This is a genomic window from Amphritea opalescens (genome assembly GCF_003957515.1).
Lineage (GTDB): Bacteria > Pseudomonadota > Gammaproteobacteria > Pseudomonadales > Balneatricaceae > Amphritea > Amphritea opalescens.
Genome location: NZ_RQXW01000012.1, coordinates 1 through 112,934 on the forward strand (window position 1 = coordinate 1; position 112,934 = coordinate 112,934).

Annotated in this window: 97 protein-coding genes, 1 rRNA gene and 1 other RNA gene; 36 read left to right on the top strand and 63 right to left on the bottom strand. The window is 47.7% G+C overall.

Annotated features, from left to right (window positions below):
- Positions 1-148 precede the first annotated feature (148 nt).
- Positions 149-1,135 (top strand): IS110 family RNA-guided transposase, encoded by a 987-nt coding sequence (locus EH243_RS13040; RefSeq protein WP_126159117.1) that lies wholly within the window; start codon positions 149-151, stop codon positions 1,133-1,135.
- 34 nt (positions 1,136-1,169) lie between these two features.
- Here the strand turns inward: EH243_RS13040 and EH243_RS13045 are convergent, their stop codons facing one another.
- The 3 genes from EH243_RS13045 to ampD form a co-directional block, all read right to left on the bottom strand.
- On the bottom strand, positions 1,170-2,216 hold the full coding sequence (locus EH243_RS13045) for an ABC transporter ATP-binding protein (RefSeq protein WP_126159118.1): 1,047 nt from the start codon (positions 2,214-2,216) through the stop codon (positions 1,170-1,172).
- A 145-nt stretch (positions 2,217-2,361) separates the two neighbouring features.
- Complete coding sequence (locus EH243_RS13050) at positions 2,362-3,204, bottom strand: hypothetical protein (RefSeq protein ID WP_126159119.1); 843 nt, start codon at positions 3,202-3,204, stop codon at positions 2,362-2,364.
- Entirely contained in the window at positions 3,201-3,779 is a 579-nt protein-coding gene (gene ampD, locus EH243_RS13055) for a 1,6-anhydro-N-acetylmuramyl-L-alanine amidase AmpD (protein ID WP_206441622.1), read from the bottom strand. Before ampD ends, EH243_RS13050 begins: the two co-directional genes overlap by 4 nt.
- 168 nt (positions 3,780-3,947) lie before the next feature.
- Here ampD and nadC point away from each other — a divergent pair, with 168 nt between their 5' ends.
- Positions 3,948-4,793 (top strand): carboxylating nicotinate-nucleotide diphosphorylase, encoded by an 846-nt coding sequence (gene nadC / locus EH243_RS13060; RefSeq protein WP_126159120.1) that lies wholly within the window; start codon positions 3,948-3,950, stop codon positions 4,791-4,793.
- 311 nt (positions 4,794-5,104) lie between these two features.
- Here the strand turns inward: nadC and EH243_RS13065 are convergent, their stop codons facing one another.
- Positions 5,105-5,464 carry a hypothetical protein gene (locus EH243_RS13065; RefSeq protein WP_126159121.1) on the bottom strand — a complete coding sequence of 120 codons (360 nt, stop codon included), beginning with the start codon at positions 5,462-5,464 and terminating at the stop codon, positions 5,105-5,107.
- Between the two features lie 137 nt (positions 5,465-5,601).
- Positions 5,602-6,045 carry a pilin gene (locus EH243_RS18790; RefSeq protein ID WP_126159122.1) on the bottom strand — a complete coding sequence of 148 codons (444 nt, stop codon included), beginning with the start codon at positions 6,043-6,045 and terminating at the stop codon, positions 5,602-5,604.
- Positions 6,046-6,457: 412 nt separating this feature from the next.
- Between EH243_RS18790 and pilB the strand changes: the two genes are divergently transcribed.
- The 6 genes from pilB to EH243_RS13100 all read left to right on the top strand — a co-directional run bounded on the left by pilB (position 6,458) and on the right by EH243_RS13100 (position 12,494).
- On the top strand, positions 6,458-8,176 hold the full coding sequence (gene pilB, locus EH243_RS13075; protein WP_126159123.1) for a type IV-A pilus assembly ATPase PilB: 1,719 nt from the start codon (positions 6,458-6,460) through the stop codon (positions 8,174-8,176).
- Positions 8,177-8,224: 48 nt separating this feature from the next.
- Complete coding sequence (locus EH243_RS13080; protein WP_126159124.1) at positions 8,225-9,451, top strand: type II secretion system F family protein; 1,227 nt, start codon at positions 8,225-8,227, stop codon at positions 9,449-9,451.
- A 66-nt stretch (positions 9,452-9,517) separates the two neighbouring features.
- Positions 9,518-10,477, top strand: coding sequence for a prepilin peptidase (locus tag EH243_RS13085; RefSeq protein WP_241235079.1), 960 nt, complete (start codon positions 9,518-9,520; stop codon positions 10,475-10,477).
- 236 nt (positions 10,478-10,713) lie between these two features.
- The gene (gene coaE / locus EH243_RS13090) at positions 10,714-11,334 is read left to right on the top strand and encodes a dephospho-CoA kinase (RefSeq protein WP_126159125.1); all 621 of its coding nucleotides are present in this window, start codon (positions 10,714-10,716) and stop codon (positions 11,332-11,334) included.
- On the top strand, positions 11,324-11,575 hold the full coding sequence (locus tag EH243_RS13095) for a DNA gyrase inhibitor YacG (protein ID WP_126159126.1): 252 nt from the start codon (positions 11,324-11,326) through the stop codon (positions 11,573-11,575). Before coaE ends, EH243_RS13095 begins: the two co-directional genes overlap by 11 nt.
- Positions 11,576-12,044: 469 nt before the next feature.
- The gene (locus EH243_RS13100) at positions 12,045-12,494 is read left to right on the top strand and encodes an REP-associated tyrosine transposase (RefSeq protein WP_241235080.1); all 450 of its coding nucleotides are present in this window, start codon (positions 12,045-12,047) and stop codon (positions 12,492-12,494) included.
- Positions 12,495-12,903: 409 nt separating this feature from the next.
- Here the strand turns inward: EH243_RS13100 and EH243_RS13105 are convergent, their stop codons facing one another.
- The 21 genes from EH243_RS13105 to rsmI all read right to left on the bottom strand — a co-directional run bounded on the left by EH243_RS13105 (position 12,904) and on the right by rsmI (position 38,377).
- The gene (locus EH243_RS13105) at positions 12,904-13,824 is read right to left on the bottom strand and encodes a Nudix family hydrolase (protein WP_241235085.1); all 921 of its coding nucleotides are present in this window, start codon (positions 13,822-13,824) and stop codon (positions 12,904-12,906) included.
- A 50-nt stretch (positions 13,825-13,874) separates the two neighbouring features.
- Positions 13,875-15,092, bottom strand: a complete 1,218-nt coding sequence (gene argJ / locus EH243_RS13110) for a bifunctional glutamate N-acetyltransferase/amino-acid acetyltransferase ArgJ (RefSeq protein ID WP_126159128.1) — start codon at positions 15,090-15,092, stop codon at positions 13,875-13,877.
- Between the two features lie 98 nt (positions 15,093-15,190).
- Positions 15,191-17,932 carry a preprotein translocase subunit SecA gene (secA, locus tag EH243_RS13115; RefSeq protein ID WP_126159129.1) on the bottom strand — a complete coding sequence of 914 codons (2,742 nt, stop codon included), beginning with the start codon at positions 17,930-17,932 and terminating at the stop codon, positions 15,191-15,193.
- A 189-nt stretch (positions 17,933-18,121) separates the two neighbouring features.
- Positions 18,122-19,036 (bottom strand): UDP-3-O-acyl-N-acetylglucosamine deacetylase, encoded by a 915-nt coding sequence (gene lpxC / locus EH243_RS13120; RefSeq protein WP_126159130.1) that lies wholly within the window; start codon positions 19,034-19,036, stop codon positions 18,122-18,124.
- A gap of 118 nt (positions 19,037-19,154) precedes the next feature.
- On the bottom strand, positions 19,155-20,351 hold the full coding sequence (gene ftsZ, locus EH243_RS13125; RefSeq protein ID WP_126159131.1) for a cell division protein FtsZ: 1,197 nt from the start codon (positions 20,349-20,351) through the stop codon (positions 19,155-19,157).
- 172 nt (positions 20,352-20,523) lie between these two features.
- Complete coding sequence (ftsA, locus tag EH243_RS13130) at positions 20,524-21,765, bottom strand: cell division protein FtsA (RefSeq protein ID WP_126159205.1); 1,242 nt, start codon at positions 21,763-21,765, stop codon at positions 20,524-20,526.
- Positions 21,766-21,775: 10 nt separating this feature from the next.
- Positions 21,776-22,747, bottom strand: a complete 972-nt coding sequence (locus EH243_RS13135) for a cell division protein FtsQ/DivIB (RefSeq protein ID WP_126159132.1) — start codon at positions 22,745-22,747, stop codon at positions 21,776-21,778.
- Positions 22,748-22,750: 3 nt separating this feature from the next.
- Complete coding sequence (locus EH243_RS13140; RefSeq protein ID WP_126159133.1) at positions 22,751-23,695, bottom strand: D-alanine--D-alanine ligase; 945 nt, start codon at positions 23,693-23,695, stop codon at positions 22,751-22,753.
- On the bottom strand, positions 23,695-25,101 hold the full coding sequence (murC, locus tag EH243_RS13145; protein WP_241235086.1) for a UDP-N-acetylmuramate--L-alanine ligase: 1,407 nt from the start codon (positions 25,099-25,101) through the stop codon (positions 23,695-23,697). The genes EH243_RS13140 and murC overlap by 1 nt, the downstream gene beginning before the upstream one ends.
- 35 nt (positions 25,102-25,136) lie before the next feature.
- Positions 25,137-26,234 carry an undecaprenyldiphospho-muramoylpentapeptide beta-N-acetylglucosaminyltransferase gene (gene murG, locus EH243_RS13150; protein WP_126159135.1) on the bottom strand — a complete coding sequence of 366 codons (1,098 nt, stop codon included), beginning with the start codon at positions 26,232-26,234 and terminating at the stop codon, positions 25,137-25,139.
- A complete protein-coding gene (ftsW, locus tag EH243_RS13155) occupies positions 26,227-27,450 on the bottom strand; it encodes a putative lipid II flippase FtsW (protein ID WP_241235081.1) in 1,224 nt (407 codons plus the stop codon). The genes murG and ftsW overlap by 8 nt, the downstream gene beginning before the upstream one ends.
- Positions 27,447-28,799, bottom strand: a complete 1,353-nt coding sequence (gene murD / locus EH243_RS13160) for a UDP-N-acetylmuramoyl-L-alanine--D-glutamate ligase (RefSeq protein ID WP_126159136.1) — start codon at positions 28,797-28,799, stop codon at positions 27,447-27,449. Before murD ends, ftsW begins: the two co-directional genes overlap by 4 nt.
- A 10-nt stretch (positions 28,800-28,809) precedes the next feature.
- Positions 28,810-29,892, bottom strand: a complete 1,083-nt coding sequence (mraY, locus tag EH243_RS13165) for a phospho-N-acetylmuramoyl-pentapeptide-transferase (protein ID WP_126159137.1) — start codon at positions 29,890-29,892, stop codon at positions 28,810-28,812.
- Entirely contained in the window at positions 29,892-31,280 is a 1,389-nt protein-coding gene (locus tag EH243_RS13170; RefSeq protein ID WP_126159138.1) for a UDP-N-acetylmuramoyl-tripeptide--D-alanyl-D-alanine ligase, read from the bottom strand. The genes mraY and EH243_RS13170 overlap by 1 nt, the downstream gene beginning before the upstream one ends.
- The gene (locus EH243_RS13175; RefSeq protein WP_126159139.1) at positions 31,277-32,758 is read right to left on the bottom strand and encodes a UDP-N-acetylmuramoyl-L-alanyl-D-glutamate--2,6-diaminopimelate ligase; all 1,482 of its coding nucleotides are present in this window, start codon (positions 32,756-32,758) and stop codon (positions 31,277-31,279) included. The genes EH243_RS13170 and EH243_RS13175 overlap by 4 nt, the downstream gene beginning before the upstream one ends.
- The gene (locus EH243_RS13180; protein ID WP_126159140.1) at positions 32,755-34,470 is read right to left on the bottom strand and encodes a peptidoglycan D,D-transpeptidase FtsI family protein; all 1,716 of its coding nucleotides are present in this window, start codon (positions 34,468-34,470) and stop codon (positions 32,755-32,757) included. Before EH243_RS13180 ends, EH243_RS13175 begins: the two co-directional genes overlap by 4 nt.
- Positions 34,460-34,810, bottom strand: coding sequence for a cell division protein FtsL (ftsL, locus tag EH243_RS13185; RefSeq protein ID WP_126159141.1), 351 nt, complete (start codon positions 34,808-34,810; stop codon positions 34,460-34,462). Before ftsL ends, EH243_RS13180 begins: the two co-directional genes overlap by 11 nt.
- Positions 34,807-35,745 (bottom strand): 16S rRNA (cytosine(1402)-N(4))-methyltransferase RsmH, encoded by a 939-nt coding sequence (gene rsmH / locus EH243_RS13190; RefSeq protein WP_126159142.1) that lies wholly within the window; start codon positions 35,743-35,745, stop codon positions 34,807-34,809. The genes ftsL and rsmH overlap by 4 nt, the downstream gene beginning before the upstream one ends.
- 18 nt (positions 35,746-35,763) lie before the next feature.
- The gene (mraZ, locus tag EH243_RS13195) at positions 35,764-36,222 is read right to left on the bottom strand and encodes a division/cell wall cluster transcriptional repressor MraZ (RefSeq protein WP_126159143.1); all 459 of its coding nucleotides are present in this window, start codon (positions 36,220-36,222) and stop codon (positions 35,764-35,766) included.
- An 898-nt stretch (positions 36,223-37,120) separates the two neighbouring features.
- Positions 37,121-37,478: RNase P RNA component class A (gene rnpB, locus EH243_RS13200), an RNA gene on the bottom strand.
- 62 nt (positions 37,479-37,540) lie between these two features.
- Positions 37,541-38,377, bottom strand: coding sequence for a 16S rRNA (cytidine(1402)-2'-O)-methyltransferase (gene rsmI, locus EH243_RS13205; protein WP_126159144.1), 837 nt, complete (start codon positions 38,375-38,377; stop codon positions 37,541-37,543).
- A gap of 39 nt (positions 38,378-38,416) precedes the next feature.
- Here rsmI and EH243_RS13210 point away from each other — a divergent pair, with 39 nt between their 5' ends.
- From EH243_RS13210 to EH243_RS13230, 5 genes are all read left to right on the top strand, one after another.
- Positions 38,417-40,231 carry a penicillin-binding protein activator gene (locus EH243_RS13210; protein ID WP_126159145.1) on the top strand — a complete coding sequence of 605 codons (1,815 nt, stop codon included), beginning with the start codon at positions 38,417-38,419 and terminating at the stop codon, positions 40,229-40,231.
- A 9-nt stretch (positions 40,232-40,240) separates the two neighbouring features.
- Positions 40,241-40,624, top strand: a complete 384-nt coding sequence (locus EH243_RS13215; protein WP_126159146.1) for a YraN family protein — start codon at positions 40,241-40,243, stop codon at positions 40,622-40,624.
- Between the two features lie 11 nt (positions 40,625-40,635).
- Positions 40,636-41,226: an SIS domain-containing protein gene (locus EH243_RS13220; protein WP_126159147.1), complete on the top strand. Its 591-nt coding sequence runs from the start codon at positions 40,636-40,638 to the stop codon at positions 41,224-41,226.
- Between the two features lie 3 nt (positions 41,227-41,229).
- Positions 41,230-41,796, top strand: coding sequence for a BON domain-containing protein (locus EH243_RS13225; RefSeq protein ID WP_126159148.1), 567 nt, complete (start codon positions 41,230-41,232; stop codon positions 41,794-41,796).
- Between the two features lie 339 nt (positions 41,797-42,135).
- Entirely contained in the window at positions 42,136-42,438 is a 303-nt protein-coding gene (locus EH243_RS13230; RefSeq protein WP_126159149.1) for a hypothetical protein, read from the top strand.
- Between the two features lie 174 nt (positions 42,439-42,612).
- On the opposite strand, the gene EH243_RS13235 is transcribed toward EH243_RS13230, so the two are convergent.
- The 15 genes from EH243_RS13235 to moaB form a co-directional block, all read right to left on the bottom strand.
- Positions 42,613-43,026 carry a ClpXP protease specificity-enhancing factor gene (locus EH243_RS13235; protein WP_126159150.1) on the bottom strand — a complete coding sequence of 138 codons (414 nt, stop codon included), beginning with the start codon at positions 43,024-43,026 and terminating at the stop codon, positions 42,613-42,615.
- Between the two features lie 61 nt (positions 43,027-43,087).
- A complete protein-coding gene (gene sspA / locus EH243_RS13240) occupies positions 43,088-43,717 on the bottom strand; it encodes a stringent starvation protein SspA (RefSeq protein ID WP_126159207.1) in 630 nt (209 codons plus the stop codon).
- Between the two features lie 90 nt (positions 43,718-43,807).
- Positions 43,808-44,569, bottom strand: a complete 762-nt coding sequence (locus tag EH243_RS13245; RefSeq protein ID WP_126159151.1) for a cytochrome c1 — start codon at positions 44,567-44,569, stop codon at positions 43,808-43,810.
- Complete coding sequence (locus EH243_RS13250) at positions 44,569-45,816, bottom strand: cytochrome b (protein ID WP_126159152.1); 1,248 nt, start codon at positions 45,814-45,816, stop codon at positions 44,569-44,571. Before EH243_RS13250 ends, EH243_RS13245 begins: the two co-directional genes overlap by 1 nt.
- On the bottom strand, positions 45,816-46,412 hold the full coding sequence (gene petA / locus EH243_RS13255; protein WP_126159153.1) for a ubiquinol-cytochrome c reductase iron-sulfur subunit: 597 nt from the start codon (positions 46,410-46,412) through the stop codon (positions 45,816-45,818). The genes EH243_RS13250 and petA overlap by 1 nt, the downstream gene beginning before the upstream one ends.
- Positions 46,413-46,698: 286 nt before the next feature.
- Positions 46,699-47,091: a 30S ribosomal protein S9 gene (gene rpsI, locus EH243_RS13260; protein WP_126159154.1), complete on the bottom strand. Its 393-nt coding sequence runs from the start codon at positions 47,089-47,091 to the stop codon at positions 46,699-46,701.
- A gap of 13 nt (positions 47,092-47,104) precedes the next feature.
- Positions 47,105-47,533, bottom strand: coding sequence for a 50S ribosomal protein L13 (gene rplM, locus EH243_RS13265; protein ID WP_126159155.1), 429 nt, complete (start codon positions 47,531-47,533; stop codon positions 47,105-47,107).
- Between the two features lie 531 nt (positions 47,534-48,064).
- Entirely contained in the window at positions 48,065-49,174 is a 1,110-nt protein-coding gene (zapE, locus tag EH243_RS13270; RefSeq protein ID WP_126159156.1) for a cell division protein ZapE, read from the bottom strand.
- 290 nt (positions 49,175-49,464) lie between these two features.
- Positions 49,465-50,175, bottom strand: coding sequence for an LrgB family protein (locus EH243_RS13275; protein ID WP_126159157.1), 711 nt, complete (start codon positions 50,173-50,175; stop codon positions 49,465-49,467).
- A gap of 5 nt (positions 50,176-50,180) precedes the next feature.
- Positions 50,181-50,537, bottom strand: coding sequence for a CidA/LrgA family protein (locus tag EH243_RS13280; protein WP_126159158.1), 357 nt, complete (start codon positions 50,535-50,537; stop codon positions 50,181-50,183).
- A 13-nt stretch (positions 50,538-50,550) separates the two neighbouring features.
- Complete coding sequence (locus EH243_RS13285; RefSeq protein ID WP_126159159.1) at positions 50,551-51,129, bottom strand: TMEM165/GDT1 family protein; 579 nt, start codon at positions 51,127-51,129, stop codon at positions 50,551-50,553.
- Between the two features lie 72 nt (positions 51,130-51,201).
- Positions 51,202-51,798, bottom strand: a complete 597-nt coding sequence (mobA, locus tag EH243_RS13290) for a molybdenum cofactor guanylyltransferase MobA (RefSeq protein ID WP_126159160.1) — start codon at positions 51,796-51,798, stop codon at positions 51,202-51,204.
- Complete coding sequence (locus tag EH243_RS13295; RefSeq protein WP_126159161.1) at positions 51,798-52,043, bottom strand: MoaD/ThiS family protein; 246 nt, start codon at positions 52,041-52,043, stop codon at positions 51,798-51,800. The genes mobA and EH243_RS13295 overlap by 1 nt, the downstream gene beginning before the upstream one ends.
- Before the next feature lie 145 nt (positions 52,044-52,188).
- Positions 52,189-53,418: a molybdopterin molybdotransferase MoeA gene (locus EH243_RS13300; RefSeq protein WP_241235082.1), complete on the bottom strand. Its 1,230-nt coding sequence runs from the start codon at positions 53,416-53,418 to the stop codon at positions 52,189-52,191.
- On the bottom strand, positions 53,415-53,969 hold the full coding sequence (gene moaB, locus EH243_RS13305; RefSeq protein WP_126159162.1) for a molybdenum cofactor biosynthesis protein B: 555 nt from the start codon (positions 53,967-53,969) through the stop codon (positions 53,415-53,417). Before moaB ends, EH243_RS13300 begins: the two co-directional genes overlap by 4 nt.
- 313 nt (positions 53,970-54,282) lie before the next feature.
- Between moaB and EH243_RS13310 the strand changes: the two genes are divergently transcribed.
- The 10 genes from EH243_RS13310 (at position 54,283) to EH243_RS13355 (ending at position 65,347) form a co-directional block, all read left to right on the top strand.
- Positions 54,283-55,482: an outer membrane beta-barrel protein gene (locus tag EH243_RS13310; RefSeq protein WP_126159163.1), complete on the top strand. Its 1,200-nt coding sequence runs from the start codon at positions 54,283-54,285 to the stop codon at positions 55,480-55,482.
- 57 nt (positions 55,483-55,539) lie between these two features.
- Positions 55,540-56,049, top strand: coding sequence for a polysaccharide biosynthesis/export family protein (locus tag EH243_RS13315; protein ID WP_126159209.1), 510 nt, complete (start codon positions 55,540-55,542; stop codon positions 56,047-56,049).
- A gap of 82 nt (positions 56,050-56,131) precedes the next feature.
- On the top strand, positions 56,132-58,336 hold the full coding sequence (locus tag EH243_RS13320; protein ID WP_126159164.1) for a GumC family protein: 2,205 nt from the start codon (positions 56,132-56,134) through the stop codon (positions 58,334-58,336).
- Positions 58,337-58,344: 8 nt separating this feature from the next.
- Positions 58,345-59,070 carry a tyrosine-protein phosphatase gene (locus EH243_RS13325; RefSeq protein ID WP_126159165.1) on the top strand — a complete coding sequence of 242 codons (726 nt, stop codon included), beginning with the start codon at positions 58,345-58,347 and terminating at the stop codon, positions 59,068-59,070.
- On the top strand, positions 59,060-59,746 hold the full coding sequence (locus tag EH243_RS13330) for a VpsP family polysaccharide biosynthesis protein (protein WP_126159166.1): 687 nt from the start codon (positions 59,060-59,062) through the stop codon (positions 59,744-59,746). Before EH243_RS13325 ends, EH243_RS13330 begins: the two co-directional genes overlap by 11 nt.
- A 68-nt stretch (positions 59,747-59,814) precedes the next feature.
- Positions 59,815-60,699: a UTP--glucose-1-phosphate uridylyltransferase GalU gene (galU, locus tag EH243_RS13335; RefSeq protein ID WP_126159167.1), complete on the top strand. Its 885-nt coding sequence runs from the start codon at positions 59,815-59,817 to the stop codon at positions 60,697-60,699.
- 4 nt (positions 60,700-60,703) lie between these two features.
- Positions 60,704-62,341: a glucose-6-phosphate isomerase gene (gene pgi / locus EH243_RS13340; protein WP_126159168.1), complete on the top strand. Its 1,638-nt coding sequence runs from the start codon at positions 60,704-60,706 to the stop codon at positions 62,339-62,341.
- A complete protein-coding gene (locus EH243_RS13345; RefSeq protein WP_126159169.1) occupies positions 62,338-63,603 on the top strand; it encodes a nucleotide sugar dehydrogenase in 1,266 nt (421 codons plus the stop codon). The genes pgi and EH243_RS13345 overlap by 4 nt, the downstream gene beginning before the upstream one ends.
- On the top strand, positions 63,603-63,980 hold the full coding sequence (locus EH243_RS13350; protein ID WP_126159170.1) for a hypothetical protein: 378 nt from the start codon (positions 63,603-63,605) through the stop codon (positions 63,978-63,980). Before EH243_RS13345 ends, EH243_RS13350 begins: the two co-directional genes overlap by 1 nt.
- The gene (locus EH243_RS13355; RefSeq protein ID WP_126159171.1) at positions 63,977-65,347 is read left to right on the top strand and encodes a phosphohexomutase domain-containing protein; all 1,371 of its coding nucleotides are present in this window, start codon (positions 63,977-63,979) and stop codon (positions 65,345-65,347) included. The genes EH243_RS13350 and EH243_RS13355 overlap by 4 nt, the downstream gene beginning before the upstream one ends.
- A gap of 620 nt (positions 65,348-65,967) precedes the next feature.
- Here the strand turns inward: EH243_RS13355 and EH243_RS13360 are convergent.
- From EH243_RS13360 to wbaP, 14 genes are all read right to left on the bottom strand, one after another.
- Positions 65,968-66,414 carry an REP-associated tyrosine transposase gene (locus tag EH243_RS13360; RefSeq protein ID WP_126159172.1) on the bottom strand — a complete coding sequence of 149 codons (447 nt, stop codon included), beginning with the start codon at positions 66,412-66,414 and terminating at the stop codon, positions 65,968-65,970.
- 847 nt (positions 66,415-67,261) lie between these two features.
- The gene (gene galE / locus EH243_RS13365; protein WP_126159173.1) at positions 67,262-68,272 is read right to left on the bottom strand and encodes a UDP-glucose 4-epimerase GalE; all 1,011 of its coding nucleotides are present in this window, start codon (positions 68,270-68,272) and stop codon (positions 67,262-67,264) included.
- A gap of 649 nt (positions 68,273-68,921) precedes the next feature.
- Positions 68,922-69,701, bottom strand: coding sequence for a 3'(2'),5'-bisphosphate nucleotidase CysQ (gene cysQ, locus EH243_RS13370; protein ID WP_126159174.1), 780 nt, complete (start codon positions 69,699-69,701; stop codon positions 68,922-68,924).
- Between the two features lie 925 nt (positions 69,702-70,626).
- Entirely contained in the window at positions 70,627-71,517 is an 891-nt protein-coding gene (locus tag EH243_RS13375) for a glycosyltransferase (RefSeq protein ID WP_164549120.1), read from the bottom strand.
- 56 nt (positions 71,518-71,573) lie between these two features.
- Positions 71,574-72,716, bottom strand: coding sequence for a glycosyltransferase (locus tag EH243_RS13380; protein WP_126159176.1), 1,143 nt, complete (start codon positions 72,714-72,716; stop codon positions 71,574-71,576).
- A gap of 121 nt (positions 72,717-72,837) precedes the next feature.
- Complete coding sequence (locus tag EH243_RS13385) at positions 72,838-73,911, bottom strand: hypothetical protein (protein WP_126159177.1); 1,074 nt, start codon at positions 73,909-73,911, stop codon at positions 72,838-72,840.
- Positions 73,912-76,026: 2,115 nt separating this feature from the next.
- Complete coding sequence (locus tag EH243_RS13390; RefSeq protein WP_126159178.1) at positions 76,027-77,466, bottom strand: lipopolysaccharide biosynthesis protein; 1,440 nt, start codon at positions 77,464-77,466, stop codon at positions 76,027-76,029.
- Complete coding sequence (locus EH243_RS13395; RefSeq protein ID WP_126159179.1) at positions 77,463-78,653, bottom strand: TDP-N-acetylfucosamine:lipid II N-acetylfucosaminyltransferase family protein; 1,191 nt, start codon at positions 78,651-78,653, stop codon at positions 77,463-77,465. The genes EH243_RS13390 and EH243_RS13395 overlap by 4 nt, the downstream gene beginning before the upstream one ends.
- Entirely contained in the window at positions 78,650-79,213 is a 564-nt protein-coding gene (locus EH243_RS13400; RefSeq protein ID WP_126159180.1) for an acyltransferase, read from the bottom strand. The genes EH243_RS13395 and EH243_RS13400 overlap by 4 nt, the downstream gene beginning before the upstream one ends.
- Positions 79,213-80,325, bottom strand: coding sequence for a DegT/DnrJ/EryC1/StrS family aminotransferase (locus tag EH243_RS13405; protein ID WP_126159181.1), 1,113 nt, complete (start codon positions 80,323-80,325; stop codon positions 79,213-79,215). The genes EH243_RS13400 and EH243_RS13405 overlap by 1 nt, the downstream gene beginning before the upstream one ends.
- The gene (rfbA, locus tag EH243_RS13410; RefSeq protein WP_126159182.1) at positions 80,322-81,194 is read right to left on the bottom strand and encodes a glucose-1-phosphate thymidylyltransferase RfbA; all 873 of its coding nucleotides are present in this window, start codon (positions 81,192-81,194) and stop codon (positions 80,322-80,324) included. The genes EH243_RS13405 and rfbA overlap by 4 nt, the downstream gene beginning before the upstream one ends.
- 18 nt (positions 81,195-81,212) lie before the next feature.
- Positions 81,213-82,277 (bottom strand): dTDP-glucose 4,6-dehydratase, encoded by a 1,065-nt coding sequence (gene rfbB / locus EH243_RS13415; protein WP_126159183.1) that lies wholly within the window; start codon positions 82,275-82,277, stop codon positions 81,213-81,215.
- 206 nt (positions 82,278-82,483) lie between these two features.
- Positions 82,484-82,987 (bottom strand): transcription/translation regulatory transformer protein RfaH, encoded by a 504-nt coding sequence (gene rfaH / locus EH243_RS13420; RefSeq protein ID WP_277600712.1) that lies wholly within the window; start codon positions 82,985-82,987, stop codon positions 82,484-82,486.
- A 107-nt stretch (positions 82,988-83,094) separates the two neighbouring features.
- On the bottom strand, positions 83,095-84,525 hold the full coding sequence (gene wbaP / locus EH243_RS13425; RefSeq protein WP_206441624.1) for an undecaprenyl-phosphate galactose phosphotransferase WbaP: 1,431 nt from the start codon (positions 84,523-84,525) through the stop codon (positions 83,095-83,097).
- An 837-nt stretch (positions 84,526-85,362) separates the two neighbouring features.
- On the opposite strand from wbaP, the gene EH243_RS13430 reads away from it, so the two are divergent.
- On the top strand, positions 85,363-85,785 hold the full coding sequence (locus tag EH243_RS13430; protein WP_126159185.1) for a hypothetical protein: 423 nt from the start codon (positions 85,363-85,365) through the stop codon (positions 85,783-85,785).
- Positions 85,786-85,945: 160 nt separating this feature from the next.
- A complete protein-coding gene (locus tag EH243_RS13435) occupies positions 85,946-87,271 on the top strand; it encodes an O-antigen ligase family protein (RefSeq protein WP_241235083.1) in 1,326 nt (441 codons plus the stop codon).
- A gap of 491 nt (positions 87,272-87,762) precedes the next feature.
- On the opposite strand, the gene EH243_RS13440 is transcribed toward EH243_RS13435, so the two are convergent.
- Positions 87,763-89,118 carry an MBL fold metallo-hydrolase gene (locus tag EH243_RS13440; protein ID WP_206441626.1) on the bottom strand — a complete coding sequence of 452 codons (1,356 nt, stop codon included), beginning with the start codon at positions 89,116-89,118 and terminating at the stop codon, positions 87,763-87,765.
- 182 nt (positions 89,119-89,300) lie between these two features.
- Between EH243_RS13440 and EH243_RS13445 the strand changes: the two genes are divergently transcribed.
- The 3 genes from EH243_RS13445 (at position 89,301) to EH243_RS13455 (ending at position 92,424) form a co-directional block, all read left to right on the top strand.
- Positions 89,301-89,504: a hypothetical protein gene (locus tag EH243_RS13445; RefSeq protein ID WP_126159187.1), complete on the top strand. Its 204-nt coding sequence runs from the start codon at positions 89,301-89,303 to the stop codon at positions 89,502-89,504.
- 105 nt (positions 89,505-89,609) lie between these two features.
- Complete coding sequence (locus EH243_RS13450) at positions 89,610-90,947, top strand: UDP-glucose dehydrogenase family protein (RefSeq protein WP_126159188.1); 1,338 nt, start codon at positions 89,610-89,612, stop codon at positions 90,945-90,947.
- A 469-nt stretch (positions 90,948-91,416) separates the two neighbouring features.
- Positions 91,417-92,424 (top strand): NAD-dependent epimerase, encoded by a 1,008-nt coding sequence (locus EH243_RS13455; RefSeq protein WP_126159189.1) that lies wholly within the window; start codon positions 91,417-91,419, stop codon positions 92,422-92,424.
- Positions 92,425-93,122: 698 nt separating this feature from the next.
- On the opposite strand, the gene aceF is transcribed toward EH243_RS13455, so the two are convergent.
- From aceF to pdhR, 3 genes are all read right to left on the bottom strand, one after another.
- Entirely contained in the window at positions 93,123-95,075 is a 1,953-nt protein-coding gene (gene aceF, locus EH243_RS13460; RefSeq protein ID WP_126159190.1) for a pyruvate dehydrogenase complex dihydrolipoyllysine-residue acetyltransferase, read from the bottom strand.
- 33 nt (positions 95,076-95,108) lie between these two features.
- Positions 95,109-97,817 (bottom strand): pyruvate dehydrogenase (acetyl-transferring), homodimeric type, encoded by a 2,709-nt coding sequence (gene aceE, locus EH243_RS13465; protein ID WP_241235088.1) that lies wholly within the window; start codon positions 97,815-97,817, stop codon positions 95,109-95,111.
- A gap of 309 nt (positions 97,818-98,126) precedes the next feature.
- On the bottom strand, positions 98,127-98,891 hold the full coding sequence (gene pdhR, locus EH243_RS13470; protein ID WP_126159192.1) for a pyruvate dehydrogenase complex transcriptional repressor PdhR: 765 nt from the start codon (positions 98,889-98,891) through the stop codon (positions 98,127-98,129).
- 469 nt (positions 98,892-99,360) lie between these two features.
- On the opposite strand from pdhR, the gene EH243_RS18805 reads away from it, so the two are divergent.
- The 8 genes from EH243_RS18805 (at position 99,361) to mnmH (ending at position 107,882) form a co-directional block, all read left to right on the top strand.
- Positions 99,361-99,753 (top strand): hypothetical protein, encoded by a 393-nt coding sequence (locus EH243_RS18805; RefSeq protein ID WP_338142348.1) that lies wholly within the window; start codon positions 99,361-99,363, stop codon positions 99,751-99,753.
- Positions 99,754-99,762: 9 nt separating this feature from the next.
- Complete coding sequence (locus tag EH243_RS18810; protein WP_338142349.1) at positions 99,763-99,987, top strand: hypothetical protein; 225 nt, start codon at positions 99,763-99,765, stop codon at positions 99,985-99,987.
- A gap of 180 nt (positions 99,988-100,167) precedes the next feature.
- Positions 100,168-103,044, top strand: a complete 2,877-nt coding sequence (locus EH243_RS13480; protein WP_126159193.1) for an FAD-binding and (Fe-S)-binding domain-containing protein — start codon at positions 100,168-100,170, stop codon at positions 103,042-103,044.
- A gap of 18 nt (positions 103,045-103,062) precedes the next feature.
- Positions 103,063-103,551 (top strand): universal stress protein, encoded by a 489-nt coding sequence (locus tag EH243_RS13485; protein WP_126159194.1) that lies wholly within the window; start codon positions 103,063-103,065, stop codon positions 103,549-103,551.
- A 300-nt stretch (positions 103,552-103,851) separates the two neighbouring features.
- Complete coding sequence (locus EH243_RS13490) at positions 103,852-105,237, top strand: SLC5/6 family protein (protein ID WP_126159195.1); 1,386 nt, start codon at positions 103,852-103,854, stop codon at positions 105,235-105,237.
- Complete coding sequence (locus EH243_RS13495) at positions 105,234-106,076, top strand: metallophosphoesterase family protein (protein ID WP_126159196.1); 843 nt, start codon at positions 105,234-105,236, stop codon at positions 106,074-106,076. Before EH243_RS13490 ends, EH243_RS13495 begins: the two co-directional genes overlap by 4 nt.
- Positions 106,077-106,163: 87 nt before the next feature.
- Positions 106,164-106,769, top strand: a complete 606-nt coding sequence (locus tag EH243_RS13500) for a DUF2238 domain-containing protein (RefSeq protein ID WP_126159197.1) — start codon at positions 106,164-106,166, stop codon at positions 106,767-106,769.
- Between the two features lie 15 nt (positions 106,770-106,784).
- The gene (gene mnmH / locus EH243_RS13505) at positions 106,785-107,882 is read left to right on the top strand and encodes a tRNA 2-selenouridine(34) synthase MnmH (RefSeq protein WP_126159198.1); all 1,098 of its coding nucleotides are present in this window, start codon (positions 106,785-106,787) and stop codon (positions 107,880-107,882) included.
- A gap of 378 nt (positions 107,883-108,260) precedes the next feature.
- On the opposite strand, the gene EH243_RS13510 is transcribed toward mnmH, so the two are convergent.
- The 4 genes from EH243_RS13510 to rrf form a co-directional block, all read right to left on the bottom strand.
- Positions 108,261-109,208, bottom strand: coding sequence for a porin (locus EH243_RS13510; RefSeq protein WP_126159199.1), 948 nt, complete (start codon positions 109,206-109,208; stop codon positions 108,261-108,263).
- A 90-nt stretch (positions 109,209-109,298) separates the two neighbouring features.
- A complete protein-coding gene (locus EH243_RS13515; protein WP_126159200.1) occupies positions 109,299-109,961 on the bottom strand; it encodes a YccT family protein in 663 nt (220 codons plus the stop codon).
- Positions 109,962-110,174: 213 nt separating this feature from the next.
- Positions 110,175-112,346, bottom strand: coding sequence for an esterase-like activity of phytase family protein (locus EH243_RS13520; protein ID WP_126159201.1), 2,172 nt, complete (start codon positions 112,344-112,346; stop codon positions 110,175-110,177).
- A gap of 490 nt (positions 112,347-112,836) precedes the next feature.
- Positions 112,837-112,934 (bottom strand): 5S ribosomal RNA (rrf, locus tag EH243_RS13525); the annotation flags it as partial.

Below are 112,934 nucleotides of genomic sequence, written 5' to 3' on the forward strand. Positions count from 1 at the left end.
GCAAAGAAGTCAGTCAGTTTGGGAGCACCCTTAGCACTTTGATGCTGTGCCGTAGATTAAACCTGACTTCTTTTTTCTCCAAGACTGTATGGTATCCAAGCACTCTGATTGTTCAGATGATGCTGCATGTACAAGGGAAGTGGCAGAGATGCGCAAATCTATCGGAATTGATGTCAGTAAAGAAAAACTAGACCTGTGTTGGTTGAGAGATCGCCAAACACGCAAAAAGAAAAGTAAAGTATTTAAAAACCAAAGAGCCTCCTTTGCCCAGCTGGTCACATGGGTATTAAGTAATACTGGGGCAGAACCTCAGGATATTCAGATTACACTTGAGGCAACCGGTGTTTACCATGAAGCGCTGGTCTATTATCTCCATGAACAAGGCTTCACTATTTTTATGGCGAATCCTGGTAAGGCCAAGAAGTATGCTGAATCAATAGGCCTAACCCATAAAACAGATAAGTCCGATGCCGCCATGTTGTCGTACTATGGCGAGGAGCAACCTCAAGATATCAGGTTGTGGCAACCAGAAGCGCCTGAAGTGCGTGAGCTGAAGTCTTTAATGCGACGCTTAAGCGCCTTAGAAAAAGACAAGCAGCGCGAACACAACCGCCTTGAGTCTTGTGAAATCAGCGATACATCTGATCGAGTCAGGCAATCATTGCATGAAATGATCACTGCTATCGAAGTCGAGATCGACAAGCTCAAACAGAACATTGATGAGCATATTGACCGCCATCCACCGCTGAAGAAAAACCGCAAGCTACTAGAGAGCATCAAAGGTATAGGCGAAGTGATGTCTCGGGAACTGACCTATCTATTTGCTGCCAAGCGATTTAAAACGGCAAAACAGGTCGCGGCCTATATGGGGCTAATCCCGAAGATGAAGGAGTCTGGCAAGATTAAGGGCTATACCGCTTTGAGCAAAACAGGCCCAGCACATCTTAGAGCCAAGCTCTATATGGCGGCAGTAACAGCCAAGCAGCATAACCCGGATATTCGAAGACAATATGAACGTTTGCTTGCGGCGGGTAAAACGAAAATGTCCGCTTTGGGAGCGGCCATGAGAAAGCTGGTTCAGGTATGTTTTGGCGTGGTTAAGAATCAAAGTGAATTCCAGGTTCAAACGGCTTAAAAAACAGTTTGAACCCGGTGGTGAGAGATGGTATCTACCGGGCAAAAGCGATGGGGCGATGTGCGGCAACATGCAGGGATACCTGTGAACCCACCTCAAACATCAGCGGCTCAAAGATTTCAGATTCAATACGACGGCCTGACGGCAACAACAGGTGATACACCACCGAATGACCGAGAAACTCTTTCTGCTCCACCGTCGCCATGACACTACCACTATCATGACTCGGCCGAATATCCGCAGGGCGAATAAACAGAGACAGCCGCTTGCCGGATTGTGCACCGAACGGCTCGGCAAACTCGAGGGTGCCCAGCTCGGTACGCACAGAGGTTTCATTTAGGCATTCAGCATCGAATAACTCTCCCTTACCAACAAACCCAGCCACCAGCGGATTAACCGGCTGATAGTAGAGTTCACTCGGTGAGCCCCACTGCTGCAACTCACCCTGCGCCAAAATACCCAACTTATCACTGATCGCGAAAGCCTCTTCCTGATCGTGGGTCACCATAATGGACGCAATCCCCTGATCTTTCAGAATCGCTCGCACCTCTAGGGCTAGCTGTCGGCGAAGGTCGGTATCCAAATTAGAGAAAGGTTCATCCATTAACAGAAGGTTAGGCTTAGGCGCCAGCGCTCGGGCCAATGCCACCCGCTGCTGCTGCCCACCGGACAGCTCATGGGGGTAACGGGCAGAGATATCCGGCAACTCAACCAGCTTTAATAGCTCGGCCACCGCCTGTCGTTTCGCCGCGCCGCTGTGCTTCTGCAGCCCGAAAGCAATATTGTCGTAGACGCTAAGATGCGGGAAGAGTGCATAATCCTGAAAGACAACACCGATACTGCGCTGCTCAGGTGGCAGAGCAGAACCGACGGTCGAGATTGTCTGACCATTCTGCAGAATAGTGCCCGCCAATACCGGATTAAAACCCGCTATCGCCCGCAGTACCGTTGTTTTACCGCAACCGCTGGGGCCGAGTAAGCAAGCAATCTCCCCCGACTGCAATTGAAAATTCAGTCGTTCGACAATCACGGCGTTGTCATAGCCGCAGCTGAGTGAGTTGAGTTCCAGCAGAGGAGTCATACGTCGGGCGCTCTCTATCCTAAATGAAAATGATTCTCGCTTATCTCAAGCGTTTTTTCAACCGCGATTCCTGCCAGCACAATGATAAACACCCTATTGATGAGTAAGCGGTATCAAGGGCTTATCTAGGTTCATACCGTCAGGTTTAATAGAAAGGCGTATCAATGCCCATCATCGTCAACAACCCCAGCAGCACCAACCAGAAAATAGCCGCCCGCCGAATCAACTTATTAAGGTTGATAATCTCTTCAGCCGCAAGATGTCTAAACTGCTCATCACCATTCGCTACCAACGGATAATGCCTGATATTTTCTTCCCCCAAAGCCCCAAGCGCAATACGGAACAACCATTCACGATGGCCCCAGGTGTTGGCTTGGGGATGTTTCAGCTGGTTGTAGGCACTCACCCCGTTCCCCACCATAAAGAATGTAAAACCTAACAGCTTGGCTGGTATCCCAATAATCAACGTAGAAAGCCAATCTCTTCCGTTAGCCTTGCGCTGTAACGACCAACCGGCCCACAGTGCCAAAAACAACCCTGGCAATCCAAGACAGATAAACCAAAACAGCAACGCAAAAAAACCGGTCAACGATAGATACAAATATTGCTGACAGATCGCATAATGTGCCGCTTGGCTATCGGTAACCTCATCGGTTCGCTGCAGTCCTAACAACCCCGCCAGCTTTAACCATGAGGTTTGAAAATCGCCTCGACACCAATCCCGATAATACTGGCCGGTCAGATCGCTAGGCGACCAGTTTTCCACAAAGAAGTAGAGCGCCAGTAACTCGATAGCCAATATCAAGACAGCAAGCTTCCAGTTGAAAAGCTCAAGCATTAACACTTCGCCTAACACCAAAACAACCATCAATAATAGCCAAGATCGCCCATTAGATGGCAAGCTTGCCCCAGCCCTGCTCACCAAGCTTTTAGATCGCCGCTTATAACGCCCGAGCAGCATCAGCAACATCACCGCGAGAAATTTCATCCTTGCCTCTCCATTGTCAGTAGACGGTTAAAATGCTCTCGATTAAAGGCCGGGCCGGGGTCGGTTTTACGCCCGGGAGCAATATCTTCATGGCCGGTAATATGTTCTGGGGTCATCGCCGGATAATAATCGATCAGTGCCGCCGTCACCCGTGCTAACTGCTGATATTGCTGTTCGGTATAGGGGGTATGATCGGCACCCTCTAGTTCGATACCAATGGAAAAATCATTACAGTTGCCACAACCCGCATATTCCGACTGTCCCGCATGCCAGGCACGCTGATCAAAGCTAACAAACTGAACTAACTGCCCAGTACGCTCAATCAATAGATGTGCCGATACCTGCAAAGTAGCAATCGTCGCAAAGTAGGGGTCGACTGACGGATCTAGTCGATTGAGAAAAAAATCCTGAATATAGCCACCGCCAAACTTTTCCGGCGGCAGACTGATATTATGAATCACCAGCAAACGCGGCACCTGATTAGCGGGGCGCTGATTAAAATTAGGCGACGGGCAGTGCTCAGCGGCACTCAGCCACCCCTCATTTAGGTGCAATTTCTCATTAAGTTGCGTCATTTTTCCTCTGCCAATGGCTACTTTACCCGGCGGGTTTCCGTTAAAATACCGACCGATGAATGAGGCCTCTGATAGTACCATGCCGTTCACACCAGACAAGCTATCTCAATAGTGCCGCTTTATGATAGCCGACTAACCGCAACCCAATGATCAATTTACGGAGCCCCCATGGCGAACACCCAACTGCTCAGCGATATTCCTGCTACTGTGCGTACCGCGCTGACGGAAGATATCGGTGATGGCGATATCACCGCCCAGCTCATTCCCGCCGAGCAACAGGGTAAAGCCCGAGTGATCAGCCGCGAAGAGGCGGTTATCTGTGGGGTCGAATGGGTCAATGAGGTCTTTCGTCAGGTCGATGAGATAGTCAAAGTCACTTGGCTCGTCGGTGACGGTGATCGCGTGGCGGCCAACCAAACACTGTTTGAGCTGGAAGGCTCTGCCCGCTCACTACTCACCGGTGAGCGCAGCGCGTTAAACTTTCTGCAGGCCCTCTCGGGCACCGCCACCATCAGCGCACACTACGCTTCACTGGTTGAAGGCACTGGGGTAAAACTGCTCGACACCCGTAAAACCATCCCAGGACTACGTAGGGCGCAGAAGTATGCTGTCAGCTGTGGCCACTGCTATAACCACCGTATCGGCCTCTATGATGCTTTCCTAATTAAAGAGAACCATATTATGGCCTGCGGTTCGATCGCCAACGCCGTCGCTACCGCCAAACAAAACGAGCCGGATAAACCCGTCGAAGTCGAGGTGGAATCCTTTGACGAACTGCTGCAAGCCCTCGATGCCAATGCCGATATCGTCATGCTGGATAACTTTGATCACGCAGGCCTGCGTTTAGCGGTACAGAAAAACAAACAGCACCCCACACCGGCAAAACTGGAAGCCTCCGGTGGTATCGATGAAACCACCCTGCGTAGCATCGCCGAAACCGGTGTGGACTATATTTCCATAGGTCTACTGACCAAAGACTGCAAAGCGGTTGATCTGTCGATGCGGTTTGTTTAATGGCTTTTAGCTACATACTTTAAGTTAAGTGCTTTTAGCCACTCATTAACTACAATCGTAAACCTGTAGCTTAGAGTTAGAGATCAATCACTCCTTGATCACTCTAAGCAGAAAACGAAAAAGTCCGCCCCTAGAGGCGGATTTTTATTTGATTTAGGGTTAAAATAATCCATTATTCATTCCAAAATAGAAACAATATCATCTTGAAATACCATACCCATTTTGAGCATAACCTTATACAAAAATGGTTAATCTGTGATTAGAAGGGTTAAACAGAACACATCTAACGTGCCACTCAACACCTACACCGATTAAGGTGCAGGGCGATGACAATCCGCCGCGCCGATCAATTCCCACTCGTCACTTTCCTGAATCTGCAGGATATCGTACACCTCAACCACGGTTTTATTGACGTTATTGTCCCACAGAATCTGGCAGATCTCGGTGGCACTGTCATTACGTTTTTCACCGTTTTCGCGGGGCAACATCCCAATCGCTAGAATGCCGCCATCCGACCACCAAACCGGTGTCGCTGGGTACTTATCCGGCTGTGCCGCTAGATCCGCCTCGACCGCTGCGCGCTTCTCTAACGATAATGGCTCTTCATAAAGGAAATAGGTCACCGCCGCGGCGATAACGATCAGAACAATAAATATGGTTTTTTTATTCATGGAGTACCGAGTAATCGACTGATAACAAAGTCACAGTAAATCAAAATCTTAACGAATAAACCAGTCGCCATTAGGTTAATTTTAGACATAAAAAAAGCGCAAATAAATTTGCGCTTTTTTGTCCATACTAAAAAAGATTAATCACAAAGGCCTGAAGCAATACAAGAACCACCGCTTGATTTCCACTCTAATGCACCCTTGCCATCTTCATCAGAACCTACAAGAATATAATCATCATCATCATCAGTAATATCTGTAGATGTCGCTGTAATTGATACTACATCAGCAGCAACGGCAACCGATACTCCACTAACAAACTTACCTACATCAGCACCATAAATCGCTTTACTCACAGTATTGTTCGCATTGGTACAGTTATCGAGGCCACTACTTGTCTGATAGCAAACATCGACAGCAGCTTTAACACCCTGAGTTGCATTTACTACTTCAGCAAACTTCGCACGGTTGGCATAAGTCTGATATGCCGGCAACGCAATCGCAGCCAGAATACCGATGATCGCAACCACGATCATCAATTCGATTAGGGTAAAACCCTGTTGTTTTTTAATAGTGTTTTTCATTTGTTATCTCTCCAGCGAGTAAAGTATTCATCATCGTCCCTGCTCCGAACGACTTCTTTCCCTTGCCATTATGGCTCTTCATCCATGCTCCTACGAGCCTGATATGAATAGTAACCTATTTTTTATGGCAGTCCAGTGACTTAAAGCAAGTGTCTGTTGATTCTCAAACCGACCAATAGATGTTACTTTACATATGGTTAATAATACAAGACAGTTAAGCTGTTAGCGGACTATTATAAGTTACAACTAAAGTCGCATACTTAGGCCGATAGGGCAGGTTATCATTTCCACACTGCTATTAATGACATTATGAGTACTTATATGAGTGTCTATACAAGCACCTATTAATAAGCACTTATAATGAGCGCCTATCAACAAGAGCAATATAGATAAAAATGGATTCTCTGAAACGATGAGTGTACAACCCTTTCAGCCGCTCAGTGGCCTTGCCAGACGCTTGGTAAACGATGGTGTTTTTTCATCCGATGTCGCTATGGATGCGCTAAAAACCGCCCGTAAAGACAATAAGCCCTTTATTGCCCATATCATCGAAAACCGCTTAGTGAGTGCATATCGGGCTGCCGCGGCGGCGGCCGATGAGTTCGGCATGCCCCTATTTGATCTCGATGTCATCGATATTGAAGCACTGCCCCAGGGGCTCGTCGATGAAAAGCTGATCACTAAACACCATGCGTTGCCACTGATTAAGCGTGAAAATCGCCTCTATGTCGCGATATCTGACCCTACAAATATTCAGGCGCTGGATGAGTTTAAGTTTCATACCGGCACCACCACCGAAGGGGTGATTGTTGAAGAAGATAAACTCTCCCACCTGATCGACACCTTTCTCGATGAACAAAACTCCGCCCTTGATGGCTTAGATGATGCCGATCTCGATAATCTGGAGATCGACGAAGGCATACAGGAACAACAGGAAGATAACGGTGAAGAGGCGGCCAGTGAAGCGCCCATCGTGCGTTTTGTTAACAAAATATTGCTCGATGCGATCAAAAATGGCGCATCCGATATTCACTTCGAGCCCTATGAGAAGACCTATCGCATCCGCTGCCGTATCGATGGCATCCTGCAGGAGGTCGCTAGACCTCCTTCTAACCTATCCCCCCGCCTTAGTGCCCGTTTAAAAGTTATGTCCCAGATGGATATCTCTGAACGACGGATGCCACAGGATGGCCGGATCAAGATGAAGATCTCTAAAAATCGGGCGATCGATTTTCGGGTGAACACCCTGCCCACCCTTTGGGGCGAAAAAATCGTACTGCGTATTCTTGACCCCACCAGCGCGCAGATGGGTATTGAAGCCCTCGGCTATGATGAGGATCAAAAAGAGCTCTTTATGCAGACCCTGCAAAAGCCTCAGGGGATGATCCTTGTGACCGGCCCCACCGGTAGTGGTAAAACCGTTTCACTCTATACTGGCCTTAATATTCTCAACACCGTAGAGCGGAATATCTCCACCGCGGAGGATCCTGTCGAGATCAACCTTGAGGGGATCAACCAGGTACAGGTTAATACCAAGGTAGGCCTGACTTTCGCCGAAGCCCTACGCTCCTTCCTACGACAAGACCCTGACGTGGTGATGGTGGGTGAGATTCGTGACCTAGAAACCGCCGAGATCGCCATCAAAGCGGCCCAGACCGGCCATATGGTGCTTTCTACCCTGCACACCAACAGTGCCGCCGAGACCTTAACCCGTCTACGTAACATGGGAGTGCCGGCCTTCAACATCGCTACCTCGGTATCCATGATCATCGCCCAGCGACTGGGCCGACGATTATGTTCCGGCTGCAAGAAACCGGTGACCATTCCGGAAGCCGCCCTATTGGAAGAGGGCTTCACTCAAGAGCAGATTTCCGCCGGTTTAAACCTCTTTGAGCACAACCCCGAAGGTTGTAGTAAGTGCAATAAGGGCTACAAGGGCCGGGTCGGTGTCTATGAGACGATGGCCATGACGCCGGAAATCGCTCAGGTAATTATGGACAATGGTTCATCCCTCGATATTCTGGCGCAGGCAAACGCTCAAGGCTTTAGATCACTACGTAAATCAGGCCTACGCAAGGTAATCCAGGGCGTCACCAGCCTAGAAGAGATGAACCGAGTAATTAAACTCTAATATCGTTCATTTTTTAATATATTCAATCTGCAAACGGATGCGATTCAGATGGCGAAGAAAGCAACAGATAAAACCCCTCTGACTTTTAACTGGGAAGGCAAGGATAAAAGCGGCAACCTAAGTAAAGGCGCCATCAATGCCGACAATATAGCCGAAGCAAAAGCGATGTTGCGCAAGCAAGGCATTATGCCGAAAAAGGTGCGTAAGCAAACCTATAGCATGTTCAGTAGCCATAATAAGCCAGTCAAACCCCTGGATATCGCGCTGTTTACTCGGCAGACCGCCACCATGCTCAAATCGGGCGTGCCGCTACTGCAGGGCTTTGAGATCGTCGCCAACGGGGTCGAAAAAGCCCAGATGAAAAAGATAATCTACGACCTGAAATCCGATGTCAGCGGCGGCACCAGCTTTGCTAAAGCCTTAGAACGGCACCCTAAATATTTTGATGATCTCTACTGTAACCTCGTACATGCGGGCGAAAGCTCCGGTTCGTTAGAGACCATGCTCGACCGGATCGCCAGCTATAAAGAAAAAATCGAGACCCTTAAAAAGAAAATTAAGAAAGCCCTTACCTACCCCATTGCCGTTATCGTGATCGGCCTAGTCGTATCGGCCATTCTGTTGATCAAAGTAGTACCCCAGTTTGAGAGTGTCTTTTCCAGCTTCGGTGCCGACCTGCCCGCCTTTACTCAGTTCGTGGTTGGCCTATCGGTGATTGCCCAAGATTGGTGGTTTGTTGCCATTATCGTCATTGTTGTGGCCGGTTTTGCCTTCACCAAAGCCCATGAAAAATCACGGGCGTTTCGACAATGGCTCGACAGGTTTGTGCTTAAAATACCCATCATTGGTCAGATTTTACACAACTCGGCGATTGCCCGGTTTGCCAGAACCTTAGCCACCACCTTCGCAGCAGGCGTTCCCTTAGTGGATGCGCTGGAATCTGCCGCCGGCGCGACAGGCAATATCGTCTACGAGAACGCGGTCATGCAGATAAGAAGCGGGGTCTCGACAGGTCAGTCACTGCAGAACGCCGTCACCATGACCGGACTCTTCCCTGCCATGGCCACCCAGATGATCGCCATCGGTGAAGAAGCCGGTTCACTGGAGATGATGCTGGATAAAGTCGCCAGCTATTACGAAGAGGAGGTGGATAACGCCGTGGATAACCTCTCAACCCTGATCGAGCCGATGATTATGGCCATTTTGGGTATTCTTGTGGGTGGTCTGGTTATCGCCATGTATCTACCGATCTTCCAGCTCGGTAATGTTGTGTAGGTTAACTAGGCCAAAAACTAATTTCATTTCACTTATTAAGGGCTGACCTCTACAGCCCTAGGCCGGATGATACCCATGTACGAAATCATTGCCGCTACACCTTGGCTGGCGATAGCGTTAACCGCTGTTTTCTCTTTGTTGATCGGCAGCTTTCTCAATGTGGTGATTTATCGCCTACCGTTGATGATGGAGCGGGAATGGCAACAGATGGCCGAAGACGCCGCGGCCACTGAAAACCATGCTATCCTCGTGCAATCCTCCGCCACGGACCAGCCATTGTCGTCCATCGAGCCATCGGACGCATCAGAACAACCGGCAAACAACGACGCAACTGAAGCATTTAATCTTTCACAACCCGCTTCCACCTGCCCCCACTGTGGTCACCTGATTCGTTGGTATGAAAATATCCCACTCATCAGTTACTTTCTGATACTCAGGGGGCGCTGCAGCGGTTGCCAGAAACCTATCTCTCTGCGCTATCCGCTCATCGAACTGACCACCGCCACGATCTCCGCCTTTCTTGTGTATCAGTTTGGTTTTAACCCCGCCGCTTTCGCGATTGTTTTCTTTAGCTGGTGCCTGATCACGCTCACAGCGATCGATATCGATCATCAACTGCTGCCGGACAAGATCACTCTACCGCTGCTCTGGATTGGCCTCATACTCAATAGCTTCGATTATTTCACCAGCCTCCCCTCCGCCCTCTGGGGCGCTGTACTCGGTTACCTGTCACTCTGGTCCGTGTATTGGCTATTTAAGCTGATCACCGGCAAGGAGGGCATGGGCTATGGTGATTTCAAGCTACTGGCAGCCTTAGGCGCATGGGCAGGCGCCGAAATGTTACCGCTGATCATTCTAGCCTCGTCATTAATCGGCGCTATTATTGGTGGCTTGATGATCGTCATCCGTCGACAGGGCTCACAAACCCCCATGCCTTTTGGCCCTTACCTAGCGGGTGCTGGCTGGATCGCGCTGTTATGGGGCGATAACCTTACCGCTTGGTATCTGCAACTGCTAAACTTATAGAGTGTTGAGTGGAAACACTAAAGGTCAGCGCCCCAAGTACCTTATGTAAAGGTGCCTTTTTAAGAGCTTTTTTTAAGAACTTGCTTAAGAGCTTCTATTTAAGAACTTCTTATTTAAAGGCTTATTGTTTAAAGGTTACTTATTTAAGGGTTATTGCTTAAGGGCTTTCGCCAAACGACATTTAGAGCACCTCAATCAACCTAAGCTGATAAAACACTAAATTCAGAGAGACTGATATGTTTGTAGTGGGTCTTACCGGTGGCATCAGCAGTGGCAAATCCGCTGTTTCCCACCTATTTGAACAACTGGCGGTGACTGTTATTGATGCAGACATAGTCGCCCGTGAAGTGGTTGAGCCCGGCGAACCGGCATTAGACCAAATTAGCCAACGGTTTGGCGTGGAGATACAACTCCCTGATGGTCAACTGAATCGTAAATTTCTGAGAAAAATCATTTTCGAAGACCCGATGCAACGGGATTGGTTAGAGCAACTGCTACACCCGCTGATTCGGGATCGTATCTTGTTAAAGCTGGATCGATGCGCCTCTGACTATGCAATCCTCTCCTCGCCTCTGCTACTGGAAACCGACCAACATCTGTTGGTCAACCATATCCTGGTAGTCGATGTTGACGAAGCCACACAGATCAGCCGCACGATGGCACGGGATAATACCGATGCCGCACAGGTAAAAGCGATTATCGCCGCGCAGATGCCCCATGATGAGCGTGTCGCTAGAGCACACGACCTGATTGATAATAGTCGCTCAATCGATGACCTCAAACCCCAAATAGAACAGTTACATTTAAAGTTCCTCGCCCAAGCAGAGCTGGAACGGGAGTCCGACCTTGGCCAATAACCCCAACAGCCGCTCACAGGGTAAAAAACCCCTCGTCGCCTGCCCTTGTTGTAAAAAAGAGCAAGAATGGAGCAGCGAGAATCCGTTCCGGCCGTTCTGCAGCGAACGCTGCAAAATGATCGATTTAGGCGCTTGGGCAGCCGAAGAGTATCAAATCGCTGCCGAACCCAGTGTCGACGATTACAGCAGTAGCTTTGAAGATGCCGAAGGCAGCGATTATCTCGACCGGCCATTACATTAATCACAGTAAAGCTGTGATGGCGTTCATTGTGATCTAGCCTTTATTTGCCGGTAGGAGCTGCCTCTGGCTGCGATTATGTTGATCCGGCCTTATCGCCCCTAGAAGGGGCTCCTACAGGCAATAAACGCGCTGAATTTTGCTGTAGGAGCTGCCTCTGGCGGCGATGATGCTGATCCGGCCTTATCGCCCTTGGAAAGGGCTCCTACAGGCAACGGAAGTGCTGCATTTTGCTGTAGGAGCTGCCTCTGGCAGCGATGTTGTTGATCCGGCCTTATCGCTCCTAGAAGAGGCTTCTACTGGCAACGGAAGTGCTAAATTTTACTGTGGGAGCTGCCTCTGGCTGCGATTATGTTGATCCGGCCTTATCGCTCCCACAAACCCTGAGCTTTGATGTGGGAACGGCCTCTGGCGACAATCGTTTTTATCCTCTATATAAAGCTATATATCTAATATCTTTAACGAGGACGATATGATGAAAGGGAATTCATCGGCTCTGCGTAAAGGCCGCTATTCTGAACCTGGCAGAATTTATCTCATCACCTTTGTCACATCCAATCGCGAACACCTGCTGGCGAACCTATACTGCGGACGACTCGTGGCAGCCTCATTAAACTTTTCAGGAAATCCTTCAGATACCCTTGCCTACGTCGTGATGCCAGATCATATTCATTGGCTTGTGCAATTAAAAAAGGGTTCTCTGAATCATTTGGTTCGCTCAGTTAAAACCTATTCAGCGCGACAAATAAATAAACATTTATCGAGGCTGGGGCCTGTGTGGCAAAAGGGTTTTCATGATCATGCGTTGAGGCATGAAGAAGATCTGATCAATCTTGCGCGTTATATTGTTATGAACCCCGTAAGAGCGGGTTTAGTGAGAAATATCAGAGAATATGCGTTATGGGACGCTGTTTGGTTATAAAGACCACAAAATAGCCATCTATTACCTCTGACTATCATTGTTTAATCTGGTTTTATCGTTCCTGGAAGGGGCTCCTACAAGCAAGAGAAGCACTGAATTTTTCTGTGGGAGCAGCCTCTGGCTGCGATGCTGCTGATCCGGCTATATCGCCCCTAGAAGAGGCTCCTACAGGCAACAGAAGTGCTAAATTTTGTGTGGGAACTGCCTCTGGCTGCGATGTTACTGATCCATCTTTATCGCCCCTGGAAGGGGCTCCTACAGGCGAGGAAGGTGCTAAATTTTACTGTAGGAGCCGCCTCTGGCTACGATGATGCTGATCCGGCCTTATCGCCCCTAGAAGGGATTCCTACAGGCAAGGGAGGTGCTAAATTTAGTGTAGGAGTTGCCTCTGGCAGCGATTACTTGCGAATCAGCAGCGAAAACCGCTAATGGCCGCAATCCCCTGACCTCCCGCCTCGATAGTTTTTTCGAGATCATCGACAGAGACACCACCCAAGGCATACACCGGCAATCGGGTTTCACTCACCAACCGGCGAAACTCGTCCCAACCGAGTGGAGAAGCATCAGGATGACTGGCGGTCTGCTGTACCGGCGACAGTGTTATATAGTCCAGCCCTAACCGCTCCGCCTGCTTGATCTGTTCGCTTGAATGACAGGAAGCACTTAACCAGCGACCTTTAAAATCGGCCCGGTTATCGAGCTGCATCAAACGATCAGAACTCAGGTGCACCGAAGCAACCGTATTAGCCGCTTCAATTGAGGTATTCCAGATTAGCAACAAGCCTTCATAGGCCGCAGAAAGCGCGGTATAGAGCGATAACTGCTCAGCATCACTCAGATGCTTTGCACGCAGCATAACCGCGCCAGCCCCTTTTAAAAGCGCTGTATCGATAAAATCAGAGTATTCTTGCGGCGCTAACGCCGGTGTGATCGCTATCGTCGCAGGTAATAAGAGTGCATTTACAATAGGTTGGTTTGCCGCAGGAAAATGATAATCCGTCAGCTCGCTCAATTGAATCCATTTCAGCGGCTGCCCTTCTCGCCCATAAGCTTCACCGCTAAACCGGTTAACCCGATAAACATCCAGCAGCACCGATTTATCCGGATAATGATAAGGCACCTGAATCAGCGGCGTTGTCGCTAACGGGTCGATCTCAATCCCGAGCTCTTCTTGCAGCTCCCGGGCTAAGGCATCACGCACCGTTTCACCCGCTTCAACTTTGCCACCGGGAAACTCCCATAAGCCACCCTGATGTTGCTTCTGATGACGCAACGCCAGCAGTAGCTCACCGGACTCATTAAAGATCGCTGCCGCAGCCACGTGAATCACTTTAGACAAGGTTTCTTCCTATCTCACAATAGCCAAATAACCATTAGCGATTAAGACCGGTAGTCCGCATTGATGGCGACATAGTCTTTGCTTAGGTCTGTGGTCCAAACCGTTTCCTGCTGATCACCTCGATTGAGAACGATACGAATGGTAATCTCTTCTCGACTCATCACGGCCTGTCCGGCCGCTTCGGTATAACTTTCAGCACGTCCACCGTTTTCAACGATACAGGCCTCGCCCAACCAGATCTGCAACCCATCTACATCGAGGTTATCAATTCCTGCATAGCCAACAGCGCAGAGAATGCGTCCCCAGTTAGGATCACTGGCAAACAGCGCGGTTTTAACTAACGGTGAGTGGGCCACCGCATAGGCAGTTTTTAGCGCTTCTTCTGAACTCGCCGCCTGCTCAACACTAACAGTGACGAACTTGGTCGCCCCTTCACCGTCACGCACAATCGCTTGGGCTAACTCGAGTAATACCTTATTCACAGCCGCATCAAACGCTGCCAACAACTCGGTTGTTGTTTCGCTTACAGCAATACCGCTAGCACCGGTCGCAACCAACATGCAGGAATCATTCGTCGAAGTATCTCCATCGATGGTGATCCGGTTGAATGATCTGTCCGCCGCACGGCTTAGAATCTTCTGTAACAATGCCGGCTCAACCTGAGCATCGGTCGCGATATAGGCCAACATGGTCGCCATATTCGGCTTAATCATGCCCGCACCTTTGGATATACCGGTCAGGGTGATCTTCTGCCCTTGGTGCTCCAACTGCATTGAGTAAGCTTTTGGTCGGGTGTCAGTGGTCATAATGCCGCTAGCCGCTTCTAACCAACCGTCATCGGTCAAGGCATCAAAGGCTGCCGGTATCGCGTCAATAATGCGCTCTTTTGGCAATTTTTCACCGATCACGCCGGTGGAGAACGGCAAGACCTGATGCACAGCAATACCGGTGACTTCTGCAACCGCTTGGCACACATCGAGGGCGTCCTGATAACCGGTTTTGCCGGTACCCGCATTGGCATTACCCGTATTGATCACCAGATATGAGGGCATGCCTTGTTGCAGATGCTGCTGACAGATTTTCACCGGAGCGGCGCAAAACTGATTCAAAGTAAAAACACCTGCAGTACTAGCCCCTGCAGCGATTTCCATCAGCACGAGATCTTTACGGCCCGGTGTTTTCACACCAGCAGATGTAGTACCGATACGAAACCCCGCAACGGGATGCAATGTTGGAAGTGTGCCAAGACCGACTGCCATTACGACTCCTTAAACCTTCAGAAAAAAAGAAAGCAGCTTGGCTGCTTTCTATTAATTAATCAATCACGCTATCGGGGTAAGTGTTACCCCTTCAATCGTTAATTCAATTTACCGTGACACTGCTTGAACTTCTTACCGGAACCACAAGGACAGGGATCATTACGTCCTACTTTTTTACCGTCACGCACGAAGGTTTCGACGTCAGCCACCGCTTCTGGCTCTTCGGTCTCAGGCGCTTCGGCTTCCATAGCAGAGGATTCCGCATGTTGGAAATTCATCTGCTGCTGTTCGGCCTGCTCACGGCGCTGACGCTCTAACTCTTCGAGTTCTTCTGGTTGGCGTACCTGCACATGACTTAAAATCTTAATCACGTCGGTCTTAATATTTTCCAACAAGTGCTCAAACAGAATAAAGGATTCACGCTTATATTCCTGTTTCGGGTTTTTCTGTGCATAACCACGCAGATGAATACCCTGACGCAACATATCCATTGATTGCAGATGTTCTTTCCACAGGGTATCCAACACCTGCAACATCACCTGTTTTTCAAACAGACGCATGTTTTCAACACCGACAAACGCGGCTTTCGCCTGATAGTCTTCGACGATATCCCGCAGAATCCGCTCACGCAGGCTCTCTTCATGCAGGGTATCATCTTTGTCCAACCACTCCTGAATCGGCATCTCTAGGCCAAATTCAGACTCAATATGTTTCTCTAAGCCAGCAATATCCCACTGCTCTTCCAAACTCTGCGGCTTGATATACTCACTGATCGCATTATCAACCACTTCAGCCCGTACCGCTTCAATGGTCTCTGAAATATCACTGGTCGCCATCAATTCGTTACGCTGATCATAGACCGCACGACGTTGATCGTTCGCCACATCATCATATTCCAGCAGTTGCTTACGAATATCGTAGTTACGTCCTTCAACCTTACGCTGCGCTTTTTCAATCGCGTTAGAGACCATCTTATGCTCAATCGCCTCACCTTTTTCCATCCCCAGCGCTTTCATAAAGTTGCGCACACGGTCGGAGGCAAAGATGCGCATCAGATCATCTTCGAGTGACAGGAAGAAACGTGATGAACCATTGTCACCCTGACGACCGGCACGACCCCGTAGCTGATTATCGATACGACGGGATTCATGTCGTTCAGTACCAATGATATGCAAACCACCCGCTGCCAACACCGCATCATGGCGCTCTTGCCATTCGGCTTTCGCTTGAGCAATCTCTGCTTCGGTTGGGTTATCGAGGGTTTCCAGCACTGACTCAAACTTACCACCCAAGACAATATCGGTACCACGACCGGCCATGTTAGTGGCGATGGTAACTGAACCCGCCCGGCCAGCATCGGCGATAATGCCCGCTTCTTTACCATGGTTTTTCGCGTTCAAAACATTGTGGGGGAAGTTTTTCTTCTTCAAGAAGGCAGAGATCATTTCAGAAGATTCAACCGAGGCGGTACCCACCAGCACCGGCCGTTTCTGTTTGACGCACTCCTCGATCTCTTTCAAAATCGCTTCGTATTTCTCTTCGATAGTCAAAAACACGAGATCGTTATAGTCGATCCGCGCGACCGGCACGTTGGTCGGAATCACGACAACATCGAGACCGTAAATCTGATTCAATTCAAACGCTTCGGTATCGGCGGTACCGGTCATACCGGACAATTTCTCATACAGACGGAAGTAGTTCTGGAAAGTCGTTGAGGCTAACGTCTGACTTTCCTGATTAATATGCACACCCTCTTTCGCTTCAACCGCCTGATGCAAGCCTTCAGACCAGCGACGGCCAGGCATAATACGACCGGTGTGTTCATCGACGATAACCACTTCGCCGTCTTGAACGATATAATCGACATCCCGTTGAAACAGGTTATGTGCCCGCAATGCAGCCAACACATGGTGCAGCATGCCTAGATTCTGTGGTGCATACAGGCTTTCGCCTTCCGCAAGAAGCCCCTCTTTCGATAGCATCTCTTCGATGCGCTGATGACCGCGCTCGGTCAATTCAACAGAACGGTTTTTCTCATCGACGGCGAAATCACCATCAATCTCAATCTCTTCTTTAGGGTCGATCTCACCGTCAAACTTTTCTAAGACGGGAATCAGCGTATTCATTTTGCGATACATTTCAGAGCTATCTTCTGCCGCTCCGGAAATGATCAATGGCGTACGCGCCTCATCGATCAGGATGGAGTCAACCTCATCCACTACGGAGAAGAAGAAGTCACGCTGTACTTTATCTTCAACACTAAAGGCCATGTTATCGCGCAGATAATCAAAGCCAAATTCGTTGTTAGTACCGTAAGTAATATCGCAGTGATAAGCATCACGTTTGGTTTGTGGGTCTTGCCCGGACAACACCACACCCACGCTCATACCGAGAAATTCATACAGGGGACGCATCCACTCCGCATCACGGCTAGCCAGATAGTCGTTCACGGTCACAACATGAACGCCCCGGCCCGCTAGTGCATTCAGATAGACAGGCAGTGTCGCCACCAGCGTTTTACCTTCACCGGTACGCATCTCAGCGACTTTACCTTCATGCAGCGTAATACCACCGATCATCTGTACATCGAAGTGACGCATCCCCATCACCCGACGGGAAGCCTCACGTACCACCGCAAAGGCTTCCGGCAGAATATCGTCCAGACTTTCGCCCTGCGCTAAACGGGCTTTAAACTCAACCGTTTTGGCTTTCAGATCATCATCGGAAAGGGGTTCAACTTCGCTTTCATAGCTATTGATCTGCTTAACGACCTTACCCATCTGTTTGAGTACGCGATCGTTCTTACTACCAAAAACCTTCTTAAACATCGAAGTGAACATAATCTGATTATTTACCTATTAGCAGCGGCGGGCTTGGGCCGGTTAAAGTATTAAATTAACGCAACATTCTACATCTATTGGGGCATCAAATTGAATCTCAATAGGGATATTTTTTCAGTGGCTATAAATGACCGATAAAATGGTAAAAAGCCGGACTCAAGAGTCCGGCTTTTATAGAATGGCTACGATTTAGCTGACAGCAGCGGGCTGCAAGTATGAAATAGGCATTGATTCCTCACGCCCTTCAAAGGTAACAATCTCCCAGGCATCTTCTGTTTCCAGTAGTTTGCGCAATAGTAGATTGTTTAAATAGTGACCGGATTTATAACCATGGAACTCACCAATCAGGCTTTTACCTAACAGATAAAGGTCGCCGACGGCATCCAGTACCTTATGTTTTACAAACTCATCATCGTAACGCAGACCATCTTCATTCAGGATACGGTAGTCATCCACAACGATGGCATTGTCCATACTGCCGCCCAATGCCAGATTTTGAGTACGTAGGTATTCAATATCTCGCATAAAACCAAAGGTTCGCGCGCGGCTAACTTCTTTTACAAATGATGTGCTGGAGAAATCTAGACAGGCTTCCATATTACGTTCAGCGAACGCAGGATGGTCAAATTCGATCATAAAGCTAACTTTAAACCCGTTAAAAGGCTTAAAGGTGGCCGATTTATCGTCTAACTCGACATGAATCTCTTTCTTAATGCGGATAAACTGTTTCGGTGCGTTCTGTTCTTGAATGCCCGCAGACTGAATCAGGAAGACAAAGGGCGCAGCGCTGCCATCCATGATAGGCACTTCTTCAGCGCTCAGTTCAACAAATGCATTATCGATGCCCAACCCAGCAAGAGCCGACAACAGATGCTCAACAGTAGAGACCCGTACATCACCTTTCTGCAGATTAGTCGACAGAGTCGTATCGCCCACATTTTTGGCACAGGCATTAATTTCTACCACTGGCTCGAGATCAACACGACGGAAAACAATACCCGTGTCTACAGGTGCAGGTTTGAGTGTTAGATACACTTTCTGCCCGGTGTGGAGCCCCACACCAGTTGCTTTAATGCTGTTCCGTAATGTACGTTGTCCGATCATAATTCCTGCCAAGGTTATTTTGTGGCGATTAACGCACCATTTTAGCAAAATTACACCTATATCAGCAATAACTGATTAAGTGTAATACCGACAATGTCAGGCTAATGGGGCATTTCCATTAATCTGCCTGACGCCGCAAAAACGTCGGGATATCCAGATAGGTCTCTGTTTCCCCTTGTGTGCTACTGTTCGACTGCTGTGAACCAGAAAGTTCCCTTTGCGAAGGTCTGTTTTTTTCAGCACTAATATGATCGGCTTTGCGGCGATGCACTGCCGGTAACTCAAGCTGATCTAAGTCCAACTCACCATCAGGCTTACGGTTGCTACTCACTACCTTAACCGTAGTTTCCGCAGCTTCTGCTTTTTGCAATCCCGTAGCGACCACGGTGACCTTGATGTCATCTTCCATTTCAGGATCAATAACGGTACCCACCACTACGATGGCATTATCGGAGGCAAACTCATCGATCACCTGCCCCACATCACTGAACTCACCCAAGCCTAAATCAAGACCGGCAGTGATATTAACCAGAATACCCCGAGCGCCCATCAAATCGACATCTTCTAGCAATGGACTACGAACCGCCGCCTGCGCCGCTTCGATAGCGCGATTTTCACCCCGCGCGACACCAGTACCCATCATCGAGGTGCCCATTTCAGACATCACGGTGCGTACATCGGCAAAATCGACGTTCATCATCCCCGGGCGGATAATCAGGTCGGAGATCCCTTGCACGGCGCCTTTAAGCACATCATTGGCTTCATCAAAGGCTTTGATCAGAGTGCAGTTTTTACCCAACACCTTTAGCAGCTTTTCATTAGGCACGATAATCAGAGAGTCGACATGCTCAGACAGCTCTTTGATACCCTGATCGGCAATCAGCATCCGCTTTTTACCTTCGAACGGGAACGGTTTGGTCACAACCGCAACCGTCAGGATACCCAGCTCTTTCGCCACTTCAGCGACTATCGGAGCCGCCCCGGTACCGGTGCCACCACCCATACCGGCGGTGATGAACACCATATCCGCGCCACGCAGCACCTCGACGATCTGATCACGATCATCCAGCGCCGCCTGCCGACCAATATCTGGATTGGCACCAGCTCCTAACCCCTTGGTGATCTCGCCACCGAGCTGCAGGACGCTGCGCGAGCCCATATGATTCAATGCTTGCGCATCGGTATTAGCACAGATGAACTCAACCCCATCAACCTCTGATGAGACCATGTGCTGTACCGCGTTACCACCGCCGCCGCCAACGCCAATCACTTTAATAACGGCGCTCTGTGCAATGTCATTTACTAATTCAAACATATCCCTTCCCTCCAGGTTCAGTGCCCGACCCGCACCTGCTTGTGTTGCATTCTGTTTCATTGCTGACTGCCACATCCTGTGAATACTTCAATCACCCGGGGATAACACCTTGTGTATCACGCCCCGCTCTATTTATGCTTCGAATCCGTTCTGCTCTACGCTTATAACATCATCAAAAATTCCCCTGAAACCAGGTTTTCATCCGTTGCAGTACATTCGGTTGTTCACCACCATCATCAACCGGTACCGCTTCAACCTGATGTTGTACATCCTGTTTAGCGTATTGCAGCAAACCGATGCCGGTGGCGTAGATAGGGCTATTCAAAATATCCCCCATCCCGCGTACGCCTTTTGGTAAGGCTAACCGTACCGGCATATGAAAAATCTCTTCGGCTAATTCGACTGCGCCTTCCATCTTCGCTGTACCACCGGTCAGTACGATACCGGCGGCGACTAAATCTTCAAATCCGCTACGTCGCAGTTCAGACTGCACTAGGGTGAACAGCTCGTCATAACGAGGCTCAACCACTTCAGCCAACGCCTGGCGAGACAGATCCCGTGATGGACGATCGCCCACACTCGGTACCTTAATGGTGTCTTCTGCTCGCGCCAGTTGCGCTAATGCGCAGGCGTATTTAATTTTGATATCTTCCGCATGGGGCGTAGGGGTACGTAACGCCATAGCGATATCGTTCGTCACCTGATCCCCCGCTATCGGGATAACCGCTGTGTGCCGGATAGATCCACCGGTAAAGATAGCGATATCGGTAGTACCACCGCCCATATCGACCATACACACACCCAGCTCTTTCTCATCTTCGGTCAACACGGCAAAACTAGAAGCTAACTGCTCCAATACCGAGTTATCCACCGCCAAGCCGCAACGCCGCACACATTTTTCAATATTCTGGACCGCATTCACTGCGCCCGTCACTAAGTGAACCTTGGCTTCCAAACGAACACCGGACATCCCCAGCGGCTCGCGAATCCCTTCCTGATTATCGATCACATACTCCTGCGGTAATATATGCAGGATTTTCTGATCCGCCGGAATGGCCACGGCTCGGGCAGCATCGATGACCCTTTCGAGGTCATGCTCCATCACCTCACCCTCACGCACCGCAACGATACCGTGAGAATTCATACTATTAATATGACTACCGGCAATCCCCACGGTGACCGAATGAATCTTACAACCGGCCATCAACTCAGCTTCATCCACCGCCCGCTGAATCGAGTGCACGGTGGATTCAATATTTACCACCACGCCGCGCTTAAGCCCACGGGATTCATGGGAACCAATGCCAACGATATCGATCATGCCGTCCAGGCCTACTTCGCCAACGAGACACACCACTTTTGAGGTGCCGATATCCAGTGCCACGATCATATTATTTCCAGGCTTCATCGCCATATTCTCTGTATCAACCCTTCTGTTGTTCATCAGTGGCCGCCAAAGGGCGCCACTTAACGGCAATGCCGTTGTTGTAACGAATATCAATCTGTTCTATTCGGCCGGCATCCGCATCGGCCTGCAAACGCTGTTGGTAGATGGTCAAAAAACGCTCTAAGCGCGCCACGACCTGATCACGCCCTACCACCACCCGAATGCCGTTATCCAATAACAGCGTCCAAGCACCACGGGCTTCCAGCTTTAACTCCACTAACTGTAATCCGGTATTACGGAGCATCTGATTTAAGTCGTAATACTCCGACATCATCATCCCCGTATTACTCGAAGGCCCCCGCAAGCGCGGTAAGGCGTTGTATTTAGCAACATCATCGGGCCAAAAAATATCGCCCTCATGATTTAACAATCCATCTTCCCCCCAACGGGCGATGGGTACCTCTTCTGTCACCGTCAGATATAAGGATGCAGGCCAACGCCGACCGACCCCAACCTGATAGACCCAAGGATCTATCTGTATACCCGATTTAACCGCCTCAATATCCGCACTGAGTAACCCACCATTCATCAGTGCGACCGACTTAGCAGCAATCTGTTGGCGATCTAGATGCTGTGTACTGCCGGCAAATATCACCTGTTCGACCGGCTGATCCAACCAGCGATACAGGGCGCCATAAGCATTACTCATCAACACCATGAATACCGCCAGCGCGGTCAGAATCGTCGCAGGCTTAACCCACCAGTCACCATCAATACGATTCCACCAAGGCCCTTCGCTCTGTTCAACCGCAGCCTCTGTTGGGCTCTGCCGCGCGGTCTTAGTGTCAGTTCTTGTATCATTTTTAAGCGGCGGTAATTTTTTAACCTGCCTAAACCAGCTAGCGACTTTGCTTTGTGGTTGTTCTGTTTTCTTATAAACCGTCGCTGAAGCACCCCGTTTGGGCGGCTCCGGTGTGGTTTGTTCGGCAGAAAACAGTTTTTTCAGCATCGCCTACAGGCTCCCCCGCAAAATAGTCACCACCAGCTCTTCAAAACTAATCCCCGCTTCCTGCGCTGCCATCGGCACCAGACTGTGATCCGTCATACCGGGCAAGGTATTCACTTCCAGCAGCTGAAAGCCTCGCTGCTCATCTAGCATCACATCGACTCGTCCCCAACCACGGCAACCCACCATCTCAAAGGCTTGCTCAGACAATCGTTTCAGTTCGGCCTCTTGGCTGTCGGTCAACGCGTTATCAAAATGATATTGGGTATCATTGGCCTGATATTTGGCATCAAAATCGTAAAAGTCATGGGGCGTTTCTAAGCGAATAATCGGCAACGCTTGACCATTTAACACCGCAATCGTAAATTCAGGGCCACTGATCCAGCTTTCGACCAGAACCGCTCGGTCAAACTGCTGCGCGGCATTGATCGCCTCCGCCAACGCCTCGACACTGCGCACCTTACTCATTCCGATGCTTGAGCCTTCATGGGCCGGTTTAACAATCATCGGAAAACCCAACCGGTCAGCGAGTTGCTGTAGATCGGTGGTTTCATCCGGTACAACATAGGCTGGCGTTGGTAGCCCAGCCGCACTCCATATCTGTTTACACTTAACCTTATCCATCCCCAGTGCCGAAGCCATCACGCCGCTGCCGGTATAGGGTTTCGCCATGATCTCCAGTACACCCTGCATTGTGCCGTCTTCACCACCACGACCGTGCATGATCAAAAATGCCCGATCAAACTCGGCCTGTTGCAACTGTGCTAGCGGATCAGCACCATCGGCGCAGAGATCGATACCGAAGGCGTCGACATTGGCTTGCTGCAAGCCACGCAACACTTCAGCACCACTTTTGAGGGAGATGCTGCGTTCTGCCGATGAGCCACCGAACAGCACCGCCACCCGACCAAACTGTGCCCGCTCCTGTGCAGAGACTGAAAAATCGCTCATCAATCCACCTCCTTTACAACGGTTAGATCCAGCTTAGATAGCTGATGAGCCAGCGCGGTGATATTCCCCGCGCCTTGGGTCAACAACAGATCTCCCGGTTGCAGCAGATTCTTGAGCACCCCAGGCACCGCATCGACGGATTCTACAAAGATCGGATCAACACTACCGCGCTGACGAATACTGCGACACAGGCTGCGGCTATCCGCGCCAGCGATCGGCTCTTCACCCGCAGCATAAACTTCCATCAACAGCAGCACATCGGCTTCCGACAAGACCTGTACGAAATCCTCATATAGATCCCTTGTCCGGGTATAACGGTGCGGTTGATTAATCATCACTAGCCGCTTATCCGGCCAACCCTCTTTAACCGCACGGATAGTCGCCTGCACTTCACGGGGGTGATGACCATAATCGTCCACCAGCATCGCCGTACCGCCTTCGACTGGGATATCACCCAACACCTGAAAACGTCGTCCGACCCCTTCAAATTTCTGTAAAGCGTTACAGATTGAGGCATCGTCGATACCTTCATCACTGGCCACCGCAATCGTCGCCAAGGCATTCAATACATTGTGTCTACCCGGCATATTCACCGTGACCTGCAAATCTGTCCGGCCGTCGGGACGCTTCACCGTAAAGCTGGTTTGCATTCCCCGCTGAACAATATCTTCTGCCCGATAATCCGCATCATCGTTCACACCGTAAGTAACGATGGGACGCCCAACCTGTGGAATAATCTCTTGAACCACTGGGTCATCGGTACACAGCACCGCTAAACCGTAAAAAGGCAGGTTGTGCAGAAAATCAACAAAGGTCTGCTTCAATTTGCCAAAATCACCGCCATAGGTGTCCATATGATCCGCATCGATATTGGTGACAATCGCCACCATCGGTTGCAGATGCAAGAAGGACGCATCACTTTCATCGGCTTCGGCCACCAAATAACGGCTACCTCCCAACTTGGCATTGGTACCGGCACTGTTAAGACGGCCACCAATCACAAAGGTAGGATCGAGGCGAGCCTCAGCCATCACCGATGCGAGCAGACTCGTAGTCGTGGTTTTCCCGTGGGTACCAGCAACCGCGATACCATGGCGATAACGCATCAATTCGGCCAGCATCTCAGCCCGGCGCACAATAGGGATACGTCGCTCTCTCGCCGCACTCACCTCGGGATTGTCATCACCCACCGCAGTCGAAATCACCACCACATTGGCCGCCGTAATATTTTCCGCCAGATGGCCGATAAAGATCTCAGCGCCCATAGCTTGAAGACGATCGGTCGTCACTGAGGCTTTGATATCTGAACCGGTAATCTGATACCCCTGATTCAACAGAACCTCGGCGATACCACACATACCGACACCACCAATACCCACAAAGTGAATTCTGCGGATTCGGCGCATCTCAGGGACTTCATAAATTTCAGTGGTATTATCGGTCACTTGTTCATTACCTCCAGACAGATATCAGCAACGGCCTGACTCGCCTCGGGTTGCCCCAGCTGACGCGCTTTTTGCGCCATCGCTAGCAATACCTCACGGTCATTCAGCTGCTCTGTCAAAATATTTATCAGACGATCTCGATTCAGTTCATTTTGCTGAATCAGAATCGCCGCGCCAGCCTCGGCCAAATAACGAGCATTACCCGTCTGATGGTCGTCTACGGCAAATGGAAATGGCACCAGTACCGATGCCACACCAGCAATACTTAATTCACTAACAGTCAGTGCGCCGGCACGACAGAGCACAAGATCCGCCCAGCCATAGGCTTCATCCATCCGCTCAATAAAGGGCACCACCCGAATAGATTTCCGATCGGCGAAACCCGCCGCTTGATAGAGCGCTTCGGTTTCAGCTAGATTACGTTTGCCCACTTGGTGCAACACCTCAGGGATCATCCCTTCAGGCAACGCACTCAGCACCTCAGGCAGGAGTTCATTGATCGCCTTCGCGCCTAAACTGCCCCCCACCACTAACAGGCGTAATGGCCCTTCTCGACCAGCAAAGCGCTCAGTCGGTGCAGCTAGGTTCAGAATATCGCCACGCACGGGGTTACCCACGACGGTCGTCGCCACCTTACCCTTAAACGCACCACCGAAGGCTTCTAGTACCCGTCGAGCCAGCTTCGCTAAAATCTTATTGGTCATCCCCGCGCAGGCATTCTGTTCATGTACCAACACCGGCACACCGGTTAACCAAGCAGCCAGACCACCGGGACCTGAGGCAAAACCACCCATTCCCAGCACAACATCCGGTTTTACTCGGCGTAACACCCCAAACGCTTGACTCAAAGCGTGCAGCAGGCGCAAGGGTGCCAGCAGTAAGCTTAACTTCCCCTTACCACGCAGACCTTTTACATCTATACAGTGCAACTGAATATCCGCTGCGGGTACGACATCCGCTTCGATACCCGCCGCAGTACCCAACCATTCCACCGCAACACCCTGCTGTCGTAAGCAGTCCGCCGTCGCCAGTGCCGGAAAAACATGTCCTCCGGTCCCTCCAGCCATAATCAGTACTTTGCGGCCCTTATTCATCGTCACTGCCTGTTGTTGATTGTTTCTTTTTGCCAGCCTTTGGCTTACTTGCAGCCTTAACCTGTAGCCGCTTCAATTCGTAATCCACCCGCATCACAATCGCGATCATGACGCAGCTCACCACTAAACTACTGCCACCATAGCTGACCAACGGTAGCGTCAGCCCCTTAGTGGGTAATGCGCCGACATTAACTCCGATATTAATCAGCGCCTGTCCGGTCAACATAATGGCGAAGCCATAAACCATATACGCCATAAAAAATTGCTGTAACTTTTCAGCGCGACGCCCAATACGAAACATCCGTTGCGCCATCAAGCCATATAGCACCACGACCAGCAGTGCAAAGATCAATCCCATCTCCTCAGCCAGCACCGAAAAAACAAAATCGGTATGTGCCTCGGGCAGATAAAAAAGCTTTTGCACGCTATTACCTAAACCGGCACCCAACCAGTCTCCTCGGCCAAATGCGATCTGCGCCTGGGCCAACTGATAACCCGAGCCAAATGGATCGGCCCAAGGATCAAGAAAGGTCTTTAATCGCACCACCCGATAGGGCTGCCACATCGCCAACGAAGAGATAACGGCAACACAGCCACTCACAATCAACGCAAACTGGCTAAACTTCATACCCCCGAGGAAAATCATCCCCATCACGCTACCCATCAACACCACGGCAGCACCGAAATCCGGCTCAAAAATCATCAAAGAGACAAAGAAAGCCAGTGGAAACGCGGGCTTAATAACCCCCATCCAACTTCCGCGAACCTCCGTCAAACGGCGGACTAGATAGCCGGACAGATAGATCACCATGGTAAACTTGGCCACTTCCGACGCCTGAAGGTTGACAGGGCCCAGTGGAATCCAGCGAACGGAACCATTGATTTCTCGACCAACAAACAACACCAATATCAACAACACCGAACCGACCAACAGCAGCAAAGGGCCACCACGCTCCCAAAGACTGATAGGCACTCGCAAAACAATAATCGCCGCGGTTAAACCGATGACAATAAAGAGGCCATGGCGGATCATATAAAAAAACGGATTACTATTTCGTACCGCTGCAACCTCAATCGAGGCTGAACTAATCATCACAAAACCGAGCAAAATCAAACACAGCGCTGCAGCCACCAGTAACGGGTCGAATGGCAACACACGGTTGCCTATCGTTGCCGTTGTGGGCATAGATACCTTCAGTGCAGCACTCGCTGTCATAACGCCTCCACCGATTCAATAAATGCATCTCCCCGAGCAGGAAAGCCACTAAACATATCGAAACTCGCGCAGGCGGGTGACAGCAGCACGATATCACCGGGTTGCGCCAAGCTTGTCGCCAACTCAACCGCAGCTGTCATGCTTTCAGCGTAATGTCCCTCAAGGCAGCTAACGGCTTGGTCGATCAAACCACCATCTTTACCGATCAAAACCAATGCCCGAGCCGCTGCTTTCAGCGGTTTCTCAAGGTCACTAAAATCAGCCCCTTTACCGACGCCGCCAGCGATCAAGACTATTTTATGTCCTTCAGCCAATATCGCAGATAAACCATTAATCGCGGCAACCGTCGCACCGACATTAGTACCTTTACTGTCATTGAAGTACGCCACACCCTGCTTATCCGCGACCCACTGACAACGATGCTTCAGCCCTGCGAACTGCTTAAGGGTTTGCAACATAGACTCAAGTGGAATATTGACCGCTTCGCCCAGCGCCAACGCCGCTAAGGCATTAGCCAAGTTGTGTTGCCCCTGAATCTTGAGTTCATTCACGGCTAGTAGTGGGGTTAAACCCCGCGCCAAGAATGTTTGCCCATCCTTTTCAAGCAGTCCAAACTGATTCAGGTCGGGTCGACCTAAGCCAAAACTGCTAATTTTAACGCCCGTACTCACCAGCGGAGAGGTCAAGGGGTCATCACGATTAATCACGACGTTCGCCGCACCCTTAAACACCCGATGTTTCGCTTGATAGTACAGATGTAAGCTATTGCTATAACGGTCAAGATGATCAGGGCTTACATTCAGCACGGTCGCCGCCGCTGCCCGCAGATCATTCACCGTTTCCAGCTGAAAGCTCGACAGTTCCAGTACATACAACGCTTGTTCACCGTCGCTCAGCATATCCAACACGGGGGTGCCTAGATTGCCACCGATACCGGTATCAATACCCGCATCCAGTGCCATCTGACCTACCAAGGTGGTCACGGTGCTTTTGGCATTGGAACCCGTGATCGCAACAATCGGTGCGCTAACCGCCTGACAGAACAGATCGATATCACCACTGAGCTTTACCCCTGCCGCCGCGGCTGCCTGAATAGCGGGCTGATCTTTAGCAACGCCGGGGCTCAGAATAATTTCGCTGGCACGGCACAGCAGTGCTGGATTCAACTCACCGCAATGAACTTCTGTTTCAGGAAACTCTGCATGAATCAGTTCAAGGTTCGGTGGCGCATCCCGCGTATCAACGAGCATAAACGGCAACCCTTTAGCCGCCAGATAGCGCGCGCAGGAAAGCCCGGTCTGACCCAGTCCGATGATTATCCGCAGTTGATCCGTCGCTATCAGGCTCACAATATCTCCGTTAACGTATTTTCAGGGTTGCTAAGCCGACCAGCACTAGCACCACGGTAATAATCCAAAACCGCACAATAACCCGCGGTTCTGGCCAACCTTTTAACTCAAAATGATGATGCAGCGGCGCCATTCTAAAGATGCGCCGACCCGTCAACTTAAAGGAACCTACCTGCAGGATGACCGACACGGTTTCGATCACAAACACCCCGCCCATAATCATCAAGACAAACTCTTGGCGCACGATAACCGCAATCACCCCTAGTGCAGCACCCAATGCTAACGCGCCGACGTCGCCCATAAAGACCTGCGCGGGATAGGTGTTAAACCACAGAAAACCAAGGCCGGCACCCACTATCGAAGCACAAATAATCACTAACTCACCGGCACCGGCGATATAGGGAATATGCAGATAGTCAGCAAAGTTAACGTTGCCGCCCAAATAAGCAAAAAAGCCCAAAGCGCCGGCCACCAGCACGGTTGGCAAGATAGCCAAACCATCTAAACCATCGGTCAGGTTCACCGCATTTGAGGTGCCGACAATGACGAAATAGGTGAAGACGATAAAGAACAGCCCCATATCGATCGCGACATCTTTAAAGATCGGAATAATCAACTGGGTTTCAGCGGGTGCTTGAGCCGTCATATAGAGCACTATCGCCGCCCCTAAACCGCCCACCGACTGCCAAAAATACTTCCAACGGGCCGGCAAACCTCGCGTACTTTTTTCAATGACCATGCGGTAATCATCAACCCAACCTACCGCGCCGAAAATAAAGATAACCCCCAATACGATCCAGGTATAACGGTTGGTCAAGTCTGCCCACAACAAAGTACTGATCATGATGGCCAGAATAATCAGCGCGCCACCCATCGTCGGGGTACCCGCTTTACTGAAGTGAGACTCCGGACCATCACTACGCACGGTCTGGCCAATCTGTTTACTTTTCAGTTTACGAATCAGCGCAGGCCCCAACATTAAGGAGATCGACAGCGCAGTCAGCACCCCAAGAATGCCGCGTAGTGTCAGATAACTAAACACGGTGAAAAAACTGTTATATTCAGCCAGCCAGTTGGCCAAAAACAATAACATCAGTGACTACCTCCATCGGTAGAGCCGTCATTGGTCAGGCCCGTTACAATTTGATCCATTCCCGCACTGCGAGAACCTTTGATTAATAAAACACGCGGACACGCAGGCAACTGCTGCACATACGTTAGCAACGCGGTTTTATCCGAAAAATGTTCTGCATGTTGGCCACCCGCCGCCATAAAGCTTTCGTTCGCAGCACGACTCAAAACACCGCAACTCAACAATCGATCGATGCCTTTTTTGGCTGCGTATTCTCCGACCTCGCGATGTTTCTGTTCTGCATCAGCCCCCAGCTCCCCCATATCGCCTAATACCAAGACCTGATCACCCTCGAGTTCAGCTAAGGTATCCAGTGCCGCTTTCACCGCATCGGGGTTGGCGTTATAACTGTCATCAATGACTAGCGTTGTTTCATTTAGCTGAATAGGACGCATGCGCCCAGCAACGCCCTGACACAGACTTAACCCCTCTGCCGCCACGGTTGGCTGACATCCATCGGCCAAAACAGCGGCCGCCGCGGCTAGCGCATTAGCAATATTGTGTCGCCCCATCAACGCAAGACTGACGGGGTATTGAGCACCTTGATAATTCAGATCAAAGGCATAACAACCGTTTGCCTGTAAGCGAATATTCGAAGCAAACACCGACGCCTCTTCATCTGTAATCGAAAAGGTGAGTCGTGGCTGCTGCGAGAGCATACCGAGCCAGACATCCGCATGGGGATCATCCAAATTAACGATGGCGGTACCGTTAGCGGACAACCCTTCAAATATTTCTGCCTTCGCCAGCACCACGCCTCGAAGAGAACCAAACCCTTCAAGGTGAGCGCCAAAGGCGTTATTCAAAATAGCAACATCGGGTTTGGCCAAATGGGTACTGTATGCAATTTCATGTGCACCACTGGCCCCCATCTCAATCACCGCATACTGATCACCCGCCGAGAGCCGCAGCAAAGTTAGCGGCACACCGATATCGTTATTGAGATTCCCCTGAGTGGCTAAGGTTTGCCCCCGTAACCGATTAATCGATGCCAACATCTCTTTGACGGTGGTTTTACCGCTGCTACCCGTGACGGCAAACATCGAGCCACTGAAACGGGCGCGATTGAAAGCCGCTAAATTCCCTAGCGCCATCCGCGTGTTGCTGACCACCAACTGCGGTACATCAACCTCAACTTCTCGCTCCACGACAACAGCCACTGCACCATCTGCCACCGCCTGAACAACAAAATCGTGGGCATCAAAATGCTCACCGCGCAGCGCAACGAATAGATCCCCTGCCTGAATGTTGCGGGTATCCGTGCTAACGCCAAGCACGGCACAGCTGCCACCGACTAGCCGTGCAGACAAAGGCCCAGTCAGTTCGCTTAAACGAAACGGGCCGTTCATTGATGGCCCCCTTGTGATAACGCCAACGCATCACGGGCCACAGCCAAGTCATCAAATGGTCGCTTCACGCCTTGTATATCCTGATAATTCTCGTGTCCCTTTCCGGCAATCAATAAAATATCCTCAGGCTTAAGCGCAGCAACGGCTTGCTCGATCGCCAACCGGCGGTCAGGCTCGCACATCACCTCTGCGCTACCACTAAAGCCGGTCATCACCATGTCAATAATCTGTTGTGGATCTTCGGTGCGCGGGTTATCACTGGTGACCACAATCCGCTCGGCCAATTTTTCGGCTACCTGAGCCATCTGCACCCGTTTACCGTTATCTCGGTCACCACCACAACCAAACACACACCAGAGCTCACCGTCACAATAGCGACGCAACGCTTCCAGTGCTTTTTCCAAGGCATCGGGCGTGTGCGCATAATCCACCACGACTAATGGCAACGCTTTAGAAACCCGCTGCATACGCCCAGCAACGGGGCTTATCTGTTGTAATCCACGTTCAATCTCAGCCTGTGGATAACCCATTTTCTCGGTAATCGCGATGCTCAGCAGCAGGTTACTCAGGTTAAACCGGCCGATCAGACCCGTATCTAACCTGAAGGTTCCACTCGGGGAACTAATTTTTGCACGCATACCCGCCGCCGACAGTTTGACCTCCGTCGCACGTACCGCGGCACCCGCTGATTCACCAAACCCCAGTCGCTCCTGACCATCTTGAGCTAGCAGGCTGGCACCGAAAGCGTCATCGGCATTGATCACCTGATGTGCAATCGCCATATCGTTAAATAGACGCGCTTTAGCCGCCCCATAACTTTCCATATCGCCGTGATAGTCGAGATGATCACGGGAAAGGTTGGTGAAACCGGCCGCCTCAAAGTGCACACCGCTCACCCGCTGTTGATCCAGTGCGTGACTAGATACCTCCATCACCACCGCCGTCGCCCCCTGCTGACGAAAATCTGCCAACAGACGGTGTACACCAATAGCGTCGGGGGTCGTATGTGTCGCGGTACTCAATTGACCCAACAGCCCATTCCCAACGGTACCGATCAAACCACAGGTTTCGCCACAAGCCGTCAACAGCTGGGCGATATAATGGGCGCAGGAGGTTTTACCGTTGGTTCCGGTCACACCCACAACCCGCATATGAAGAGAAGGTTCGCCATAAAAACGTGAAGCGACCTCGCCAATCACAGTAGCGACATCCGCTACTCCGATCAGAGGGATCGACACATTAATAGAGCCCGCTGCAGCCAGTTCTGCGTCATCAACGATCGCAGCGACTGCCCCTTCTGCTGCAGCGGAGCAAACAAAATCAATTCCTTTATGATTAACACCATCGCGGGCAAAAAACAGATCACCCGGCTTAACATCGCGGCTATCCTGACAGATGCCACGGATAAGCAACGATGCATACTCTGTTACTGCGACCTGCGGTAACAGATCAGACAAGGCATACTCAGGGATACTCATTTCATCACCACATGAGGCTTTGCCGGCTGCCAGTTATCCGGCGCCACATTCAGCATTCGCAAGGCGCCGCCAACCACTCGAGAAAAGAGAGGTGCGGCTACTTCGCCACCGTAATACTCTTGCCCTTTCGGGTTATCCACCATCACAACAGCGACAATCGCAGGGTTATCCACCGGAGCTACGCCAGCAAAGATCGACATATATTGATCATCGGCATATCCGTTTACGCCCACTTTATGCACCGTACCGGTCTTACCCGCCACACGATAACCTTCAATCGCCGCCCGACGCCCCGTGCCGCCGGACTGAGTCACGGTTTCCATCATTCGTAAAATGGCATCAGCCACTTTTTTAGGCATTACGCGGGTACCAGACTCGGGCCGATCAAGCTTCAGCAACGAGACATGCCGCACCAGCCCACCGGTGGCAAATGGCAGATAAGATTGCGCTAACTGTAATGGCGTCACCGACAAGCCATAGCCATAAGACATCGTCGCCCGCTCAACCAAGCGATTTTCCGCAAAATAAGGTAAAACACCGGCCTGTTCACCGGGAAAGCCGGTACCTGGCACCTGGCCAAGGCCCACATTATGAAACACATTACGCACCGCATCGCCATGCAGGCTCAACGCCAGTTTCGTTGCCCCAACGTTGCTAGATTTAGTAATAATCCGCCCCAGACTCAATACCCCATAGTTGCGGTGATCACGAATCGTTTTACCCTTCACACGGATATAACCCGGCGACGTATCAACCTTGCTATCCAAGGTGTATTTACCACTCATCAGTGCCGCGGCAATCGTCAACGGCTTCATGGTAGAGCCCGGCTCAAAGGTATCGGTCACCGCGCGATTACGTAACGATTCCATCCCCTTACCCAAATTGCTTCGATCATTGGGGTTATAAGATGGCTGATTCACCATCGCCAATACTTCACCCGTGTGTACATCCAACACCACCATCGCAGCGGAATCCGCCTGATGGGCCTGCACGGCCGCTTTCAGTTCGCGATAGGCTAAGTATTGCAAACGTAGATCGATACTCAGCTGCAAGTCTTTGCCCTGCACCATCGGTTCTAGCTCGCGGATATGCTTAACCGTTCGCCCCAGCAGATCACGCATCACCAGCTTCTTGCCGGGAATCCCCTGCAACCACTCCTCAAAGGCTAATTCAATGCCTTCCTGCCCCACACCATCTAACCCGGTAAATCCTACTAGGTGGGTAGCCACCTCTGCTGCCGGATAGAAACGTTTATATTCACGATCAACATAAACGCCGGGAATATGTAACTCTTCTACCTGTTCGGCCTGCGCGGGGGTCATCTGCCGTTTGAGATAGACAAATTGCTTATCACGAAAACGCGCCACCCGCTTTAGCAGGGCATTTTTATCACTACCGATTAAACTCGCTAGCTTGGTAATAGCGCCGCTTTGCAGATCAAACTCTTTCGGGTTCATCCACACGGTTGAAACCGGTGCGCTCACCGATAGCGGCAATCCGTTGCGATCACTAATCATGCCCCGATGTGCAGGAATGATGGCGGTACGCAGCACTCGAGCATCACCCTGACGCTTTAAAAAATCCTGTTCTTGTACATTCAGCGAGAGCATTTTGCCAGCCACACCGGCGGCAATCAGACACAGCAAGGCGAACACCAGCCATAAGCGCCAGCCTCTGGCCGCACGAGCTTGTAAACCTTGCTCATCGCTCATCTCTGATCACCTCAACCTGTTCAGGAATCCGCATACCTAGACGTTTAATAGCCACAGACTCGACCCGATTATTGGCGGCCAGCGTGCCCTGTTCGAGCAACAACTGACCCCATTCAACCTGCAATTCATCCCACTGCTGTACTAATTCCTGCTGCTGATTAAATAGAACGCGGTACTGATGCGCCGACCAAATAACCAACAACGCCGACACCACCAGCCCCCCGACCAAACAAAACAGCAGCAAACCGGGTTTAATTAACTCGGCAGGCTCAATCAATCCGCTGATCGGCGGCTCTTCTTTCGCCTTAAACCAACGGGGTAGTGGCAGACTCAGCTTCATCGTACTTTTTTAGCCACCCGCATCACGGCACTGCGTGAACGAGGGTTATCAGACACCTCATCCTGTCCCGCTTTCATCGCTTTACCCACCGCCTTAAGACGGATATTCAACATATCATCGGTCACCGGAATGCCGGGCGGTAGGTGCTCATCGCCTTTGACATACTTACGGATAAAACGCTTAACGATACGATCTTCCAGCGAATGGAAACTGATCACCACCAGCTTACCGCCCGGCTTCAGCATCTCGAGCGCCTGATCAAGACAGTCTTCCAGATCCTCTAGTTCACGGTTAATAAAGATACGAATACCCTGAAATGCACGGGTAGCCGGATTTTTACCTTTCTCCCACGCAGGGTTCGCTTCAGTAATGATTTTTGCCAAGCGACCGGTTGTCACAATCGGGTCCAGCGCGCGCTCATGCACGATAGCCTTAGCCATCCGCCGTGAATGACGCTCTTCACCATAGGTATAGAGCACATCGGCAATCTCTATTTCGCCGGCCCGCGCCAACCATTCAGCGGCACTTTCACCGACATCCGGATTCATCCGCATATCCAGAGGGCCGTCGGACATAAAACTAAAACCACGATCAGGGTTATCTAACTGTGGCGAGGAAACACCCAGATCCAGCAAAACCCCATCCACCTGTCCAGCCAACTCACGTCGACGAACAAACTCTTCTAGCTGCGCGAATGAGCCTCGCTCAATACTAAAACGTGGCTCATCGCCAAACCGCTCCGCCGCGCAGATAATCGCTTCCGGATCTTTATCAATGCCCATCAGATGACCGCGCTCCGACAAACGACTTAATACCAACGCCGAATGTCCTCCGCGACCAAAGGTCCCATCGATATAAAACCCATCCGGATCATCAACCAGGGTATCCACAGCCTCGTTCAACAACACTGTGATATGTTTAAACTCTGCACTCATGTGCTAACCCCTGTCGGTTTAAAGTGATAAATTCTGTAACTCTTCTGGCAGTTCTGCACCGCCGTCTGCTTCGGCCAAATACTCTTCGCGGGTCGCCATCCAGCGCTCTTCGCTCCAAATCTCAAACTTGCCACCCTGGCCCAACAAAATAATTTTCTTACTCAAGCCCGCATATTCACGCAACGGGGCCGGTAACAGTAAACGCCCATTGCCATCCATATCGATATCGGTAGCATGGCCGATCAACAACCGCTGAATACGCCGCGCGGCTGGGTTAAAACTGGGTAATGCTTCAATCTTGGCCTGAATCTCTTCCCATTCGGCCAGTGGGTATAGCAGTAAGCAGCGCTCTTCCGTATCAATCGTCGCAACCAGGTGCCCACCGCAGTGCTCCGTGAGCGTGTCACGGTAGCGCGCCGGTATGGCCATACGACCTTTGGCATCGAGATTGATTGGATTAACCCCACGAAAAAACAAATACCTCTCCTAAAAAACCAATTTTACCCACATTTACCCACATTTTCCCACTGTGCACACTATAGGAATTAACCCCTACATTTGCAAGAAAGAAAGCGGTCGTGACGAGCTTATAAATGAATAAAGAGCACAGCTCACAAATACAATTCATCACTCAGCAATAACAACGGGAGAAAACAACCGAAAAAACAGCCAGTTAAGAAAAGTAAGTGATCACTACAGCTAAAAAGCCACTATTTCAGATGAATAAAAAGAAGGCCCTACAAAGGAAGTGGTTAACCGCCACGATTCCAGCAAAAGGCGACACAAAGCAATCGGCAAAATATCAAAACGGCGACACTCTTTTCCGGATCAAGTTAACTGATCAAAAAAGCAGCACAGCAAACGATCACTCGACGAGAGAATACTGAAGTCAGACAAGACCGACAGCCACTCGCTTTATTGAAAAAGCGGCGGATATCGAGCGAACAGCCATAGAGCTTAACTGACAACAGCAATGTTTCATTGGGAGCATCCGCGATATGAAACCGCCGACAAGCTCTGAGGCTTTATTGAGAACTGTCGTGGACATCAAAAATTTAGACGTTAAAAAAGGGACGTTGAAATTCAAAAGTGTTGATTTCACTGGCAAACCCAAGGCTTTGACAAGGAATTGTCGTGCACATCAAAAACTACGGTGTAATAAAAAAGGTATCGGAAGTGTGGAGATAAAGAGGTGTAGTGTTCGCCGATAAGCCCTAGGCTTTAACAAGGAGTTGTCGTGGCCATCCAGCACTTAGATGTAAAAAAGAAAATGAAATGTAGAGGTGTAGAGTTCGCCGATAAGCCCTAGGTTTTAACAAGGAGTTGTCGTGGACATCCAGCACTTAGATGTAAAAAAAGAAAATGAAATGTAGAGGTGTAGAGTTCGCCGATAAGCCGGGTTTTGTCGTGGACAATCATTCATCTAGGGCCTGCGTCGCCACAGGCCTCAAGCGACCTACCCGAATCCAGCATGGGCCATGCCTCATGGATTCCTATTTGGTCTTGCTCCAGGTGGGGTTTACCTTGCCGTGACATGTTACCACGCACGCGGTGCGCTCTTACCGCACCCTTTCACCCTTACCGGCTTCCTGTAAACAGGAAACGTAGGCGGTTTGCTCTCTGCTGCACTTGCCGTAGGCTTTCGCCTCCCAGGCATTACCTGGCACCCTGCCCTATGGAGCCCGGACTTTCCTCCCCTTCCTTACGGAAGCAGCGATTGTCTGGCGAACTCTACGGCGCAAAGGATACCAGCAAGCACACTATAAGCAAGCAGAACCGTGACAAGCCCGTTGAATTATTTACGGTCGAGTGCCGCTTGGTACATCACCTTCTTTTTAATCCCTGTGATTTTCGCCGCCAGCGCCGACGCCTGCTTCACCGACAACTCCTCCAGCAGAATATCCAGCACCTCACTACTGCGCGGATCAAGCAAGGTTTCATCCTGCTTGGGCGCACCTTCAACCATCAACACGAACTCACCTTTACGTTGATTAGGGTCCGCCTCAACCTGCGCTAACACGTTTTCAGCCGTCCCATTCAGAAAGGTCTCAAAGGTCTTGGTCAATTCCCGAGCCAGAGCAATCTGACGCTCAGGACCAAATGCAGCCACGATATCCTTTAAGCTATCGATAATGCGATGGGGTGATTCATAGAACATCAGGGTTCGCGTTTCGGCGGCTAACGCGGTATAAAAATTCAACCGCTGCTGGGACTTCGCTGGCGGAAAGCCTTCAAAGGCAAAACGATCGGAGGGGACACCGGCGGCACAAAGAGCAGCAACCAAAGCGCAACAACCGGGTAGCGGACTCACCTTAAAGCCTGCTGCACGTACTTCTCGCACCAACACAAAGCCAGGATCGGAAATTAACGGTGTTCCCGCATCCGAAATCAGGGCAATATCATCACCCCGCTGCAACTTTTCGATAATTTTTTGCTGCTGCTGGCGTTCATTATGGTCATGAACTGCTATCATCGGCGTTTTGATATTAAAATGTGACAGCAAACGTCCACTATGACGGGTATCTTCAGCCGCAATCAAGGCGACCGACTCCAATATACGGAGCGCACGCGGCGTCAGATCTTCTAAGTTACCTATTGGCGTTGCGACAACATATAAAACTGCTTCGGACATCAGTATTCGAGCCATTTATAATTCAGGATGTGAAAGTATATGACGTTTCCAAGCCGTCTGTCTCTGGTCCTAACCGCCAGCGTGGCACTTTTTCTTACCGGCTGTGGTTCCCAACAGGGAAATATGACCCCTCAAGCCCCTGCGGACCCTATGAAACGGGTTGCCGCACTGATTCAGCAGGCGGAAGTCGCTGCTCCGGTAAAAAGCGCCCAACTCAAAGCAGAAGCCGCCCGTCTGTTGATTTTACAAAATCGACAGAGCGAAGCCTCCCAGCTACTGGATGAGGTCGACATGCAGCGCCTCACCCCTGCGCTGCAGTTTGAAATCTCGGAATTAAAGGCCAGAACAGCCCTGCAACAACAAGACGGCCAGCGAGCGTTACGCTATCTACAGCAACTACCGCCAGAAACGACTAAAAACCTAGCGCCCGCGCAGCAGTACCAGATTGGCGAAATGCAAGCCGACGCTTACCGCTATGAACAAAATACATACAACGAACTACAGCAACTCATTCAACTGAGCAGCTATAGTCCTGCCGACAAGGCTAAAGCCCTACACAATCGCATTTGGCGCCTACTAACCCAGATGCCGGTCGACCAACTGACACAGCTTAGCCAACAAACCGATAATAACTATTATCAACAGGGCTGGTATGAACTCGGGCTTAGTGCAGGCAAGGCGCACGATCTGAGCCAGCAAAACGCACAGCTACAGGAGTGGAATGTCCTCTGGCAGTCTCACCCGGCCCAACAAACACCACCCGATGCATTACTAGCCGTGACGAGTGCTGACACCCTCAGTGCCGAAAATATCGCCCTATTCCTACCGATGAGTGGCAATCTGCAAAAACCTGCCGAAGCGATCATTACCGGCTTTATGACCGCTCACTACAATGCGGTACAGGCAGGTAAAACCACTGCCAAAGTGACGATGCTCGACTCAACCAAGATCACCACAGCAGAACAACTCTATCAACTGACTAGCGAGCGCAATATCGACCTTATTATCGGGCCGCTACAAAAGGAGATGGTTGAGAGCTTGATCAACTTCGGTCCTGCGCCAATTCCAACACTGACACTTAATACCGCTCCTGGGTTACAGCAAAGCAATATCTATCAGTTTGGCTTAGCGATCGAAGATGAAGCCGTCCAAGCAGCAGAACGCGCGTGGCAGGATAATAAGCGCCAAGTCTTGGTATACACCGCGAACACCGACTGGGGCACACGTGCGGCTAGCGCTTTCAAACAACGCTTCACAGCGCTCGGCGGTACCGTCCTCGATAGCCTTAGCTATAACGATGATATTAGTTACTCAGATCAGGTCTCCCAACTACTTGCCACCGACCAAAGCGCGATCCGCAAAACTCAGATCACCCGCATTATCGGCCAACGACCCCAGTTTGAAAATCGCCGCCGCCAAGATGTCGATGCCATCTTCCTATCGGTATTGCCACAAATGGCTCGGCAAATTAAACCGACTCTAGCGTTTCATTACGCCGGCGATGTCCCGGTTTATGCCACATCACATCTCTATACCGGCGCTAAATCAGCCATCCAAGATCAGGATCTTAACGGCATTCTCTTCGTCACTACCCCTTGGCTGAGCAGCCCACCCTCTGCCGAGCATTTACAACTGGCACAGCAACGGGACGACACCGATAGCCGTTTTGGACGACTCTATGCACTCGGCATCGATGCCTTTACCCTGTACCCCTATCTCGCCCAACTGTCAGCCTCAAGCGCAGCGAAGATAGATGGCGAAACAGGGTCACTCTCTATCAACGAACACAATCAAGTTATACGCACCCTTAACTGGACAACGTTCAAGCAGGGAATAGCTCAACCCATAGACTGAGACTGCACCATGGATAGACAGCAAATCGGCAAGGATGCCGAACAAAACGCACTACAGTATCTCAACCAACAAGGCCTCAAATTGATCGAGCGAAATTATCACTGCCGCTTTGGTGAAATAGATCTGATCATGCAAGACAGCGATCAATTAGTCTTCGTCGAGGTGCGCAGCAGGCGTCATCAACAATGGGGTGGTGCCGGTTTATCGGTTGATTTTCGTAAACAGAAGAAATTAATAAAAACAGCAAGTTACTTCCTCAGCCAGCAGAAAAGCAGTAACCTGCCTATCTGCCGGTTTGATGTGGTAGCATTTGAGGCCAATCAGGGCAACGGGAGTGGAGATTCCCGCCCCGTATGGTATAAAGACGCCTTCAGACCTGAAGCCACTTTCTGACAGGAGCACCGATGGTACTTCAAGACCGAGTTATTAACCTATTCCATAACAGCATGGAGGTTAATGCCCAAACCATCGAAGAATACACCCCGATGATCTCGCATGCCGGAGAGCTGTTACTCGGCTGCCTGATATCCGAAAACAAAATCCTTTGTTGTGGGAACGGCGGGAGTGCGGCTCTTTCACAGCACTTTAGCAGCTTGCTCATGAATCAGTTTCGCCATGAGCGTCCCGGCCTACCGGCAATATCCCTGAGCGCCGAAGGCTCTGCCCTCACCGGCATCGCCCAAGATGGCCAGTTTAACGATATCTTCTCGAAACAGATTCGCGCCCTTGGCCAGCCGGGTGATTTACTATTATTACTCTCGAGTGACGGCCGTGCTGCCAACTTAGTTCAGGCGATCCAAGCAGCCCATGACCGCGATATGCTGGTCATTGCCCTCACCGGGGGAACTAATAACGATATTCACTCTCTATTACTGCCTGATGAGGTTGAATTTTGCATACCGGCAGACGACCCCGCCCTTATTTTTGGGGCACAAACACTGATTCTGCACGCCTTGTGCGATCTGATAGATTATCAACTTTTTGGCGGAGAATAATTGATGAAACGGATAGCCATCCTAGTCATAGCAGGCCTTTTAAGCAGCGGCTGCTCAACCGTGGTCAGCAGCTTAAAAGAGGAGCCTATTAAAGAGGATCCCACCGACCGTACCACCGGCAGCTTCGTCGATGACCAACTCATCGAGATCAAAGCCAATGTGAACATCAGCAAAGGCTCTGTCGATCTCAGCAGCAGCCACGTTAATGTCACCAGCTTTAACGGTATTGTGCTACTCACCGGCCAAGTACCCAACGAAGCCAGCCGCTCAGAAGCTGAGCAGATCGTTAGCCAGGTACGCAAAATCCGTCGTATTCATAACGAACTCACCATCACCAGCCCAACCGCCTCGCTAGCACGCGCCAACGACACCTGGATTACCGCCAAGATCAAAGCCAACATGATTGGCGACAAAGGGATCGATGCGACCCAGATTAAAGTTGTGACCGAAAACGGCGTGGTATATCTCATGGGATTAGTCACCCGAGATCAGTCAGATAAAGCGATCGAGGTTGTCCGCAGCGTTAACGGCATCCAGAAAATAGTTAAGATCTTCGAATATATCGACTAGACCAACACAGAGAAACACACAAAGGTCACCGATGGTGGCCTTTTTTGATTCGATACCCACCATCCGTAGGAGCAGCCTCTGGCCGCGATGCTTTGATCGATAATACCGGTGCGGTTCGCAAGCTCACCAGCACCCTACGCGAAAATGATGGAATCGCCTCTAGAAGAGGCTCCCACATAAAGAATGTGAACCCTACCTTCCTGTGGGCGTGGCCTCTGGCCGCGATGCTTTGATCGACAATGCCGGTGCGGTTCGCAAGCTCACCAGCACCCTACGCGAAAATAATGGAATCGCCTCTAGAAGAGGCTCCCACACAGAAAATGTGAACCCTATCTTCCTGTGGGAACGGCCTCTGGCCGCGATGCTTTGATCGACAATACCGGTGCGGTTCGCAAGCTCACCAGCACCCTACGCGAAAATGATGGAATCGCCTCTAGAAGAAGCTCCCACAGAGCACCTGAACCCTATATTCCTGTGGGAGCGGCCTCTGGCCGCGATGATTTGACCGACAATACCGGTGCGGTTCGCAAGCTCACCAGCACCCTACGCGAAAATGATGAAATCGCCTCTAGAAGAGGCTCCCACCCAGAGAATGTGAACCCTATCTTCCTGTGGGAGCGGCCTCTGGCCGCGATGCTTTGATCGACAATACCGGAGCGGTTCGCAAGCTCACCAGCACCCTACGCGAAAATGATGGAATCGCCTCTAGAAGAGGCTCCCACACAGAGCACCTGAACCCCATTTTTGCGTAGGGTGCCGGTGAAGAATGAACCGCACCAATGGTGCACCAATGCTGGACGACACATCAGAGGAATACTACTTAACCACCTTCAACGAAGGGCGGCTCTTGGCTTTCGGCTTAGGCGGTTCTGGGGGCTTAGGGTCCGTTTCAGGCTCTTCTGCGAAAAGCGCCTCAACACCCGGCTCGGCACCAAAACCCATCCCTTGACCATTCTCACGGGCGTAGATCGCCATGACAGCAACAATAGGCACAAATACATTCATCGGCACACCACCGAAACGCGCATTAAAGCTCACCGCATCAATGTCGACCGATAAATTCTGCACCGCAGAAGGCGCGATATTCAAAACAATCTGACCATCACTGATAAATTGCTGCGGCACCATCACACCCTGAATTTCAGCATCAATCACCAAATGTGGCGTCCAGCCACTATCCAGAATCCACTCATTCAGCGCACGAATAAGATATCCACGACTCGATTGCATTTTTTACTCCAAAAAAAAGGATGAGTAAAAACCCATCCTTTATATATTAATGTCGACCGTATCAGTCACGCATTTCACGTTCTTCTTCAGACAAGCTGATCTGAAACGCTTCACGCTCAAACAGACGTTCCATATACTTAATAAGATCTTTGCACTGCGCTTCCGGCAACTCAACACCTAGAATCTCTAGACGCCATAGCAACGGAGCAATACAGCAGTCTACTAAGGTAAACTCTTCACTCATAAAGAAGTCTTTCTCACCAAAGATCGGTGAAACAGCCACTAAGCTATCACGCAAGGCTTTACGTGCATTGTCAGCATCATCCGCGTCTTCAGCGGTCAAAATGATATCCGCTAAAGAACACCAATCACGCTGAATACGGTACATATACAAACGACTTTCAGCACGTGCAACAGGATAGACAGGCAGTAGCGGCGGATGAGGAAAACGCTCATCCAGATACTCCATCATCACATTTGGCTCATACAACACCAGTTCCCGATCTAGCAGAGTCGGCAAGCTGTTGTATGGATTCAGTGACGCCAGATCCTCAGGCAAACTGTTTGGATCGCAATCGTTTATTTCAACTGCAACACCTTTTTCTGCCAGAACGATACGTACCCGATGGCTATAATGATCATTGCCATCGGAGTAAAAAGTCATAGAAGAACGCTTGGCCACTACACCCATTAAATCACCCCGTTTCACTTGTTCCATAAAATAAATATACGCGGACCAACAAAATTGGCCCGCGTATCGGTAATCTTGTCTAGCAGACGTTTAGTGAACGTCTCGCCAGAACTCCTTCTTCAGCGCAAACGCGAAGACAAACAAGATCGCCAAGAAGATCAGCACTTTATAACCAATTTGTTCAGATTCAAGCTTAACAGGGTTACCCATATAAGACATGAAGTTAACTAGGTCATAAACGGTCTTATCAAACTCTTCAACCGAAAGCTCGCCTTTTTCAGCAACACTCAGGCAACCACCCATTGTCAGGCCAGTCAGAGGATCAATGGTTTTCTCATGATGAGCCATCTCAGACGCTGTGCAATGGTTAACCTGAAGGCCTTGCAGTCCCTCTAACACGTTAGGCATACCAACGTCAGGGAAGACAACGTTATTCACACCCCAAGGACGTGCAGGGTCTTTGTAGAAACTGCGCAGGTAAGTATACACCCAATCTTCACCACGTAGACGTGTTTCCAACGTCAAATCAGGTGGAGGAGTACCAAACCAACCAGCTGCATCCGCCTGTGGCATAGCAATGGTCATCTGCTCACCCACTTTGGACTCGCCAAAGATCATGTGCTCTTGCACCAACTCGCTAGGCATACCCAAATCGACAGCAGCACGCTCATAACGCTGAAAGTTAGCCGAGTGGCAACCCATGCAGTAGTTAACAAAGGTTTTCATACCACGTTGCAGAGATTCTTTATTGGTATGATCCGGCCCCATGGTGTCCAAATGAACCCCGCCGGTATTCGCACTGGCGACGACAGGCACCAGCACCAACATAATTGCGATAAAAAACTTTTTCATTAGCCTGTCACCCTTTCCGGTACCGGTTTAGTGCTTTCCATTCTGGTGTAGAACGGCATCAGGAAGAAGTATGCAAAATACAGTGCAGTACAGATCTGTGCCACCAGTGTACGGCCAGGAGAAGATGCAACAACTCCTAAGTAACCCAGAATCACAAAGCTAATGGCAAAGATAACCAACCAAACTTTACTCATCCAACCTTTATAGCGCATAGATTTAACTGGGCTACGATCCAACCAAGGAAGAACAAACAGAATGGCAATCGCACCACCCATCACTACAACACCAGGGAACTGGGAAGCCGCAATAGGCGGAATCGCACGCAACATAGCGTAGAACGGTGTGAAGTACCAAACCGGCGCGATGTGCGGCGGGGTCTTCAGCGGGTTAGCCGGTTCAAAGTTTGGCTGCTCAATAAAGTAACCACCCATCTCAGGGAAGAAGAAGATGATTAGGCAGAATACGAACAGGAAGACCACTACACCAACAATATCTTTCACGGTGTAATAAGGGTGGAATGGAATACCATCGAGTGGGATACCGTTCTCGTCCTTTTTCTCTTTGATTTCGATACCGTCTGGGTTGTTAGAACCCACTTCATGCAGAGCGATGATGTGCATAACAACCAAGCCCAGCAGGACGATCGGCAGTGCAACAACGTGCAGCGAGAAGAAACGGTTAAGCGTGATACCAGAAATCAGATAATCACCACGAATCCATTCTGCTAGATCCGGACCAATCACCGGCACGGCAGAGAACAGCGATACGATTACCTGTGCACCCCAGTAAGACATCTGTCCCCATGGCAGCAAGTAACCCATAAAGGCTTCAGCCATCAGCGCCAGATAGATCGTCATACCGAAGATCCATACCAATTCACGCGGCTTACGGTAAGAACCGTACAGCAGACCACGGAACATATGCAGATAAACCACAGCAAAGAAAGCGGAAGCACCGGTGGAGTGCATATAACGCAGCAACCAGCCGTAATCCACATCACGCATGATGTATTCAACCGAAGCAAACGCGCCTTCTGCGGTTGGATTATAACTCATAGTCAACCAGATACCGGTCAACAGTTGGTTAACTAAAACCAACAGAGCGAGGGAACCAAAGAAGTACCAAAAGTTGAAGTTCTTTGGAGCGTAGTATTTTGCTAAATGATCATCCCACATCGCCGTCAGCGGGAAACGATCATCGATCCAGCCAATGATGCCTGGATTTCCTTTATTACGTGCGCCAGCCATTATGCAGTCTCCTGATCCACACCAATGATGATCACATTTTCGCTCTCATAATAATGAGGCGGAATCACCAGGTTAGTAGGTGCCGGAACACCCTTCAATACACGACCAGACAGGTCAAAACGAGAACCATGACATGGGCAGTAGAAACCACCAACCCAATCAGCACCCAAATCTTCAGGGCCAAGTTCAGGACGGTACGTCGGAGAACAACCCAAATGGGTACAAATACCCACCATCACCGCGATATCTTCACGCAGTGAACGAGCAGGTGTGCCCGGTATATACGCCGGCTGCTGTGGTACTGTCGACTTAGGATCCGCTAAACGATCAGAAATCTTTGCCAAATTGGCCAAAGCTTCCGGTCCACGGCGAACAATCCATACAGGCTTGCCGCGCCACTTCACGATCATCTGCTGACCAATTTCCAGCTTGCTGACATCAGCTTTAACCGGAGCACCAGCCGTTTTGGCCTTGGCACTCGGGTTCCATGAAGCCACGAACGGAACAGCAGCTCCTACGGCACCCACTGCCCCAACAGCAGAGGTGGCACCGATCAGGAGACGTCGCCGCCCCTTATTCACGCCGTCATTACTCATTAAGACTATCTCCCCTCACTCAACCTATAACGCCACACTATTGCAGTGCAGTCATTATTGGGTTGCTCAGTAATGAATACCGAATTAACGGATTTTTAAAATGGCACAAATAGTAATGAAATTCCCTGCTTCTTACAAGGATAAATAGGGGTAAAACCGCCTTTTTACGCCTATAGTCGAGCAAGTCTTGACCTCACCACAAAGCACCATTACAGAAACGAAAAAACGCCCGAACCATTGCTGGCACGGGCGCTTTTTGTTCGATACAAAAAAGTATCGCCGCGAATTAACGCTTAGAGAACTGTGGTTTCTTACGTGCTTTACGTAGACCAACTTTCTTACGTTCAACTTCACGCGCATCACGGGTAACAAAACCAGCAGCACGCAGTTCAGGACGTAGAGTCTCATCATATACCATCAACGCACGAGTGATACCGTGACGGATCGCACCAGCTTGACCGAAACCACCACCGCCTTTAACGGTAATGTAAACATCAAATTTATCAGTGTTACCAGTCAGATCAAGAGGCTGACGAACGATCATGCGAGCAGTTTCGCGACCGAAGTAAACATCTAGTTCACGCTGGTTAACAGTGATTTTACCTGTACCTGGACGCAAAAATACGCGTGCAGTAGAGGATTTACGACGGCCTGTGCCGTAATACTGAGTTGTAGACATATTGACCTGCCCCTTAGACGTTCAGTTCTTGTGGCTGTTGAGCCGCATGCGGATGTTCTGCACCAGCGTACACTTTCATCTTAGTGTACATAGCGCGACCCAGGGGACCTTTAGGCAACATGCCCTTAACGGCCAACTCGATGGTGCGTGTAGGATGAGTTTCAACCATCTTCTCGAAAGAAGTTTCACGCAGACCACCTGGGTAACCAGTATGGCGATAGTACATTTTGTCCTTACGCTTGTTACCGGTTACGTTAACTTTCTCAGCGTTAACAACGATGATGTAATCACCAGTATCAACATGAGGAGTGAATTCTGCTTTATGCTTGCCGCGTAGACGACGAGCAATTTCGGTAGCCAGACGACCAAGAGTTTTACCCTCTGCGTCAACAACATACCAATCGCGTTTTACCTCTGCAGGCTTAGCGCTAAATGTAGTCATGATAATTTACCTATACATCAGTCTGAACAAGGCCAATCGTGTGATTAGCAAGGTTCGACGACCTTATAATTATTGGTTGTAAACCGTGGCCTACAACGTCAAAATTCCCCGGACCAATCCGAAGGAGCGCGGATTATACTGCAACTGCAAAAATATGCCAATAAAAAGATTATTGCGACGCAATATAATCAAACCGAAGGAAACCGAGTGCTCGCAGCGATAGATATAGCGATGCTTTGGTACGCCAACACAGCCTTCGCGTAGGGTGCGGTGAGCCTCGCGAACCGCACCTTCAACGACAAACTTGGCCGACACGGTTCATTTTCACCACGCACCCGCCATTCCCATAGGGTGTGGTGAGCTTTGCGAACCGCACCTTCAACGGCAACCTTTACAGATACCGGCACCATCGGTGCGGTTCGTTCCTCACCGCACCCTACAAAAAAACCGTGGGATCTTCGCCCCTACGGAGATATCTTGGGATATTTTGGTGCGGCCCATTCCCCACCGACACCCGCATCAACCACTTCTTTAAACGCGATGCTCTCGTGCTAAATACTCTTGCGACTGCATTTCAAGCAAGCGACTCTGGGTTCGCTGAATTTCGAACTCTAATCGCCCTTCGCTATAAATTTCATGAATGGACTTTTCAGCAGTGAGGATTAACTTCACGCCACAATCATAAAACTCATCAACCAAGTTAACGAAACGACGGGCGGCATCATCATTACTGCGCCCAAGCTGAGGCACATCACTGATCAATACCGCATGGAAAATCTTACTCAGCTCGATGTAATCATTCTGACTACGTGGCCCTTCGCACAACTCAGAAAACTCAAACCAAGCCACATCTTCACAACAGCGACGCGCTTGAATATTCCGGCCATTAATCTCTAGCACGCAGTCTTCAGCCACCTCTTTAAGATCAGGCACCAAGCGTTCAAAGCTCTGGTTTAAACTCGCGTCCGCAGCCGCATCGAGTGGGAAGTGATACAACTCAGCTTGTTCAAGGGTTCGTAAGCGGTAATCAACACCGCTATCGACGTTCACCACTTCGGTAAACTTATTGAGCATATCAATCGCTGGCAAAAAGCGAGAACGCTGCAAACCATTCTCGTACAAGCCGTTAGGTACAATATTCGAGGTCGCCACCAGGGATACGCCGTTTTTAAACAACTCTTCCAGCAGCCCACCTAAAATCATGGCATCGGTGATATCGGTAACAAAAAACTCATCGAAGCAGATAATCTGGAATTCGCTGGCGTATTTCTTCCCAATCTCAACTAGCGGATTAGGGGTGCCATCTAATAGCTTTAGCTCTTGATGAACGCGCTGCATAAAACGATGAAAGTGGGTCCGCTCTTTATTCTCAAACGGCAGACTGTCATAGAAGGTATCCATCAGGTAGGTTTTACCCCGACCAACGCCACCCCAGAAATACAGCCCTTTCACCGGTTCAACGGTTTTCTTTTTCAGCTTGCCCGACAGACGGCTCATAAACCCTGAAGGCTTTGGCTCATTTTGCCGAGCAACGAGATCGTCATACAAACGCTGCAGATGCTTAACCGCCTCTTCCTGAGCCGAATCATAGGAGAAATCATCTCTTTCAAGATCTTTTTTATAACGAGCAATAGGAGTCATGCGAGAAACCGTACCATTCTAGCTAATGTCAGATATCATCAAAGGATATAAAAGAAGGTTGGGCACTTTACTCTCCAACCCCTGTTTTTGCAACGCAACAAAGGAGTAAGCCGAGCCAACCATTGAGCAAAACCATCGCTGCCAGAGGCAGCTCCTACGACATAAAAAATTAATCGCATTCTGTGGAAGCCCCTTCTAGGGGCGATAAATCTCAATTAAATCCATCGCAGCCAGAGGCAGCTCCTACCAATGTAAACACACCCTAACACCGAAGGGATTGGCTACAACCCCTAACCAATCCCCATCAAAGGAATCAACAAAGGCAACATAAAGGCTGTAAAAGCACCGGTCATCCCCATGGCTAAACCACCAAAAGCACCTGCCATCAGGCCATACTCAAAAGCATAGGCGGTACCCATACCATGAGCCGACACGCCTAAGGTAAAGCCTTTAACGGCTTCATCGGTCACATTCAAAATACGGTAAATAGGTGGCGCTAAGATGCAGCCGATCGCGCCAGTAATCAGCACTAAACCCGAAGCCAACGACGGATAGCCGCCTAGCTTTTCAGCGACGCCGATAGCTATCGCCGATGTCACCGATTTTGGCGCAATCGATAACAAGGTACCCAATGAAGCATCCAGCGCCTGCGCGACTAACACGGCGGAGGCCGCGGCCGTCACCGCTCCTGCCATGCAAGCCAGCAACAATGGTAACAGCATCTTTTTGACCCGCTCGAAATGGTCAAACAAAGGCACCGCTAAGGCCACTGTCGCAGGCCCTAAGAGGAAATGGATAAACTGCGCACCCTCAAAGTAAGTCTCATACGGGGTACCGGTTAACAATAAAAACACAATGATCAACGACAAGGAAACCAACACCGGGTGCAGTAAAGGCGTGCCTCCTAAGCGTCGATTAAACCACGATGTCGCAATAAAGGTCACAATGGTGACGACCAGCCATAGCAATGGCTTAGCGGAAAAAAACGTCCAAAATTCCATCGTGACTATTCCCGCTCCAACTGATGCAACTTTTTAGCGGAAGGATTGAGAATCAGCGCCGTCACGACAATGGTTAGACCAGTGCTGATAATTAATGCCAACAGGATCGCCAGCCAATCCGCCTTTAACAAAGAAAAATGGGTCATCAACCCAACGCCAGCAGGCACAAACAGCAACGCTAGATGCTTTAATAAGGCTTCGGAAGGAATCCGTAACGATTCAGGCACCTCCCCTTTTATAATCAGGCAAAGCAACAACAACACCATCCCAACCACAGGCCCAGGCACCGGCATCCCCAGCAGTACAACAATAAGCTCACCGACCAATTGAAACAGCAGCAGTATCAGAAAACCAACTAACATCTCACCTCCCAGATTAAATCAGTAACGACATCGCTTCACTCGCGGCATAAATGCCAAATAGCATAAATAACACACCAGATACTCGGTGCAGCCAAACCACAGAAACATAACGCATCAAGGCGCGCCCAGCCATAACACCTATGATCGACGTCGCCACCAGCGCGACTGTCGCCCCCAACCAAACAGCCACCGGCGACTCGGCACTAGCCAACCCCATCACCGCCAACTGAGTCTTATCACCCAATTCGGCAAAAAACAGCATCACTAGGGCCGATAAAAAGATACTTTTGCCCGATAACCCTAAACCACCGGCATCGTCATCCTCTTCTGTTCTGAACGATTGCAGCCCAAACCAGAGAAACAAAACCGCAACAACGATTAACACGACTGATCGAGGCAACCAGTTCGCCGCCACCGATCCCACAACGACGGCCAGCACATTTAAAACCGAAAACGCCACTACCGCCGCCAAAATTACCGGTAACGGCCGATATCGCGCAGCTAAGGTCATACACACCAGCTGACTTTTATCACCGAACTCCGCCAGAAATACCAGTAAAAAAGTCCCAATAAAACTCCCCAGTTGATCCATAAAGCCATTCCGCCCAAAAAATCCGGGGATTATACAGAATTAAGCACGGCACTGAGTCATTACACTTTAAACTTAGGCGTTATCTATTAATTTTTCGGCGACATGAAGCTCTTGCAAGGTATTCAAATTACATAATTGATCAGACATATCGACGATATCAATCAACTGTAAAGGATGAGTCCGCATCCAGCGCTGCACGGCTCGCTGACCGCCTTCTAACCACTGGGACAGATCATCCACAAGCCGCCGCGGGATGACCGCATGCAGCGGATGCAACTTATCCTTTTCGGATAAAACCGTAATAGCCTCGGGCCTTGCCTGAGCCGCCATTAACAATCGCTCAATCAGCGTCGTTTTTAGTAACGGCGTATCACAGGGCAAGACCAACACCTGCTCAGTATTGCAGACACGCAAACCACTTAAGATACCAGCCAGTGGCCCCTGAAAACCGTCCAACTCATCGACAACCACCTGATCAGCCAGTTCGCTATAGTCCGGCAGGTGTCGATTACAACTAATGATCAACCGCTGTGTGTACGGTTTGACTAGCTGCACCGCGAAACCAGCCATCGGCTGCGAACGAAAGGCAACCAAGCCTTTATCACGACCGCCCATTCGCTGCCCCTCTCCACCAGCCAAGACAATCACATCCAGCGGCTTAATAGCCATCACCCGCCGGTTACCGGTGGAAATAACGCCACTTCATCACCCGCTGAGATCTGCGTATCCAGAGGCACAATTTCTTGATTAACCGAACACAGCAGAGTGCCAGCCAACGCTCGCTGCCAAACATCGTCTCGCGATTGCAGAGCGGCAACCAAATCCGCCACAGACTCACCACAGTTCAAAGGCTGGTTCAACTGTCCCACCCCCAGCGCTTCCCGCAATGAAGCAAAAAATAACACCTTAACCATTACATCACCCTACTCAGACAGCTCACCGAGAAGCGACTTATCCACAAGCACACATCGGTTAACTACGATTAGATTAACCGCTTCTATTTATTGTTTTATGTTTGCAGATAGCAAAATGAAGCCCATCGGCACAACAAGATACCGCCTAGATACCCACTTCACTAAATGGAATAAACGGTAACCGGTCGCCTTCATTCACGACAGCCCCCGCAGGAACGACAAGATAACCCGTTGCCGTTACCGCCGAACTTAATACACCCGAACTCTGGCTATGCCCTAACACTGCACGCCCAGCAACCAATTCGACCCGCAGATACTCCTGACGACTAATCGCGCGCGTACGGCTAAAGCCCGCCTCGACGAATAACTGCTGAGGCAAAACCGACGCAACACCCATCGACTTCAGCAGGAAAGGCCGCGCCAAAATACAAAAGGTCACCAATACCGCTGAAGGATTTCCCGGCAACCCTAACAGAGGCTTACCATTAACATAACCGAATGCCATCGGCTTGCCCGGTTTAATTGCTAACTTCCAGAGCTTTAATTCACCCTGCGATTCCACCGCTGCTTTAACATGATCCTCTTCACCCACCGACACGCCGCCGCTGGTAATAATACAATCAGCCCGTTCCGACGCCTGCTGCAACGCAGCAATCGTACCTTCACGGGTATCTTCCACCATTGAAGACATAACGATCTCGCAACCCAACCCCTGCAACAAACCACGCAAGGTAAATAGGTTCGAGTTATAGATCTGACCCGGTTTTAAAGGATTACCCGGCATGACCAACTCATCCCCCGTCGCCAACACCGCCACCTTGATTGGCCGATACACCTGAACCCGCGCGATCCCAACAGAGGCAAGCACACCTAAGTGCGACGCCTGTAAGCGAGTCCCTACCGGCATCACCACCTGCCCCGCACGAACATCTTGCCCTCGACGACGGATATTATTACCTGCAACGGGCACCTCAAGGAACTCGACCCACTGCTCGCCACCTTCATCGACTGCAACGGTATTCTCTTGCATAACAACCGCATCAGCGCCGAGAGGGATTTCAGAACCGGTAAACAATCGAGCCGCCGTTTGAGGCTGCAGCATTTGAGGCGCAGTACCCGCAGGAATACGCTGTGACACTCTCAGCCGCTTAACACTCTTATCGCCAAGGGCGGCCGTATTCAGCGCATAACCATCCATTGCGCTATTATCTTGCGGCGGTACATCAACGACGGAGAGCTGATCTTCGGCTAATACCCGCCCTAGCGCATCTTCTATCGCCAACCACTCAACATCCGCGCTCGGCTTTGCGTTAGCCAACAACGCCGCTAACGCCTCCTTCACTGGCATCAATGACTGACGTGCATCACAACTCATCCGCGTGGCCCACATGCAGATTCCACCGCGCGAGAGGTCATCACCATCTCAACAAAATTACAGGGACGATGCCGTGCATCCAGTTGCTCCCGAATAATACCGTTCCAAGCCGTTTTACAGGCCCCTGTCGAGCCAGGCATACAAAAGATCAGCGTCCGATTAGCAACACCCGCAAAGGCGCGAGACTGAATCGTCGAGGTGCCGATCTCGTCATACGATAACTGCCTGAACAACTCTCCATAGCCTTCGATCGTTTTATCCAACAACGGCAGCAAGGCTTCAGGCGTGGTATCTCGCAGCGTAAAGCCTGTACCGCCCGTCACTAAAACCGCCTGAACCTTTTCATCGGCAATCCACTGGGAAACTACGGCCCGCAACTGATACACATCATCCGGACAGATCGCCCTATCCGCCAACACATGCCCCGCAGTACTCAAACCCTCTACTAATGCATCACCTGACGTATCAGTCTCTTCGGTGCGTGTATCCGACACCGTCAACACGGCCATCTGCAATGACTGAAAAGGTACTTCTTTCTTGTTATGACCCATAAAACATCTCACTAAAAAGGCTATGTCACCGGCATGCAACACATACACGGCAAACTAGACAATACATTTAACTGGACAGCACTCACGACATTAACGGAGATAAAGTTCTCGCAGCGCAACAAAAAAACCAAAATGGGGTTATTTCCTAACGCCAAGCAGTACCGCTAAAAAAAAACACATGATACTATTGCACAAAGCTACAAGGCCACTGTTCATATTATTTATGCTTAACCATTAGCATACGCGGTTGAATAATATTCAAAGACTGGACTGACATGGCATCACATAGAACATTTTATAAGGAAAGCAGCCGATGAAAAAGCGAACGTTAGTCAATTTAATAGCCCCTTCTGCATTAATCATGTCACTACCTGTTTCTGCAGCTATTGAACCTGCTGCCATTGATGCAGGTCCGATCAAAATAATCCCAATGATTAGTACTCAAGTTGGTTATGACGATAACTTTTTCAGCACATCCGGCAACGAAGAAGATGAAATAATCACTGTTCTGTCCCCCTCTGTTCAGTTAGTCGCAGAAGATGGCATGAATGCCTATCGGTTAACCTATCAACTCAGCGAAGGGATGCACCAAGACAGCACCGCTGATAATTATACTGACCACAAGCTTGCGGCAGACGCGCACTTAGAATTTAGCCAACGCAGTGTGCTAGATCTGCAAGCTGCTTATAACAAAGGACATGAAGCACGGGGTACGGGTTTAAGTGCGGCTGGCGGTATCGCTAATAGCGTTACATCACCCTTGGAATATGACACAACAACCCTTGGCTTTAGCTACATGTATGGTGCACCGAGTGCAACCGGCCGTATCGAAGTTTATGGTGACCACCTAGACCGTGAGTATCAAAACTTCCGTTCTATCACTAAGGGTCGAGATGACACCGAAGTAACCTTGGGTACAGTTTTCTATTATAAAATCATGCCAAAAACTTCATTGCTTTTTGAAGCGCGTAATAAAGATATCGACTACGATGTTGATCCAGCCAGCTCACTTGATAGTAGCACTTGGACATACCTCGTCGGTGCAACTTGGGAAGGTACGGCTAAAACAACGGGGACTATTAAGTTTGGTTTGAGTGAAAAAGATTTCGACTCTTCAAGCCGTGATGACGAAACCTATTCCAGCTGGGAAGCTTCTGTTCGCTGGGAACCTCTCACTTACTCTAAAGTTGATATCAGCACCAGCCGTAGTTCAGCCGAAAGCACCGGTACCGGCAACTTCATTGACACTCAAAACTACAATATCAACTGGAACCATGCGTGGAACAGTATTGTAAGTACTGATCTTGGCTTAGGCTTTACTAACGAAGTTTATGAAGGTTCTGCCAGTGGCCGTGAAGATGATACAACATCCTTCAGCGCCGGTATGAACTATGATATGCGCCGTTGGTTAACCTTTGGTCTGAATTACACATACAGTGATCAAGACTCTAACCTTGCTAATACTGACTATGATAAAAACCTAGTCATGCTAACTCTTAACGCATCTCTATAAACTGAAACAATTGAGTTTTCTATGATATTCAGTGCTAAATCAATCAGGGTAGCCTTTATGGCTACTCTGATTTTCTTCTGTTCAGTCGCTGCGGCTGAAACAACGACCCTCTCTGACTACCGCCTCGGCTCAGGCGATTTACTCAGCATCCAAGTATTTGGTGAAGAAGACCTGAGCATGGAGATTCGCTTAAGTGATGCCGGCACGATCGCCTATCCATTTTTAGGTGAGTTAAAAATACTCAATATGACCATCGGCAATCTCAGTGAATTGATTCAACAAGGGCTGGCGGAAGGCTACTTACACGACCCGCAAGTCAGTATTACCGTATTAGAATATCGCCAATTTTATATTAATGGCGAAGTCAAAGAACCCGGTGGCTACCCCTACCAACCAGGGCTTACATTGCAAAAAGCTGTGGCACTGGCCGGCGGTTTTACCGAACGAGCCTCAAAGAGCAAACTGTTTGTTTCACACGACGGTGAAACAAAAAATCCCAGTCTCGTTAAACTGAATACTCAGATCAGACCAGGCGATATTATTACTATTGAACAAAGTTTCTTCTAACTGGCAGTCCCTGCAACAGCCTTAGAACAAAAGAAATTCGATCAACGTTCCGCATACACACTACAGAGACCACGCAAAAAGTATGGAAACGAATAACTCTCAAGAAAACGTCTCCCGCCTGATGGGCGATGATGTAATCGACCTACGCCAATACTGGAATACGATAAACCGGCATAAGTGGGGTATATTCGGTTTTGCCATTGTGGTGACAATGCTGACAACCTTGGTCGTTTTCTCGATGAAACCGATCTATAGGGCTGAAGCGACACTGCTGATAGAATCACAAAACGCTAACGTCGTCTCGATTGAAGAAGTCTATGGCCTAGATTCCGGTAACAGTGAATACTACCTCACTCAGTTTGAGATTCTTAAATCCCGCCAGCTAGCAGAACGGGTGATCGACAAGCTCAATTTAATTGATCACCCTGAGTTCAACCAAGCACCTGGGTTTATCGCTAACACCATCGCTTCAGCTAAGGCTTTACTACCTCTGGGAGTAGTAGAGGAACCATCTGAAGAAGAGATGGCACGGATCAAGCTCCAAAATGTGACCTCTCAGTTAATTGGCAACCTAACCATTGAACCCATTCGCAAGACCCAACTCGTTAAGATTAGTTATGACTCTTACGAGCCGCTACTATCAGCTGAGATTGCCAACGCCGTTGGCGATGCCTATATAGAAAACAACTTAGAAGCCCGCTTGCAGCTAACGATGAAAGCATCCGGCTGGTTAATGGAGCGCTTGAGCGGTCTACGTGAAAAACTCAAAGTCTCTGAGCAAAACCTACAGCAATACCGAGAACAAGAACAGATTGTCGGTAGCGATGGTGGTTTTGATATTGCTAACAACGAACTCGATATGGTTGCTAGCAAACACATTGAAGCTCGTCGGGAACGTATGGCGCTCGAAAGCCTAAACCGCCAGATCAAAAAACTAGATAGGCGTAATCCTGAAAATTTTGAGCTGATCCCAGCCATTCTGCAACACCCATTAGTACAGAGCCTTAAAGGAACCGTACTGCAGGCCGAGCTTAAAAAATCAGAGCTCTCTAAACGTTATGGTGCTAAGCACCCTAAGATGAAAGCCGCTCAGTCTGAGCTAGACAATGCTCGACGCAGCTTGAATGCTCAGATTCTTTCTGTCGTCAACGGTATCGAGAACGAGTACCGCCTAGCACTTTCCGCTGAACGCTCCCTCAAAGCGGCGGTCGATCAAACAAAACGCGACCTTCAATCGATTAATCGTAAAGATTATCGTCTGAAAGAGCTTGAGAAAGAGGTGGACGCCAATCGTCAGTTATATGACACCTTCTTCACCCGTTTAAGCGAAACCAATGCGACCGGTGATCTACAATCGGCTAACGCCCGCATTTCTGATCCAGCACAGCCACCACGAGGCCCTGAAAAACCTAAGAAAGGGTTGATTATGGCACTAGCATTTGTGGTTAGTATCATGTTTGGCATCATGTTCTCCTTCTTGTTAGAAGCGCTGAACAACACCATTAAGACTGCACAAGATGTCGAAAGTAAACTTGGCGCTACCATGCTGGGCTTATTACCTAAGCTAGCGAAAAGTAAGAAAACTGATAACGTCAGCTATACCGCTTATTTGGATGAAAACCAATCAGCCTTTGCCGAGTCTGTACGCACCATCCGTACCGGTATCGTGCTTTCAGCGTTGGATAACCCACATAAGATCTTATGTGTCACCTCATCGGCGCCAGGTGAAGGTAAAACCTCACTCACACTGAGCCTTGCTTACTCCCTTGGCCAGATGGAAAAAGTCTTGTTGATTGATGCGGATATGCGTCGCCCATCCATTGCCAAGGCCTTTGGGTTATCTGGTAAATCGGCGGGCTTATCTAACTTGGTAGCCGGTACAGCAAAACTGGAAGAGACCATACATAAAGACGAAAAATCAGGTATTGATATATTGCCGTCTGGTATTATCCCGCCCAACCCATTGGAACTGCTGTCTTCTGCTCGCTTTGCCAAAGTACTTGAAGTACTGGAAACAAAATACGATCGGATTGTCATCGATACCGCGCCGACTCAGGCGGTGAGCGATGCATTAGTACTATCACATCATGTGGGCGCGATGATCTATGTCGTTAAGGCTGACGCTACCAATTATCAACTGGCTAAAAACGGTCTTAAACGCCTCAACGAGGTGAAAGCCCCCTTGATCGGCGTTGTCTTGAACCAAGTTGATATTAAAAAATCCGCTAAGTATGGGGATGATTACTACGGCTACTATGATGTTTATGGTTATACAGCTGAAAAATAGGATGCCTAATGATTGATCTGCATAGCCATTTACTACCCGGTATCGATGATGGACCATCGACCCTTGACGAATCGCTGCAACTGGCCCGCATAGCGGCCAGTGACGGCATTCGCCATATGGTTGTGACACCCCATATTCATCCGGGCCGTTATGAAAACCAGATCGCGACCATAGAGCCTGTATTGCAGCGGTTGCAAGCAGCTTTAATTGAGCACGACATCCCCCTGACGATGAGCATGGGGGCCGAGCTGCGTATCTCCGCCGAGATGATCAGCATGATTCCATCGGGAAAAATCCCCTTTCTAGGAGAGTGGGAGGGAAAGAAAGTCCTGTTGCTTGAGTTCCCTCACAATCATATCCCTCCGGGTAGCGATAAACTGATTGGTTGGCTAAAAGCGCAAAATATTATTCCGATGATCGCTCACCCTGAACGCAATAAAGAGATTATCAATAATATCGATAAGATTAACCCCTTTATCGAGCAAGGCTGCCTGCTGCAGGTGACCGCCATGTCGGTTGCTGGGCAATTTGGTGCTAAGGCATTTGAAATAGCCCAAGAACTACTCGCCAGAGATTGGGTAACCGTGCTGGCAACAGATGCACATAATGTCGCTCACCGCCCCCCGATCCTATCAGAAGGCCTAAAAGCCGCGGCTAATATCATTGGTGAAGCAGCCGCGTTGCGCTTGGTAAAAGAGACACCGGAACAGATCATCCACTCCCATGCCCCCTAGTTCTAAACAACGACTGTTAATAACTTTACCGTTAATCATCGCCCTATGCGCGGCCATTTTTTATTCCGTCAGCATTGGTTTCGCCGATCTATATGGCTACAGTCCTCGCCAACACCTTAAGCACTGGCAAAAAACAGGTCACACCCCTACGCCGGACGAATTAGAGCAAGCGTTAAGCAGTATCCATACGGCTATAAGTAAAGATCCTCGCAATGCTGAATACAGAGATATGCAGGGGCTGCTCAACTACTATCAAGCAATCAATAGTTATCAACAGGGAGATCAAGCCCTCTTTATTGAATACACTCAACAAGCACTGGCTAGTTATCAACAAGCCACACGATTACGTCCCAACTGGCCCTACAGCTGGGCAAATCTCGCGTTAATGAAAGCCATGCTACAACAGTATGATAGTGAGTATGCACAAGCATTAACCCAGGCTATGGCCTTTGGCCCTTGGGAGAATGATGTCAATATCGTTGTAGCAGAAGCCGGTATGTTAGGTTGGTTTCAGCTCAACAGTCAAATCCAAGACAGCCTGATAAAGAATATCGAACGGGGTATTAAGCGTAACGGTAAGTCTATCAAGCAAAGGCTTTCGGCGATTAACAAACTAGGTTTAGCCTGCATCTATATAGAAGAATCAAAACAACGCAAACGACTCTGCGGCTTTTAAAAGGTCAGATTAAACAGCAGATGTTCAATTAATACATACGATAACAACTCGATACCATGGAGCCACTTATGACAACCGTACGCAAAGCTGTAATTCCTGTTGCCGGCCTAGGCACCCGAGTACTTCCTGCCAGCAAAGCGATTCCTAAAGAGATGTTACCCGTTGTCGACAAACCGGTTATCCAGCATGTTGTTGAAGAAGCGGTAAAAGCCGGCATTAAAGAGATCATTCTGGTTACCCGCAGTGGCAAATCCTCGATTGAAGATCACTTCGCCTCCAATTATGAGCTAGAACACCAGCTAGAGCTCAAACACAAAACTGCGATTCTAGATTCCGTCCGTAATATCGTGCCAAAAGACGTTACTATTATCTCTGTCAGACAACCCGAGGCTAAAGGCCTTGGCCATGCGGTTTACTGCGCGGCGCAAATCGTCAATAACGAACCCTTCGTGGTTATCCTTCCTGATGTACTGGTGAATAATTATCAGCAGGAAGAGAACGACCTGCAGAAAATGGTGTCCGCATTTGAGCAACATAACGCCGCTCAGATCATGGTTGAATCCGTCCCCCAGAGCCAAGTACACCTTTACGGCATTACCGACTGCAACGGCGTTAAACCCGCGGCCGGAGAGTCTGCGCCGATCAAAGGCATGGTTGAAAAACCAAAGACAAATGAAGCCCCTTCAGATTTAGCCGTGGTTGGCCGCTATGTGCTACCCGCTCGTGTGATGGCCCTGCTGGCCAACACCAAACCGGGTGCCGGTGATGAGATTCAATTGACCGATGCGCTCGACGAGCTACTAAAAGATGAAACCGTAGAAGCCTATCGCATGACCGGCAAAACCTACGACTGCGGCAACAAACTAGGCTTTCTACAAGCCAATGTTGCTTATGGACTTCAGCACCCCGATACCGCTGAAGGTTTTAAACAGTTCCTCGCACAACAGGACTGAGACGATGACCGTTGATCAATCGCCAGCTTGGACAGCCCTCAATAAGCACGCCGAAGAGCTGGGCAATAAACATCTCAAAGATCTATTCGCCGAAGATGATCAGCGCTTTGATCGATTCAGTTTTAGTGCTGCCCACTGTCTCGCTGATTTTTCTAAACAACGCATCAGCAGCAACACACTAGAAAAACTGATCCAACTAGCAGAACAACAGCGCTTACCCGAAAAGATTGAAGCGCTGTTCACCGGTGAGCATGTCAACACATCTGAAGATCGCCCCGCGTTACACACCGCGCTGCGTCAGCCTAAAGAGATACCGCTGCGCTTAGGTGAGGCCGATATTTCGCAAGAGATTCACTCCTCCTTAGAGCGCATGGAGACCCTCGTCGAGCAGATCCATAATGGTCAATGGCGAGGCTATGATGGCAGCCCCATTACCAATGTTATCAATATCGGCGTAGGCGGCTCTGATTTAGGCCCATTGATGGCCTGCCGTGCACTGAATATGTTTACCAGCGCTGAGATCCGACATATCGAAGTACACTTCGTCTCTTCGATGGATGGTAGCCAACTGGCGCGACTATTAAATAAAATAGATCCTGCCTCTACGCTATTTATCGTGTCATCAAAATCGTTTTCAACTATCGATACCTTGGCGAACTCGAATACCGCCAGAGAGTGGCTGGTTAACGCCAGCGGCTTATCAAGCGAACTGATCAGCCAACATCATTTTATCGGTATCACCGCTAGCCCAACAAAAGCGTCTGAATGGGGCATCCCCGAAAAAAACCAACTGCATTTTTGGGATTGGACCGGTGGCCGCTATTCCATGTGGTCTGCTATTGGCATGGCGATCGCTCTGCACACTGGCAACGATAATTTCCGTAAGATGCTCGCGGGCGCCCATGAGATGGATAGCCATTTTAGACATACCCCACTGACTGAAAACCTCCCGGCCTTATTAGGCATGATCGGCATCTGGAATATAAATTTCCTCGATATTCATGCCCATGCCATATTGCCTTACGATGGCCGTTTACAACACCTGCCGGCTTATCTTGAACAGCTAGAGATGGAAAGCAACGGCAAAAGCGTCACCCTTAACGGCGATAAATTTGACTACTCAACCTGCCCGATTTTATGGGGAGAGGTCGGTCCGAATGCTCAACATGCATTCTATCAACTGCTGCATCAGGGTACTGAGTCGGTCATGTGTGATTTCATCGCACCGGCGCTGCGTTATCAGGAATATGGTGAAGAACTTCAGGCACAGCATCAGTTAACACTGGCTAACTGCCTCGCACAATCACGCTTATTAGCCTTGGGGGACAGTGTGCTTGATAATGCCGACAATGCCCCACTACATAAACGCTATCGGGGCAATCAGCCGAGCACAACGATTATTCTGGACGAACTCACGCCAGAAAGCTTTGGTGCTCTGATCGCCATGTACGAACATAAGGTCTATGTGCAATCGGTTATCTGGGAGATCAATCCATTTGACCAGTGGGGTGTCGAACTTGGTAAACAGGTCGCCACATCACTGCTAGATCAGTTTACCGACCCTGTTGCCGCTAAAACCGACAGCTCAACCGAAGGGTTGATCCGTTTTGTGCAACAACAGCGCCGAGAGGTTAAGTCATGAAAATTAAAGTCTATGGCGCCGATCTAACCGCTTGGGTGGCGGCGGCGAGCTTAGCTCGCGCTGGCAACGATGTGCGTATAGAGGGCCCTGAAGCACAGCAATCTAAACCTCTGCATGATATTTCTGCACTGCGTGATGAACCTGGCTTGCTGGATCAGATCGAATTACAAATGGTACAGGGCCGCCTACAGCGAACCCACACCGTCGACAGTGAAACCGCTATCCACTGGTTTGCTCTGGAACATAATCAATTTGAGACCGCCGAACAGATTATCCAGAGTCTCGCCACCAGCGTGCCTAAAAACCTGTTAATCATTAATCAGTGTAATTTTGGTGTAGGCGCAACAGACCAACTGCAAGCCTACTTAAACAAAAATCATAACCAAGCTGTCGTCTATATTCCAAACAGCCTTCAGGAAGGTAAAGCTTTACAGGGCTTTAGCCACCCCAAACGCATCACTATCGGTAGCGATAATGACTGGGCGATCACCATGACCCGTTCCGTCATCCGCCCCTTTCTGCAACACATAGAAAACTTGCTACTCATGAGCAGCCGCGAAGCAGAGTTTACCAAACTCGCGATTACCGGCATGCTGGCCATAAGGATTGGCTATATTAATGAACTCGCCAATCTTGCCGATCAGATGGGTGTCGATATTGACATTATTCGTGAAGGCATGGGAACAGATCCAAGGGTCGGCAGTCACTATTTGAGTCCCGGCTGCGGCTTCGGTGGTGAAAACTTCAACCAAAACATTGCCCGTTTTTCCGATATTTTCGAAAAACGAGGACAAAACTCACTGCTGAAAACCGTTATTTCAGAAAATGAGATACAGAAAGAACTGCTCTTTAAGAAACTATGGCAACACTACCACTGTGATCTTACGGGTAAAACCGTTGCCATTTGGGGGGCTTCATTCAAACCGGGAACCGCCAATATTGAGAATGCGTCCAGCTTAAAAACTATCGATGCATTGTTAGCGCAAGGCGTACAGATTAATGTCCATGATCCAGAGGCATTAGGTAATCTACAGAAACACTACCCATCAGAGCCGCTTATCCGACTCTGCCACGATGCCTATGAGGCCGTCGTTGATGCCGATGCCCTGCTGCTGATCACCGAATGGCCTGAGTACTGGTCGCCCGATTACCATAAAATACTCGAATCCATGCGTAACCCTCTTATTATCGACGGTCGCAACATCTTCGATAAGCCCGCTCTCGAGATGTATGGCTTCACTTATATAGGCGTCGGTCGCTAATGCTAAGAAAAATATTGTTCGGCCTCTGTGCTGCGGCACTGCTGTATGGGCTGTTTCGTCAAACACCGCCCCCTCAGCTATTTAATCAGTCGGATAAATTTGGCCATCTAGCCGGATTTGCGGCAATGACATTGGTTGGCCTATGGACGGTTTCCCGTCGATTTATCCCCCTGTTCATCGCTAGCCTATTGATCCTTGCTTGCAGCGCCGAATTTATTCAGCAAGCGCTGTTAGCCCATCGGCATTTTTCACTTTACGATATGTATGCCAACCTGACAGGCATTGCCATCATATTTACCCCTTGGCTTGTCTGGCGTATCAGCCGATATTTTTTTACAGATTCCTCTTATTTACAACCTTCAGAGAAACGCCAATGAGCAAACTAGCCTGTTTTAAAGCCTATGATATCCGTGGCCAGCTGGGTACTCAGCTGGATGAAGACCTAACCTACCGTATCGGCCGAGCCTATGCGGAATTCCTCAAGCCTAAAACCGTTGTTGTCGGCGGCGATATGCGCCTATCCACCGAATCACTCAAGCAGGCCCTCACCCGAGGACTACGAGATTCCGGCGTCGATGTGCTAGATATCGGCCTATGCGGAACGGAAGAGATCTACTTTGCAACCTCACACCTAAAAACCGACGGGGGCATCGTCGTCACCGCGAGCCATAACCCCGAAGATTACAACGGTATGAAGCTGGTACGTGAGGGTTCACGCCCTATCAGCGGAGACACCGGCCTCAATGATATCGAACAACTGGCACGCGAAAATAAATTCAGTGCCCCGGATATCACCAAACAAGGCAGCTACAAGCAGGTGGATACATTAGCCAACTATGTAGAACATCTGGAAGGCTACATCGATCTACAAGACCTTAAACCACTAAAACTGGTGGTGAATGCGGGTAACGGCGTTGCCGGGCATGTGATCGATGCGCTAGAAACACAGTTTAAAGCCGCCTCAGTCGCGATCGAATTTATCAAGATTCACCATCAACCCGACGGCACCTTCCCCAACGGTATCCCTAATCCGATTCTTGAAGAGAATCGTGCCGACACCATTGCCGCTGTGCTAGAACACAAAGCGGATATGGGTATTGCGTGGGATGGCGATTTTGACCGCTGCTTCCTCTTTGATGAGAATGGCCGCTTTATTGAAGGCTATTACATTGTTGGCTTACTCGCCGAAGCCTTTTTGGCCAAAAACCCGGGCGCAGCGATTATCCATGATCCTCGCTTAACCTGGAACACCCTAGACATCGTTGCCGCCGGTGGCGGTAGAGCGATTCAAAGTAAAACGGGGCATGCTTTCATAAAAGAGCGGATGCGTGAAGAAGATGCCGTCTACGGTGGCGAAATGAGCGCTCACCATTACTTCCGTGATTTCTTTTACTGCGATAGCGGCATGGTGCCTTGGTTACTCGTAGCCGAACTGCTTAGCAAAAAAGGCAAAACACTATCGCAACTTGTGGACGACCGCATCACTAAATACCCTTCCCCCGGTGAGATCAACAGTAAGCTGTACGACCCTAAAGCGGCCATTGAACGGGTTCTGGATACTTACAAAGAGAGTGCTACTGCAATCGATTACACCGATGGTATCAGCCTTGATATGGGCGAGTGGCGCTTTAACTTACGCTCATCGAATACCGAACCGGTTGTCCGCCTTAACGTTGAAACCCGAGGCGACCAAGTTCTAATGCAAGCTAAAACGGACGAATTACTCAAGCTTCTCAGAGCATAATTCAAAACAACAAATTTGTAGCGAGCGACGCCCTCGTCGCGATTAAACCATAAAAACCAACACCTTCGGCGTGAGGGCACGCCTCCTACAAACAATTCAATCTCGCAATCCAACACACTTGTAGCGAGCGACGCCCCCGTCGCGATAAAACCACAAAACCAGCACCTTCGGCGTGAGGGCACGCCTCCTACAAACAATTCAATCTCGCAATCCAACATGCTTGTAGCGAGCGACGCCCCCGTCGCGATTAACCCGCCAAACCCATCATCATCGGCGTGAGGGCACGCCTCCTACAAAACATTCAATATCGCACCACAACCGTCACGATTAACCCGCTAAACCCAACACCATCAGCGTGAGGACACGCCTCAATCTCGTAATACAACACGCTTGTAGCGAGCGACGCCCCCGTCGCGATTAACCACAAAAATCCAAACCTTCGGCGTGAGGGCACGCCTCCTACAAACACAAACCATTCAATTTCACACAATACCGTAGCGAGTGACGCCCCCGTCGCGATAAACCACAAAACCCAAACCATCGGCTCGGCGTGAAGGCACGCCTCCTACAAAACACCCAACCACCGCGATTAAATAACCACATCCAAATAATCAACCTAATTATAACCACACGGCATCCCACAAAGCGTATTCCCTAATACTTGTGACTAACCCTGCCCTAACGGGATTCATCACAATATAACGGGCAATATCCACTAAATCTTCTTCACGCCTCACCGCATGATCATGAAATCCTTTCTGCCAAATAATACCTGACACGGCCCTTAATCTTTTAATCTCTCTCGAAGACAAAGACTTAACCGTTTTAAGCGTATCGCTCAAAGATTTTGATTTAAGCTGAAGCAACCAATGCACATGATCAGGCATTACAACAAAAGCTAACGTATCGGTAAATTCGGATTCTTTACGAATAACATCAACGAGCTTACGACCTAAAATAAAATCATTGAAAATAGGTTTTCTTTGAAAGGTTACAAATGTAACCAGATATATACGACCAGGCTCTGAATAACGTCCTTTACGTAGCCCAGATGAATTCCCTTTCATCTTTTCACCTATAAAATATCTCGCCCATCGCGATTGAAACACAAAATCCAAACCATCGGAGTGAGGGCACGCATCCTACAAAACATGCAACCTCGCACCAAACCCGTAGCGAGCGACGCCTCGTCGCGATTAACCACAAAAACCAACATCATCGGCGTGAGGGCACGCCTCCTACAAATCATTCAATTTCACACAATACCGTTGCGAACGGCGCTCCCGTCGCGATTAACCCACAAAACCAAACATCATCGGCGTGGGCCACGCCTCCTACAAATCATTCAATCTCGCAACCCAACATGCTTGTAGCGAGCGACGCCCCCGTCGCGATTAAACCACAAAACCCAACATCATCGGCGTGAGGGCACGCCTCCTACAAAACATTGAATCTCGCACCACAACCGTCGCGATTAAACCATAAAAATCCAATATCATCGACGTGGGGGGCCCATCCTACAAAACATGCAATCTCGCACCAAACCCGTAGCGAGCGACGCCCTCGTCGCGATTAACCACAAAACCCAACATCATCGGCGTGAGGGCACGCCTCCTACAAAACATTGAATCTCGCACCACAACCGTCGCGATTAACCCGCAAAACCCAACATCATCGGCGTGAGGGCACGCCTCAATCTCGTAATACAACATGCTTGTAGCGAGACGCCCCCGTCGCGATTAACCACAAAAACCCAAACCTTCGGCGTGAGGGCACGCCTCCTACAAATCATTCAATCTCGCACCAAACCCGTAGCGAGCGACGCCTCGTCGCGATTAACCCGCAAAACCCAACATCATCGGCGTGAGGCACACCCCCTACAAAAACACGTAGAACATAAAAAACCATTCTGATCTATCTATAACCATCGGGGTTCTTTGATTGCCAACGCCAATGATCTGCAACCATACGTTGTAAATCATACTTAGCCTTCCACCCAAGCGCCTTCTCACTAAACTCAGGATCGGCATAACACTCGGCAATATCTCCAGATCTGCGCTCAACGATTTGATAAGGTATATCTCGCCCAGAAGCACCTGCAAATGCATTTACAACCTGCAAAACTGAATAGCCATTACCCGTGCCAAGATTATAAGCCTTACAACCGTGCTTAGGACTCAAAGCATTAAGCGCACACAAATGACCCGCCGCAAGATCTTCAACATGGATATAATCACGCACCCCTGTTCCATCAATCGTTGAATAATCTCCACCAAATATACTAAGTTTGTCGCGCTTTCCAACAGCAACTTGAGCAACAAACGGCATCAGATTATTGGGAATACCCTGCGGATCCTCACCAATCAAACCGCTCTCATGAGCACCAACAGGATTAAAGTAACGCAACAAAGAGATCTGCCACTGCGCATCAGACGTCGCCAAATCATTTAGCACCGTCTCAATCATTAACTTTGATTGGCCATAAGGATTAGTTGCTGAAGTTGGGAAATTCTCACGAATAGGGACATTGGCAGGATCGCCATATACCGTTGCAGATGAGCTAAAAACAATACGCTTACAATCATGAGAAGCCATAACATCGAACAGCGTAAGTGACCCCTCAACATTGTTCTTATAATAAAGCAGTGGTTTTTCTACCGATTCACCCACCGCCTTCAAACCTGCAAAATGAATAACCGATTCAATCGTATACTTAGAAAATAACGCATCAAGCGATGCACGGTCACGAATATCTCCCTCAACAAACGTTGGGCGTTTACCGGCTATGGTTTCAATCCGGTTAAATACCTCCGGACGGCTATTACACAGGTTGTCATAAACAACGACTTCATAACCTGCATTCAGCAACATAACCACCGCATGAGAGCCGATATAACCTGCTCCACCTGTTACCAGAATCGCCATCTCAATATCCTTTACAAATCCGCTTTAAAAAGCAAAACATCATATTCGTCATAACAAAAATCACTATAACCCAAACCATCGGCGTGAGGGCACGCCTCCTACAAAACATTGAATCTCGCACCACAACCGTCGCGATTAAATCATAAAAATCCAATATCATCGACGTGGGGGCCCCATCCTACAAAACATGCAATCTCGCACCAAACCCGTAGCGAGCGACGCCCTCGTCGCGATTAACCACAAAAACCAACACCATCGGCGTGAGGGCACGCCTCCTACAAATCATTAACACCGTAGCGAGCGACGCCCCCGTCGCGATTAACCCGCCAAACCCAACATCATCGGCGTGAGGGCACGCCTCCTACAAATCATTAACACCGTAGCGAGCGACGCCCACGTCGCGATTAACCCGCAAAACCCCACATCATCGGCGCGAGGGCACGCCTCCTACAAATCATTCAATATCGCACCAAACCGTAGCGAGCGACGCCCCCGTCGCGATTAACCCACAAAACCCAAACCATCAGCTCGGCGTGAGGGCACGCCTCCTACAAATCATTAATACCGTAGCGAGCGACGCCCTCGTCGCGATTGAACCACAAAACCCAACATTATCGGCGTGAAGTCAAGCCTCCTACACCAATTAAACCTATGTCCACTTATCAGAACGATCTGCGCATACTATAAAAAACGGGTTCAACAAAGTATCAGGACGGGTATTGTACAGCAGCGGCGTCAACTCAGGATATTGCAATACCTGACCACCCGCCGCAGTCACCACGGCATGGGCCGCAGCGGTATCCCACTCACTGGTTAACCCCAAACGAGGGTACAGGTCTGCTGCCCCTTCTGCCACCAAGCACAGCTTCAACGAACTCCCCATAGAAACCACTTCAGTTTTGGGTAAGCCTTTCACAAACGCCTTAAACTCATCACTCTGATGGGACCGACTTCCTACCACACGCCAAACGGCACCATCAGCAGGGATATCAGAGACCTGAATGGGCGAAACTTGACCATCAGTCTCTTTAAAGGCTCCGCCGGCATCGCCCCAATAAGTTACCCCAAGCGCTGGCGCATACACCACACCAAACACAGCCTTGCCATCCTCAATCAACGCAATATTGACGGTAAACTCACCATTTTTCTTAATAAACTCTTTAGTGCCATCCAATGGGTCAATCAGCCAATACGTCTGCCATGCCATCCGCCCCTGATGCTCATCAGCTCCCGACTCTTCAGATAAAACAGGAATCTCCGGAGTCAGTACCTTTAACCCATCAACAATACAGTGATGGGACGCTAAATCAGCCTCCGTTAACGGGCTAGCGTCACTTTTTTCAGAAATGGCGAAATCCCGCTGATAGATTTCCATAATGGCGGCACCGGCGTGCTTAGCCAGCGTAATGATATCCAAATTGTTAAACATAGTAGTTATCTCGCCATAAAGATGAATACAACGCAGAGAAAGTTATATCAATAATAAGGCACCCGTGAAGTTGATCGTATCTTCAAATTTGAACCAACAGAAGCTTTGCTTCTCCAATCCTGACAAAACGCCAAAGTCCTAGTCCCCCCCCAGTACCGCAGTTTGATTCTTCCACGACCACGATTATAGGAACCAATGTCATTTCCTACACTAGAACAGACAAACCGTCGATTCGATTATGCTATCGACTTGCTCAGCTTACAGCTAAACTAACACGCTCACTACGAGGCGAATTATCAGTCCTTATACTGAGCGACTCGATTCGGCAATAGCAGTACGTCTGCCAGAGCATGAACAGGCACTTATAACCGAAAGCCACTCGGTAATGACAATCGATCCTGCAGCTCCCCCCCCCTCGCCTGGAACCAATTTATTGGTGCGCTTGGCTTTGCCAAAGCGAGTACGGCTATAACTGAAATCCCCTAATTTAAGTACGTGTTGTTGGTAATAGCCTGTCTGTGATTAGCCGCGTATTACCAACTGTCGATATAAAGTTGCCAAAAAGTATATTTTTATTCGTAATTATAATTCTGCCCTCTTATTTGATGAGGACAATGATTAGCATGCAGCTGAAAAATATTTTAGGTTGAACTTATCTTGCGCTTACAGGCTTTTAGATCGGCGTCCATATCGAATCTTCGTTTAGTCATGCAATACACTTTTTTGAGATATTTAAAAGAAATGACACTGAATTCTCAACACTATCGATTTTCCAACTTTTCGGACTTAAGAATAACCATGGTTTACCTATCGGTATAACGTTAATTTTCATGCTGCAGATCATGCGTATAGATTACGAAAACCTTACTTTTGTAGCACATTTATTTTTGAATAAATTACTGCCGACGCAGAATTCTATGCACATTCAAATCAATAGGTATACTTTTTTTAAAAAATATCTACAAATCAAGAAAAAAGATCTACCATTTAAAACACTTAGTGTATTCATGAGGGAAATTTTTTCATTTCTATTTATTAAGTCAACAATCTTAAGTGTGTTTTTAGATTTTTCAGGCAATTTTTCTCCATGCTTTTCAATAAATTTTAAAAAACCTAACTTAGCTTTTTCAGATTTAGTTATACGACCCATTTCATGGCCAATATTCAATTTATAAGAAGGTTCTTTCAATTTAAATGCAGAACCAAAAGTATCTATCAATCTAAACCAAGTATCATAATCTTGCCAAGAAGGAAAAGACTCATCAAAACCACCAACATACCTGAGAGATGATGTTTTTATAAATATTTGATTTCCAACAACATTTCCATTGAACATATCGTCAAGTGCGACAGAGCCATAAAACCTAGAACCTATAAAAGTTTTTTCCCCAGTGTTTGTCTCATTTCTACTACAAAGAAAAGAATATTGGCTCAACTCAGGAGCTTTTATAAAGCACTCAACTCGATTAGGAAGGAATTCATCATCATCATCTAACCCAGTTATGTATTCACCAGTTGCCCTTTGTATTAATTCATTACGAGAAACACATGCACCCCTAGGCTCAGAACTTTCTACCCAGCAGAAATAAGGAAACTTCTTACAAAAAGAATCTCTAATATATTTAAGATCAGAAGAAGAACCATCATCACAAACTAATACTTCAATATTTTTATAAGTTTGTAACACTAAGGACTCCAACGCTCTTATTAAAAAATCTGGTCTATTGTGTGTTGGCACATATATTGATACCAACGGAGAACATACTGATTCTTTTATTATCAAATCTTCATTTACAGTAGTATATATATTTACCATACAAGCACTCATTTAACTTACAATCATAATTAAGTAGTGAAAAATATGCATGCACATTAAAATATCACAAATATTTCAAAATAAATTAGATATTTTTCAACTATTTTTTTTCCTAAAAGCTCCTTATAATTTTTATATGTGGTCTGTACCATCTTCTCTGATGTGAAATTCTCTAAATAATATTTCCTTCCATTTTCCCCGAGCTCTTTCCATTTTTCAAAAGGTGTACATGATAAAATTTTAGCTAATTCTTTGTAATCTGATGTAGGAAAAAGAAAGCCCGTAATCCCACTCTTTACTGATTCGGATAAGGAAGTACAGTTACTAGCAACTACTGGAATAGAAAAATTCATTGCTTCCAGTACCACCATTGGAAACCCCTCCCACCGACTAGGAAGAACTAGAACATCTGCACGCATAAAGTATGGATACATTTCTTCTTCACTACACCAACCTATATATGAAATATTGCTAGCCATAGTTTCACTAGGGACCTCAGAAAAAGATATCCCCAAAACAGTTAGATGGACCTGTTCGTCGTTTAATCTTTCCATTGCAGCAAGTAGCGTGTCGAACCCTTTGGCTGGATTTAACCTTCCCACAAATAATAGATTTAACTTATCTCCAAAAGAAGACGAACACTTACTTTTTATAACATTCCCCTTAATTGGAGAAACACCATTATGAACAACTACCAATTTAGATTTTTTAATTCCCACAAGAGCAGCTATTTTTTTTTCATATTCACTGACACATATTATTCTATCAGTTATTTTTGATAGCAAAAGTTCTATCGTCGAAAGAACTTTTCTTTTTGTAGTCGAACCATCCATCAAAAAAGAAAAACCATGAGGACAATAAATCACTACAGGCCTAACAATCGGAACCAAAAAAAACAATACCAGACGACCAAACATTCCAGCAAATGAGCTATGAAGGTGTATAATATCAGGCTTTTCTTTTATCGTTAGAACTGCAAGTGAAATTGAAAATAAAAAAAATGAAATTAAATTCCTTCCACTGCATCGATATGTCCTTATATTTTCCTTAGGAATATCGACTAGAGTTTTACTTTTTATTTTTGGAACTAAACAAATAACAGAATTTACACTAGGTGATTTCATTTGACTTTCTACGAGTGTTTTCAGTACTGTTATTGTACCACCAGTATCAACTTCAGTTGCATGAAGTATCTTCATTTTATGCTCTTGCTCTTGCTATTACTATTACTATTACTATTACTATTACTATTACTATTACTATTACTATTACTATTACTATTACTATTACTATTACTATTACTATTACTATATATAAAAATTACAATTTCCTATTATTGTAAGTACCGCCCATAACTGAATCTTTAAAAGTCATATAAGCAGCCCCAATAGACAAAGCCAATACTATAAACAACACACGCCAGTGGGTTGCATCAACTACAATACCATTAATCATTACCGTTAATAATGCTAAGAGCAACAATTTAGGCTGTGTTGACCTAACAGCAATAAAACAAACAATAAAAAATAAAATTGTTGAAATCATTCCCTGCTCTACCAATAGCCTAAGTGGTGTTGAATGAGCTGCATATCCATTTTTTTCACTATATGTAGGTGCTAAAGGTAGTATTTTATTACTCCAACTGGATATCAAAATATTCCAGTTTGAAGCTCTATCACTATCGTACGAATTAAATATAGCTCCGCGACCAATTGAAGAAAAAATAATATTAGCTAACGTCATTAGATAGTCCTTCATTATTAGTAACACACTAACAATTAAGCCTGAAAAATAAAATCTAACGGGATGCCCGAGTGATAAAGTCATTATTATTGCACATATAAGTGCAATATATGATGCGCGACTCATCGCAATTAAAAAAATTAATAATGGGAAAACAGCTAATATTTTCAACCTCCCTTTTAATAAAAGAGCGGCAACTCCGAAGAAAACAGCTGTAGGTGCAGCTACATTAGGGTCTTTGAAATATCCAGTAAATCTAATTCCATATCGATAAAGGTCTGGTGAATTTGTGGTTAACAATATTAACAAAGTAATTACACAGCCAAAACAACCGCCAATAATTATAGAAGAATAAGCATCATAACCAATTCTATATATACAGGATAGCACTACGACAAACAAAAGTGTTAAGTATAAACTTGTCAAGCTCCATAGCATTGAATCAAATATAGATACTTCTAAAAAAAGAGCTATTACATTTCCAACAAAAAGCCCAATAGTAGCCGGATGTATAAGAGCTTTATATTTCACATAAGGAACAAGAAATAATAATAAAAACTCAGCAGGCCCAGGTTCGATTTTCACAAAAAACTGTGAAAAACCTAAGAGAAAAAGAATAACAATAAGTACGTTTGTTTTTTTTAAAATCATAATCAAACACCATCAACCATTGAGAAAAAACTCAAATCAGAAAAAGATCTAAAATCTATTTGCATAAAAAACACAAGCTCTTTAAAATAAAAAAAACATTTACTTTCTAATTTATATAAAACACATTATGCAGGTAAAAAATTGAACCTAATTGACTACAATAAATCTTATATACAGAATAAAAATATTGACCAAATTATAGAAATCCTACTGAAGCCCAGATACCAGAAAGATTGCGAAACTCAATCTAATTCCCCGCAACATGAATATATAATCAAACATCCCTTCCAAAAAATATATTTATTTTTCCCCTATGATGCACTAAGTTTTTCGCCTTCAAATAAACTCTTATATACTCATAAGGACTCAAACTGGATGAATAGCAGGTAAATAGCAAACCTCTATCTTTTCTACAAACCACCATAATCAATTTATGATGAGCTACGAAGATATTGCATCATTAGAAAAAGCTCATGCCCTGCATCTTATTAATCACTTAATAAAGCATAGTAATACTTCAGCAATCAGACCCTTTTCATTAATAATGAATCGGACGAATTTTTGATTACGTACTGCTGAAATCATGTTCGCTGACACCCATTGCGTATCCCTATTTCATCCCCCTAATAAATATCTGAACTATATACCGATGCTCGTTTTTTATGTTGGGACAGGTATTGTAAACCACTTTTGTATAACATTGGATTGCGCTCATAGACTCGTTTTGTGATTTCTGAGGTGTAAACCCTCAACGTTTTAATAGTCTTTAATGATGCCCATCGAAATTTACGATATTCAACTTTGCTTGACCACTACAGGAATAACTTTGCGATTCCATAGAGGAAAAGGCAACTTTCATCTGGTCCGGATTATGATCATAAATCAGCTTCTTCAGCTTGGAATCTTGAGCTGGGTTGGACCTGTTGCTCTTTAGGCCTCCGACCACTTCACCCAGTTTTATTGCCTTTTCGCATCACAGATTCCAAGCCCTCACCCCGATCCACTGCAAGTAGCAGTGTTGAGGACACCTATAATCTGCGCCATCTCCGCCCTTTTTATGACCTTGCTAAACATGCGGATAACTATCAAGTTGCGTTGCTTAAGCTTAGAAGAGGCTTTCCATGTGTCTTTTTTATACGCAGATTATATTCTATTTATACCTAATTGTCGCTGGGTTAATAACGTGAGCTACTCTTCATTGAAAATAACTTGTCATTTTGACTAGTCCAGTATAGATACTTTTCAGAATCTAATCTACATTTGGCATTCGAAACAAGTACTCAACGTTTGTTGGATGTTTGGATATTCGCTTTAGAGTGTGGCGCTTGATCCGTTGATTGTTAGCCCAAATATGATTTTCCTTATTTTGGAATCACCGAGAGTTCTTAAATCAGTCTTCAAGCGCTTTATGCTGTTTCTAATCGTTTCCACTTCAACAGTCCGAGCCTACTAAAAAGAATATTTTACCCTCATCATAAGTCCAGATATTTATTAAGTCCATTTTATAAGCCGATCTCATCGTCATACTGTGAATATCGCCATGTTTAGCACCGAGGCTAATATGTGCTTACAAGCCGATAGTCTACTTTTTTACTTTCTGGTTACGTGCAACCAGAGGCTCAGGCCTTTGATCTATTCTTTACCAAACTGGCTGTTTTAATCACAGCCGTATCAATAATATTAATTTATTTTAACTCGATAGCGACTTAATCGACTCTTTATTACTTTTTAAAATAGCTTTTGACCTAACTTATAATCCTATCAAAGCGAGGTAAAGTTCATAACTCTAGTGATCAGGAAAGCTTCATCCCGTAATAGGCCTACAAACAAGCGAACTCAGTAACTTCATAAAGCTCATAGTCCATCGATGATGTTACATTCGTTATTATCTACAGTGAACATAGAATATTTTTTGACAAGGACAATGTATCTTTCATTACCACGCTTGAATAATACGACTCATCCAATCCTCTCTAATAACCCCAGCGCGTCAGTTCATCTATATGAATTAGGAAAATATCTTTAAGTATATTACGCCATTTATTATTGAATAAACCTGTAAGCCAAGACAATCTGACATGAGATTAACAACCTTATTTTCATGAGTCAACCTCCTCATGAGAGAGGTTTAATCGAACCGTCTCTAGCTCTCGACCACATCTTAACTTTACTTTTAATTTCAAAAAGCTCATTTTTAAACATAAAAATACAGCTTAATAAAACAGCAAGCCAATATCCATAAAGAGACCAACCTAGAACCTTGCCAAACAAAGTACTGATAATCGCGCCGACCACTATAAGTATCGTATAGCTGTATAGCGCTACACGGGGAATAGGTTGCCATACAGAAATAGAAAACTCTGTTCTCAATATAAAGAAAACCCAAAAAGATACACTAGTACTTACTGCCGCACCGGCAGCTCCGTATATTGGGATTAGCCACCAATTACCTGCCGCATTAAGAACAAATGCAATAATAGCAGCTAACATTCCTAGGGATGTCCGTCTAGAAATGCCAATACCCACTACCGTTGTTTCCGATAAAGTGTAAAGCAACGGATAGCCTAAGCAGGATATAACAAGCCACTGCACATCTGTGTAATTTTTAGGTAATAGATACGTTACTACCCATGAGAAAAGCCCCGCAAGACAGAAAAGTATCACAACACAAAGCAAGACATACCGAGTGACCTTATGAATTTTTTCTAACCCTTCACCTCTTCCCGCCCACTTATAAACAGTCGGCGCCCACACCGTGGAAAAGACACTTTGCAATATAGTCGCTGCAGCAGCAAAACTAACCGATACTGAATAAAGACCTAATTCTTCATAACTTGAGAGCGACCTTAGCAATACTTTATCTGTTGCAGTCAATCCCCAGAAGGCTAGTCCACCAAAAATTAACGGAAAACCAAACTTCAGCATTTCTTTTAACCGTGTAACAACTATCTTCTCACCGATACTGGCCAACCATTCCTGACGAGTATTCCAACAAAAAACGAAGCACACCAGTACAATAGCAGCGGTGTTGGCTATTAATAGGTTTGATAAACTTTTCTCAGAACCTATAACAATATAAACGCCAATAATCACCAGCAGCAATATTTTTGGAAGAATTTGGCTCATAGAGAACGCTAAACCCTGTTCGTTCATACGTAGAATCAACGACAGGAAACGCGCAATAAAACTTGCAATTAGAGCAACAACAACCAATAAGCTCAAATACCAAGCAGGTATATCAAATAAGAGGTTTGACAAAAATTCGCTATCGAGCAGCAGAACACTAAGCGTTAATAATAAAATCGCTAAACCTGGCAACAATGTCATTTTAAGGAGTGCTGGCTTATTATCCGTTTCATGAAATTCACGCACATAAGCTTGATCTAACCCAAGACTAAAAAACAATGTACTGAAACTCAATGTCACCTGCATCATTGAGATTCGCCCAATATCTTCCTGACTAAAAAACCAAGTAATCAGAGGAAGAGTAATAAAACCCAATAGTGCACCACCTAGAGGGCCAATGGCGAAAAGCGCAATTTTTTTTGGAGTCAAACTAAGATCCTTTTTTGACCATTACTATGCTTACCTTTTAATTTAAAAGTTTGTTCTATAAGATTTTTTGTTTGGCGTATAGCGTTATCTCTCCCCCAATATTCACTAACTAAGCGTTTATTAGTTTCCTTTTCTTCGACAGATAGTGGTTTCTCTAATAACGAAAAATCTTTTTCTAGTTCTTGCACCGATGATAAGAGAACACCCTGTTCCTTTAAGAATAGATACGTTGGATTCTCTTCACGAAGAAACACTCGCGCACCGAGGTACAACATTATAACGATATTACCAACGGCTTGTTGTCTTTTATGATTCATGATTACATAACCACATTTTCTGATGGTAGCTACGTAGTCTTTTACTGGCATAAACTCTGTTAGTGGCTTGAATTTTTTGCCAAATAATTCGTTCCCAATTGAAGAAATTTTTTCGCCATAATTTTTATCGCCATAGCTTAATGGGGCAATAAGATAGCGATTACTAATTCCTTTACTATGAAGAAAATCAAGCGTTTCTTTATGATTACAAGTGAACGAGGCACTATTGCCAATCAATATAGCATCACCATCCACTTGTTCCCCCTCAAATCCCTTAATTAAGTGGTCTTCCATCGTTCCATAGTTCCATCTAGCACTCTCTGGAAAACTATTCCAATTTCGAGAATTTCGTACTAACTCATATTCTTCTGGAAGCACTGGCGAAAATAGTGTTATTTTGTGTATAGCTTCATATCTTGACTTAGATACTCCTGTCACTTTAAACATAAACTGAAGCATCATACTAGCCACTGCTCTTACTTTAAGCTTATGATTTTTAATTCTTAACTTTTTTGTCTCTTCCAATAAAAGATTTTCAGGTTTACAAATCAGGTCGTAGTAATCGTATCCCCAACCAAGCCATACAGTTGGTGTACCTTTTGGTATATTGAAAATTTCAGGATAGAGACTATCCCCAAACGAATGAAATACCACTAAATCAAAATTTTGATAGTAACTTTTTGATACTTTCGGTGTTTTCTTTTGAAAAAGTTTTACTACTATTTTTCTTTTGGGTTTGATTTTTACAAATTTTAAATTAGCTGATTTTGAGATAATCCATACATCATTTTGGCCTGGATATACTTTTTCAAAAACAAAGTAAGCATGATCTATAAACTTATCATCAGTAGCAAGGTGTAAAATCTTCATTGTTTATTAAGAAACTCCACTTCAACAGCTTTTAGATCTTTCTTCCTATTTTTAATTGCTCTTGCTGGCACACCAGAATATATTTTAAACTCTTCGCAATTTTTTGAGACTAGACTTAATGCTCCGATTGCCACGCCTTCATGTAAAGTTACTCCTGGTAAAATTACACTACCAGACCCCACAATCACATGCTTCTTCAACTCAACATCTGCTGATTGAACATTCTTAAATTCACTAGGAACCATAGGGTTTGTCAAAGTTGCACCCGAGTAATCATCGTTACTACTATAAACCGAAACACGAGATGAAAGATTTACAAAATCTGACAATATGATTCGACCTGCACCGATCAGAGAGCTAAATACTGCAATATGAACATAATCTCCTATAATTATCCCATCGACACCTGCCGAAATAACACAGAAATCATCAATACGTACATGACTACCAATTGATATTTTCTCGGGATTATACAAAGAAGCCTTATCTGAGATAAGAACATTTGAGCCAAGCGACGCAAAGCCTACACTTTCTAATTGTTTTCTAGTTAGAAATGCCACTATTCGTTATCTCTCAGCTTTAATATTGGTCGAATTATATTAGCTATTTCTTTCTGCTCAGATAGTTTCAACCCTATATATATAGGTAAGCATAGGATTCTGCCGCTTATATCTTTTGAAACTGAGCAGCTAGTTTCAGCACCTAAGCACTCGACAGATTCCAATGAGGGATAAAAATACCGCCTTGCTTGTATGCCATTTTCTTTCAGCGTGGCAATAACCTGTAGGGTCTGCTCTTCACTTTCAAAAACGACCGGAAAATAGGCATAATTGTAATCCAACGATTGACTCTTGGCTTGAAGCTGTAACATTTTGCCCAGCACTTCTTCGTAATGCAGCCAAATCTTTGCACGTGCTGCTAAATTTTGCTCCATCTCATCCAGCACGCAGAGCCCCATCGCCGCTTGCAACTCATTCATCTTGGCATTGATGCCAAGCTCTTCAATCCTATCTGGCCCCGCAAGACCGAAGTTGATCATTTTCTTGGCGCGTTCGAGATCTTCTTTACGCTTGAATACAATAGCTCCGCCCTCTACTGTATGAAACAGTTTCGTCGCGTGAAAGCTTAGAGTGGCGGCATCGCCGTGTTTAAGTAGGCTTTCGCCTTTATATTGCACGCCGAACGCATGAGAAGCATCGTAGATAACTTTTAGCTTGTGCTTTTGTGCAATACAATCAATGGCCTCTACATCGCATGCATTACCGAATACATGCACCGGAACGATAGCACGGGTATTAGGCGTGATGGCGGCTTCAATATTGTTTGGCTCTAGACACCAGGTTTGTGGGTCTATATCGGCAAATACCGGTGTTATTCCATCCCATTTTAGAGAGCTTGCCGTGGCAATAAATGTAAACGGGGTAGTGATCGCTTGTGCCGGCTGATCGTTCACTGGTTCGTTAATACCCAACGCGTGATAGGCAATTTGCAGGGCTAATGTGCCGTTAGTCACCAAGAGAAGATTTTCTACACCTAGATAATCTTCTAATCGACGGGTCAACTCTTGCACCAAGGGACCGTTGTTAGTCAACCAGTTACGCTCGTAGATACCATCGATATAGTGGTTCAGCTTTTCTCGGCTGGGGAGGTATGGCTTAGTGACTGGGATCATGCAACACCTTCCACTAAACTCAATAGATACTGGCCATAGCCATTTTTCTTAAGCTCATCCGCTTGCTGTAGCAACTGTTCTTTCGTGAGCCAACCATTGTTAAAACCAATCTCTTCAAGACAGGCTATTTTGAAACCTTGACGTCTTTCAATGGTTTCCACAAATTGCGAGGCTTCCAACAGGCTCTCATGGGTGCCGGTATCTAACCAAGCAAAACCTCGGCCTAGCACCTCAACACTAAGATCTCCACGTTCCATATAGGCTTGGTTGATGCTGGTAATCTCTAACTCGCCTCGATGTGATGGCTTCACCTGTTTAGCGATTTCGATTACGTCGTTATCATAAAAATAGAGCCCGGTGACAGCATAGTTTGACTTAGGTTCTAGTGGTTTTTCTTCAATGGATATCGCTTTATTGTTGGCATCAAAGGCAACCACACCAAAACGCTCGGGGTCTTTTACTTGATAACCAAACACAGTTGCGCCCGTTGAACGCTCTGCCGCTTGCTTGAGCTTGGGTGAAAAACCTTGGCCGTAGAAGATATTATCCCCCAAAACTAGGCAAACACTGTCATCCCCAATAAACTCTTCGCCAATGATAAAGGCCTGCGCCAAACCATCGGGGCTAGGCTGCTCGGCATAACTTAGTCGAATGCCGAAGTTACTGCCATCACCTAGCAATTTTTCAAAATTAGGCAGATCTTCAGGGGTAGAGATGATTAAAATGTCACGGATGCCCGCTAACATCAGCACCGATAGCGGATAATAAATCATCGGCTTATCATAAATGGGCAACAATTGTTTAGAGACGCCCTTAGTAATGGGATACAACCGTGTGCCAGAGCCCCCCGCGAGAATAATGCCTTTCATAATTGATCCTTGGTTAAATTAGATTTGACCTAAACGTTCACGCTGATAACTGCCATCTTGTACACGGCGGCACCATTCAATATTATCCAAATACCACTGCACTGTTTTACGGATGCCGGATTCGAAGGACTCTGCGGGTTTCCAGCCCAACTCTCGCTGAATTTTACTGGCATCGATGGCATAACGTAGATCATGGCCGGGTCGATCTTGTACATGGGTGATCAAGTCTCGATATTGATTAACGCTTAAACTATCGGCAGCTGGCACTAGTTGCTGCAGAATATCGCAAATGGTATGAACCACTTCGATATTCTGTTTCTCGTTATGACCACCGATATTGTAGGTTTCACCAACCTTACCCTCAGTCGCGACCTTAACAAGCGCACGGGCATGATCTTCAACATAAAGCCAATCACGAATTTGATCTCCCTTACCGTAAATGGGCAGTGGCTTACCATCCAATGCGTTCAGTATCACGAGGGGAATCAGCTTTTCAGGGAAGTGATACGGCCCATAGTTGTTAGAGCAGTTCGTCATTAACGTGGGAAAACCGTAAGTCCGCCGCCAAGCCCTAACGAGATGATCTGAACTGGCCTTACTCGCTGAATAGGGTGAACTTGGGGCGTAAGGCGTGGCTTCGGTGAATAGATCTTCGGGGCCGTCTAAATCACCATAGACCTCATCGGTTGATATATGGTGAAAGCGAAAATTAGCCTTCTTTGCCGCTTCTAAACCCTGCCAATAATGACGCGCCGCTTCTAACAACGTATAGGTGCCGACAATATTCGTCTCGATAAACGCTGCGGGGCCATCTATTGAACGATCCACATGAGATTCAGCCGCTAAGTGCATCACGATATCAGGTTGATGTTGATTAAATACGCGATCAACTTCAGCCCTGTCACAGATATCAACGTGTTCAAACGTATAACGAGCGTTATCGCTAGCATCAGCAAGGGATTCAAGATTGCCAGCATAGGTCAGCTTATCAAGGTTTACCACGCTATCATCTGTATTGCTGATGATGTAACGAATTACGGCAGAACCAATAAAACCCGCTCCGCCGGTCACTAACACTTTCATATTTAACATCCAACCGAATCGTTATTAATTGCTTTGTCTGTGGCGCTACTTCTCGCCTCACGCCGACTATCAAGGCATATTCTCTCGTGACCCATAGAGGACACTTGCTCAGCGCAACCCGACCCTTCAGACACGCTACCGCCCGAAGGTTATATTTAGGGTCATCCTCAACGCCCGACTTGCAACTCGCTATGTATTAACCTCAGCTAAAGAGCCTTTAGATCTTTAACCTGCATACTTAATTTCTGTTGCTTTTGCATAATATCCAGCAAAACAAACGCTCGCGCTTCGCCATTGAAAGAGTGAAACACGGCCTCTAGCTCCTTGAATGGCCCTTCTGTGATGCGTAAAACATCGCCAGGCTTCAACACCGGAGCCGCCAAATCATCATCTTGTTTTGCCGCCATCAGCTGCTCGACAACACCGAATGGCACAACGGCGGGGATACCCGCAAAGGTAACCAGACGCAACACACCTCTTGTCGAGCGAATCGGTGCCCAATTTTCACCCTCTCGATTTAACGCAATAAATAAATATCCCGGAAACAAAGGCTCAATGACGTCGCTACGCTTGCCTGCTCGTATTTTTTCAATGGAATAAAGCGGTAAAAAACAGTGGTAGCCCTGACGCTGCAGATTTTCTTGCGCGCGCAACTCGTGCCTAACTTTGCACTGAATAAGGTACCATTGTTTGTTTTCACTAGAATTCACTATAAACCCCGCCCGTAGGCGTGCATTAGAACATATCCATTATGGTGCAAAAACACCTCAATCAATAAATATCCTTCGAAACCAAGCTCAGCGGTGTATTAACTTCACTAATAAGCGCCATCACGACGAACAACAACAGCGACAGTTTTCACAAGAATCACTATATCGTTCCATAATGTCCAATTTTTAACATACCACGCATCTAAATAAACACGATTTTCATAATCTATATCATTACGACCGCTAACTTGCCATAACCCTGTCATACCAGGCTTACATTGAAGATAGTGCTGTGACTTATCTCCATACCTCAATACCTCTTCCGCTATCACAGGACGCGGCCCAACGAGACTCATATCGCCCTTTAATACATTCCAAAGCTGCGGCAACTCATCTAGGCTAGTTTTACGGAGAAAGTGCCCAATAGGAGTAATACGAGGATCATTTTTCAGTTTAAACTCTTTACCCCACTCTTCACGAGCTGCAGAGTCATTAGCCAGAAGATCTTGCAATACATCCTGTGCATTAAGCACCATAGAGCGGAATTTATAGCACTTAAATGGGACACCGTTTTGACCTATACGCTCGTGTCCAAAAAACACTTGCGCCCCACTTTTACGCACCTTGCAATACACCAAAATAAATAATGGAGATAATAAAAACAAAAGAATAGTAGACCCAACAATATCAAATAATCGTTTTTGCAAACGAAAAAGAGGCCTACTCAAATTATTCCGGATATTCATCATCAACACTTCATGGCTAAAATAACTATCCACATCCATGCCCAGCAATGGCAAACCTCTCAAAGCGGGAACAATAGATAACTTCGGACATATCAAATTAAGCTTATCTATCTGCCCCCCAAAATGATCCAGATCATCATGCTCTAGTGCAATAATAATATGTGGATTTCCGATAGCCTCTAACTGCTCTTCAGGATTATCACTCAAACGAATAACCGAATATGACGTTCCTTTTATCGTAACACCAGTACTTTCATGTTCATCAGGTGACAAAAAACCTATAATTTCATACCCCATTAAAGGCTCACACAATAATGCCAACGCAGTTTCAGTCGCATTAACACCATCACCCACTATAACAACTCTGTGTTGCAACATACTAAAATTGAGCATCATAGCTTTTGCCAAATACCTACATAACGGCAGTATTATCATGGCCAAAATCCAAATTGGCCACAAGAATTCACTACCTTTACCGGATATAGTCACTAATGCGGCATCAATAAACAACATAACAATACATATTTGCAATGTTTTACGTAAGTCATCCCAAAAAGGCCTGCGGCGACTATATTGCCCTGCCCGCACCTGAAAAAAAAGAAAAACCACAAACACAACGCCCAGTTGCTTAAACCTTCCAAAAATCGATGCATCAACGAGACTATCAACGACTCCAATCGCAAGTATAAGTCCAATCAGATCAGCCAAAACCAAAATTAATACTTGCAAAAAACCTCGCAACGTAACTGCTCGAGGGAAAAGCAAAGATGATTTTTTTGATACAAAATCCATATTTTTAGAACCTTAACACTTACAAAAAAAACAATGCCAGCCTTTCAATTACCAACTTAACACTGCAGCCTTATTAATAAATAATCAGAATATTCTTTTATTATTTACATCAATCAACTTTCACTTACCAATTTCCACTTCATTAAAAATACTTATTTTTAGTTTCAAACAAAATACAATTTCATTCTGCAGCCTCTAATCACACGATAACTAATTACGACAACAATATAATTCACTTATGGTCTATTGCAGAAATATATAAAACCAAGCAAGATGCAAACAAAAGAACCACTATGCTATATACCCCATGGCGACGGTAAATAATCCAAACACCTAAGAGGGACAACCCCCCCAGTAAACGGTAATGAGGAGGTACATCTCCCACTTTAAGGAAGGTAAAGAAAAATAGCGTACCGCATACGATCAGCAAATCAGCAAAATGCTGCACCAAGAAGGTTAAGGATTCATAATTATTTAGCAGTTGTCGCTTCGATGAAGCAGCATATGGCTTAAAACTGTTACTCATGACCTGCACAATCCAATCTACTCCATTATCATACACATGATTATTATGATCGTGTGATGCTTTCCCTGCTTACGATGCTAGATTAGCGGCTAGCCCCGCTCATTTAGCTAAGTACTTTATCACTATTTACATTGCAAAAATATGTACAGCCCAAGTATTGTGCATAGCAACATTTATAGCAGGGGAATTTTACCCTTTTTTCCTCATCGACATCAAATATTGTTTACAGATAGTAGGACTGATTGATACTATTGACAGATCAATTTTTTGAATAAATGATGGTCTCTCGACCAACTCAAGGAGAACGCTATATGCGCAAATTACTTATTGGTGTTGTAGCAGGGATGTTATTGCCACTCGCCCCTGCTTATGCTGCTGCACCAGACCCAGCTGTTGTTAGTCAAATCCAAGCGGCGACGGAAGCAGACGCAAGCCCAGAACAGATCGCTGCAGCTATTGAAGCAATGCTTAACGCTGCTGAAACAGACGCACAGAAAGAAGCGATTTTGACTGCGGCAATGAGTATTTATTCAGCTAACCCAGCAGCGCTGGCTGCGATCGGCACTGCTGCAACTAATGCTAACGTGCCTGCTAGTGTTGTATCTAGTGCAGCAGCCGCTGCAAATGTCAGCGTAGCTGCCGTGGCCCCTGCTTCTACAGGCGCTCCTGTTTCTGCTCCTTCCCCTAGCAGCAGCAGTGGTTCTGGTGGCGGCAGCTCTGCTTCACCTTCATAAGCATTTATTGATGACAAAAAGCGCTTAACGGCGCTTTTTTTCTGTCAATTTTTCCTCCATCGTCAACTTGATGGATGTTAACGGCATTATCATCAGTGACTTATTACGACCCTCTGTTTTAAAATCAAGCACACTATCGGCTTTATTAAGGATACTATCGTTGAGCAGCTTATTGGTATCACAGAAATCGGATACCCCTCTTTTTTATAGTTATTTGGCTCTTCTCGCTTGGGTTCCCCTACCGTTGGGCAGCAATAAAGCCTGGGCTATCAGTCTGTTATCCAGTATCACTTTCGCATTACTTGCTTGGTGGTTAGTGCTTTATACTCAACGAAAACTGAGTTTAAGTAAGAGTTTCTCTAACAGCTGGTTGGTTATTGCATTACTGTTGTGCGCTCCTCTTTGGGCTTTAATGCAGTTTCAGCTCGACATAACGATTGATCCCGCTAACACGCTACAAGATGCTCTGTTTGGCTTCGCTTTGGCCGGATTATTTACCCTCACTACGCTGCTCGTTAAAAGTAAGCGACGCATCAAACTCCTTTGCTTTACCTTGGTTGGCAGCGGGCTGTTTCAAGCTGTCTATGGCAGCATGATGACCCTCACGGGTATCGAATATCTATTTTTTGTGCCTAAAGAACATTACCTCAACCTCACCACCGGTACCTTTGTTAACCGTAATCATCTTGCTGGCTATCTAGAGCTCACCTTAGCCGTTGGCATCGGCCTGATGATATCGACACTCGATGGCAGCTCTGCCGCCAATTGGCGTGACTTCTTCCGCCGCCTACTCACTACCCTGCTAGGCAATAAAGCGCGCTTGCGGATTATTCTAGTCATGATGGTTGCTGGATTAGTGATGTCCCATTCACGCATGGGCAACAGCGCTTTTTTTGCCAGCCTTTCCATCGCTGGTGTGCTTGCACTCATACTAAGCCGACGTTCAACAAAGGCCACTATCATACTAATCAGCAGTTTGATTATTATTGACTTATTCGTAGTTGGTACTTTTTTTGGCGTGGAGCAGGTGGTACAGCGTTTGGAGAAGACCAGCGATAGTTCGGAAACTCGAGACGAAGTAAACACTTACACCCTTGGCGCTATCGAGGATAACCTGTTAACAGGAAGCGGGGCTGGCAGCTATTACACGCTCTTTCCCGCCTATCGGGAGTATGATGCAGGGAGAGGCTTTTATAACCATGCCCATAATGACTATTTTGAGTTTGCCAGTGATTATGGCGTGGTGGTGACCGGATGCCTAATGCTGGCGGTTTTATTGGTGTTTATATCAGCTATACGGGCGCAGATAAAACGTAAAAATACATTGATGCGCGGCCTCGCCTTTAGCGCAACCATGGCCATTATTGCGCTCGCTATTCATTCTACGGTTGATTTTAATCTGCAAATCCCTGCGAATGCTGCGACCTTTGTCATTATTCTCGCACTAGGGCAGATATCGTTACACCATAAAAGCCGAGAGCGTTAGATGAAAGAATGAACCGACTATGGTGTGAAGCGCCTCTTCGTGCCGATGACACCATCTGCAGATGACCAAGCATTCATCGCCGCGGGGGCGCGGCTCCTACATTGGCTTATACCTTACCAATAGAGTCAAATGTTATCGCTGCCAGAGGCAGCTCCTACCATAAAAACAACAAGCCATAGCCTTGTGGGAGCCTCTTCTAGAGGCGATGAATTTTGATTGAGAATTATCTCTGCCAGAGGCAGCTCCTACCACAAAAACAACAAGCTATAGCCTTGTGGGAGCCCCTTCTAGGGGCGATGAATTTTGATTGAGAGCTGTGATAAGCGCCTGCCCGCCAATTCCACCATCCGCAGATGACCAAGCATTCATCGCCGCGGGGGCGCGGCTCCTACATTGGTTTATACCCCGCAGGTTACCTTACCAATAGAGTCAAATGTTATCGCTGCCAGAGGCCGCTCCCACAGTATGACTAAACCACTCAGTTGCAACTCCTATGGAATAATAACCTTAGCTGTTGGGCAGACCTCACCTAATTTTGTTTTTAATACCTGTTTCGCTTCTTTGTCACCATGCACAATGCGGATCTCTTTAGGTTTATGTCTCATGCGTTTAACAAAATTGACTAGGTCTTTTTGATCTGCATGGGCGGAATAACCACTGAGCGTATAGACCCCTGCTTTGATATCGATTCTTTCATCATCCAGATAAACATAGCCTCCCTTGGGGCCATAACGCTGAATATCCCACCCTGGCGTACCCTGGGCCTGATAACCCACAAACACCACATCGGTACGTTTATCTCCCAGCAACGCTTTAAGGTAGTTCACTATTCGTCCACCAGCGCACATACCACTAGCAGCAATCACAATGGCAGGCTTGCCGCTATGTTTTAGATAGTTAACCAATTTCACATGATCCTTATGTGAATCAATGGTGATGAGCTGGTCGAACGCCAGCGGGTGTCGCCCTTTGCTTTTACGCGCTTTCGCTTCTGCATCCCAAAGTGCATTTAAATCACGGTAATGCTCAGTAAATTTTGCGGCCAGTGGCGAATCCACAATCACGTCGATATTCTCCCAAGCGGTACCTTTGTCCCTGTGGATAATATCTTCTAATTCATACAGCAGTTCTTGGGTTCGGCCAATACTAAACGCTGGGATTAATACCGTACCGGCATCTTGTAAACAGTGTCTGACGATCGCCTCTAGATGCTGACGACGGTTGTGTCGGTTTTCATGCCGTTTATCACCATAAGTGCTTTCAATCACTAGTCGATCTGCCCGCCAAGGGGATTTAGGGGCGGGCAATAACGGCGCATAGGGGGCACCGAGATCACCCGAAAACACGATGATTTCGTTATCATATTTAAATTCGATATAAGCCGAGCCTAAAATATGACCCGCCGGTTGATACCTAAAGGTTAACCCTTCGATAGAATCCACTGCCTGCCACTGTTTATATTCTACCGGCTGCAACCGACTTTCGATTAGCCGTAAAAATTGATTGATCAACTCCTCGTCACGGGTAACACCGATTTTTAGTGCATCTTCAAGCACCAGCGGCAGTAATTGCGCGGTGGCTTTTGAAGCAATAATCGGCCCGTTAAACCCTGCGGCAATAAGCGCTGGGATACATCCCACATGATCGATATGACAGTGGGTGACAAACAGCCCTTTAACGGTATCGATAGGAAAGTCTAGCTGTAATGTATCGGATTCTGAGCCACTACTTTCTGCCCCTTGAAACATGCCGCAATCAATCAATACACTGGTCTTGTTATCTAAAACCAACTCATGGCATGAACCCGTTACCCCGTTGACTGCACCGTGATGTTTTATCTCAATCATTAAAACCTCCATGTTCAAATTGATGCTTGATTGGTTGCCCATGATTCAATGTGAAGATCTTTTGGAAGCCAAGCATCGTGGTGATTTATTAGGATTATAGCTGCATTGGTGTGGTTTGTTCCTCACAGGAACCCAACGGGAGATTGGTTTATATCTGTGGGAGCAGCCTCTGGCTGCGATAGATGTTGAGTCGTATTGGTACGGTTCGTTCCTCACCGGTACCCTACAAAATGTGGGAGCTACCTCTGGCTGCGATAGATATTGGTCGTACTGGTACGGTTCGTTCCTCACCGGTACCCTACAATACGTGGGAGCTGCCTCTGGCTGCGATAGATGTTGGGTCTTATTGGTACGGTTCGTTCCTCATCGGTACCCTACGGAAATAGTTGATAGAATATCAGGGCGAACTCCCTTCTATTTATTTCGCACATGCGTTATTCCGGCTGATATAATGTTGACAATTTTAAGTGCTGCAGAAGGAAAATCAGCGAATGAAAGTCACAGTATTTGGCATAGGTTATGTGGGGCTCGTACAGGCAGCGGTATTGGCTGAAGTTGGCCACGATGTTTGTTGTGTTGATGTCGATGCCCAAAAGGTTGAAAACCTAAAAAATGGCCTCATTCCCATCTACGAACCCGGCCTCACACCCCTGGTACAATCTAACTATGAAGCGGGCCGTTTGCTGTTTACCACCGATGCAAAAGCTGCGGTTGAGTTCGGTGAGATTCAGTTTATTGCCGTAGGTACGCCACCGGATGAAGATGGTTCTGCTGATCTGCAGTATGTCCAAGCGGTGGCTAAGACGATTGCGACCTATATGCAAGCGCCGAAAATTATTATTGATAAATCAACCGTCCCCGTCGGTACCGGAGATAAGGTTGAAGCTACCGTTGCTGCTGTATTGGCCGAGCGGGAATCAACTCTCGAGTTTCATATCGTCTCAAACCCTGAATTTCTTAAAGAAGGGGCTGCGGTCAGTGACTGTATGCGCCCAGACCGGATTGTTATCGGCACCGAAAACGATCACGTTAAAGATGTGATGACCGAGTTGTATGCCCCTTTCAACCGTAACCATGACCGCATTATTTTTATGGATGTCCGTAGTGCAGAGCTGACAAAATATGCCGCAAACTGCATGTTGGCCACAAAAATCAGCTTCATGAACGAGATGGCGAATATAGCTGAGATGGTTGGGGCTGATATCGAAAACGTCCGTAACGGTATCGGTTCGGATGAACGTATCGGTTATCACTTTATCTATCCTGGCTGTGGATACGGCGGTTCATGCTTCCCTAAAGATGTGCAAGCCTTGGTCAAAACCTCAGAACAGATCGGTTATGATTCACAAATTCTGAAAGCTGTTGAAGCGGTTAATGCCAAACAGAAAACTAAATTATTCGAACTGATCAATCGTCATTTTAATGGCGATGTTGCGGGTAAGACTGTCGCGCTTTGGGGCTTGTCTTTTAAACCCAAAACCGATGATATGCGAGAATCCTCTAGTCGTGTATTGATGGAACTGTTATGGGCTGCCGGCGCCAAAGTGCAGGCCTTTGATCCAGAAGCGATGGAAGAAACACAACGCATCTACGGATCTCGTCCCGATCTAAATCTGATGGGCACTAAAGAAGCCGCGCTCAATGGCGCTGATATGTTAGTGATCTGTACCGAATGGCAAAGCTTCCGCGCACCGGATTTCGATATGATCAAGCAGCAGCTGGCAGAGCCGGTTATCTTTGATGGCCGTAACCTTTATGATCCACAACGAATGGCTGATCGTGGTTTTAGTTATTACGCCATTGGCAGAGGTTTATCGATTAAGTTGTAATGGTGTAGGGTGCTGGTGAGCTTTGCGAACCACACCGGTGATGACTAACGGTTTTGAATATAAGACGCCTCCGTTGGTGCGGTTCGTTCCTCACCGACACCCTACTGATTTCATGGATGTTGATGTACATCGTTATAGTTCGTTACCACCCGTAGGGTGCTGGTGAGTTTTACGAACCGCACCGATGATGAGTAACGATTTTAAATATAAGACCGTTTCCATTGGTGCGGTTCGTTCCTCACCGGCACCCTACGCATTTCATGGATGCTGATGTTCATTGTTATGGTTCGTTACCACACGTAGGGTGCCGGTGAGTTTTACGAACCGCACCGGTGATGAGTAACGATTTTGGATATAAGACCGCCTTCGTTGGTGCGGTTCGTTCCTCACCGGCACCCTACGAAATTGATTGATGTTGTATTGGTGCGGGTCATCAACAGCTTTTTAAATATTATTCAGGATAAAGACAATGCAGTTAACCTATCTCGTCACCGGTGCTGCCGGTTTTATCGGCAACTTTGTGTCAGAGCGTTTGTGCCAAGCTGGGCATAAGGTCATTGGCTTGGATAACCTGAATGATTATTATGACCCCGCGCTGAAAGATGCTCGTTTAGCACGGCTTGAGCAATACCCTCAGTTTACCTTTAAAAAATTGGATCTCGCCGATCGTGAAGGCATGGCACAACTCTTTGCCGAGAGTGGCTTTGATCGCGTGATACATTTAGCCGCCCAGGCAGGGGTACGTTACTCCTTAGAAAACCCATTTGCCTATGTTGATTCCAACCTGACCGGCATGATGACTATCTTGGAAGGCTGCCGACAGAACAATATTAAACATTTAGTCTATGCCTCATCCTCATCGGTGTATGGCATGAACACCAAGATGCCCTTTTCGACCGAAGATGGGGTAAATCATCCCGTCTCACTCTATGCCGCCACTAAGAAATCCAATGAGTTGATGGCGCATAGTTATTCACACCTGTACGGAATTCCAACCACCGGTTTGCGCTTCTTTACCGTCTATGGCCCTTGGGGTCGTCCTGATATGGCACCCTTCCTATTTACCAGCGCTATTCTAGAAGACCGCCCCATTAAAGTGTTTAACCACGGTAAGATGCTGCGTGATTTCACCTATATCGATGATATTGTGGAAGGCGTTATCCGTATTCAAGATGTTATCCCGCAAGTGGATGATAACAATCCAAGAACCAGTCCGGATAGTAGTAGCGCGCCTTATCGGTTATACAATATCGGTAATAATGAACCCATTGAGTTAAGTCGTTTTATTGAGGCGATTGAATCAGCGGCGGGTAAAAAAGCCATTAAAGAATATTTACCGATGCAACCTGGGGATGTTCCTGCGACATACGCGGATATTGATAGCCTGCAACAAGCGACCGGCTTCAAGCCGAGCACCACCATTGAAGAGGGTATGCAAAAGTTTGTTGATTGGTATAAAGAGTATTACAACGCTTAAAAGCCTTTTCATCATTTGATGGGTGACGGTAGGTAAAACCGAACCAACACACCCCAACATCTATCGCCGCCAGAGGCGGCTCCCACAAAATCCACACATTCCATCGATTTGGCGTAGGGTGGCGGTGAGGTACGAACCGCACCTGTGGGAACAAGCTTATATCAAATCCATTATTTATCATCGGTGCGGTTCGCAAAGCTCACCAGCACGCTACGAGTGGTTGTATCGGTGAGGTACGGGCATATATCGCCGCCAGAGGCAGCTCCCACAAAATCCACACACCCCATCTGTTTCCCGTAGGGTGGCGGTGAGGTACGAACCGCACCAGTGGGAACAGCCTTAGATCAATAACCATCACCCATCATCAGTGCGGTTCGTAAAGCTCACCGGCACGCTACGAGTTATAACCGAACCGGAGGTGCGAACAGCTATCGCCGCCAGAGGCAGCTCCCACACAAAAGGCTGCTCCCACATATTCATTCTGATAAACCGTAATTCAAACAAAAAAAAGCCTCTTTTCAATAATGAAAAGAGGCTTGAGTCATGGGTACAAGAATATCCATGGAAATCTAGAAGATAAGTTGATACAGCCGTTAGTGAACAACTGTATCAAGCTCGGGGATTAACCCCGAATCGACAGCCTTTGTATCAATAACAAAGGCTACCGGATGTGACGCCATTAAAGATGAAGTCTTTAATTACATCACCATGCGACGTACATCGCTTAACAACTGATTCAGGTAGGTCAAGAATCGTCCCGCATCACTGCCGTTAATCGCACGATGATCGTAAGACAAGCACAGAGGCAACATCTTACGTGGTTCGAACTCTTTACCGTTCCAGCGTGGTTCGATATCCGCTTTAGACACACCTAAAATAGCTACTTCAGGGGCATTAACTACCGGCGTAAAGCCTGTACCGCCAATACCACCTAAGCTTGAGATCGTGAAACAAGCGCCCTGCATCTCTGCTGGTTTCAGCTTACGACCTTTCGCTTTACCCGCCAGTTCTACCGCCGCCAGGGACAGTTCATAGATGCTCATTTTGTCTGCATCTTTGATCACTGGGACCATCAGGCCATTTGGTGTATCAACCGCCATACCGATATTGACATACTTTTTGTAGACGATGTGTTCACCATCTGCATGCAGCGAAGCATTAAATTTCGGATGGGCTTTAAGAGCGATCGCAATCGCTTTCAGCATAAAGGGTAATGGTGTCAGTTTAACGCCATTACGCGCCGCTTCCTCTTTCATCTCGGCACGGAACAGTTCGAGGTCGGTGATATCGGCTTTATCAAACTGAGTTACATGGGGAATGTTCAACCAGCAGCGTGACATGTTGGCAGCGGTCAGCTTATGGATCTTGGACATTTTCACCATTTCGATTTCACCGAACTGGCTGAAATCGACTTCTGGAATGGCCGGAATACCTGAACCGGTGACTGCCGCCTTAGGCTTCTCAGCCAATTGCTTCAGCGCACCTTTAACATATGCCTGAACGTCTTCTTTCAGGATACGTGTCCGTGGGCCAGTACCGCTCACCAAGGACAGATCAACACCAAATTCACGGGCGATCGCACGTACGGCGGGGCCTGCATGAACCTGTTTATTTTTCTGCTCTAGGGCTGCACGATCAATCTGCGCAACCGGTGCCGCAGGCGTTGCTGCTTTAGCTGGCGCAGCAGCGACTGGCGCTGGGGCTGCAGTCGTTGGTGCAGGAGCAACGGGTGCCGCTGCAGGTGCAGACCCTTCCACTTCCAGTTGCATCAACAGTTGACCTTCGTTGACCTGATCACCGTCTTTGATCTTCATGGATTTCACGACACCGGCTTTCGGTGCAGGTACTTCCATAGAGGCCTTATCGGTTTCCAATACCAGCACTGAATCGCCTTCAGCAACGGTATCGCCATCCTTCACTAGCACTTCAACCACATCAACATCGGTTGCACCACTGAGATCAGGGATCAGAATATCTTCAACACCACCCGCGACCGGTGCAGCGGTTGGCGCTGCAGCCACAGGTGCGGCTGCTTCAGCGGCAGGCGCCTCAACAGCAGCCGGTGCCGCAGCACCCGCAACCTGAATATCTCCCAGATGATCACCTTCATTAACGGTATCACCCTCATTAATATTGATCGAAACGATCACACCCGCCTGTTCAGCAGGCACTTCCATGGAAGCTTTATCGGTTTCGAGGGCGATTAGAGAATCCCCTTCAGCAACGGTATCCCCTACTTTAACCAACACCTCAACGACATCGACATCCGTCGCGCCACTGAGGTCGGGTACGAGTATTTTCTCTACCGCACTGGCCGCCGCTGGCGCTGCACTCGGTGCAGGTGCCGCTTCTGCTGCCGGAGCAGGTGTAGCCGGAGCTGCCGTGACCACTGGCGCCACCTCTTCAACCACCAGCCCAGTTTCTAATACGACAATCGGCTGACCTTCGTTACAGGTGCTGTCGACTTCGACCAAAATCTCTTTCACTGTACCCGCATGGGTAGAGGGGACCTCCATAGAGGCCTTATCGGTTTCCAGCACGATCAGAGAATCGCCTTCAACCACTGTGTCACCCACGGCGACACAAACTTCAACAATATCGACGTCTGTTGCGCCACCAATATCAGGAACCGTAATGTTTACAGTACTCACGTCATTATCCTCTCTTAAAAGTTTAGCGTCGGGTTACACAGTCCAAGGAGCTGGTTTTTCCGGATTAATACCAAACTTCTTCATTGCCTTAGCGACCACAGAACGCTCAACCTGCCCCTCTTCCGCCAAGGCAGATAGAGCAGCAACAGTTACGTAGTAACGGCTAACTTCAAAGAAATCACGCAACTTAGCACGTGTATCAGAGCGACCGAAACCATCGGTACCCAACACTTTATAAGTGCCTGGGATATATTCACGCAGCTGATCAGCATAGTTACGCATGTAGTCAGTCGAGGCGATCACAGGACCCTGACGATCTTTCAGACAATCTTGCAGATAGGAGGTACGCAGTTCCTCTTCAGGATGCAGCATGTTCCAACGGGCAACACCCTGCGCATCACGGCGCAGCTCATTGATTGAGGTAGTGCTCCAGATATCGGCTTCGATACCATAATCCTCACGCAGAATGTCGGCAGCTGCGATCACTTCACGCAGGATCGTACCGCAACCCATTAGCTGAACTTTCTTCTCGGCATCTTTACCTTCTTGCAGAAGGTACATCCCTTTAACAATACCTTCCTCAGCGCCAACCGGCATCGCTTTGTGGGCATAGTTTTCGTTCATGGTGGTGATGTAGTAGAACTTGTTCTCTTTGTCCTGGAACATCCGTTTCAGGCCATCCTGAACAATAACGGTCAGTTCATAACCAAAGGTCGGATCATAAGAGACACAGTTCGGAATCATCTGCGCCATCAGGTGAGAATGGCCATCCTGATGCTGCAGTCCTTCACCGTTAAGGGTGGTACGACCAGAGGTTGCGCCGATAAGGAAACCACGCGCCTGCATATCACCGGCAGCCCAAGCCAAATCCATCACCCGTTGGAAACCAAACATAGAGTAATAGATATAGAAAGGCACCAAGGTGCAGTTGTTATTACTGTATGAAGTGGCACAGGCCATCCACGCAGACATCGCCCCTGCTTCGTTAATCCCTTCTTCTAGAATCTGACCGGTTTTAGACTCTTTGTAGAACATGATCTGATCGGAGTCATGGGGTACATAGTTCTGACCGGCAGAGGTGTATATACCGAGTTGACGGAACATACCTTCCATACCAAAGGTACGGGCTTCATCCGGCACGATCGGTACAACACGATCACCAATGTTTTTATCTTTAACCAATGTGCTCATCACACGGTTAAGCACCATCTGAGTCGACATTTCGCGCTTGCCGCTATCTTTTAGCTGCGCCGCGAAGGTTTCTAGTGGTGGAATTTCTAAGGCATCGAAGTCACTACGTCGAGTCGGATAGACACCGCCTAAACGGTTACGTCGATCCATCATGTACTTCATCTCTGCAGAATCGGGCGATGGACGGTAGTAAGGTACTTCTTTCAGCTGATCATCGGTCAGCGGAATATTGTGGTGATTACGGAAGTCTTTCAGATCTTCCATCGCCACTTTTTTCAGTGAGTGGGTATCGTTTTTAGCCGTACCTGATTTACCGGTACCGTAACCTTTAACGGTTTGCGCCAGAATAACCGTTGGCTGACCTTTATGGTTCATCGCCTCATGGTAAGCCGCATACACTTTGTAAGGGTCGTGGCCGCCACGGTTGAGGTTCATGATATCGTCGTCGGAGAGATCTTTAACCATCTCCAGCAGTTCTGGATACTTGCCAAAGAAATGCTCACGGGTGTAAGCGCCACCGTTAGCCTTGTAGTTTTGCAGCTCACCGTCACAGACTTCGTCCATGCGTTTCTGCAACAAACCTTTAGTGTCGTTTTCAAACAGTGGATCCCAGTGACGGCCCCACAAACACTTGATGACGTTCCAGCCTGCGCCACGGAACACACCTTCGAGTTCCTGAACAATTTTACCGTTACCCCGTACTGGTCCGTCTAGACGCTGCAGGTTACAGTTAACCACGAAGACGAGGTTTTCGAGATGTTCACGGCCTGCTAGCGAGATAGCACCTAAGGATTCCGGCTCATCACACTCACCATCACCGAGGAACGCCCAAACTTTACGCTCGCCACGATCGATCATTGAACGAGATGACAGGTAACGCATCACGTGCGCTTGGTAAATCGCTTGCAACGGGCCAAGACCCATAGAAACCGTTGGGAACTGCCAAAAATCAGGCATCAGCCAAGGGTGTGGATAAGAGGGTAAACCACCGCCATCGACTTCACGACGGAAGCTATCCATCTGCTCTTCGGTTAGACGGCCTTCAAGATAGGCGCGAGAATAGATACCGGGAGAGATATGCCCCTGGAAGAACACCAGATCGCCTTCACGATCGCCTTCAGAGCCATGGAAAAAGTAGTTAAAACCGATATCGTATAAAGTTGCAGAAGAGGAGAAACTAGAGATATGACCGCCAAGACCGTCGGCGTTGTCATTGGCGCGCATGACCATTGCCATCGCGTTCCAACGGATAAAAGAACGGATACGGCGTTCCATAAACAGGTCGCCCGGCATGCGGACTTCATCTTTCGATGCGATCGTGTTTCGATAAGGGGTCGTCAGGGATGCATTTGAGTTTACGCCTAGGTCAGACGCTTTTTCACCCAGCTTTTGCAGGATGTAATGGGCACGTTCGCTGCCTTCATTCTTAGCAACGGATTCTAGTGCCTCTACCCATTCACTGGTTTCAATTGGATCAATATCGTCGGTATATTCTTGCACTTTGCCTTTCTCCACTATTCTTGACTTGCACTCAAAACCAGAGGATTGCATCACTCTGGCGGTCAATAAACTCTGTTAAGAATAGAAGTTATCAGTAAAAAAGCAGGCAAAAAACAACCGAATTATGCTGAACCCAATGATTTAATGGATTTTAGCACTTTGCTCTGCTCATTTGTCCTTTCAACCAACACTTCTGTGAATGCCTTAATAGAGCCAAAACAGGCGTCATGCTGCACTGCAGCAAGCCTGCCACTTTTTTATTGTCGTTGTAATTATGTAGTAATACTACAAAATTACAGGTTTAAAGTCTACTTCTGCGGCACAACCGGCAAGCATTGTAGTTTTTATACAGAAGCCCAATTACAACGCCGTGACATCCGTCCGACGCAGTGCTCGTTTGATCCGAGTATTCTCTTTGCCCTGCTCCAACAAAGCCTCTTCTACATAGGCTAAATGATCATGAGCTGCCTTACGAGCGTTCTCTGGCTCGCCGGCAACAATCGCATCGAGCAATAAGGTATGTTGCTCATGTATTTTGCTCCGCATCTCGCTTTTAGGGTAGACGTCTTTGAGGTTTTCCCAAATATGTTGGCGTAACAAACTAAACAGGGCGCGCATCATATGCAACAACACCATATTATGGGTCGATTCTGCGATGGCCAAGTGGAAATCGACATCCGCATACACTTCTTTATCAAACTCTTTTCGGTCATGAAACATCTGTAGCGCATCATAACGCGCACGAATATGTTCTTTATCCGCGGGGGTACTGCGTAACGCCGCATAGTATGCAGACACCCCTTCCAACGCATGACGAAACTCTAAAAGATCATACTGCGCCTCGGGGTGGGTTTGAAACAGTTCTAATAAGGGATCAGAGAAGGCCCGACCCAACTCTTCGGATACATAGGTGCCTCCACCTTGCCGACTCACCAGTACACCTTTGGCGGCCAATTTCTGTATCGCCTCACGTAAGGATGGCCGAGAAACCTCAAACTGTTTCGCTAATTCACGCTCTGCCGGTAACTTTTGTCCGGGCTTTAGCGTCCCTTCCAACACCATATCTTCAAGCTGCGCCATGATCACATCGGATATTTTCGGCTGCTTAACTCGCTGATACACCATCCCTCGCCACCTATTACTCGTTTTATTCCATGCCGGCCATCAATCTTTAACCTGCCCTATTAATGTAAACCGTTGCTAACAGGCGGTCTACAGAGGCTCTACTACTGTTTTAACACAACCGTTGTCTGCGGCTGTACGACATTTGTCGTATGTCTATCTTCAAGCTTATCGCTTCTTATTGATTTGATTAAAAAATCACTGCCTATTACTTCACAATCGCGAAAACGGACTCACGCACAGATGGATAAAAACATTGACAACTGTGTGGTCTAAATTCTATGGTAGCGACTCATTGCATGGTAAATTGGTAAGACCAATTATTCAAGAACATTTTCAAAAGCTCAGAATGGCCTGTTCTTTGTCTTGCAACGACTGATTTAAAAGACTCATAAAAACAACAAATATCCTGGGGGAGGAGTATGAATACATTCGCCAAGACCCTAGTCTCTGCTGCGTGATGACAACAGCGATGACTGCCACAACCGTTACCCTTCAAGCCGTTGATAGAGTACTGCTGAAAACACCGATCGCTTTCGGCTCTCATCTGCCGGCACTCGGCACACCGATTAAATGGGTCTCCGAACAGCTACCGATTATGAGTGAAGGCTCCATTAAGCTGAAAATCTATGAGCCCGGTAAGCTGGTCGGCGCGATTGATGCGACTGAATTCTCTCAACCCGCTATCGATCAACGTCTAGGCCTGTATAAGATCGCTAAATACAACTACTTCCCTTGCTGGCATCAGCAGGCCACTATCTTTGAGCTGCTGATCAACAAAGATACTTGGAAGGGCATGAGTAAGTCGCAACAGGCGATTGTGGATAACACCTGTAAAGCGTCTGTAACCAATGCAGTCGCCTAAGGTGAAGCGATGCAGTTTGATGTTATGGCCAATGCCAAAGAACATGGCGTGCATATCCGTTATTGGAATGACACCATGCTGACCGCCTTTGAAGAAAAGTGGGACGAAGTGGTTGCAGAGAAGACCGTTGCAGATCCTTTCTTCAAGAAAGTTTGGGGTGACCTGAGTACTTTCCGTAAAGGTTATGACCTTAGGGAATCTAACGCTTTCCTTCCGTGTGCAACCAACAAATAAGTTTGGCTTAAAATGACGGAGGGGCTACTGCTCCTTCGTTTATGATTTCCGACCTACCCAACGGACTGTCGATCACCCGGAAGGTTAGGCTGAACATATAAAAACGAATTGAACCCTATAATCCATATTGATTTGTAACTGGGCTAATTCCGAGAGAACTCTGTCAAAAAAGGTATTTCGATGAAACAGGCATATCAGCAATTCAAGCAACAGCTATTGGCATTTCTTACCGACAGTCAAATCATATCTGACCCGTTACGTACGTTGGCCTATGGTACGGATGCCAGTTTTTACCGTCTTATTCCACAACTGGTGGTACGGCCGGAATCGGAAGCGGATGTTGCCCGTATTGTTAAGTTGGCCAACCGACATAAAATCCCGGTGACCTTTCGTGCCGCGGGCACCAGCTTATCGGGACAGGCGATTACTGACTCGGTCTTGATTCAACTCAGAGATGGTTGGAAAGCGATCTCGATCAATGAAGATGCCAGCCAAATCTCCTTGCAACCGGGTGTGATTGGCGGTCATGCGAATAAACATCTCGCCCCCTTTAACAAAAAGATCGGGCCTGACCCCGCCTCGATCAACAGCGCCATGATTGGTGGGATCGCGGCGAATAACGCCAGCGGTATGTGTTGTGGCACCGCTCAAAACAGTTATCGCACCCTGAATCGAATGAAGCTGGTACTGGCCGATGGCACCAAGCTAGACACCGGTAACGCCGAGTCTATCCGCCACTTTAAGCAAACGCATAAAGGTTTGCTTGACGCACTGGCCTCTTTAGCACAGCAGACTCAGTGCAACGAGCCTCTGCGGCAACGTATTGAACACAAATACCGTCTGAAAAATACCACCGGTTACGCGCTAAACGCTCTCGTGGACTATCAAGATCCGATCGATATCATGCAGCATCTGATGATCGGCTCGGAAGGCACCTTGGGCTTCATCAGCGAGATCACCTACAACACCGTGGATGAACATCCTAATAAAGCCTCGGCATTGATTTTTTTCCCCACGGTCCGCACCACCTGCGAAGCGGTAGCCCTGCTGAAACAGACACCGGTATCAGCGGTGGAGATGATCGACCGTGCCAGCTTACGCTCGATTGAAAATAAACCAGGGATGCCTGAGTTTATTAAAACCCTACCTAATGATGTAGCAGCTCTGCTGGTCGAAACTCGCTCTAGCTGCAAAGAACATCTACAGCAACAGGTGGACAGCATCACCGCTTCTATCGCGGCCCTTGAAACCGTTCAGCCGGTGAAGTTCACTACCGATCCTGCGGAATATTCACAGTACTGGGCTATTCGTAAAGGGTTGTTCCCCGCGGTCGGCGCCGTTCGTAAAACCGGCACCACGGTGATTATTGAAGACGTGGCCTTCCCCGTACCCCAGTTAGCAGAAGCCGTACATGATCTGCATGAGATCTTTATTAAATGGGAATATCACGAAGCCCTGATTTTCGGTCATGCGCTCGAAGGCAATCTACACTTCCTCTTTACCCAATCCTTTGATAACCCAGCCGAACTTAAGCGCTATGAAGGCTTGATGGACGATGTCGCTACACTGGTGGTGGATAAGTATGACGGCTCCCTCAAAGCAGAACACGGTACCGGCCGGAATATGGCCCCCTACGTCGAAAAAGAGTGGGGCGCAGAGGCCTACAATCTGATGTGGGAGATTAAAGAGCTGTTCGACCCCAACAATATCCTCAACCCCGGCGTATTGCTGAACCGTAATCCTCAGGTGCATCTTGAAAACCTAAAACCGCTACCGGCAGCCGAAGCGCTGGTCGATAAATGTATCGAGTGCGGCTTTTGTGAATCAACCTGTCCTTCGCGTGATCTCACCTTAAGCCCCCGCCAACGAATCGTTATCTGGCGGGAGATTGCTCGTCTTGAAGCCAGCCAAGAAGATCCCGAACGACTGAAAGAACTGCGTAAAGAGTACCTTTATCAGGGGATAGATACCTGCGCCGCCTGCGGGTTATGCTCTACTACCTGTCCAGTAGAGATCAACACCGGTGACCTAACGCGATTACTACGCAGCCGCAATAATCAGCGCCATGCAAAACTGGCGCAATGGCTGGCGGAACATTACGGTGGGGTGATGAATGCCAGTCGGGTCGCTTTTAAAGGTGCAGACCTCGCTCACGCCGTTTTCGGCACCAAGGTGATGGGCGCACTGACGAAAACGAGCCGCAAGCTCTCGGGTGGACGGGTGCAGCAGTGGACACCCTCAATGCCTAAAGCGGCAGCAAAGATTGTCTCTCCTTCGGTGATGAACCCCGATGCGCCGAAAGTGGTCTATCTGCCTAGCTGTGCTAGCCGATCCATGGGACCCGCACGGGGAGATGAGGAACAAACACCCCTAGCTGAAAAAACCGAAAACCTGCTACGTAAAGCGGGATTTCAGATTATCTACCCCGATAACCTCGACCAGCTCTGCTGCGGCATGCCTTTCCAATCGAAGGGGATGTTTGATGCGGCCGATTATAAAGCAACAGAAACCAGCAATATGCTGTTGAAAGCGAGTAATAACGGCGAGTATCCGGTGCTTTCTGATACCAGCCCCTGCAGTCTTAGACTAAAGGGTAACGTAGATCAACGTATTAACCTGTTCGACAGTGTAGAGTTTATCCATGAGTTTTTACTGGATCGACTCGTGATTACGCCTGCCGAAGAGACGGTGGCACTGCATATCACCTGTAGTAGCACCCGTATGGGCGTCACCGATAAATTACAAACGATTGTTGAACGATGCGTCACCGACGTGGTGATTCCAGAACAGATTACCTGCTGCGGTTTTGCCGGTGATAAGGGTTTTTCCACCCCCGAACTTAATGAGTCGGCACTACGCACACTCAAAGCCGATGTCGAGGGATGCTCAACAGGTTATTCCACCAGTCGCACCTGTGAAATAGGACTGTCGCACCATAGCGGCATTGATTATAAATCTATTATTTATCTTCTGGATCGTGTCAGCCAGCCAAAACTAAGCGAACAGAACACGACGCCAGAAAACAGACTGATTCAGCACAACACTGCGAATCAGTAACTAACGAGGATATTGAGCATGGCACTCCCTGAAATTAAAACGATTTTGTACACCACATCACTGGGCAAACACACTCGCCCGGTCTTTAGGCAGGCACTCAACCTTGCACAGAACCTGAATGCCCGCATTATCATGCTGCATGTCATTGAGCCGATCGGTGAGTTGGGTCACGCACTGATTCAAAACTATCTGCCGGAAGAGACCGTCAAAAAGATGCATGACGAAGGTATCGACGAAGTCATGAAACAGATGAAATCACGGATTGAGAAGTTCTGTGAAGAGGAGCTTGGTTCCCTCGATAAGGTCGTGGATCTCGATATTGAGCATATGATTGTTGAAGGCAACTACACCGACTCTATCCTAAAAACCGCCGCGAGCTGCAAAGCCGATATGATTATCATGGGGTCTGAAAACACCTTTGGTCATCACAGCCAGACCACCCGTCAGGTGATTAAAGGCGCCAAAGTGCCTGTTGTTGCGGTACCTACCGGCAAAAAATATATCTAATAGGCTAATCTAAGCGCTTTGTCCCAATCACCTTAATATAGGCGAGTGAGACAAGCGCTGTGAGCTATACATATTAAGATAAATGGTTACCCTAAGCGCTTAACATAAGTGCTTAACATAAATGCATTTACATAGGTGCATTTACATAAGCGCTCATATAGATTTACCGCCCTCTCTAAAAGTCTGCCCCGTGCAGGCTTTTGTCTATTCTGGACAGCAGAAAAACGGCTATTTTCATCGTTATTTCAGTTTAGCCAGTAATAATAGCTCCTCAGATTTTGCATTCAATCAGGATAGCCCATGGAAATAACACTCATTATCGCGGTCGCGACCGTCGCTATATTCTCAGTGTTTATCAGCCCCAAAGCGAAAGATAGCGGCGCGTTTTTTAAAGGGCTATCTCCAGAGGGCAAAGCGCCCGGTCTATTACTGCTGACATTTTCACAGGTCACCACCTGGATCTTTGCGCGTTCATTGTTAAACGCGGCGATTTTGGGATTTTACTACGGCGTTTGGGGCACCTTAGCCTATGCGGCTTATTACCTGTCATTCCTCACCGGCGCGAAGATTATTGATTCGGTACGTTTTCAACATGGTTTTGACAGTATTCAGGCCTTTCTCATCGACCGCTTCGGCCGCTGGGGCACCCGCTGTTATAACTTTGTCATCGGTGTCCGCTTAGTCAGCGAAGTGTTTGCCAATATTCTCGTGATCGGTATCTTATTTGGGGTCGCCGGCGGCACCGCCTATACCACCGCAGTGGCGCTGTTTGCCGTGGTCACCTTGGTGTACTCCATGCTCGGCGGCCTGCATGCCTCACTGCGTACCGATCTATTTCAGATGCTACTCTTTTTGCTGTTACTCGGCGCACTCACCGTTTTAGTGTTAGCCACCGGCCAGCTCACCAGTGCCGCGATCATGTTTAAAAGCTTCGCTATCAATGATCCCGGTCCTATCTTGATCTTAGTGGCTCTGTTACAGATCTGGAGCTATCCGATGCATGACCCGGTGATGATGGATCGAGGATTTATCGCCGACCGCGAAACTACCCGTAAAAGCTTCTATCATGCCGCTTGGATTAGCTTTGTCTGCATCATGCTCTTCGGTAGCTTCGGTATTATCGCGGGCGCTAATGCAATCGATGGCGAAGTGATGAATGCTACCTTGATGCGTATTCTTGGTGAAACCCCGATGCTGCTGTTTAACATCACCCTGGTTATCTCCGCGATGTCGACACTGGACAGCACCCTCTCTAGCGCCTCCAAACTGGTCGCCGTTGATATGCGCTGGATAGAACCTTCCGTCGTAAACGGCCGTATCACCATGGCGGTCTTTGTGCTGCTCGGCTTACTGTTGGTGTTTTCCGGCAATCAAGATCTATTCAGTGCGGTGGCCGTGAGCGGTACGGCATCCATGTATCTCGCACCGGTAGTTTTCTTCTCTCTCTGGGGACGGCGCACGGATATTCCTCTGTGGAGCTATCTGAGCTGTTTTTTCATCTCACTAGCAGGTGCCGCCCTCTACTTTACCGAATCCGCAGGACATACCCAGTTTCTCGGTGAGAGTCATAAATACACCAAACTGCTGGGGATCTCGATCTCTGTGCTGTTGAGCGGTTGCTTACTCTTCTGGGTAGGTATGCTCAGCCAAAAACATCAGCCGGCATTACGGGAAACAGCCATATGACCACCTTCAAACCGGATGAAACCGCCCCTCTATTAATATTTGGCGGCCCTTATAGCAATCTACAGGCTACCCAAGCTATCCAGCAGGTTGCCGAACAACAAGGGATAACGCCGAGTAATATCATCTGCACCGGCGACCTAGTGGCCTATTGTGCCCAGCCCGATGAGACGGTGAATCTACTCCGAGAGTGGGGCATCCATATTATCGCCGGTAACTGTGAAGAATCTGTCGGCCAAGGTGCTAAGGATTGTGGCTGTGGTTTTACCGAAGGTAGCTCCTGTGATCTCCTCTCTGCCCAGTGGTATAACTTTACCCTGCCTAGGGTCAGTGACGCTAATAAAGCTTGGATGCGGCAGCTTCCAGAGCAAAGCTGTTTTACCTATGGCAAACAGCGTTTCACCGTGATTCATGGTGGCCTAGACACTAATAATCAATTTCTCTTCGCCTCAGATTCAGAGGTTGAGAAGCAACAACAGCTAGCCCAATCGAATAGTGACATCATTATTTCGGGACACAGCGGCATCCCCTTTGGGCAACACATAGCTAACGGCTACTGGCTAAACGCCGGCGTTATCGGTATGCCCGCGAATGATGGCACAGCGCAAACCTGGTATATGCTGATCACGCCAGAGGATGATCAACTGGTCTGTCGTTGGCAGCGTTTAACCTATGACTATTCAACAACAGTGGAACAGATGACCGCTGCTGGCCTGAATAACGGTTATAAGCAAGCAGTGGCTACGGGATTATGGCCCAGCCTAGATGTTTTACCGACACAGGAAAAAACACTGACCGGCCGCATGTTGTCATTACCGGAGATTATTATTCCCCTCGCTTAACTCAGGCCTGCTCTTCCCGCAACAAGCCTCAGCCTCAACAGATGTGCGACGCTATTTAAGGTTTCTTAAATCGCTTATACTGCACCGATGCGAATACTCTGGATTATCATTTTTATGGCCACGCTCCTGTGGTCGGCGATTCACCCACAGGATCAGTTCACCTGGTTTCTTGAGGTGGCACCGGCATTGATCGGTGTCGTCGTCTTAGCGATAACCTTAAAAACTCATCCGCTGACGCCTTTGCTCTATGCGTTAATTCTGATCCACAGCATCATTCTGATGGTCGGTGGTCACTATACCTATGCCGAAGTCCCCCTGTTTGATCAAATATCTGAGATTTTCGGCTGGCAACGTAATAACTATGACAAAATAGGCCACCTAGCCCAAGGATTTGTACCGGCGATCATTGGCCGTGAAGTGTTACTACGTGCGCAAGCGATTAATGGTCGACGCTGGCTACATTTTTTAACGGTCTGCTTTTGCCTTGCATTCAGCGCGTTATACGAACTTATTGAGTGGGGCGTAGCGGTATTGACGGGGGAATCCGCCGAGGCTTTTCTCGGTACTCAGGGTTACATCTGGGATACTCAGTCCGATATGTTACTCGCCCTCATCGGCGCCTGTGCCGCACTACTGTGCTTGAGTCGTTGGCATGACCGTCAGCTACATCAGATGCACATCCAAACCTTATAACATCAGATAACGATAATGCGCGAAGATACCGATAATTACCGCCAGCTGTTTCTAAATGACACCCCGATGATCGATCTACGGGCGCCGATTGAGTTCGCTCAGGGGGCTTTTCCTAACACTATCAGCCTACCGCTGATGACCGATGACGAGCGGGCCAAAGTTGGCACCTGCTATAAGCAGAAAGGTCAGCAAGCGGCTATCAAACTAGGGCACGAACTGGTCTGTGGTGAGATAAAGGCAGCCCGCATGGAACGCTGGCTATCTTTTTGTCGCAATAATCCCGAAGGGTATATCTACTGTTTTCGCGGCGGGCTTCGCTCTCATACTACACAGCAATGGCTTAAAGAGGCCGGTGTGAACTATCCACTGATCCTAGGCGGTTACAAAGCCCTACGTCATACCCTACTAGAGGTGTTGAGTGACGTGTCCAAGCAACTACCCTTCTATATCGTCGGTGGTAAAACGGGCTCGGCCAAAACTCTGATGGTCAACACCCTCGCCAACGCGGTGGACCTTGAAGGCGCAGCGCATCATCGTGGTTCCAGCTTTGGTAGCTTTGTTAACCCCCAAAGTACCCAGATAAACTTTGAGAACACCACTGCGATTCAGATACTCAAAAATCAACACGCGGGTTGCTCACAGCTTGTATTTGAAGATGAAGGAAGGAATATCGGTAGCGTTGACCTACCTAAACCACTCTATCAAAAGATGCTGACCTCTCCGGTTGCGGTGATTGAAGACCCCTTTGAGATTCGACTGCAACGGCTTCTACAAGAATATGTGATCAACATGGTCGATGACTATACCCGCGTGCATGGCGAGGAACAGGGACACATCCTCTGCGAAGAGTATCTACTCTCGGGGCTGGATAAAATCCGTAAACGGCTGGGTAATGAACGCTGGCAAGTGCTTCGGCAAACGATGCAAAACGCGATTAAGCAGCACCAAGCGGGTGCGGGATTTGATGCCCACCTCAACTGGCTGACCCCTCTACTCGAGTGGTATTACGATCCCATGTATGAGTATCAGTTAAGCCTAAAAGCCGATCGAATTGTCTATCGAGGTAACTGGCAGGAATGCCATGATTACTTACTGCATCAATCTTCTAAGTAGGCTTAAAGCACATACCTAGCGTCGCAGCTTGCACCAAGGGCTCAGCTGACCTATTTTTGGGCCGGTGCCACCTTGAAGTTTTATCGCGACGAGGCGTCGCTCGCTACTCCATGGGATAAGAGCTTGTGAAGTGGATACTGTCGCGAAAACTTATGATTGGCACCCAGAATGTATCTAGCACCAAGTATAAACCACAGGTAGGAGCGGCATCCTGCCGCGAATATGTGACGGTTCATCACAATATAGAAGCAACCCTTAATATAAGAACACCAACTTTCTGCTAAACGAAAAAAGACCGGTGTTTAGACCGGCCTCAAAAATCTATCCAAAGCTCGAAGGGGTGAACTAAGGACAGACCCTATTTTTGTACTTTTTACATTAGAACTTAATACGCATACCCATCAACATGTCCAGATCAAGGTCTTTGCCATCTTCATCTATATCAGAGACTTCAGCAAAAAGGCTGACATTTTTCTGAGTCGGGAATTTATAGGTCACGTTGGCATATACCTGAGTGACGTCCGTGGATGAATCGAGTTCCTGTTGAGTTACACCAACACCAACACTGGTAGTGTCCGTCGCCTCAAACTTAGCCATCAGGTTGTAGATATCCAGATCTTCAGTACCGGTATCGGTCGTACTGTAATCGGCACCTAGCTCAACGCTACCCAGATCAACTGCCGCACTCAGACCCCAAGAGTCCAAGGAATCAGAAGAAGGGGTCTTTTTATAGGTCTGATAAGCCGCCGCCAGTTCAACACCACCGAGCTCAGTTGCCACAAACAGATCATAAGAAGAACCATTTTCAGAACCTTCACCCTCAGCTTTCAACTCGGTCGATGCAACCAGCGTAAAGTTATCTGTTGAAGCATCAAAACGGATAACGTCATCGCCGTCGGTCGCAATTTCGTCGAATGCATCTTCCGCTTCATAATGTTCATAAGCACCTTCTACACCAAACTCATCGGTCGCGTAGTTCTGCTTACCGGCGGCAACAGCAAAACCCCCAAAATCGATACCGATGTATGCTTCTTCCAGCTGACTACCGTTATAATCAGACTTGTCTTCAGCAGCATTCTTAAAACCGAAATCTAACTGGCCGAAAGCTTTCATGCCACTGCCAAGGTCGTATATAACAGAGTTCTTTAACTCTAGGTCATCAAACTCAATTTCAGCATCTTTAGTTTGAGACGCGTTATCACGCAGCTGAACCTGAAGGTCACCTTTAAGTTTATAAGTCAGGCCTTTGCCTTCATAGATTGTTGCAGCATTTACAGCACCGGCAGATGTCGCAGCGATTGCAGCAACCAAGATCAGCTTTTTCATTTATATCTCCAAGTTATCAAAGGTAAAACATTAATTAAAATAAAAAAATATAATTAAAATCATCAAACACTTAAGACCAATTCAAATAAATCACTTACCATCAAGCCATACTTTGAATTTCGCACGAGTTTCTAGATCAGCATTTAAATACCAGTATCGAAGTAATGTTTCAGGCAAATTAATTGAATCTACTTCATTAGCATTCTGTTTTAACATTGGCGTATTAGGCTCTGCTGTAGAAGAGAACCCTACCAACGTCATACTCTTCTTCATTGATACTGGCGTATCTGATTCATTTAATGTTCTGAGTTCTTGCTCATAATTACGATTGATCTGAAAGCCCTCTTTAATAAGAGGTTGTGACAAGTATTGTATTTTCGTACCTGCGTTATCACTCAGTAACCAAGCACCACCTAGGTTGAACTCACGGAACTGAGATAGCTTCTTAATTTCAGGAGCAGACAAGTGGACAGCTGTATCTTCGGCATTAAAAACAATCACATGAGCATCAGTCGTTTCAATTTCTGAACCACCGGATGCTTTCACTTCGGTAGAATACTGAACAAGAATCTGATTTTTACCATTTGGTAGTATCATTGTATCTGTGTTCTCAAAAAAGGAATCATTTACAATTTCAGAGCCATTAACGGCGATCAGCATAATGTCAGAACCAACAGAAAACTTTACCTCTGCCATCGCTGAAGACGAAAACAAAAAAACAATTAAAGAAAATATATTTGAACCAAATCGCATAACGAATGCCTTATTAACTTATTGCATTAAATTCATTGGCAGCGATAATAGCGATCATTTATGACGGTACAGTTACTACTTTATTAAAAACAAAATACAGTTAATAAAAACAACCTATTCATCACAACCAAAATATTAATAATCAAAAAAAATAATTACAGACATAAAAAAAGGGCGATCAAAGATCGCCCTCTTAGCTGTTACTTTTTATACTTACATTTTACCGATAGAGAAAAACAGTGTTTCTCCGGAGCTATCATCAACACCATCATTATCTGTAACGGTATAGCCATTGCCTGCAGCATCAATGGTGAAACCCTCGACCTTATCCTGAACATAACCGTTCAGAGACTTCAAATCAGGTAAGAAATCATGCACTAGCACTTTCTTAACCACCGGCAAAGCCGAACCAATCGCCGCAGGTTTTAATTGATCGATAGAGACACTATAGAGACGTTTAACAACCGCGGACTCACCCAGCTGATTATCCCGCTCAATGATGTACACCTGATCACCATGACTCACGATCTCTGATAGACCGACCCAACCTGAATCAGCATGTTCAAGCGGATACCTAACAGCCCCCCAGATGTTTGTTACTAGGTTATAGGCTAATAACTTCGTCTGATCTTGGGGGTCATCCTTCCACGGTTTTTGAATCGCCACCCACAGCGTATCGCCTATCAACGTAATACCTTCAGCACCAAACTTGAGCTCATGGGCCAATAACGTTTTAGGGAAATCAATGGTACGATCAATCTCTCCATTATTATTGACGTGATGAATAGCATGCGGGATATCTTTTGAGGTTTTACCTTCTGATGCGAGCCAGAAGCCCCCTTTTCCATCAACAGTGATACCTTCTAAATCCAGTTTCATGGCCGCTTTACCCTCACGTAAAACCGGCATCGCCGACGTGATTTTGGCAGGTGTCTGATTGGCATCGATACTGAAAATAGTCGGTTGATTAGCATAGAAGCTATCGTTCACCGCATAGAGCATACCCGGCTTAGTAGGGTCCGCTGTTAGACCGGACAGTGCCCCCCAACCAATCGGTGTACCATCATTCGTCCGTGACGACATTATCTGTGGATAAACGGCAGGGGTATCCGAAAAGTTGTACAACATCACATGTGCACGCGGGCCTTTATCTTCGATCAGATCTTTCTCGTTGGCGCTCACCAGCAGGTTACGTTGTGGAATCACCACGGCAGACTCAGGCGCGATACCTGAAGGCAACAACTGGACGAACTCTGGATCTTTACCCGTATCTCGATAAACTCCGATGGCAGAGCCCCGCTCAGAAAGAATAAAGATGTAGGTTTGGCCATTAAACTGCCCCACCGCTACACCTTCCGGCTCACTCCCTTTTTTACCCGAACGTTTCTCAGGGTAGTGACCCGCTAAAATAACTTCCTGTTCGAAGGACGTACCGGACTCAAACAATACCCGACCATCTTTATGGAAAATGGTAAAACCTCGAGCACCACCATTCATATCGCCTTCATTGGCAATCACAAAGCGATTATCATCAATCCATTTAACGGAATCAGGTTCCCGCAAGCGCGTTTGGCTACCGCTGAAATCTAACTTCTTATCTTTCTTAATATCGATACCTTGTAGCTCTACACTGCCGGCAGAGAAATGGTTCAACACCTTGCCACTGGCCGCATCGATAATCGCTAAATGATTATTTTCTTGAAGAGTAACGACAATCTCATTACGGCTATTGAAGTCAACAAACTCGGGCTCAGGATCGATCGCACCAATCTCCGCTAGACCGGTCATATCAACTTTCATCAACTGACCACACTGAGGCTGGCCATCTTTTACCGGTATGATTGTCACCCAACCCGCTGGAAACTGTGGCAGCTCACCACCATTGAGGTCTTCATCCCGTTCATTCTCGATGGCTACAGCCACATAACGGCCATCTTTAGATACTGCCACTGAATCAGGCTGTCCACCTAGGTCACAACGCGCTAACTCTTTACGAGTTTGTAAATCCAACGCCATCAAATAACCCGAGGGTTTGGTATAGCTCTCGGAGGTATTAACCCCAGCAAACACGGTTGCTGCGCCAATAGCCACCGAAGTTGGTTCCCCATCCAGTTTAACAATACCGCCTGCCACAGGTTTATGAGGATTCGTGATATCGACAAAGCCCAATGCTTCAAAAGGGCTGTCAGAATAAACTAAGGTATTACCATCTTCACTGGCAGCAATAATCTCAGGAGAGGTTTCCTGATTCAGCTCAGTCCCTTCTGGCAAATTATGAATGGCACCAAAGCTAGCAATACGGTTAAAAGAATTCGCTTGAACTACCGTAGCTGATGCGGCAATAGACAAAACCAAAAGTGACTTTTTGAAGCAGCTGACAGGCATAACAGGTCTCCGAGATTAATTTTACGACCCGAGGATGGTATAGCGGATAAATGACAGAAAGGTGACGATGCGATGACGAATAAAAGTCCAAGGCTAGAATTTCTTCCGATGAGGAACAGCGCGTAGGGTGAGCGTAGGGTGAGGTGAGCTTTGCGAACCGCACCATCGATCCAAGGCGATTTAAAAACCATGCTCCCCACATCCATCACCGCCAGAGGCAACTTCCACAACAGAATGACCAATCTCACCCGGTAGGAGCCCCTTCTAGGGGCGATAAGCCTCAGCGCGCAGGGTGAGGTGAGGAACGAACCGCACCAAGACGATTAATCCCATGCCGACCCGAGATCCAACTGCTCGCCCAGCTCAGATCGCCGCCAGAGGCGGCTCCCACAGTGCAGGCTGTGTATTTTAACTCGCGAATCTAAAACCCAAACGCCAAAAACGAAAAAGCCCCGATCAAGCTAATGATCGGGGCTGTCTCTTATTTGAAGCTTGGCGATGACCTACTCTCGCATGGGGAATCCCCACACTACCATTGGCGCTAAGACGTTTCACTTCCGAGTTCGGTAAGGGATCGGGTGGTTCCAT

What these genes read in the sequence shown, in the direction of transcription:
- EH243_RS13520 (WP_126159201.1), bottom strand. Translation starts at nt 112,346, where the DNA reads ATGCCTGTCAGCTGCTTCAAAAAGTCACTTTTGGTTTTGTCTATTGCC.
- galU (WP_126159167.1), top strand. Translation starts at nt 59,815, where the DNA reads ATGACAACCGTACGCAAAGCTGTAATTCCTGTTGCCGGCCTAGGCACC.
- EH243_RS13285 (WP_126159159.1), bottom strand. Translation starts at nt 51,129, where the DNA reads ATGGATCAACTGGGGAGTTTTATTGGGACTTTTTTACTGGTATTTCTG.
- EH243_RS13225 (WP_126159148.1), top strand. Translation starts at nt 41,230, where the DNA reads ATGAAACGGATAGCCATCCTAGTCATAGCAGGCCTTTTAAGCAGCGGC.
- EH243_RS13380 (WP_126159176.1), bottom strand. Translation starts at nt 72,716, where the DNA reads ATGAAGATACTTCATGCAACTGAAGTTGATACTGGTGGTACAATAACA.
- EH243_RS13210 (WP_126159145.1), top strand. Translation starts at nt 38,417, where the DNA reads ATGACGTTTCCAAGCCGTCTGTCTCTGGTCCTAACCGCCAGCGTGGCA.
- pdhR (WP_126159192.1), bottom strand. Translation starts at nt 98,891, where the DNA reads ATGGTGTATCAGCGAGTTAAGCAGCCGAAAATATCCGATGTGATCATG.
- EH243_RS13220 (WP_126159147.1), top strand. Translation starts at nt 40,636, where the DNA reads ATGGTACTTCAAGACCGAGTTATTAACCTATTCCATAACAGCATGGAG.
- EH243_RS13345 (WP_126159169.1), top strand. Translation starts at nt 62,338, where the DNA reads ATGAAAATTAAAGTCTATGGCGCCGATCTAACCGCTTGGGTGGCGGCG.
- EH243_RS13045 (WP_126159118.1), bottom strand. Translation starts at nt 2,216, where the DNA reads ATGACTCCTCTGCTGGAACTCAACTCACTCAGCTGCGGCTATGACAAC.
- EH243_RS13490 (WP_126159195.1), top strand. Translation starts at nt 103,852, where the DNA reads ATGGAAATAACACTCATTATCGCGGTCGCGACCGTCGCTATATTCTCA.
- EH243_RS13275 (WP_126159157.1), bottom strand. Translation starts at nt 50,175, where the DNA reads ATGGAATTTTGGACGTTTTTTTCCGCTAAGCCATTGCTATGGCTGGTC.
- EH243_RS18790 (WP_126159122.1), bottom strand. Translation starts at nt 6,045, where the DNA reads ATGAAAAACACTATTAAAAAACAACAGGGTTTTACCCTAATCGAATTG.
- galE (WP_126159173.1), bottom strand. Translation starts at nt 68,272, where the DNA reads ATGGCGATTCTGGTAACAGGTGGAGCAGGTTATATCGGCTCTCATGCG.
- secA (WP_126159129.1), bottom strand. Translation starts at nt 17,932, where the DNA reads ATGTTCACTTCGATGTTTAAGAAGGTTTTTGGTAGTAAGAACGATCGC.
- rfbB (WP_126159183.1), bottom strand. Translation starts at nt 82,277, where the DNA reads ATGAAAGTGTTAGTGACCGGCGGAGCGGGTTTTATTGGTTCTGCCGTA.
- mraY (WP_126159137.1), bottom strand. Translation starts at nt 29,892, where the DNA reads ATGTTATTGTTTTTGGCCAACTGGCTGGCTGAATATAACAGTTTTTTC.
- ampD (WP_206441622.1), bottom strand. Translation starts at nt 3,779, where the DNA reads ATGACGCAACTTAATGAGAAATTGCACCTAAATGAGGGGTGGCTGAGT.
- EH243_RS13100 (WP_241235080.1), top strand. Translation starts at nt 12,045, where the DNA reads ATGATGAAAGGGAATTCATCGGCTCTGCGTAAAGGCCGCTATTCTGAA.
- EH243_RS13450 (WP_126159188.1), top strand. Translation starts at nt 89,610, where the DNA reads ATGAAAGTCACAGTATTTGGCATAGGTTATGTGGGGCTCGTACAGGCA.
- EH243_RS13405 (WP_126159181.1), bottom strand. Translation starts at nt 80,325, where the DNA reads ATGATCCCAGTCACTAAGCCATACCTCCCCAGCCGAGAAAAGCTGAAC.
- wbaP (WP_206441624.1), bottom strand. Translation starts at nt 84,525, where the DNA reads ATGGATTTTGTATCAAAAAAATCATCTTTGCTTTTCCCTCGAGCAGTT.
- EH243_RS13320 (WP_126159164.1), top strand. Translation starts at nt 56,132, where the DNA reads ATGGAAACGAATAACTCTCAAGAAAACGTCTCCCGCCTGATGGGCGAT.
- mnmH (WP_126159198.1), top strand. Translation starts at nt 106,785, where the DNA reads ATGCGCGAAGATACCGATAATTACCGCCAGCTGTTTCTAAATGACACC.
- EH243_RS13310 (WP_126159163.1), top strand. Translation starts at nt 54,283, where the DNA reads ATGAAAAAGCGAACGTTAGTCAATTTAATAGCCCCTTCTGCATTAATC.
- EH243_RS13360 (WP_126159172.1), bottom strand. Translation starts at nt 66,414, where the DNA reads ATGAAAGGGAATTCATCTGGGCTACGTAAAGGACGTTATTCAGAGCCT.
- EH243_RS13395 (WP_126159179.1), bottom strand. Translation starts at nt 78,653, where the DNA reads ATGAAGATTTTACACCTTGCTACTGATGATAAGTTTATAGATCATGCT.
- EH243_RS13065 (WP_126159121.1), bottom strand. Translation starts at nt 5,464, where the DNA reads ATGAATAAAAAAACCATATTTATTGTTCTGATCGTTATCGCCGCGGCG.
- EH243_RS13040 (WP_126159117.1), top strand. Translation starts at nt 149, where the DNA reads ATGCGCAAATCTATCGGAATTGATGTCAGTAAAGAAAAACTAGACCTG.
- rpsI (WP_126159154.1), bottom strand. Translation starts at nt 47,091, where the DNA reads ATGTCTACAACTCAGTATTACGGCACAGGCCGTCGTAAATCCTCTACT.
- ftsZ (WP_126159131.1), bottom strand. Translation starts at nt 20,351, where the DNA reads ATGTTTGAATTAGTAAATGACATTGCACAGAGCGCCGTTATTAAAGTG.
- EH243_RS13330 (WP_126159166.1), top strand. Translation starts at nt 59,060, where the DNA reads ATGCCCCCTAGTTCTAAACAACGACTGTTAATAACTTTACCGTTAATC.
- EH243_RS13295 (WP_126159161.1), bottom strand. Translation starts at nt 52,043, where the DNA reads ATGGTTAAGGTGTTATTTTTTGCTTCATTGCGGGAAGCGCTGGGGGTG.
- EH243_RS13170 (WP_126159138.1), bottom strand. Translation starts at nt 31,280, where the DNA reads ATGAACGGCCCGTTTCGTTTAAGCGAACTGACTGGGCCTTTGTCTGCA.
- EH243_RS13350 (WP_126159170.1), top strand. Translation starts at nt 63,603, where the DNA reads ATGCTAAGAAAAATATTGTTCGGCCTCTGTGCTGCGGCACTGCTGTAT.
- EH243_RS13140 (WP_126159133.1), bottom strand. Translation starts at nt 23,695, where the DNA reads ATGAGCGATTTTTCAGTCTCTGCACAGGAGCGGGCACAGTTTGGTCGG.
- EH243_RS13215 (WP_126159146.1), top strand. Translation starts at nt 40,241, where the DNA reads ATGGATAGACAGCAAATCGGCAAGGATGCCGAACAAAACGCACTACAG.
- rplM (WP_126159155.1), bottom strand. Translation starts at nt 47,533, where the DNA reads ATGACTACATTTAGCGCTAAGCCTGCAGAGGTAAAACGCGATTGGTAT.
- EH243_RS18810 (WP_338142349.1), top strand. Translation starts at nt 99,763, where the DNA reads ATGCAGTTTGATGTTATGGCCAATGCCAAAGAACATGGCGTGCATATC.
- EH243_RS13245 (WP_126159151.1), bottom strand. Translation starts at nt 44,569, where the DNA reads ATGAAAAAGTTTTTTATCGCAATTATGTTGGTGCTGGTGCCTGTCGTC.
- pgi (WP_126159168.1), top strand. Translation starts at nt 60,704, where the DNA reads ATGACCGTTGATCAATCGCCAGCTTGGACAGCCCTCAATAAGCACGCC.
- EH243_RS13280 (WP_126159158.1), bottom strand. Translation starts at nt 50,537, where the DNA reads ATGTTAGTTGGTTTTCTGATACTGCTGCTGTTTCAATTGGTCGGTGAG.
- pilB (WP_126159123.1), top strand. Translation starts at nt 6,458, where the DNA reads ATGAGTGTACAACCCTTTCAGCCGCTCAGTGGCCTTGCCAGACGCTTG.
- EH243_RS13500 (WP_126159197.1), top strand. Translation starts at nt 106,164, where the DNA reads ATGCGAATACTCTGGATTATCATTTTTATGGCCACGCTCCTGTGGTCG.
- mobA (WP_126159160.1), bottom strand. Translation starts at nt 51,798, where the DNA reads ATGGCTATTAAGCCGCTGGATGTGATTGTCTTGGCTGGTGGAGAGGGG.
- zapE (WP_126159156.1), bottom strand. Translation starts at nt 49,174, where the DNA reads ATGACTCCTATTGCTCGTTATAAAAAAGATCTTGAAAGAGATGATTTC.
- ftsA (WP_126159205.1), bottom strand. Translation starts at nt 21,765, where the DNA reads ATGGCGATGAAGCCTGGAAATAATATGATCGTGGCACTGGATATCGGC.
- EH243_RS13455 (WP_126159189.1), top strand. Translation starts at nt 91,417, where the DNA reads ATGCAGTTAACCTATCTCGTCACCGGTGCTGCCGGTTTTATCGGCAAC.
- murC (WP_241235086.1), bottom strand. Translation starts at nt 25,101, where the DNA reads ATGCGCCGAATCCGCAGAATTCACTTTGTGGGTATTGGTGGTGTCGGT.
- aceE (WP_241235088.1), bottom strand. Translation starts at nt 97,817, where the DNA reads ATGCAATCCTCTGGTTTTGAGTGCAAGTCAAGAATAGTGGAGAAAGGC.
- EH243_RS13235 (WP_126159150.1), bottom strand. Translation starts at nt 43,026, where the DNA reads ATGCAATCGAGTCGTGGATATCTTATTCGTGCGCTGAATGAGTGGATT.
- EH243_RS13135 (WP_126159132.1), bottom strand. Translation starts at nt 22,747, where the DNA reads ATGCTGAAAAAACTGTTTTCTGCCGAACAAACCACACCGGAGCCGCCC.
- EH243_RS13510 (WP_126159199.1), bottom strand. Translation starts at nt 109,208, where the DNA reads ATGAAAAAGCTGATCTTGGTTGCTGCAATCGCTGCGACATCTGCCGGT.
- EH243_RS13485 (WP_126159194.1), top strand. Translation starts at nt 103,063, where the DNA reads ATGGCACTCCCTGAAATTAAAACGATTTTGTACACCACATCACTGGGC.
- EH243_RS18805 (WP_338142348.1), top strand. Translation starts at nt 99,361, where the DNA reads ATGACTGCCACAACCGTTACCCTTCAAGCCGTTGATAGAGTACTGCTG.
- EH243_RS13080 (WP_126159124.1), top strand. Translation starts at nt 8,225, where the DNA reads ATGGCGAAGAAAGCAACAGATAAAACCCCTCTGACTTTTAACTGGGAA.
- sspA (WP_126159207.1), bottom strand. Translation starts at nt 43,717, where the DNA reads ATGGGTGTAGTGGCCAAGCGTTCTTCTATGACTTTTTACTCCGATGGC.
- rsmH (WP_126159142.1), bottom strand. Translation starts at nt 35,745, where the DNA reads ATGAGTGCAGAGTTTAAACATATCACAGTGTTGTTGAACGAGGCTGTG.
- ftsL (WP_126159141.1), bottom strand. Translation starts at nt 34,810, where the DNA reads ATGAAGCTGAGTCTGCCACTACCCCGTTGGTTTAAGGCGAAAGAAGAG.
- ftsW (WP_241235081.1), bottom strand. Translation starts at nt 27,450, where the DNA reads ATGACAGCGAGTGCTGCACTGAAGGTATCTATGCCCACAACGGCAACG.
- EH243_RS13180 (WP_126159140.1), bottom strand. Translation starts at nt 34,470, where the DNA reads ATGAGCGATGAGCAAGGTTTACAAGCTCGTGCGGCCAGAGGCTGGCGC.
- EH243_RS13355 (WP_126159171.1), top strand. Translation starts at nt 63,977, where the DNA reads ATGAGCAAACTAGCCTGTTTTAAAGCCTATGATATCCGTGGCCAGCTG.
- EH243_RS13480 (WP_126159193.1), top strand. Translation starts at nt 100,168, where the DNA reads ATGAAACAGGCATATCAGCAATTCAAGCAACAGCTATTGGCATTTCTT.
- coaE (WP_126159125.1), top strand. Translation starts at nt 10,714, where the DNA reads ATGTTTGTAGTGGGTCTTACCGGTGGCATCAGCAGTGGCAAATCCGCT.
- EH243_RS13430 (WP_126159185.1), top strand. Translation starts at nt 85,363, where the DNA reads ATGCGCAAATTACTTATTGGTGTTGTAGCAGGGATGTTATTGCCACTC.
- EH243_RS13495 (WP_126159196.1), top strand. Translation starts at nt 105,234, where the DNA reads ATGACCACCTTCAAACCGGATGAAACCGCCCCTCTATTAATATTTGGC.
- rfbA (WP_126159182.1), bottom strand. Translation starts at nt 81,194, where the DNA reads ATGAAAGGCATTATTCTCGCGGGGGGCTCTGGCACACGGTTGTATCCC.
- EH243_RS13085 (WP_241235079.1), top strand. Translation starts at nt 9,518, where the DNA reads ATGATACCCATGTACGAAATCATTGCCGCTACACCTTGGCTGGCGATA.
- EH243_RS13325 (WP_126159165.1), top strand. Translation starts at nt 58,345, where the DNA reads ATGATTGATCTGCATAGCCATTTACTACCCGGTATCGATGATGGACCA.
- murG (WP_126159135.1), bottom strand. Translation starts at nt 26,234, where the DNA reads ATGAATAAGGGCCGCAAAGTACTGATTATGGCTGGAGGGACCGGAGGA.
- EH243_RS13250 (WP_126159152.1), bottom strand. Translation starts at nt 45,816, where the DNA reads ATGGCTGGCGCACGTAATAAAGGAAATCCAGGCATCATTGGCTGGATC.
- EH243_RS13315 (WP_126159209.1), top strand. Translation starts at nt 55,540, where the DNA reads ATGGCTACTCTGATTTTCTTCTGTTCAGTCGCTGCGGCTGAAACAACG.
- rsmI (WP_126159144.1), bottom strand. Translation starts at nt 38,377, where the DNA reads ATGTCCGAAGCAGTTTTATATGTTGTCGCAACGCCAATAGGTAACTTA.
- EH243_RS13440 (WP_206441626.1), bottom strand. Translation starts at nt 89,118, where the DNA reads ATGATTGAGATAAAACATCACGGTGCAGTCAACGGGGTAACGGGTTCA.
- EH243_RS13375 (WP_164549120.1), bottom strand. Translation starts at nt 71,517, where the DNA reads ATGGTAAATATATATACTACTGTAAATGAAGATTTGATAATAAAAGAA.
- lpxC (WP_126159130.1), bottom strand. Translation starts at nt 19,036, where the DNA reads ATGATCGGACAACGTACATTACGGAACAGCATTAAAGCAACTGGTGTG.
- argJ (WP_126159128.1), bottom strand. Translation starts at nt 15,092, where the DNA reads ATGGCAGTCGGTCTTGGCACACTTCCAACATTGCATCCCGTTGCGGGG.
- nadC (WP_126159120.1), top strand. Translation starts at nt 3,948, where the DNA reads ATGGCGAACACCCAACTGCTCAGCGATATTCCTGCTACTGTGCGTACC.
- petA (WP_126159153.1), bottom strand. Translation starts at nt 46,412, where the DNA reads ATGAGTAATGACGGCGTGAATAAGGGGCGGCGACGTCTCCTGATCGGT.
- cysQ (WP_126159174.1), bottom strand. Translation starts at nt 69,701, where the DNA reads ATGTTTAACAATTTGGATATCATTACGCTGGCTAAGCACGCCGGTGCC.
- EH243_RS13175 (WP_126159139.1), bottom strand. Translation starts at nt 32,758, where the DNA reads ATGAGTATCCCTGAGTATGCCTTGTCTGATCTGTTACCGCAGGTCGCA.
- EH243_RS13300 (WP_241235082.1), bottom strand. Translation starts at nt 53,418, where the DNA reads ATGAGTTGTGATGCACGTCAGTCATTGATGCCAGTGAAGGAGGCGTTA.
- moaB (WP_126159162.1), bottom strand. Translation starts at nt 53,969, where the DNA reads ATGGGTCATAACAAGAAAGAAGTACCTTTTCAGTCATTGCAGATGGCC.
- EH243_RS13445 (WP_126159187.1), top strand. Translation starts at nt 89,301, where the DNA reads ATGTTGAGTCGTATTGGTACGGTTCGTTCCTCACCGGTACCCTACAAA.
- EH243_RS13385 (WP_126159177.1), bottom strand. Translation starts at nt 73,911, where the DNA reads ATGATTTTAAAAAAAACAAACGTACTTATTGTTATTCTTTTTCTCTTA.
- EH243_RS13515 (WP_126159200.1), bottom strand. Translation starts at nt 109,961, where the DNA reads ATGCGATTTGGTTCAAATATATTTTCTTTAATTGTTTTTTTGTTTTCG.
- EH243_RS13050 (WP_126159119.1), bottom strand. Translation starts at nt 3,204, where the DNA reads ATGAAATTTCTCGCGGTGATGTTGCTGATGCTGCTCGGGCGTTATAAG.